At 73.1% G+C, this 112,575-nt stretch carries 104 protein-coding genes and 6 tRNA genes (2 of these 110 running past the window's edge); 63 read left to right on the top strand and 47 right to left on the bottom strand.

What is annotated here, in order from left to right; genetic code table 11:
• The 4 genes from AOM04_RS13640 to AOM04_RS13630 form a co-directional block, all read right to left on the bottom strand.
• Positions 1-462: the 5' portion of an SRPBCC family protein gene (locus AOM04_RS13640; protein WP_062465334.1), read on the bottom strand. It extends 9 nt beyond the left edge of the window; only the first 462 of its 471 coding nucleotides appear in the window; its start codon is at positions 460-462; the stop codon falls past the left edge of the window.
• Positions 463-580: 118 nt separating this feature from the next.
• Positions 581-745, bottom strand: a complete 165-nt coding sequence (locus AOM04_RS14705) for a hypothetical protein (protein ID WP_156160758.1) — start codon at positions 743-745, stop codon at positions 581-583.
• 75 nt (positions 746-820) lie between these two features.
• A complete protein-coding gene (locus AOM04_RS13635) occupies positions 821-1,852 on the bottom strand; it encodes a TerC family protein (RefSeq protein ID WP_062465333.1) in 1,032 nt (343 codons plus the stop codon).
• Between the two features lie 179 nt (positions 1,853-2,031).
• The gene (locus AOM04_RS13630) at positions 2,032-2,895 is read right to left on the bottom strand and encodes an ATP-grasp domain-containing protein (protein ID WP_062465332.1); all 864 of its coding nucleotides are present in this window, start codon (positions 2,893-2,895) and stop codon (positions 2,032-2,034) included.
• Between the two features lie 78 nt (positions 2,896-2,973).
• On the opposite strand from AOM04_RS13630, the gene AOM04_RS13625 reads away from it, so the two are divergent.
• The 3 genes from AOM04_RS13625 to AOM04_RS13615 all read left to right on the top strand — a co-directional run bounded on the left by AOM04_RS13625 (position 2,974) and on the right by AOM04_RS13615 (position 6,011).
• Positions 2,974-4,068: a hypothetical protein gene (locus AOM04_RS13625; protein WP_062465331.1), complete on the top strand. Its 1,095-nt coding sequence runs from the start codon at positions 2,974-2,976 to the stop codon at positions 4,066-4,068.
• A 90-nt stretch (positions 4,069-4,158) separates the two neighbouring features.
• Positions 4,159-4,830 (top strand): response regulator transcription factor, encoded by a 672-nt coding sequence (locus AOM04_RS13620; protein WP_062465330.1) that lies wholly within the window; start codon positions 4,159-4,161, stop codon positions 4,828-4,830.
• On the top strand, positions 4,827-6,011 hold the full coding sequence (locus AOM04_RS13615) for a sensor histidine kinase (RefSeq protein ID WP_062465329.1): 1,185 nt from the start codon (positions 4,827-4,829) through the stop codon (positions 6,009-6,011). Before AOM04_RS13620 ends, AOM04_RS13615 begins: the two co-directional genes overlap by 4 nt.
• 13 nt (positions 6,012-6,024) lie before the next feature.
• Here AOM04_RS13615 and AOM04_RS13610 read toward each other — a convergent pair whose 3' ends face one another.
• A complete protein-coding gene (locus AOM04_RS13610) occupies positions 6,025-7,155 on the bottom strand; it encodes a VanZ family protein (protein WP_062465328.1) in 1,131 nt (376 codons plus the stop codon).
• Between the two features lie 259 nt (positions 7,156-7,414).
• Complete coding sequence (locus AOM04_RS13605) at positions 7,415-8,695, bottom strand: MFS transporter (RefSeq protein WP_169816451.1); 1,281 nt, start codon at positions 8,693-8,695, stop codon at positions 7,415-7,417.
• Positions 8,696-8,816: 121 nt separating this feature from the next.
• Between AOM04_RS13605 and AOM04_RS13600 the strand changes: the two genes are divergently transcribed.
• Positions 8,817-16,208 (top strand): DUF5979 domain-containing protein, encoded by a 7,392-nt coding sequence (locus AOM04_RS13600; RefSeq protein WP_062465326.1) that lies wholly within the window; start codon positions 8,817-8,819, stop codon positions 16,206-16,208.
• Between the two features lie 19 nt (positions 16,209-16,227).
• On the opposite strand, the gene AOM04_RS13595 is transcribed toward AOM04_RS13600, so the two are convergent.
• Positions 16,228-17,088, bottom strand: coding sequence for an LppM family (lipo)protein (locus tag AOM04_RS13595; protein WP_062465325.1), 861 nt, complete (start codon positions 17,086-17,088; stop codon positions 16,228-16,230).
• Position 17,089: 1 nt separating this feature from the next.
• Positions 17,090-18,766 carry a phosphoglucomutase (alpha-D-glucose-1,6-bisphosphate-dependent) gene (gene pgm, locus AOM04_RS13590; protein ID WP_062465324.1) on the bottom strand — a complete coding sequence of 559 codons (1,677 nt, stop codon included), beginning with the start codon at positions 18,764-18,766 and terminating at the stop codon, positions 17,090-17,092.
• Between the two features lie 130 nt (positions 18,767-18,896).
• Here pgm and AOM04_RS13585 point away from each other — a divergent pair, with 130 nt between their 5' ends.
• Together AOM04_RS13585 and pheA are read left to right on the top strand one after the other, a co-directional pair.
• A complete protein-coding gene (locus tag AOM04_RS13585) occupies positions 18,897-19,778 on the top strand; it encodes a glycosyltransferase family 2 protein (RefSeq protein WP_228373728.1) in 882 nt (293 codons plus the stop codon).
• Positions 19,775-20,707: a prephenate dehydratase gene (gene pheA, locus AOM04_RS13580; RefSeq protein WP_062465323.1), complete on the top strand. Its 933-nt coding sequence runs from the start codon at positions 19,775-19,777 to the stop codon at positions 20,705-20,707. Before AOM04_RS13585 ends, pheA begins: the two co-directional genes overlap by 4 nt.
• Positions 20,708-20,797: 90 nt before the next feature.
• On the opposite strand, the gene AOM04_RS13575 is transcribed toward pheA, so the two are convergent.
• Complete coding sequence (locus AOM04_RS13575; protein ID WP_062465322.1) at positions 20,798-22,078, bottom strand: diacylglycerol/lipid kinase family protein; 1,281 nt, start codon at positions 22,076-22,078, stop codon at positions 20,798-20,800.
• A 38-nt stretch (positions 22,079-22,116) separates the two neighbouring features.
• Between AOM04_RS13575 and serS the strand changes: the two genes are divergently transcribed.
• Positions 22,117-23,388: a serine--tRNA ligase gene (gene serS / locus AOM04_RS13570; protein ID WP_062465321.1), complete on the top strand. Its 1,272-nt coding sequence runs from the start codon at positions 22,117-22,119 to the stop codon at positions 23,386-23,388.
• A gap of 76 nt (positions 23,389-23,464) precedes the next feature.
• The gene (locus AOM04_RS13565) at positions 23,465-24,319 is read left to right on the top strand and encodes an HAD family hydrolase (RefSeq protein WP_228373727.1); all 855 of its coding nucleotides are present in this window, start codon (positions 23,465-23,467) and stop codon (positions 24,317-24,319) included.
• 13 nt (positions 24,320-24,332) lie between these two features.
• Here the strand turns inward: AOM04_RS13565 and AOM04_RS13560 are convergent, their stop codons facing one another.
• Positions 24,333-25,292 carry an NAD(P)H-quinone oxidoreductase gene (locus tag AOM04_RS13560; RefSeq protein ID WP_062465320.1) on the bottom strand — a complete coding sequence of 320 codons (960 nt, stop codon included), beginning with the start codon at positions 25,290-25,292 and terminating at the stop codon, positions 24,333-24,335.
• Between the two features lie 174 nt (positions 25,293-25,466).
• Between AOM04_RS13560 and AOM04_RS13555 the strand changes: the two genes are divergently transcribed.
• The 7 genes from AOM04_RS13555 to AOM04_RS13525 all read left to right on the top strand — a co-directional run bounded on the left by AOM04_RS13555 (position 25,467) and on the right by AOM04_RS13525 (position 32,501).
• A complete protein-coding gene (locus AOM04_RS13555; protein WP_062465319.1) occupies positions 25,467-30,200 on the top strand; it encodes an ATP-binding protein in 4,734 nt (1,577 codons plus the stop codon).
• Between the two features lie 75 nt (positions 30,201-30,275).
• On the top strand, positions 30,276-30,716 hold the full coding sequence (locus tag AOM04_RS13550; protein ID WP_062465318.1) for a roadblock/LC7 domain-containing protein: 441 nt from the start codon (positions 30,276-30,278) through the stop codon (positions 30,714-30,716).
• Position 30,717: 1 nt separating this feature from the next.
• Positions 30,718-31,116 carry a DUF742 domain-containing protein gene (locus tag AOM04_RS13545; RefSeq protein ID WP_228373726.1) on the top strand — a complete coding sequence of 133 codons (399 nt, stop codon included), beginning with the start codon at positions 30,718-30,720 and terminating at the stop codon, positions 31,114-31,116.
• Positions 31,097-31,699, top strand: coding sequence for a GTP-binding protein (locus AOM04_RS13540; protein ID WP_062465317.1), 603 nt, complete (start codon positions 31,097-31,099; stop codon positions 31,697-31,699). The genes AOM04_RS13545 and AOM04_RS13540 overlap by 20 nt, the downstream gene beginning before the upstream one ends.
• Positions 31,700-31,818: 119 nt before the next feature.
• Positions 31,819-32,247: a hypothetical protein gene (locus tag AOM04_RS13535; RefSeq protein WP_062465316.1), complete on the top strand. Its 429-nt coding sequence runs from the start codon at positions 31,819-31,821 to the stop codon at positions 32,245-32,247.
• 22 nt (positions 32,248-32,269) lie between these two features.
• Positions 32,270-32,357 (top strand) — tRNA-Ser (locus AOM04_RS13530).
• Positions 32,358-32,412: 55 nt separating this feature from the next.
• Positions 32,413-32,501, top strand: a tRNA-Ser gene (locus AOM04_RS13525).
• A gap of 76 nt (positions 32,502-32,577) precedes the next feature.
• On the opposite strand, the gene AOM04_RS13520 is transcribed toward AOM04_RS13525, so the two are convergent.
• The gene (locus AOM04_RS13520) at positions 32,578-33,564 is read right to left on the bottom strand and encodes an NAD-dependent epimerase/dehydratase family protein (RefSeq protein ID WP_062465315.1); all 987 of its coding nucleotides are present in this window, start codon (positions 33,562-33,564) and stop codon (positions 32,578-32,580) included.
• A gap of 254 nt (positions 33,565-33,818) precedes the next feature.
• On the opposite strand from AOM04_RS13520, the gene AOM04_RS13515 reads away from it, so the two are divergent.
• From AOM04_RS13515 to AOM04_RS13495, 5 genes are all read left to right on the top strand, one after another.
• Positions 33,819-33,894, top strand: a tRNA-Arg gene (locus AOM04_RS13515).
• Between the two features lie 95 nt (positions 33,895-33,989).
• On the top strand, positions 33,990-35,051 hold the full coding sequence (locus AOM04_RS13510; RefSeq protein ID WP_062465378.1) for a LacI family DNA-binding transcriptional regulator: 1,062 nt from the start codon (positions 33,990-33,992) through the stop codon (positions 35,049-35,051).
• Positions 35,052-35,166: 115 nt separating this feature from the next.
• Entirely contained in the window at positions 35,167-38,268 is a 3,102-nt protein-coding gene (locus AOM04_RS13505) for a family 43 glycosylhydrolase (RefSeq protein WP_156160757.1), read from the top strand.
• Between the two features lie 85 nt (positions 38,269-38,353).
• Entirely contained in the window at positions 38,354-38,905 is a 552-nt protein-coding gene (locus AOM04_RS13500) for a DnaJ family domain-containing protein (protein ID WP_062465313.1), read from the top strand.
• A 95-nt stretch (positions 38,906-39,000) separates the two neighbouring features.
• Complete coding sequence (locus tag AOM04_RS13495) at positions 39,001-39,390, top strand: SHOCT domain-containing protein (RefSeq protein WP_062465312.1); 390 nt, start codon at positions 39,001-39,003, stop codon at positions 39,388-39,390.
• Between the two features lie 42 nt (positions 39,391-39,432).
• Here AOM04_RS13495 and AOM04_RS13490 read toward each other — a convergent pair whose 3' ends face one another.
• Genes AOM04_RS13490 through AOM04_RS13480 form a run of 3 tightly spaced genes read right to left on the bottom strand, consistent with a single transcriptional unit; the run spans position 39,433 to position 42,295 of the window.
• A complete protein-coding gene (locus AOM04_RS13490) occupies positions 39,433-40,479 on the bottom strand; it encodes a DUF8320 family protein (protein WP_156160756.1) in 1,047 nt (348 codons plus the stop codon).
• Positions 40,476-41,648: a sensor histidine kinase gene (locus AOM04_RS13485; RefSeq protein WP_062465310.1), complete on the bottom strand. Its 1,173-nt coding sequence runs from the start codon at positions 41,646-41,648 to the stop codon at positions 40,476-40,478. Before AOM04_RS13485 ends, AOM04_RS13490 begins: the two co-directional genes overlap by 4 nt.
• Positions 41,645-42,295 (bottom strand): LuxR C-terminal-related transcriptional regulator, encoded by a 651-nt coding sequence (locus AOM04_RS13480; protein ID WP_062465309.1) that lies wholly within the window; start codon positions 42,293-42,295, stop codon positions 41,645-41,647. The genes AOM04_RS13485 and AOM04_RS13480 overlap by 4 nt, the downstream gene beginning before the upstream one ends.
• A gap of 211 nt (positions 42,296-42,506) precedes the next feature.
• On the opposite strand from AOM04_RS13480, the gene AOM04_RS13475 reads away from it, so the two are divergent.
• Positions 42,507-43,004: a variant leucine-rich repeat-containing protein gene (locus tag AOM04_RS13475; RefSeq protein ID WP_156160755.1), complete on the top strand. Its 498-nt coding sequence runs from the start codon at positions 42,507-42,509 to the stop codon at positions 43,002-43,004.
• A gap of 51 nt (positions 43,005-43,055) precedes the next feature.
• Here AOM04_RS13475 and AOM04_RS13470 read toward each other — a convergent pair whose 3' ends face one another.
• The gene (locus tag AOM04_RS13470) at positions 43,056-43,844 is read right to left on the bottom strand and encodes an exodeoxyribonuclease III (RefSeq protein ID WP_062465307.1); all 789 of its coding nucleotides are present in this window, start codon (positions 43,842-43,844) and stop codon (positions 43,056-43,058) included.
• A 43-nt stretch (positions 43,845-43,887) separates the two neighbouring features.
• Here AOM04_RS13470 and AOM04_RS13465 point away from each other — a divergent pair, with 43 nt between their 5' ends.
• From AOM04_RS13465 to AOM04_RS13450, 4 genes are read left to right on the top strand one after another with little or no spacing between them, the layout of a single operon-like run.
• Positions 43,888-44,652, top strand: coding sequence for an SDR family NAD(P)-dependent oxidoreductase (locus AOM04_RS13465; protein WP_062465306.1), 765 nt, complete (start codon positions 43,888-43,890; stop codon positions 44,650-44,652).
• Positions 44,653-44,685: 33 nt separating this feature from the next.
• Positions 44,686-45,249, top strand: a complete 564-nt coding sequence (gene pyrE, locus AOM04_RS13460; RefSeq protein WP_062465305.1) for an orotate phosphoribosyltransferase — start codon at positions 44,686-44,688, stop codon at positions 45,247-45,249.
• A gap of 39 nt (positions 45,250-45,288) precedes the next feature.
• Positions 45,289-46,191 carry a hypothetical protein gene (locus AOM04_RS13455; RefSeq protein WP_062465304.1) on the top strand — a complete coding sequence of 301 codons (903 nt, stop codon included), beginning with the start codon at positions 45,289-45,291 and terminating at the stop codon, positions 46,189-46,191.
• A 28-nt stretch (positions 46,192-46,219) separates the two neighbouring features.
• Complete coding sequence (locus AOM04_RS13450; RefSeq protein WP_062465303.1) at positions 46,220-46,780, top strand: LemA family protein; 561 nt, start codon at positions 46,220-46,222, stop codon at positions 46,778-46,780.
• A 15-nt stretch (positions 46,781-46,795) separates the two neighbouring features.
• Here the strand turns inward: AOM04_RS13450 and AOM04_RS13445 are convergent, their stop codons facing one another.
• Positions 46,796-47,539 (bottom strand): DedA family protein, encoded by a 744-nt coding sequence (locus tag AOM04_RS13445; RefSeq protein ID WP_062465302.1) that lies wholly within the window; start codon positions 47,537-47,539, stop codon positions 46,796-46,798.
• Positions 47,540-47,636: 97 nt separating this feature from the next.
• Between AOM04_RS13445 and purT the strand changes: the two genes are divergently transcribed.
• From purT to AOM04_RS13400, 9 genes are all read left to right on the top strand, one after another.
• A complete protein-coding gene (purT, locus tag AOM04_RS13440) occupies positions 47,637-48,842 on the top strand; it encodes a formate-dependent phosphoribosylglycinamide formyltransferase (protein WP_062465301.1) in 1,206 nt (401 codons plus the stop codon).
• Positions 48,843-48,863: 21 nt separating this feature from the next.
• The gene (locus AOM04_RS13435) at positions 48,864-49,559 is read left to right on the top strand and encodes a DUF2786 domain-containing protein (RefSeq protein ID WP_062465300.1); all 696 of its coding nucleotides are present in this window, start codon (positions 48,864-48,866) and stop codon (positions 49,557-49,559) included.
• Positions 49,560-49,573: 14 nt separating this feature from the next.
• A complete protein-coding gene (locus AOM04_RS13430; protein WP_228373725.1) occupies positions 49,574-50,206 on the top strand; it encodes a TrmH family RNA methyltransferase in 633 nt (210 codons plus the stop codon).
• A gap of 132 nt (positions 50,207-50,338) precedes the next feature.
• Positions 50,339-51,358: a class II fructose-bisphosphate aldolase gene (gene fbaA, locus AOM04_RS13425; protein WP_062465298.1), complete on the top strand. Its 1,020-nt coding sequence runs from the start codon at positions 50,339-50,341 to the stop codon at positions 51,356-51,358.
• 174 nt (positions 51,359-51,532) lie between these two features.
• On the top strand, positions 51,533-52,825 hold the full coding sequence (locus tag AOM04_RS13420; protein WP_062465297.1) for an adenylosuccinate synthase: 1,293 nt from the start codon (positions 51,533-51,535) through the stop codon (positions 52,823-52,825).
• A gap of 348 nt (positions 52,826-53,173) precedes the next feature.
• A complete protein-coding gene (locus AOM04_RS13415) occupies positions 53,174-53,680 on the top strand; it encodes a hypothetical protein (RefSeq protein ID WP_062465296.1) in 507 nt (168 codons plus the stop codon).
• An 85-nt stretch (positions 53,681-53,765) separates the two neighbouring features.
• Complete coding sequence (purD, locus tag AOM04_RS13410; protein WP_062465295.1) at positions 53,766-55,049, top strand: phosphoribosylamine--glycine ligase; 1,284 nt, start codon at positions 53,766-53,768, stop codon at positions 55,047-55,049.
• Positions 55,049-55,945, top strand: coding sequence for a phosphoribosylaminoimidazolesuccinocarboxamide synthase (locus tag AOM04_RS13405; RefSeq protein WP_062465294.1), 897 nt, complete (start codon positions 55,049-55,051; stop codon positions 55,943-55,945). The genes purD and AOM04_RS13405 overlap by 1 nt, the downstream gene beginning before the upstream one ends.
• Before the next feature lie 29 nt (positions 55,946-55,974).
• Positions 55,975-56,463 (top strand): hypothetical protein, encoded by a 489-nt coding sequence (locus AOM04_RS13400; RefSeq protein WP_156160754.1) that lies wholly within the window; start codon positions 55,975-55,977, stop codon positions 56,461-56,463.
• Between the two features lie 3 nt (positions 56,464-56,466).
• Here AOM04_RS13400 and AOM04_RS13395 read toward each other — a convergent pair whose 3' ends face one another.
• Positions 56,467-57,174, bottom strand: coding sequence for a trimeric intracellular cation channel family protein (locus AOM04_RS13395; RefSeq protein WP_062465292.1), 708 nt, complete (start codon positions 57,172-57,174; stop codon positions 56,467-56,469).
• 80 nt (positions 57,175-57,254) lie between these two features.
• Between AOM04_RS13395 and purS the strand changes: the two genes are divergently transcribed.
• The 4 genes from purS to AOM04_RS13375 are packed head-to-tail and all read left to right on the top strand — an operon-like array spanning position 57,255 to position 59,202.
• On the top strand, positions 57,255-57,512 hold the full coding sequence (gene purS / locus AOM04_RS13390; RefSeq protein WP_062465291.1) for a phosphoribosylformylglycinamidine synthase subunit PurS: 258 nt from the start codon (positions 57,255-57,257) through the stop codon (positions 57,510-57,512).
• Entirely contained in the window at positions 57,509-58,213 is a 705-nt protein-coding gene (gene purQ / locus AOM04_RS13385) for a phosphoribosylformylglycinamidine synthase subunit PurQ (protein WP_062465290.1), read from the top strand. The genes purS and purQ overlap by 4 nt, the downstream gene beginning before the upstream one ends.
• Positions 58,214-58,234: 21 nt before the next feature.
• Positions 58,235-58,906 (top strand): nucleoside/nucleotide kinase family protein, encoded by a 672-nt coding sequence (locus tag AOM04_RS13380; RefSeq protein ID WP_062465289.1) that lies wholly within the window; start codon positions 58,235-58,237, stop codon positions 58,904-58,906.
• Positions 58,903-59,202, top strand: coding sequence for an antibiotic biosynthesis monooxygenase family protein (locus tag AOM04_RS13375; RefSeq protein ID WP_062465288.1), 300 nt, complete (start codon positions 58,903-58,905; stop codon positions 59,200-59,202). The genes AOM04_RS13380 and AOM04_RS13375 overlap by 4 nt, the downstream gene beginning before the upstream one ends.
• Positions 59,203-59,215: 13 nt before the next feature.
• Here the strand turns inward: AOM04_RS13375 and AOM04_RS13370 are convergent, their stop codons facing one another.
• Positions 59,216-60,349: a response regulator transcription factor gene (locus AOM04_RS13370; protein ID WP_062465287.1), complete on the bottom strand. Its 1,134-nt coding sequence runs from the start codon at positions 60,347-60,349 to the stop codon at positions 59,216-59,218.
• Between the two features lie 151 nt (positions 60,350-60,500).
• On the opposite strand from AOM04_RS13370, the gene AOM04_RS13365 reads away from it, so the two are divergent.
• A complete protein-coding gene (locus tag AOM04_RS13365) occupies positions 60,501-61,871 on the top strand; it encodes an FAD-binding oxidoreductase (RefSeq protein ID WP_062465286.1) in 1,371 nt (456 codons plus the stop codon).
• Between the two features lie 50 nt (positions 61,872-61,921).
• Here the strand turns inward: AOM04_RS13365 and AOM04_RS13360 are convergent, their stop codons facing one another.
• Positions 61,922-62,284, bottom strand: coding sequence for a hypothetical protein (locus AOM04_RS13360; RefSeq protein ID WP_062465285.1), 363 nt, complete (start codon positions 62,282-62,284; stop codon positions 61,922-61,924).
• 128 nt (positions 62,285-62,412) lie between these two features.
• Here AOM04_RS13360 and AOM04_RS13355 point away from each other — a divergent pair, with 128 nt between their 5' ends.
• Both AOM04_RS13355 and AOM04_RS13350 read left to right on the top strand, forming a co-directional pair.
• A complete protein-coding gene (locus AOM04_RS13355) occupies positions 62,413-62,733 on the top strand; it encodes an ArsR/SmtB family transcription factor (protein ID WP_062465284.1) in 321 nt (106 codons plus the stop codon).
• Positions 62,730-63,137 carry an SRPBCC family protein gene (locus tag AOM04_RS13350; protein ID WP_062465283.1) on the top strand — a complete coding sequence of 136 codons (408 nt, stop codon included), beginning with the start codon at positions 62,730-62,732 and terminating at the stop codon, positions 63,135-63,137. The genes AOM04_RS13355 and AOM04_RS13350 overlap by 4 nt, the downstream gene beginning before the upstream one ends.
• Here the strand turns inward: AOM04_RS13350 and AOM04_RS13345 are convergent, their stop codons facing one another.
• A complete protein-coding gene (locus AOM04_RS13345; RefSeq protein ID WP_062465282.1) occupies positions 63,138-64,166 on the bottom strand; it encodes an LLM class flavin-dependent oxidoreductase in 1,029 nt (342 codons plus the stop codon).
• 159 nt (positions 64,167-64,325) lie between these two features.
• On the opposite strand from AOM04_RS13345, the gene AOM04_RS15040 reads away from it, so the two are divergent.
• A complete protein-coding gene (locus tag AOM04_RS15040) occupies positions 64,326-65,309 on the top strand; it encodes a GNAT family N-acetyltransferase (RefSeq protein ID WP_062465281.1) in 984 nt (327 codons plus the stop codon).
• A 2-nt stretch (positions 65,310-65,311) separates the two neighbouring features.
• Complete coding sequence (locus AOM04_RS13335) at positions 65,312-66,949, top strand: amidohydrolase (protein ID WP_082104676.1); 1,638 nt, start codon at positions 65,312-65,314, stop codon at positions 66,947-66,949.
• A 54-nt stretch (positions 66,950-67,003) separates the two neighbouring features.
• Here AOM04_RS13335 and AOM04_RS13330 read toward each other — a convergent pair whose 3' ends face one another.
• Complete coding sequence (locus tag AOM04_RS13330; protein ID WP_062465279.1) at positions 67,004-67,705, bottom strand: aspartate/glutamate racemase family protein; 702 nt, start codon at positions 67,703-67,705, stop codon at positions 67,004-67,006.
• Positions 67,706-67,791: 86 nt separating this feature from the next.
• On the opposite strand from AOM04_RS13330, the gene AOM04_RS13325 reads away from it, so the two are divergent.
• Together AOM04_RS13325 and AOM04_RS13320 are read left to right on the top strand one after the other, a co-directional pair.
• Entirely contained in the window at positions 67,792-68,211 is a 420-nt protein-coding gene (locus AOM04_RS13325) for a heavy metal-responsive transcriptional regulator (RefSeq protein ID WP_062465278.1), read from the top strand.
• A gap of 9 nt (positions 68,212-68,220) precedes the next feature.
• Positions 68,221-70,536, top strand: a complete 2,316-nt coding sequence (locus tag AOM04_RS13320) for a heavy metal translocating P-type ATPase (RefSeq protein WP_062465277.1) — start codon at positions 68,221-68,223, stop codon at positions 70,534-70,536.
• 10 nt (positions 70,537-70,546) lie between these two features.
• Here the strand turns inward: AOM04_RS13320 and AOM04_RS13315 are convergent, their stop codons facing one another.
• The 9 genes from AOM04_RS13315 to AOM04_RS13275 form a co-directional block, all read right to left on the bottom strand.
• A complete protein-coding gene (locus AOM04_RS13315) occupies positions 70,547-71,692 on the bottom strand; it encodes a PrsW family intramembrane metalloprotease (protein WP_062465276.1) in 1,146 nt (381 codons plus the stop codon).
• Complete coding sequence (locus tag AOM04_RS13310; RefSeq protein WP_062465275.1) at positions 71,689-72,291, bottom strand: hypothetical protein; 603 nt, start codon at positions 72,289-72,291, stop codon at positions 71,689-71,691. The genes AOM04_RS13315 and AOM04_RS13310 overlap by 4 nt, the downstream gene beginning before the upstream one ends.
• 80 nt (positions 72,292-72,371) lie before the next feature.
• On the bottom strand, positions 72,372-73,589 hold the full coding sequence (gene metZ / locus AOM04_RS13305; protein ID WP_062465274.1) for an O-succinylhomoserine sulfhydrylase: 1,218 nt from the start codon (positions 73,587-73,589) through the stop codon (positions 72,372-72,374).
• A gap of 79 nt (positions 73,590-73,668) precedes the next feature.
• Entirely contained in the window at positions 73,669-75,939 is a 2,271-nt protein-coding gene (gene yicI / locus AOM04_RS13300) for an alpha-xylosidase (RefSeq protein WP_062465273.1), read from the bottom strand.
• Positions 75,936-76,823 (bottom strand): carbohydrate ABC transporter permease, encoded by an 888-nt coding sequence (locus AOM04_RS13295; RefSeq protein WP_082104664.1) that lies wholly within the window; start codon positions 76,821-76,823, stop codon positions 75,936-75,938. Before AOM04_RS13295 ends, yicI begins: the two co-directional genes overlap by 4 nt.
• Before the next feature lie 4 nt (positions 76,824-76,827).
• Positions 76,828-77,793, bottom strand: coding sequence for a carbohydrate ABC transporter permease (locus AOM04_RS13290; protein WP_062465272.1), 966 nt, complete (start codon positions 77,791-77,793; stop codon positions 76,828-76,830).
• Positions 77,794-77,851: 58 nt separating this feature from the next.
• Positions 77,852-79,177, bottom strand: coding sequence for an ABC transporter substrate-binding protein (locus AOM04_RS13285; protein WP_062465271.1), 1,326 nt, complete (start codon positions 79,175-79,177; stop codon positions 77,852-77,854).
• A gap of 124 nt (positions 79,178-79,301) precedes the next feature.
• A complete protein-coding gene (locus AOM04_RS13280; RefSeq protein ID WP_062465270.1) occupies positions 79,302-80,318 on the bottom strand; it encodes a LacI family DNA-binding transcriptional regulator in 1,017 nt (338 codons plus the stop codon).
• A gap of 169 nt (positions 80,319-80,487) precedes the next feature.
• A complete protein-coding gene (locus AOM04_RS13275; RefSeq protein WP_062465269.1) occupies positions 80,488-80,901 on the bottom strand; it encodes a rhodanese-like domain-containing protein in 414 nt (137 codons plus the stop codon).
• A gap of 57 nt (positions 80,902-80,958) precedes the next feature.
• Here AOM04_RS13275 and AOM04_RS13270 point away from each other — a divergent pair, with 57 nt between their 5' ends.
• Entirely contained in the window at positions 80,959-81,351 is a 393-nt protein-coding gene (locus tag AOM04_RS13270; RefSeq protein ID WP_304512015.1) for a VOC family protein, read from the top strand.
• Between the two features lie 3 nt (positions 81,352-81,354).
• Here the strand turns inward: AOM04_RS13270 and AOM04_RS13265 are convergent, their stop codons facing one another.
• Positions 81,355-81,858, bottom strand: coding sequence for a phosphoribosyltransferase (locus tag AOM04_RS13265; protein WP_062465268.1), 504 nt, complete (start codon positions 81,856-81,858; stop codon positions 81,355-81,357).
• A 95-nt stretch (positions 81,859-81,953) separates the two neighbouring features.
• Between AOM04_RS13265 and AOM04_RS13260 the strand changes: the two genes are divergently transcribed.
• A complete protein-coding gene (locus AOM04_RS13260; protein WP_062465267.1) occupies positions 81,954-83,222 on the top strand; it encodes a hypothetical protein in 1,269 nt (422 codons plus the stop codon).
• A 15-nt stretch (positions 83,223-83,237) separates the two neighbouring features.
• Here AOM04_RS13260 and AOM04_RS13255 read toward each other — a convergent pair whose 3' ends face one another.
• Positions 83,238-83,495 (bottom strand): type II toxin-antitoxin system RelE family toxin, encoded by a 258-nt coding sequence (locus tag AOM04_RS13255; RefSeq protein WP_062465266.1) that lies wholly within the window; start codon positions 83,493-83,495, stop codon positions 83,238-83,240.
• Positions 83,492-83,743: a type II toxin-antitoxin system Phd/YefM family antitoxin gene (locus AOM04_RS13250; protein WP_062465265.1), complete on the bottom strand. Its 252-nt coding sequence runs from the start codon at positions 83,741-83,743 to the stop codon at positions 83,492-83,494. Before AOM04_RS13250 ends, AOM04_RS13255 begins: the two co-directional genes overlap by 4 nt.
• Before the next feature lie 117 nt (positions 83,744-83,860).
• Between AOM04_RS13250 and AOM04_RS13245 the strand changes: the two genes are divergently transcribed.
• From AOM04_RS13245 to AOM04_RS13210, 8 genes are all read left to right on the top strand, one after another.
• Positions 83,861-84,415, top strand: a complete 555-nt coding sequence (locus AOM04_RS13245; protein ID WP_062465264.1) for a hypothetical protein — start codon at positions 83,861-83,863, stop codon at positions 84,413-84,415.
• Positions 84,412-84,957 carry a hypothetical protein gene (locus AOM04_RS13240; protein ID WP_062465263.1) on the top strand — a complete coding sequence of 182 codons (546 nt, stop codon included), beginning with the start codon at positions 84,412-84,414 and terminating at the stop codon, positions 84,955-84,957. The genes AOM04_RS13245 and AOM04_RS13240 overlap by 4 nt, the downstream gene beginning before the upstream one ends.
• 77 nt (positions 84,958-85,034) lie before the next feature.
• Complete coding sequence (gene purL, locus AOM04_RS13235) at positions 85,035-87,341, top strand: phosphoribosylformylglycinamidine synthase subunit PurL (protein ID WP_062465262.1); 2,307 nt, start codon at positions 85,035-85,037, stop codon at positions 87,339-87,341.
• A 22-nt stretch (positions 87,342-87,363) separates the two neighbouring features.
• Complete coding sequence (locus tag AOM04_RS13230; protein WP_062465261.1) at positions 87,364-90,525, top strand: glycoside hydrolase family 2 TIM barrel-domain containing protein; 3,162 nt, start codon at positions 87,364-87,366, stop codon at positions 90,523-90,525.
• 57 nt (positions 90,526-90,582) lie between these two features.
• Positions 90,583-90,834, top strand: coding sequence for a type II toxin-antitoxin system Phd/YefM family antitoxin (locus tag AOM04_RS13225; protein ID WP_062465260.1), 252 nt, complete (start codon positions 90,583-90,585; stop codon positions 90,832-90,834).
• Positions 90,831-91,106: a Txe/YoeB family addiction module toxin gene (locus AOM04_RS13220; protein ID WP_062465259.1), complete on the top strand. Its 276-nt coding sequence runs from the start codon at positions 90,831-90,833 to the stop codon at positions 91,104-91,106. Before AOM04_RS13225 ends, AOM04_RS13220 begins: the two co-directional genes overlap by 4 nt.
• A gap of 13 nt (positions 91,107-91,119) precedes the next feature.
• Positions 91,120-91,491: a sterol carrier family protein gene (locus AOM04_RS13215; protein ID WP_062465258.1), complete on the top strand. Its 372-nt coding sequence runs from the start codon at positions 91,120-91,122 to the stop codon at positions 91,489-91,491.
• Between the two features lie 410 nt (positions 91,492-91,901).
• Entirely contained in the window at positions 91,902-92,264 is a 363-nt protein-coding gene (locus AOM04_RS13210) for a helix-turn-helix domain-containing protein (protein WP_062465257.1), read from the top strand.
• Between the two features lie 21 nt (positions 92,265-92,285).
• Here the strand turns inward: AOM04_RS13210 and AOM04_RS13205 are convergent, their stop codons facing one another.
• Genes AOM04_RS13205 through AOM04_RS13185 form a run of 5 tightly spaced genes read right to left on the bottom strand, consistent with a single transcriptional unit; the run spans position 92,286 to position 100,729 of the window.
• Entirely contained in the window at positions 92,286-94,364 is a 2,079-nt protein-coding gene (locus AOM04_RS13205; protein ID WP_062465256.1) for an FtsX-like permease family protein, read from the bottom strand.
• Positions 94,361-96,331, bottom strand: coding sequence for an FtsX-like permease family protein (locus AOM04_RS13200; protein WP_062465255.1), 1,971 nt, complete (start codon positions 96,329-96,331; stop codon positions 94,361-94,363). The genes AOM04_RS13205 and AOM04_RS13200 overlap by 4 nt, the downstream gene beginning before the upstream one ends.
• A 14-nt stretch (positions 96,332-96,345) precedes the next feature.
• Complete coding sequence (locus AOM04_RS13195) at positions 96,346-98,163, bottom strand: hypothetical protein (RefSeq protein ID WP_062465254.1); 1,818 nt, start codon at positions 98,161-98,163, stop codon at positions 96,346-96,348.
• Complete coding sequence (locus tag AOM04_RS13190) at positions 98,160-99,980, bottom strand: hypothetical protein (RefSeq protein WP_062465253.1); 1,821 nt, start codon at positions 99,978-99,980, stop codon at positions 98,160-98,162. Before AOM04_RS13190 ends, AOM04_RS13195 begins: the two co-directional genes overlap by 4 nt.
• On the bottom strand, positions 99,977-100,729 hold the full coding sequence (locus AOM04_RS13185; RefSeq protein ID WP_062465252.1) for an ABC transporter ATP-binding protein: 753 nt from the start codon (positions 100,727-100,729) through the stop codon (positions 99,977-99,979). Before AOM04_RS13185 ends, AOM04_RS13190 begins: the two co-directional genes overlap by 4 nt.
• Positions 100,730-100,967: 238 nt before the next feature.
• Here AOM04_RS13185 and AOM04_RS13180 point away from each other — a divergent pair, with 238 nt between their 5' ends.
• Positions 100,968-102,227, top strand: coding sequence for an ATP-binding protein (locus AOM04_RS13180; RefSeq protein ID WP_062465251.1), 1,260 nt, complete (start codon positions 100,968-100,970; stop codon positions 102,225-102,227).
• A 27-nt stretch (positions 102,228-102,254) separates the two neighbouring features.
• Here the strand turns inward: AOM04_RS13180 and AOM04_RS13175 are convergent, their stop codons facing one another.
• The 3 genes from AOM04_RS13175 to AOM04_RS13165 all read right to left on the bottom strand — a co-directional run bounded on the left by AOM04_RS13175 (position 102,255) and on the right by AOM04_RS13165 (position 104,992).
• Complete coding sequence (locus tag AOM04_RS13175; RefSeq protein ID WP_062465250.1) at positions 102,255-103,460, bottom strand: serpin family protein; 1,206 nt, start codon at positions 103,458-103,460, stop codon at positions 102,255-102,257.
• Positions 103,461-103,553: 93 nt separating this feature from the next.
• On the bottom strand, positions 103,554-104,207 hold the full coding sequence (locus AOM04_RS13170) for a response regulator (RefSeq protein WP_062465249.1): 654 nt from the start codon (positions 104,205-104,207) through the stop codon (positions 103,554-103,556).
• Complete coding sequence (locus AOM04_RS13165) at positions 104,204-104,992, bottom strand: sensor histidine kinase (protein WP_062465248.1); 789 nt, start codon at positions 104,990-104,992, stop codon at positions 104,204-104,206. The genes AOM04_RS13170 and AOM04_RS13165 overlap by 4 nt, the downstream gene beginning before the upstream one ends.
• 69 nt (positions 104,993-105,061) lie before the next feature.
• Here AOM04_RS13165 and AOM04_RS13160 point away from each other — a divergent pair, with 69 nt between their 5' ends.
• From AOM04_RS13160 to purM, 3 genes are read left to right on the top strand one after another with little or no spacing between them, the layout of a single operon-like run.
• Positions 105,062-105,379 carry a hypothetical protein gene (locus tag AOM04_RS13160; protein ID WP_062465247.1) on the top strand — a complete coding sequence of 106 codons (318 nt, stop codon included), beginning with the start codon at positions 105,062-105,064 and terminating at the stop codon, positions 105,377-105,379.
• A complete protein-coding gene (purF, locus tag AOM04_RS13155; protein WP_062465246.1) occupies positions 105,376-106,881 on the top strand; it encodes an amidophosphoribosyltransferase in 1,506 nt (501 codons plus the stop codon). The genes AOM04_RS13160 and purF overlap by 4 nt, the downstream gene beginning before the upstream one ends.
• A gap of 3 nt (positions 106,882-106,884) precedes the next feature.
• Positions 106,885-107,991 (top strand): phosphoribosylformylglycinamidine cyclo-ligase, encoded by a 1,107-nt coding sequence (purM, locus tag AOM04_RS13150; RefSeq protein ID WP_062465245.1) that lies wholly within the window; start codon positions 106,885-106,887, stop codon positions 107,989-107,991.
• Positions 107,992-108,073: 82 nt separating this feature from the next.
• Here the strand turns inward: purM and AOM04_RS13145 are convergent, their stop codons facing one another.
• Positions 108,074-108,961, bottom strand: coding sequence for an endonuclease domain-containing protein (locus AOM04_RS13145; RefSeq protein WP_062465244.1), 888 nt, complete (start codon positions 108,959-108,961; stop codon positions 108,074-108,076).
• A gap of 225 nt (positions 108,962-109,186) precedes the next feature.
• On the bottom strand, positions 109,187-109,378 hold the full coding sequence (locus tag AOM04_RS13140; RefSeq protein ID WP_062465243.1) for a DUF3073 family protein: 192 nt from the start codon (positions 109,376-109,378) through the stop codon (positions 109,187-109,189).
• Between the two features lie 312 nt (positions 109,379-109,690).
• Here AOM04_RS13140 and AOM04_RS13135 point away from each other — a divergent pair, with 312 nt between their 5' ends.
• From AOM04_RS13135 to AOM04_RS13125, 3 genes are all read left to right on the top strand, one after another.
• Positions 109,691-109,888: a BldC family transcriptional regulator gene (locus AOM04_RS13135; protein WP_042215779.1), complete on the top strand. Its 198-nt coding sequence runs from the start codon at positions 109,691-109,693 to the stop codon at positions 109,886-109,888.
• Positions 109,889-110,044: 156 nt separating this feature from the next.
• On the top strand, positions 110,045-110,578 hold the full coding sequence (locus AOM04_RS13130; protein ID WP_062465242.1) for a methylated-DNA--[protein]-cysteine S-methyltransferase: 534 nt from the start codon (positions 110,045-110,047) through the stop codon (positions 110,576-110,578).
• Positions 110,575-111,510, top strand: a complete 936-nt coding sequence (locus AOM04_RS13125) for a DMT family transporter (protein WP_062465241.1) — start codon at positions 110,575-110,577, stop codon at positions 111,508-111,510. The genes AOM04_RS13130 and AOM04_RS13125 overlap by 4 nt, the downstream gene beginning before the upstream one ends.
• Here AOM04_RS13125 and AOM04_RS13120 read toward each other — a convergent pair.
• The 4 genes from AOM04_RS13120 to AOM04_RS13105 form a co-directional block, all read right to left on the bottom strand.
• The gene (locus AOM04_RS13120; protein ID WP_062465240.1) at positions 111,503-111,886 is read right to left on the bottom strand and encodes a phage holin family protein; all 384 of its coding nucleotides are present in this window, start codon (positions 111,884-111,886) and stop codon (positions 111,503-111,505) included. The two genes, AOM04_RS13125 and AOM04_RS13120, sit on opposite strands and share 8 nt — an antisense overlap.
• Positions 111,887-112,004: 118 nt before the next feature.
• Positions 112,005-112,080: transfer RNA gene (locus tag AOM04_RS13115), tRNA-Phe, on the bottom strand.
• Positions 112,081-112,144: 64 nt separating this feature from the next.
• Positions 112,145-112,218 (bottom strand) — tRNA-Asp (locus tag AOM04_RS13110).
• 62 nt (positions 112,219-112,280) lie between these two features.
• Positions 112,281-112,353, bottom strand: a tRNA-Glu gene (locus tag AOM04_RS13105).
• A gap of 137 nt (positions 112,354-112,490) precedes the next feature.
• On the opposite strand from AOM04_RS13105, the gene AOM04_RS13100 reads away from it, so the two are divergent.
• Positions 112,491-112,575 carry the 5' portion of a metallopeptidase family protein gene (locus tag AOM04_RS13100; protein ID WP_062465239.1) on the top strand. It continues 266 nt past the right edge of the window, so the window shows 85 of its 351 coding nt (coding positions 1-85); its start codon is at positions 112,491-112,493; the stop codon falls past the right edge of the window.

Raw genomic sequence — 112,575 nt, 5'->3', positions numbered from 1 at the left:
CGACCGCAGCAGGTCGTCGAGCCGCTCGGCGGCCTCGCGCATGCGGGCCACCCCGCCCAGGTGCAGGAAGCCGGTGCGGTGGTAGTCGTCGGGGAACAGGTGGCTGCCCACGAGCATCGTCCCCGCCGGGGTCGCACCCATGTCCCAGCGCATGTACGTCACCACGTCGGGGAACAGCTCCGAGATGTACGAGTAGCTGAGCAGCGCCTGAGGCTCCACCCGGTCGAACCGGCCGTAGAACGTGAAGGTGTTGCCCTCCGGGTCGTTCTGGACCACGCGCCACGATCCTCCCGGCTCGACGTCCATCTCGACGGACCGGTTGACGTAGCCGTGGGGCGCCCACCATTGCTGCACGTAGAGGGGCTCCGTCACGGCGGTCCACACGCGCGAGAGCGGGGCCGCGAGGCGCGCCGTGGCGACGAGCACGGGCGGCTCGGCGGGCGCCTCGAACGAGATGTCCATCCACGCTCCCCGGGTTGCGGGCCCCTCGGCCCTCAGGGCTCAGCCTGGTAGGAGGGCGGCAGGGCGTCAACCGGAGATCCGCGGAGGGACGATGCGCCGCCTCCTCAGAGCCGGGTCCCTACGAGCCGGGACGCAGGATGCCCTTGCCCAGCCGCAGCCCCTTGGCCACCGTCGAATCGGGCCCCTGGCTCGCTTCGACCCGGTCCGCGATGCGGCCGAGCAGGGCGGCGGTCAGGGGGATGGCGATCGCCAGCACGAGCCAGCGTCCGAACCTGCGTCTCATGGGTGCACCTCCGGTGGGTGGCAACGCGCGCGGCCCGCCGGGGCTTCCCGCCGGGCCGCGCGCAGGGGCGAGGGATCACGCGGAGGGGCGTGCCGCATCGTCCGCGGCCGCCTCCTCGGCCCGGCGCGACGCGCGCAGGCTCGTCGCGGTGGTGACCGCGAGGACGCCCACGATCACCACGAGCGACAGGGTCGTGGGGACGGTCGGGACGGCCGCCCACACGCCGTGCGCCCAGTGGAGGACCAGCTTGACGCCGATGAACGCGAGGATGATCGACAGGCCGTAGCCCAGGTGCACCAGCTTCGACAGCGCGCCCTCGAGCACGAAGTACAGGGCGCGCAGGCCCAGCAGCGCGAACGCGTTGGTCGCGAACACCAGGTACGGGTCGGCGGTGATGCCGTACACCGCGGGGACGGAGTCGACCGCGAACACGATGTCGGTGCCGATGATCGCCGCCATGACGAGCGCGAGCGGGGTGAGGGCGCGGCGGCCGTTGCGCATCACGGTGGCACGCGTGCCCTCGTACTCCCCCGTCACCGGGAAGAACCGGCTCATCACCTTGACGATGCGCATCTCGGACGGGTCGATCGCCTCGTCGTGGTCGCTCCGGGCGTCGTTGAAGACCTTGATCGCGGTGGCGAGCAGGATCGCGCCGAACAGCAGGAAGGTCCAGTCGAAGGTGGCGATGAGGCCCGCGCCGAGCGCGATGAACAGCCCGCGCAGCACGATCGCGCCGGCCACGCCGAACAGCAGCACGCGCTGCTGGAGCACGCGCGGCACCGCGAACGCGCTGAGGATGAGGATGAAGACGAAGAGGTTGTCGACCGACAGGGACTTCTCGACGATGTAGCCGGTGTAGTACTTCACGCCGACGTCGGAGCCGTGCGCGGCCCACACCCACCCGCCGAAGATCAGCGGCAGCGCGATGTAGAACGCGGTCCACCCGAGCGCCTCCTTGAAGGAGACCTCGTGCGGCTTGCGGGTGACGAGGAAGTCGAAGACCAGCAGGCCGATGACGGCGACGATGGTGACGGCCCACAGGCCGGGGGTGGCGATCGAGTGCAGCGCGGTCTCGGCGGCGGGGGTCTCGATGATGAGCGGGGACATGGGTCTCCTCAGGTACGCGAAGGTCCTGAGGTCTCCTTCGCCGCTGGTGCGGCGCCCGCCCGGGAGGATCCACGAAGATCTCGTACTGACCGGGACGGGGCTTGAGAAGTACTCCCCTCGGTGGTCAAGGGTAGGGGATGCGGGTCCCGGTTGTCACGGCGCCGCGCGCCGTGGCCGGGTCAGAGCAGCGCGCGGAACGCCTCCGCCGCGCGCGCGGGCGCACCCTCGCCGAGCGCGAGGAACAGGCTCGGCTCGGTCAGCTCGAGCTCGAGCACCACCGGCCCGTCGGCGGTGGGCAGCAGGTCCACCCGCACGTAGGCGAGGTCCGCGTGCCCCATCCCGGGCAGCGCGGCCACGAGCCGGTCGGCGAGCGCGCGCTCGGCCTCGGTCGCGGAGGTCGGCACCACCTTCTCGTCGGCGTACAGGCCGGTGTCCCACGACATGTCGCGCGACAGGATCGCGGCCTTGCGGGCCGCGTGCGAGAAGCATCCGCCCAGGTAGACCAGCGCGGTCTCGCCCACCTCGTCGACCTCGGCGAGGTACGGCTGGAGCATCGCGACCTTGCCCTGCGCGTGCAGCGCCGCGACGTGCGCGAGCGCCTCGTCGGGCTCGCCGTCGAACAGCCGCGCCCCGTTGGAGCCCGCCCCGACCGACGGCTTCACCACCAGGTGCGCGCCCGGCGCGACCACCGCATCGTCCGGCACCGCCTCGCCCGGCGCCACGAACGTGGTCGGCACCACGGGGAAGCCCGCGGCCGCGAGGTCGGCCAAGTAGCGCTTGTCGGTGTTCCACGCGACCGTGTCGACCGGGTTGAGCAGGCGCGTGGCGGACGATGCGGCGCGCGCCCACGCGAGGAAGTCCTCGAGGCGGTCGTGGTAGTTCCACGTGCTGCGCAGGATCGCGACGTCGAATGCGGACCAGTCCACCGACGGGTCGTCCCACGCGACGAGCGCGGCCTCGGGCAGGTGCGGCAGCAGCAGGGTCTCGTCGTCGTCGGGGACGGCGAGCTCGAGGGTCGTGACGATGGCGATCCGGGCGGTCATGCGGGACAACCTAGCGCCCGGCGTGGGCGTGCCCTCGCGCCGCGCGGGGACGGCTACCCTCACGCTCAGGAGGTGGCCATGCCGCGCTGGGGTCAGGTGCTCGCCGCGATCGCGGGCGTCGCCGTGGGCGGCACGCTGCTGTACGGCACCTACCTCACCGTCGAGCCGCTGCTGCTGGGCGACACCGCGCCCGCGCCCGCCGTCACGTCCTCCCCCGAGCTGAGCGCGACGCCGGAGCCGAGCGCGAGCGCCGAGGCCGCGTCGCTCGGATGCGACTGGAGTGCGCTCGCGGACGGCCAGAAGCCCCCCTACCTGGGAGATCAGGCGGACGGGCTACCTCGGGCGCGCCTCATGACCGAGGCGACGTGGGACTGCGTGGACGACTCGTGGGGCGTCGCGGTGCACTCGGCGGGCGGCGACACGTGGCGCCCCGGCGGCACCGCGCAGGCCCTCTACCTGGTGGCCCCCGACGGGGACCTGCTCAAGCTGTTCGACCTGCGCACCGACGTGCAGGTGGTGCTGCTCGAGTCCGACCTCGACGCGCGTCTCGCGTGGACCGCGCGCGTGGGCGAGGACGACACCACGCAGGTGGTGCAGGTCGAGCTCGACACGGGGCTCGTGGTCGACGGGTGGGGCGGCGACGCCGTCCCCGCCCTGCAGGTCGCCGACGACGGCACCGTCTCCTCCGTCGCGCCGCTGCCCGAGTTCGCCGGCGACGGCACCCTGTGGGCGGGCTACTCCAGGCGCGGCACGCTCCAGTCGCTGTTCGTGCGCGCGAGCGGCGACGACTTCCGCGCGCTGGGCGCCCAGAAGGCCCTCGACAGCCTCCTCGCGGACGGCGGCGTCGACGGCGCCCACCACGCGGGCGACGAGGTGTGGGTCGCGCGCGACGGCAGCTTCGCGGTGTTCCTGTCGCAGCGCCCGGTCAAGGACAAGCCGCACCGGACGGCGGGCGGCACGTGGGTGGTGGTCGACCTGGTGAACGACCAGTGGCGGCTCGCGGAGGCGAGCCTGCCGGAGTGGTTGTGCTCGTCGTCCCCGCAGGCGTACGCCACGGGCACCTACGACGATCCGGGCGTGCTCGGTGCCGCGTGCGACGAGCACGGCACGCAGGCGTCGTACCGGCTCACCATCGGCGGGGATCCGCAGCGGGTGGCCGCCGGCGTGCCCTGATCCGCGGATCCTTACGTTGCCCGCATCGTCCGCCGCGTACCGTGGTGGGGCCGTCCGACGCGACGGCGAGGCGAAGGAGGACGCGCAGGCATGAGGGTGCTCGTCGTCGAGGACCACGCGGTCCTCGCCCGGGAGGTGGCCACGGGGCTGCGCCGCGTGGGGCTGGCGGTCGACGTCGCGCGCGACGGTTCCGAGGCGCTCGAGAAGGCCGACGTCAACGCGTACGACGTGGTGGTGCTCGACCGCGACCTGCCGCGCGTCCATGGCGACGACGTGTGCCGCACCCTCGCGGCGCGCGAGGCGCCGCCCCGCATCCTCATGCTCACGGCCGCGGGCACGCTCGAGGACATCGTCGAGGGCCTCGGGCTCGGCGCCGACGACTACCTGGCCAAGCCCTTCGCGATGGCCGAGCTCGCGGCCCGCGTGCGCACGCTGGGCCGCCGCGCTGGCGTCGCGCCGCGCCCCCACGTGCGCGTGGGCGGCCTCGAGATCCGCCCCGACGAGCACGCGGTGCTCCGCGACGGCCGCGAGATCGCGCTGTCGCCCAAGGAGTTCGGCGTGCTCGAGGTGCTCGCGGCGCAGCCCGGCCGCGTGGTGTCCGCCGAGCGGCTGCTGGAGAAGGTGTGGGACGAGTACGCGGACCCGCTCACCAACGCCGTCCGCGTGACGATGGTGACGCTGCGGCGCAAGCTCGGCGAGCCGGCCGTCATCGAGACCGTCAAGGGCGTGGGCTACGTGCTGCGCGGGGAGGACCACGCGTGAGGCTGACCATCCGCACCAAGCTCACGGCGCTGTTCGCGCTCCTGTTCGTGGTGCTCGCGGGGGTGCTCGTCACCACCGCCTACCTGTTCGTGGCGAGCGCGACCACCCCCGAGGCGCAGCAGGCGGAGCGGCAGGAGCTGCTTGAGAAGGCGCTCGCCGAGCAAGGCATCCAGCTGCCCGAGCCGGGCGCGCGGCCGCCGGGCGGCGCCCGGGACGACGCGGTGGCCCGGGTCCTCGACGGCATCGCCGCGCAGGTGCGCGACCGGGTGCTGTCGGACCTGCTCACGCGCTCGCTGCTCGCGTTCGCGCTGTCCGCGCTCATCGCCGTCGGGCTGGCGTGGTGGCTCGCGGGCCGCGTGCTGCGGCCCATCGACGAGATCTCCCGCGCCGCGAGCGGGCTGTCGGAGCGGACGCTCGACCGGCGGCTGCCCGAGGACGGCCCCGACGACGAGTTCGGGCGCCTGCGGCGCGCGTTCAACGGGATGCTCGCGCGGCTCGAGTCCGCCTTCGACGCGCGCCAGCGCTTCGCCGCCGACGCCTCGCACGAGCTGCGCACCCCGCTCGCGGTGCTGCGCGCCTCCGCCGACAACGTGCTCACGTCGCCCCGGCCGTCGCGTCAGGCGCGCGCGCTCGCGGAGGAGGTCGAGCAGCAGGTAGGCCGGGCCGACTCCCTCATGACGAGCCTGCTCACGCTCGCCCGCGCCGACGACGTCATCCACACGCGTGAGGGCGTGGACCTCGCGGACATCGCCGCCGAGGTCGTGTCGTCGGCGTCGACGCGCGCCACCGAGGCCGGCATCGCGCTCGACCTCGACATCGACGACTCCCCCGTCGAGGGGGACCCGGTGCTGCTCGAGCGGCTCGTCGCGAACCTCGTCGACAACGCGCTGCGCTACAACGTCGCCGAGGGAGGCTGGGTGCGCGTCCGCGTGTGGCGCGAGGCGGGCCGCGCGCTCGTCGAGGTCGCGAACTCCGGTCCGGTCATCGCGGCGGACGGCATCCCCGCGCTGTTCGAGCGCTTCTCCCGCGGCGACCAGCGCTCCGAGGTCGCGGGGCACGGGCTGGGCCTGCCCATCGTCGCGCGCGTCGCGCAGGTGCACGAGGGCGTGGTCGACGCGTGGCCCGGTCGCGACGGCGGGCTCAGCGTGCGGGTGTCGCTGCCGGCGCGTCCTCCCGCCTGACGCGCCGCGGCCCTCACGCCTGCTCGGGCTCGGCGGCCACCGCATCGTCCCGCGGGACGATGCGCGACGCCCGGATCGCCGGACGCGTCGCCGTGGCCGTGCCCGCCGCGAGCCCGCTGAGCGAGCGGCCGTCGCGGCGCGCGATCACGGTGAGCAGCTCCGCCACCAGCACCGCGGGCAGCAGCGACGGGAACAGCGCCCATGGGAGCCACCGCACCGCCCAGCGGGCCACCATGCGCCGGCGCTCGGGCGCCGTCCCGTCCTCCGCGTCGACGGGCGCGAGGTCCAGGAGCAGCTCGCCGGGGGTGGCCCGGTCGCGGCGAAGGACCGACGGCAGCAGCACCACGAGCGCGGCGGCGCCCACGTCGATCGCGACCGCGACTCCGGGCGACTCGACGAGGGCCTGCGCGGCGTCGACGCCGTGGCCCGGCACCAGCACGGCGGTCGCGGCGGCGGCCGCGGCGAAGGTGGCCGTCGCGACGAGCGCGAGGTCGACGGCGAGCGCGAGGGCGCGCCGCGGCGCGCCCGGCGGGGAGGTGCCGGGCGCGGGCGCCGGGTTCGCGAGGGCGGTGCGCGCGAACGCCACCGAAAGCAGCGCGCCCAGCGCGCCGCCGGCGGCGTTGAGCACGACGTCGTCGACGTCGAGCTGCCGGTACGGGCACGGGTAGATCCCGAAGACGCCGGTGCCCTGCGTGATCTCGATCAGCGCCGACGTGCCCGCGGCGGCGAGCGTGACGGCGGCGGGGCGCCACCGCGTGACCTGGTGGAGGAAGAACCCGAACGGCGCGAACAGCAGGACGTTGAGCGGGGTCTGGAGGAACGCGTAGCCGGCGAGCCCGGCGCCCCCGTCGCGGAAGGCGCTCGCGAGCGACGGCAGGATCGAGGCGAACGGCACGAGCTGCCAGCGCGACGTCATCGTCATCCCCGCGCAGTCGACCTGCCCGGGACGCGGGAGCGGGAACACCGTGAACGCCGCGAGCGCGGCCGCGGAGGCGAGCAGCCCCAGCGCAGCGAGCAGGGGCCAGGCCGGCAGCCGCCCGTAGCGGCGGACCACGATGCCGAGCGCGGGCAGGGCGGCGAGGGGCAGGACGGCGACGGTGAGCAGCGCGGTGATGGCGGTGTCGATGCGCAGGTCGGGCCCCATGGCGCCACAGTAGGCGGGGCGGCGGGCGCGGGCGGCCCGGACATGAATCCGGCGCCGGCGCCCCAGGGGAGGGAGCGGGGCACCGGCGCACGGAATGGGGTGCGGCTCGGGCGGCCAAGTCCCCGGATGGACGCCCGAGCCACGATTGTTCGGATGGCTGCGATGCCATCCAACGACCTTGTGTTGAAAAGGTATCGGCCGTCGGGACGATGCGGAGGGGACCTAGGTCCCCACCTCCGGGAAACTCCTGGAAGACCGCTCAGACGTGCGGCGGGAGCGGGGGCTGCTCGACGGCCTCCTCGCGCTCCGACGGGGGCCGCGCATCGTCCAGCTGCTCGGCGTCGCCGCGCTCGGTGCCGCGCCGCAGCACGCCCGCGCTCGCGAGCACCAGCACGAGCGCGAGGCCCGCGCCCGCGGCCGACATGCCCAGGCCCGCGTGCGCGCCGCCGGACTCGATGAGGCCGCCGGCGACCCACGCGCCGAAGGCCACCCCGATGCCCATGCCGATACGCAGCCACGCCATGCCCTCGGTGATCTGGTCGCGGCGCACCACGCGCTGCACCACCGTGTCGGCGTTGGTCATCGTCGGGGCGATCGTGAGGCCCGCGAGCACCCCGAGTGCCGCGAGCACCAGGAGGTTCGGCGAGAACGCGAGCGCGACGAAGCTGAGCGTCATGAGCAGCGCGGTGAGCACCGTGCGCTTCCACAGCGGCGTGCGCCAGTGCCGCGCGCCGTACAGGAGGCCGCCCACGAGCGAGCCGCCCGACACGAACGCGAGCACCACGCCCGACAGGCCCTGGCGGCCGGCCTCGTCCGCGAACGCGATCACCGAGATGTCGAAGCCGCCGAACATCGCGCCGATGCCCACGGACACGAGCGCCATCGCGATCACCGCGGCGGGCAGGCGGAAGCCCAGGTGGCCGCCCTCGTCGCCCGTGCGCGGCGCCGGCTGCGTCGCCGTCTGCGCGAGCAGGATGGTCATGCCGATCACCAGGGCGGTCATGCACACGACCACGCCCAGCGGGGGCCACACGAGGGTCGCGAGCACGGTCGCGAGCGCCGGACCGGACACGAACAGCACCTCGTCCAGCGCGCCCTCGAGCGAGAACGCGGTGTGGATGTCGCGGTCGGACTCGAGCAGGTGGGACCAGCGGGCGCGCGTGAGCGAGCCGAGCGGCCCCTGGACAGAGGCGATCGCGACCGAGACCCACAGCAGCCACTCCGGGCCGCGGGACATCGCGGTGACCACGGCCATCGCCGCGCCCAGCACGAACACGGCCGTCAGCGGGATCATCGCCGCGCGCTGGCCGAGCCGGTCCACGAGCCGCGCCGTGGGAACCGTCTGGGCGGCCCACACGAGCGTGCCGACGGCCGCGACGCGGCCCGCCATGGCGTAGCTCTCGTACTGCAGCTGGACCATGAGGATCACCGAGATGTTGAACATCGACATCGGCAGGCGGGCCAGCAGGCCGGCCGCGACGAAGGCCTTGGCGCCGGGGTGGGACAGGATCCCGCGGTAGTTGTCGAGCACGCCCGCCATCGTCCCACCTGGAAGACGGCCATGCGGACCAACCGGCTTCCCACTGACAAATGTGACAGATGGGGTTAGCGTGACAAAACGGGCCGCGCTGAGGACGGGGCCGAAGGGGAGGGGCGTCGTCTTGCGCACACGTCGGCCGGGCCTGGCAGGGCTGCTGATCCTCGCGCTCGCGAGCCTTGCGGTGTTCGTGGGAGCGGGTCCCGCCGCGGCCGAGAACCCCGCGACCATCTCCATCACCAAGTCCACCGACTCCGACGTGGTGCAACCGGGCGACCTCGTCACCTTCACCATCAACGTGTCGTGCTCGTACATCGACTCGCTGCCGGGCGGCGGGTGCACGAGCGCGACCGTGGTCGACACGCTGCCCGACGGGCTCATCCCCGTCCCGCCGGTGTCCGTGGTCTACTCCGGCGACGGCGTCAACGCGGGCGACTTCACCACGGACGTCACGGGACAGACCGTCACGGTGAACTTCACGAGCGGCCTCACCCAGCCCACCACCGGCTCCGTCGGCATGCTGCCGGGCTCGAACGCGCAGATCACCATCCAGGCGCAGGTCGACCCGGACCTGCCGTACTCCGCCGACGGCGTCCCGCTGGTCAACGACGCCACCTTCACCGTCGCGAACCCGTCGACCCCGCCGGTGTCCGACGACGCGACGGTGACCCCCGACGTGCCGCTCAACCTCACCACCGACATCAGCAAGGCCTTCGACGCGCCCACCTCCGCGCTCGCCGCGCCCGGCTCCGACGCGAGCTTCTCGCTCACCGCGACGAACACGTCGACCGAGGGCGTGACGGAGATGGTGGTGCAGGACCCGGCCGACCCGACGGCGGGCGGCGGCACGTTCGACTACTTCACCCTCACCTCCCTCACCTACACGCCGTATCCCCCCGACGCGGACACCGCCGAGCTCGAGCTCTACATCGACGGCGCCTGGGTGCCGGTCACGGAGATCCCGGCGGACACGAGCAACGTGGGCGGCTTCCGCGTCACGTACTCCAGCTCGACGGGCGGCCTCATCCAGCCGGGCGCGTCGGTGGACATCAGCGCGGGCCTCGAGCAGCGCGACAACGGTGAGGTCGACACGGCGATCCCGGTGACCAACACGGCGACCAGCACGGTGTCGCGCGACGGCGTCACCTCCACCCCGGCGACGGATGACGACACCTACACGCTCCTGCCCAACGTCCCCTCGGTGGTCGCGGGCAAGACCGTCACCCCGGCGCAGGCGCCGCACGGCAGCGACTTCAACGCCGAGCTCACGGGGCAGAACACGTGGACCGAGGACCTCGGCTCGCTGTCCCTCACCGAGCCCGCCGCGGGCACCCCAGGCTTCGACACGTCGATGTCGTTCCAGGGCTTCCCCTCGCCTCCCGTGTGGCCCGACGGCGCGACGGCGGCGTCGATCACCTACGAGTGCGCCGCGGGCGGCACCTCGGGGCCGACCGCCTTCGCGGACGGCGCCATCCCGCCCGACCCCGCGGCGGGATGCGACCCGGTGCGCTTCACCATCGACTTCACCGGCACGATCCCGCCCGACGCGACCGCGACGGTGAACGTCACGCTCGGCACCGACCCCGACGACCCGGCCGAGCTCACGCCGCACACCGACACGGTCGACGTGACCGGCACGTCGCCGTCCGGGATCGACGGCACGGACGATGCGTCGGACGACTTCTCGACGTTCCTCGCGCTGCTCGGGGCGCAGCAGGGCAAGAACCTCATCCCTGGCACGATCTTCGGCAACGCGGGCGAGTGGATCGTGGCGACCCTGCCGGGCGGCACCACCAATGCGCCCACGACCACGCCGTTCCCCGACAACACCACCACCGTCGGCTCGAACCAGATCGTGGTCCAGGACCCGCCGGCGACGAGCGTGACCGACGACACCCCGGTCGCGAGCGACTTCTGGAACACGTTCGACCCGACGGAGATCGCGTCCGTCGCGATCCTCGCGAACAGCACCCTCACGGTGAACTACTGGGACGGCGACTCGTGGGAGACCCTCGCGGGCCCCATCGCCGGGCCGACCACGTGGTCGTACACCGGCCCGTGGCCCGACGACATCGGCGGCCTGCAGTTCGTCTTCGACTCGACCAGCCCCACCGGGTTCCCGCCCGGCACCACGGTCCAGCCCAACATCGTCTTCGAGCTCGCCGACGACTACTTCGGCGACGAGCCGCTCACCGTCGAGAACTGCGCGAACACCGGGGCCACGTCGGAGCTCACCGACCCCGCGCTGTCCGACGAGGCGTGCGACACCGTGACCATCAACCCGATCGACCCCGACACGGGCGGCAACGGCAACGGCGGCACGGGCGAGTACGTCGACAAGGACATCGTCCAGCAGGTCGTCGGCGCGCGCACCCACGACATGATCCAGGCCAACCTGCTGTGGGGCACCGGCGGCGTCTCCGGCGTCGACTCGATGACCATCTCGGACATCCCCGACCCCGCGGGCACGCCGATCGCGCAGTCGTTCTACGAGGCCTTCGACCTGGTCTCGATCGACCCCATCACCGCGGCGACCGATCCGCTCATCCAGTGGGACGCGGTGTCCCAGGTGCAGCTCTACCGCGAGGGTCAGGGCTGGGTCGACGCGACCAACGACCCCTGCCCGGACGCGTGCGACGGCACCTTCCCCGGCTACACGCTGACCGCGGCGGAGCAGGCCGACACCATCGGCGTCCGGCTCGTGTTCGTCGAGGGCTCCGCCCGCGCGACCACGACCGACCCGACCGCGCCGCCCGTCGGCTCGGGCGTCGCGCGCGCCTTCGACGACGAGCGCCCCATCACCCTCAACTTCCGGATCCGCGACGACCGCCGCTCGGACGGCACCCCGGTCACGGGCCACGACTCGTACAACGAGGGCGACCCCGCGGACGGCGAGGCGATCATCCGCGACGACGCGGGCGCCACGGCCGTGGTCGGCGACGAGACCTACACCGACGACGCGTCCGACGTGATCGCGATCGTCGACGTGCCGCTCAACGTCGGCATGGACAAGCAGTGGACCGGCGGCCCCCTGGGCGACCCGCCGCCGGGTGTCGCGGACGAGGACTTCCCGTCCGGCCGCGTCACCCTCACCGCCACCAACCTCACCCAGGCGTACGTCGACCACCTGCTGGTCGAGGACCCGGGCTCCGGGGCGACGCCGTTCGACTTCTTCAACCTCACGGGCTTCGTCAGCATGCAGGTGCCCGCCGGGACCGAGTCGTGGACGATGACCCTCACGCATGCCGGCGGCGGCACCACCACGGTCTCGTCCAACGCCGATCCCAACGACGTCACGCCGGTGACCGGCCTCGCGCGTGCCGACCTGCTCGACGTCACCGGCATCTCGATCGACTACGAGGGACGCATCGCCCCGGACGCGCAGGCGGTCCTGGTCTTCGACCTCCAGCTGCGCGCGACCAACCGGACCACGGGCACCGACATCGTGGCGCCCATCGAGCCCGACGTGCTGACCATCCCCAACGGCGCGACCGCGACCGTGGACGATGCGGGGCGCGACCCCGACGTGCAGCCCGTCCCGCCGTCGGACGACGACACGGCGACGATGGACATCACGGGCCTCGACCTCGGGCTGACGGTCGAGAAGCAGTTCGGCCCGCTCGACGGCAGCGACTGGACGCAGGACGGGTTCTCGCAGACCGAGCCGGACCAGAGCCAGTTCGGCATGCTGCTCACGGCGCACCCGACGGGCACCGCGCGCATCGGCATGCTCCAGGTGCGCGACACCGACCCGACGTTCTGGAACGCCTACCAGCTCGTGGGCTTCGACCCCTCGTTCACGTTCGACGACCCGATCGATCAGGTCCAGATCGACGTGCTCACGGGCGGCACGTTCACCGACGCGGGAGGCGACGTCGTGGTGACGGGCGCCGACTGGGTGGAGGGCACGCCGGGCCCCGTCCCGACGCTGCCCGCGGGCGTCGCGCCCGAGGACGTCCAGGGGATCCGCATCATCTACACGCGGGCCGACGGCACCCAGTGGGAGAACTCCGAGGCTCCCAACCAGCAGATCCCGATCATCGTCCAGCGCCGCGACGAGCTCCTCACCGGCGGCCCGGTGCCCACCGACATGGCCGGCAACGACCCGGCCCCCGGAGAGACCGAGGCGGGCCGCTCGACCAACACCATCGACGGCATCGTGAGCTCGTACCTCACGGATACCGGCGGCAACCCGATCCTCACCGTGCAGTCGCTGCCCGACACGGGCTCGGTCCTGTACGAGCACGCGACCACCGCGGTGTCCGTCGACAAGGAGCCGGCGGGCGAGATCCCGCCGGGCGTCGCGACGAACTTCACGCTCACGATCACCAACACCGGGGACTGGCCGATCATCGACCCGGTGGTGACCGACCGGCTCCCCACCGATGCGAACGGGCCGATGCTCCAGCTCAACCCCGACTCGACCGGCGACGAGTTCACGTACGCCCTCACGGGCGCGGCCCCCGATCCCGCCAACGGGCTGCCCATGCCCACCGACACCGCCGACGTCACCGAGACGGTGTCGGGCGACGGCTCCGAGATCGTCTTCACGTTCCCGCCGGGGACGGTGCTCGAGCCCGGGCAGACGTACGTCATCACGATCCCGCTCTACCCACGCCCGGGCGTGGCGGCGAACGTGCCCATGACCAACAGCTTCGGGATCGTGGGCGAGCGGCCGTTCGACGAGTGCGACGGCACGCTCGACGAGGCCACGGGCGAGTGCCAGGCCGACACGACGGTCGACCTGGGCTTCGCCGGCGCGCTGCGGTCCGCCAAGCGCGTCAAGGCGGACGACGACTCGCTCGGCGTCCAGCCCGTCGCCCCGGGCATCGACTGCACGCCCCTCGAGGACGGCTTCTACCCGGTCGGCTGCGTGCCCATCACGGCGCCGGGCGGCACCGAGACGTGGCGCCTCGTCCTGCAGAACACCGGCACCGTCTCGCTCGACCACGTGGTCGCGGTCGACGTGCTCCCGACGCCGGGCGACACCGGGGCGATCGTCGACCAGGGTCGCGGCTCCGAGTGGACGCCGCTGCTGGTCGACGCGCTCGCGGCGTACGACGGGCCCGCCGCCACGGTCACCGTCTACGGCACCACCGACAGCCCGCCGTGCACCGACGACCTCACGCCGCAGACGCCGTGCCCGGACGGCGCCTGGACCCCGATCGGCGACATCGCGGACCTCAGCACGGTGACGGCGCTCAAGTACGACGTCGTGTTCGACGAGCCGCTCGCCCCGGGCGCGACCATCAACATCGACTTCCAGACCCAGACGCCGGCGCTGTCCGAGACCCCGGGCGCGGACACGATCGCCTGGAACACGGTCGCGACCGGCGCCACCACGTCCGAGGGCAACGACCTGCTCCCCGTCGAGGGCAACCAGGTCGGCGTCGCGCTCGCGACGGGCCCGATCGAGCTGCTCAAGGAGACCACCGGCGACGGCGCGATCTTCGCGCCGGACCAGGTCAGCGGGCACGTGACCTGCACGTCGCTGGGCGAGACCGTCTACGACGAGGACGTGACCCTGCCCGTGGGCGAGGTCGTCACGGTCGAGGACCTGCCGTACGGCGCCGAGTGCACCCTCACCGAGACCGGCGCGGGCGAGACCTCCTCGACCGTCACCACCGGCACCGTGGGGCGGCCCGACGATGCGGTGCCCGGCCGCGTCACCCTCACCAACACGTACGACCTCGCGGGACTCGAGGTCACCAAGGCCGTCGACTCCGACGCGGTCGACCAGGACGGCAACCCGATCGAGTACGGCCCGTTCACCGTCCAGGTCACCTGCACCTTCCTCGGCGAGGAGGTGTGGGGCACCGGCTACGACGCCGACACCCCGATGGAGGCGACGCTGAGCGACGGCGACACGTTCGCGGTCGAGGGCCTGCCGGCGGGCGCGGAGTGCACCGTGACGGAGACCGATGCGTCGGGCGCCGCGGGCACGACCGTCACCACCACGGCGGGCGACGGCGACCCGGCCGTCACCGTCGGCGACAGCGGCACCCTCACGCTCGCGCCCGACGGCGTCGGCGACGGCAACACGGCGCTCGTGACCAACACCTACGCGGTGGGCGGCCTCGAGATCGACAAGCAGGTCACCGGGCCCGGCGCCGACTTCATCGACACGACGTTCGTGTTCTCGGTGCGCTGCACCCTCGACCAGTCCGGCGGCGAGGTCGTGACGTGGGACGGCGAGGTCCAGATCGCGTACCCCGACGCCTCGTCGGTCACGGTCGACAACATCGCCGCAGGCTCCACCTGCGTGGTCACCGAGACCGACGACGGCGACGCGGACGGCACGACGCTGGACCCGGCGGACGGCACCGTCACGATCGGCGCGGACGACACCGTGACCGTCACCGCGACCAACGACTACCAGCAGGGACGGCTCGCGATCCGCAAGCGGATCACGGGCGCAGGCCACGACTTCGCCCCCGACGCGTTCGACGTGAGCGTGGTGTGCACGCTCGACGGCGAGACCGTGTTCGAGGGCGGCTACACGCTGTCCCAGGCCAACGGCTACGGCGTGACGATCAACGACGAGATCCCGTACGGCGCCTCGTGCGAGGTGACCGAGGCCGAGTCCGGCGCGACCAGCACGACGGTGGTGCCCGGCGCGGCGATCGTCGGCCAGGACGACGAGGTCTTCGTCACCAACACCTACGACCTCGCGAGCCTCGACGTCACCAAGACCGTCGACACCGACGCGCTCGACGCCGGCGGCTCCGTGCCCGACCTCGGGCCGTTCGGGTTCCGCGTCGACTGCACCTTCCTCGGCGAGGACGTGTACGCCGAGGGCTACGGGCCCGGCCAGCCGATGGTGGGCCAGGTCTTCGCGGGCGAGACGTGGTCGCTGACGGGCCTGCCCGCTGGCGCGGAGTGCGTCGTGACCGAGACCGACGACGCGGGCGCGGTCGACACGTCCGTGGCGTCCACGGCTGGCGACGTGACCTCGTTCACGTACTCGACCGCCGGCGACGTGGTGCTCGTGCCCGAGGGCACGGGCGACAACACGGTCGCGTTCACCAACAGCTTCGACGTCGGCAGCCTCGCCATCGAGAAGACCGTCACGGGACCCGGAGCGGACGCGAACGGGGCCGGGCCGTTCATCTTCTCGGTCAGCTGCACGCTCGACCAGCCGGGCGGCTCGCTCGTCACCTGGGCGGGCAACGTCACGCTCGGCGGCAGCATGCCGCTCAGCACCACGATCGACACGATCGTCGCGGGCTCCGAGTGCGTGGTGACCGAGACCGACGCGGGCGGCGCGGACCGCGTCACCGTGTCCCCGTCCAACGGCACCGAGGGCTCCGCGACCGTCACCGTCGGCGCGGGCGGCACCGTGACCGTGAGCGCGCAGAACTGGTTCGCCGCGCCTCCCACCGGCGGCGGTGGCGGCGGTGGGATCCTCTCGATGACGGGCTTCGGCGGCTGGGCGCCGCTGGGCCTGGCGGGGCTGCTGCTGCTCGCGGGGGTCGCGGTGCTCGTGGTGCGCCGACGCCGCGGACAGGGCGGCTGACGGGCCAGATGGGGGACGGTCAGCCGGGTGGATCGGGCGGGCCGCCGCCCAGCGTGCCCACGCCGTCGCCGGCCGCGCGCGGCGGCGGCAACGGCGAGCGGTGACGGCGGCGCCGGTCCTGCACCACGAGCAGGATCGCGCCGCCGACGATGACGAGGGCGCCGAGCGCGACGAGCCCCCACCGCAGCAGCGGCGCCCAGTCGCGCTCGACGGTCGCGCCGCCCACGATGCGGATCTCGTCCGAGCCAGCGAGGTCCGCGAGCCCCAGCGTGACGGTGTGGCCGGCGATCTCCCCGGCGCTGGCCGAGCGCACGAGCCCGGGGAACGTGAACGCCGCGCGCACCTCGACGGCGCCCCCGGCGAGGCTCAGCTGGCCGGCGTCCACGCCGGCCGCGGCGAGGGCGCTCGCCGCGCCCGTGCGCACCACGACCACGTAGGCGTCGCGCTCGCGCGTCACGGAGGAGGCGCCGGTGAGCGCGGACGCGCCGCCCGCCGCATCGTCCAGCGCGTCGAGCGGCACGTCGCTGACGGTGATCTCGACGCCCGCCCGCCCCTGGTCGTCCGTGTAGGGCGTGACGTCGACCGCGCCCGGATGCGCCCTCGCGAGCGGGGCGAGCTCGCGGCGGACGGTCGCCGGGTCGAGCAGGCCGTCGACGCCATCGGGCAGGCGGTCGGCGACCGAGCCGAGCCGCTCCTGCAGCGTGGTGCGCGCCTGCGCCGTCATGGCGACGACCGTGTGCTGCGTGACCGTGTCGTCGGTCCCGAACGTGGTCTCGGTCGTGAGGCGCACGCAGCCGCTCAGCGCGAGCAGCGCCGCCAGCACAGCCGCACCCCGCGCCGCACGGGTGGTGAGGCGTCCGGCCGGGCGGCGCCGCGTCATGTCAGCCCTCGAGTGCCTCCGCGACCACCTCGCGCGCGGCGTCCTGGACCTCGCCCAGGTGCGACTCCGACACGAAGGACTCGGCGTAGATCTTGTACACGTCCTCGGTGCCGGACGGGCGCGCGGCGAACCACGCATCGTCCGTGGTGACCTTGAGGCCGCCGATCTTCGCGCCGTTGCCGGGCGCCTCGGTGAGCTTCGCGGTGATGGCCTGGCCGGCGAGGGTGGTCGCGGGCACGCGCTCGGGCGACAGCGCGCCCAGGCGCGCCTTCTCCTCCTTGGACGCGGCGGCGTCGACGCGCGCGTACCAGCTCTCGCCCAGGCGGTTCACGAGCCCGCGGTGGAGCGCGGACGGCGACTCGCCCGTGGTGGCGATGATCTCCGAGGCGAGCAGCGCGAGGATCAGGCCGTCCTTGTCGGTCGACCACACGCGGCCGTCGCGGCGCAGGAACGAGGCGCCCGCGGACTCCTCGCCGCCGAACGCGATGTCGCCGCTCAGCAGGCCCGGCACGAACCACTTGAAGCCCACCGGCACCTCGACCACCGGGCGGCCGAGGTCGCGGCCCACGCGGTCGATGAGGCTGGAGGACACGAGGGTCTTGCCGATGCGCGCGTTCGCCGGCCACTGGGGGCGCGCGCCGCCGTAGAGGTACGCGATCGCCGCGGCGAGGTAGTGGTTGGGGTTCATCAGCCCGCCGTCGCGGGTGACGATGCCGTGGCGGTCCGAGTCCGCGTCGTTGCCCGTCGCCACGTCGTAGGGGGCGCTGTCGCCCTCCATGAGGTGGCGCAGGCTCGCCATCGCGGACGGGGAGGAGCAGTCCATGCGGATCTTGCCGTCCCAGTCGAGCGTCATGAACGACCAAGCGGGGTCGACCTTGGGGTTGACCACCGTGAGGTCGAGCTTGAACTCCTCGCCGATCGCGCCCCAGTAGTCGACCGCCGCGCCGCCGAGCGGGTCCGCGCCGATGCGCACGCCCGCCCTCGCGATCGCGTCGAGGTCGATCACCGAGGGCAGGTGGTCGAGGTAGAGGTCGAGGAAGTCGAAGCCCTGGGTGGTGTCCGCCGCCTGCGCCTTCTTGAGCTGGAAGCGCGGCACCTGGCGCCAGCCGCCCGCGAGGAGCTCGTTGGCGCGGCCCGCGATCCAGCCCGTCGCGTCGGTGTCGGCGGGGCCGCCGTGGGGCGGGTTGTACTTGAAGCCGCCGTCGCGGGGCGGGTTGTGCGAGGGCGTGATGACGATGCCGTCGGCGAGGCCCTTGCCGGACGTGCGCAGGCCGGTCTCGGAGACCGCGCCGTTCGCGACGAGGATCGCGAGCGAGACCGCGGGGGTCGGGGTGTACCCGTCGCGCGCGTCGACGCGCACCTCGACGCCGGCGGCCGCCAGCACCTCGAGCGCGGTCTCCTGCGCGGGGCCCGACAGCGCGTGCGTGTCCTTGCCCATGAAGAGCGGGCCGTCGATGCCCTGGTCGCGCCGGTACTCGACGATCGCGGCGGTGATCGCGACGATGTGCGCCTCGTTGAAGGCGGTGTCGAAGGCCGAGCCGCGGTGGCCGGACGTGCCGAACGCGACCCGCTGCGCGGGGACCGTGGGGTCCGGCACCAGGTCGTAGTACGCGCCCAGCAGGGCGTCGACGTCGATGAGGTCCTCGGGAAGGGCGATCGTGCCTGCGCGCTCATGCATGGTGCCTACTCTTCCACGCCCGCGGGGGCGCTGCCAGGGACCCCCGCGGGACCGCCGCATCGTCACGCCACGGCAATGTCCAGGCAAAGGGTGGTGCCGGAGAAGGTCACGGCTGACTAGGCTGGGCCGCGTGTCACGCGCCGAGGGAACCGAGCCGCGCAAGGCGACCACGGAGTCGCTCGCGCGGGCCCGCTCGTTGCGCTCGCGCGGCCGCCTGCCGGAGGCGCCGCACGTGCCGTCGGTCGCGGCGCTGATCGTCGCGCACGACCAGGCGCGCCGCATCGCCGCCACCGTGCGCGCCGCGCTCGCGATCCCCGGCGTCGACCTGGTGCTCGTGGTGGACGATGCGTCGACCGACAACACGCAGGAGCTCGCCCGTCGCGCGGGGGCCGTCGTGGTGCGCCACTCGCACCTGCGCGGCCGCGCCGCCGCCGTCGAGACGGGCGCCTCGGTCATCGCGATGCGCGACGAGCCCGGCCGCATCCCGCGCGCGATCCTCCTGCTCGACCCCAACCTCGGCCACTACGCGATCGGCGCCGCGCCGCTCGTGCCGGCGGTCCTCGAGGGCGTGTGCGACCTCGCCATCGCGCTCACCGACACCCAGGCGGTCGCGCCCGGGCTGCCGTCCAAGATCGCGCGCGCCGCGGTCGAGCGGTCCACGGGCTGGTCGCCGCGCCAGCCGCTGGGGCGCATCCGGTGCGTCACGCGCGAGGCGCTCGAGGCGGCCATGCCCCTCGCGCGCGGCAACAGCCTCGAGCCCGCCATGACGCTCGACGTGCTGCACGCGGGCCTCGCGGTCACCGAGGTGGAGTGCGACATCCGCCACAAGGGGCCGCCCATCGAGGACCGCACCCTGATGGGACGGGCCAACCGCTACCGTGAGGTGGTGACGGCCGTGAGCGCCCGCCGCGTGCGCGGCAGCGCCGAGAACGCCCGCTCCGCCGTGGGCCGACGCCTCGGACGCGGTCGGCACGAGGGGCCCGCGGCCCCCGAGACGAGGGAGGACGCGTGACGCAGCCCCGCTACGCCTACCTGGGGCCGTCCGGCACCTTCACCGAGGCCGCGCTGTACGCGATGGTCGCCGCGGACGAGGTCGAGGCCGTGCCGGCCGTCGACGTGCCGTCCGCGCTCGCGGCCGTCCGCGACGGCGAGGTCGACTTCGCGGTCGTCGCGATCGAGAACACCGTCGAGGGCGGCGTGACCGCCACGCTCGACACCCTCGCGTCCGGCACGCCCCTGGTCATCCTCGGCGAGGTGGTCCTCCAGGTGAGCTTCGAGCTCGTCGCGCGGCCCGGCACCGCGCTCGCCGACGTCCGCTCGGTGTCCGCCCACTCGCACGGCCTCGCGCAGTGCCGCCGCTGGCTCGCGTCCACGCTGCCGGGCGCGGTCCAGATCGCGTCGTCCTCGAACGCCGCCGCCGCGGGCGAGCTCGCCGCGGGCGACGCGCCCTTCGACGCCGCGCTCGCGCCGCCCGGCCTGGGGGCGCGCCTCGGCCTCGAGGTGCTCGTGGCCGGCGTCGCGGACAACCCCCATGCCGCCACGCGCTTCGTCAAGGTGGGCCGCCCGGCGGCCGTCCCGGCCGCGACGGGGGCGGACAAGACCACGCTCGTGGTGCACCTGCCCGACGACCGTGCGGGCGCCCTGCTGTCGATGCTCGAGCAGTTCGCGGCCCGCGGGGTCAACCTCGCGCGCATCGAGAGCCGCCCGCGCGGCGACCGCCCCGGCGAGTACGCGTTCTCCATCGATGCGCTGGGCCACATCGACGAGCCCCGCATGGCCGAGGCGCTCGTGGGGCTGCGCCGCACCAACCCCGTCGTGACCTTCCTGGGCTCGTACCCGGCCGCGTCCGGCTACCCGACCCCCGTCGCGCCCGGCACCTCCGAGGAGGACTTCGCCGACGCGCGCGCCTGGGTCGCCGGCCTGCGGTCCGGCCGCCACTGACGCGCGGCGCGCACACGGGCGGCCGCGCGCGCCCGGCCGCTCAACAGTGAGCATCCTCCCTGGAAAAGATGGATTCTTCGGGGTGATCCCTCACGCCTGGCGGTGAGCCCCGCCGGTGTCGGCGGCCTCGCCGGCCACGTCCTCCATCAGCTCGGCCTCGAGGCCGTGCGCCTCCACCTCCGCGTCGAGCGTCTCCTCGGCGTCGCGGGCGTTCGCGCGGGCGGTGGCCGCGTTCGCCGGGACGCGCAGCACCAGCGCGCCCGGGTCCACCTCGGCCCGGATGCGGGTCGCACGGCCCAGCGACTCGCCGTCGACCTGCACCTTCTGCGCCTCGGTGACCCGGATCTCGACGGTCTCGCCGCGCACGTGGTCGATCCGTGACGTCCGCCAGACGCGCTGATGCCACGGCTCGCGGATCCCGGCGCCCTGCGCGACCACCGTGCCGAACAGCTCGGTCCAGCCGACGATCCCGCCGCGCGCGTCCAGCGTGGCGATGTCGATACGGCCGTCGTCGAAGCTCGCGTCGGGGATGAGCTGGATGCCCGCCGGCAGGCGTCCGACGTTCGCGATGAGCACCGTGCGCATGCGGCTGGTCTGCGGCTCGCCGTCGTCGACGGTGATGCGCGCCTCCATGCGCTTGCCCAGGTGACGCACGGCCGCGAGGAAGTAGGCGAGCCAGCCCAGGCGCCTCTTGAGGTTGTCGTCCGCGCCGGCGACCATCTCGGCGTCGAGACCCGCGCCGGCGATCACGAGGAAGATGTGGCGCTCGCCCTGCCCGTCGCCGTCGGGAGTGCGCACGAGCGTGAGCCACCCGACGTCGGCGCGTCGCTCCGCGCCGTCGAGCGCGGTGCGCAGCAGCGCCGCGGGGTCGCCCAGCGGCAGGTCGAGGTTGCGCGCGAAGAGGTTCCCCGTGCCCATCGGCAGGATCGCCATCGGCACGCCCGTCCCGGCCACGCCCTCGGCGACCGCGCGCACCGTGCCGTCGCCGCCCACCGCGACCACCAGGTCGGCTCCCGCGGAGATCGCCTCGCGCGTCTGGCCCACGCCCGGGTCCTCCGCGGTCGTGTAGAGCCACATCGGCTGCGGCAGGTAGCGGATCGCGCACGCGCGCAGCGCCTGCTCGCGCAGCTCGCCGATGCCGTCCTTGGTCGGGTTCGCGATGAACGCCACCCGCTCGCGCGCGTCGGAGCGCGCCGTGGCGGCGCCCAGCTCCATGGCGGGCATGGGGGTGATGCGCAGCACCTTGCGCCACCGCCGCGGGACCGCGACGGGGTCGCGGCGGCCGATGTGGCGCGTCACGCTGACCGCGAGGATGAGCGCCGCGAGGGCCAGGACCAGCGCGAACAGCGCGATTGCCGTGGCGGTGCTCATGAGGAGAGCGTACGTCCGCCGTCGATAGACTGGCGGGCATGATCGACCTCAAGCTCCTGCGTACCGACCCCGACGTCGTGAGGGACAGCCAGCGCTCGCGCGGCGACGACCCGGCGGTCGTGGACGAGGTGCTCGCCGCCGACGCCGCCAACCGCGCCGCGCTCAAGGAGTTCGAGGTGGCCCGCGCCGAGCAGAAGGCGATCGGCAAGGACGTCGCCCGCGCGCAGGGCGAGGAGAAGCAGGCGCTGCTCGCCCGCACCAAGGACCTCGCGGCGCGCGTGAAGGAGCTGCAGGCGACGGCCGATGCGGCGTCGGCTCGCGCGGTCGAGCTTGCCCGCTCGCTGGGCAACATCCCCGAGCCGGGCGTCCCCGCGGGCGGCGAGGACGACTTCGCCGTGCTGCGCCACGTGGGCACCCCCCGCGACTTCGCGGCGGAGGGCATCGAGGTCCAGGACCACCTCGCGATCGGCGAGGGCCTCAAGGCGATCGACATGGAGCGCGGTGCGAAGGTCTCCGGCGCGCGCTTCTACTTCCTCACCGGCATCGGCGCGCGCCTCGAGCTCGCGGTCCTCAACGCCGCGATGGACCTCGCCTACCGGCGCGGCTTCAGCCCGATGATCACCCCCACGCTCGTGCGGCCCGACACCATGGCGGGCACCGGCTTCCTCGGCAAGCACGCCGAGGAGATCTACTACCTCGAGCGCGACGACCTCTACCTGGTCGGCACGTCCGAGGTGGCGCTCGCCGGCTACCACGCGGACGAGATCCTCGACCTGACGGACGGCCCGCTCCGCTACGCGGGCTGGAGCGCGTGCTACCGCCGCGAGGCGGGCTCGGCGGGCCGCGACACGCGCGGCATCATCCGCGTCCACCAGTTCCACAAGGTCGAGATGTTCGCGTACGCGCACGCCGAGGACGCGGCCGCCGAGCACGCGCGCTTCCTCTCCATCGAGGAGGAGATGCTCCAGGCGCTCGAGCTGCCGTACCGCGTGATCGACACGGCCGCGGGCGACCTGGGCTCGAGCGCGGCACGCAAGTTCGACTGCGAGGCGTGGCTGCCCAGCCAGGAGCGCTGGATGGAGGTCACGTCGACCTCGAACTGCACCACCTATCAGGCGCGACGCCTCAACACGCGCGAGCGGGCGGAGAGCGGCACGCTCCCCGTGGCGACCATCAACGGCACCATCGGCACCACGCGCTGGATCGTGGCGCTGCTCGAGAACCACCAGCAGGCCGACGGCTCGGTCCACGTGCCGGAGGTGCTGCGCCCGTACCTGGGCGGCGTCGAGGTGCTCGAGCCGGTGCGCTGAGCCCGATGCGCCGCGTTCACCCGTCCGTCACCCTGGCGTGGCCGGCGGGCGTGCGCGCGCGTCGTAGGGTCGAGGCATGAAGCCCAGCGAGATGCGTCCCCCGCTCGGCCCGGACTCGTGGCGGCTGGTGGGCCTCGACATCGACGGCACGCTCATGCACTGGGGCGGGGAGATCTCCGACCCGATCGTCGACGCGGTCGAGCGCGCCCGCATGTGCCGCAACCACGTGGTCCTCGCGACCGGCCGCAACGTCCTCGGCATGCTGCCGGCGGCCCAGCGCCTGGGGATCCGCCGCGGTTGGGCCGTGTGCTCCAACGGCGCCGTCACGGTCAGGCTCAACCCGGCCTCCCCCGGCGGCTACGACATCGTCGAGAAGGTCACCTTCAACCCGCGCGCCGCGCTCGAGCTGGTCCGCGAGGAGCTGCCCGACGCGTTCTACGCGGTCGAGGACCTCGGCGTGGGCTTCCTCGTCAACCGCGAGTTCCCGCACGGCGAGCTCGTCGGCCGCCAGCGCGTGGTCACCGACTTCGACGAGCTCTGCCACGACGAGGCGACCCGCGTGGTCATCCGCGCGCCCGGCGTGGACGTGAGCCACTTCGACGACCTGGTCCACCGCATCGGCCTCAACGAGGTCACCTACGCCGTGGGCTACTCCGCATGGCTCGACCTCACGCCGCCCGGCGTGACGAAGGCCTCCGCGCTCGAGGCGCTGCGCCGCCAGCTGGGCGTCTACCCCGACCACACCGTCGCGGTGGGCGACGGCAACAACGACATCGACATGCTGCGCTGGGCCGGCTGGTCCGCCGCGATGGGGACGGCGCCCGAGCACGTCAAGGCCGCCGCCGACGAGGTCGTCGGATCGGTCGAGGAGGACGGCATCCTCACCGTGCTCGACCGGCTCATCGACCCCGACCGCCTCGCGGTCCTCTGATCGCGCGCGGCGCTCAGCCGACGGTCAGCACGACCTTCCCGAACACCTCGCCCGAGTCCAGGAGACGATGCGCGTCGCCCGCGCGCGCGAGGGGCACCGTCGCGTGCACGACGGGCCGCACGCGGCCGGGCACGAGCGGCCACACCTCCTCGCGCACGCGCGCGACGATCGCGGCCCGCTCCGCGAGAGGACGGGCGCGCAGGGTGGTCGCGAGGACCGACGCCCGCTTGGCCATGAGCATCCCCAGGTCGAGCTCGCCGCGCGCGCCCTTCTGCATGCCGATCACCACGAGCCGCCCGCCGGTCCGCAGCGCCGCGACGTTCGCGCCGAGGTAGGCGGCGCCCACCACGTCGAGGATCACGTCCGCACCGCCCAGCCGCGCCACCTCCTCCTGCCAGCCCGCGCGGTGGTCGAGCGCGATGTCGGCACCCAGCTCCGCGCATCGGGCCGCGCGCTCCGCGCCGCCCGCCGTGGCGATCACGCGCATGCCCCGCGCCTTCGCGATCTGGATCGCGGCGGTGCCCACGCCGCCCGAGCCGCCGTGCACGAGCAACGTCTCGCCCTCGCGCGCGCCCGCGGCGTCGAGGTTCGACACCACGGTGCACGCGGCCTCCACCAGGGACGCCGCCTCGACGTCCGTGAGGCCCCCGGGCACGGGCAGGAGCAGCGACGCGTCCACGACCGCGCGCTCGGCGTAGCCGCCGCCGGGCAGCAGCGCGCAGACGCGGTCGCCGGGGGCGAAGGGGGACGATGCGGGGGCCTCGAGGAGCGTGCCGGCGACCTCGAGCCCGGGCCAGTCGGGAGCCCCCGGCGGGGACGGATAGCGGCCCTGGCGCTGCAGGATGTCCGCCCGGTTGACCCCGCACGCTGTGATCCCGATCACACAGTCATGGGGCCCTGGCGCCTCAATTTCGACATCTACCAGCGAGAACACCTCTGGTCCGCCGGGTGTGGGCACGATCGCGGCTTTCATGAAGTTCCTCGCCTCCCGGCGTCATAGTCGTGCGCCCATATCCTCTCAACAGACATGTCGCATGGATGAAGGCTCATGTTCCTCCAGGTGCGACCGATAACCCAGGGGAACGGCCGCTCCCATCCATGCATAGGGACGCCCCACCTGTGCGGCGGCTCGTGAGGGGAAGGTTTCATGCTCCAGAGGCTCGGCATCCGAGGAAAGCTCCTCGCCGTCGTCATGGTGCCCATTCTCGTCCTCGTGGGATCCGTGGCGTACATCACGCTGACGGCCGCCTCCTCGTACCGCGCCAACTCGAACGCGGAGAAGCTCATCGACGCGCTCGGCGAGGCCCGCGTCACCGAGGCGGACCTGCAGGAGGAGCGCACGGCCGCCCTCAACTACGTGCACCTGGTGCAGAACACGCAGCAGCGTCTCGACGACGCCCGCGCCGAGGTCGCGACGCGTTACGACACCCTCGTGCAGGCGGTCGACCGCGCCGACAGCACCACCGCCGACTCGCTGCTGCGCTTCACGGACCAGCGCCTGGGCGGCTCCGGGGCCGACATGCTCCCCGAGCCGCGCGCGCTGCAGGTGACCGCGCCGGAGACCGACGGCGACTGGCTGGTCATGCCGACCGCCGACGAGGTCGACACGATGGACTCGCAGTACCGCGAGGCCGTCCGCGCGCTCGACACCCTCTCGAGCGATGCCCCGGACGAGCTCAACCTCGCCATCCCGTTCGCCGCCCTGTCCTACGCGGTGCAGCAGGAGGCGGACTACGCGCACATGCTGTTCGCCGACACTCAGGCGTACCACGACACCCTCGAGGCCACGTTCCCCAAGGTGGACCAGGGGCTCGACCGCATCGCCGCGGCCGCCGCGGCGGTCGACCCGACCGAGGAGAACCAGGCCGCGCTGGCCGCCGTCGCCGCCGGCCACGAGCTGCGCGACTCGCTCCCGCAGATCCGTGCGGGCATCCGCAGCGCCCAGGTGTCGACCTCGCGCATCACGAACTACTACACCGAGGTCATCGACACGTTCGTGGGCGCCGCCGACGACATCGCGCTCGCCGTGCCCGACCGCAGCATCGTCGCGACGCTGCAGGCCTACGCGGCGCTCGACACGCTCGTCGAGCGCATCCGCTACGAGGGCGACGTCTTCAACCGCCTCATCCGCACCGGCTCGTTCACCACCGGTGAGGTCGCCCAGTCCCGCACGCTCGTGGAGCGGACGCGCCTCGCGCTCGAGGACGCCCAGGGCACCGGCTCGGGCCTGCGCCCCGCGATCGTGGTGCCCTCGCTCAGCGAGGCGGGCACCACCTCCGGCGCCTCGTTCACCTCGATCCAGGACAACCTGCTCACCGGTCTCGACGCGACCCTGACCAGCGCGCAGTCCGCGGACTGGCCGGGCAAGGTCCAGTCGGAGCTCGACCAGTACACGCCGCTGCGCGACCAGGCGTGGGACCGCACCACGAGCGCGATCACCACGAACACCCGCAACTCGCTCAGCGCGACCTACCTCACGCTCCTCGTCGCCATCGGCGCCGTCGTCGGCTCGCTCCTCATCGCGTTCGCGATCTCGCGCAGCATCGTCAACCCGCTGCGCCGCCTCACCACGACGGCGACCGCGGTCCGCGAGGAGCTGCCCCGCCTCGTGGAGCGCGTCGCGCAGCCCGGCGAGGACGTCGACATCTCCGAGGTGCAGATCAGCGTCGAGTCGCAGGACGAGATCGGCCGCCTCGCCGACGCGTTCAACGGCGTCAACGCCGCCACGCTCGAGATCGCGCGCGAGCAGGCCGCCCTCCGCGGCTCGATCTCCGAGATGTTCGTCAACGTCGCGCGCCGCGACCAGGTCCTCCTCAACCGCCAGCTCGCCAGCATCGACGAGATGGAGCGCACCGAGGACGACCCGAACCGCCTCACGAGGCTGTTCGCGCTCGACCACCTGGCCACGCGCATGCGCCGCAACTCGGAGTCGCTGCTCGTGCTCGCCGGCATCGACACCGGCCGCCGCCTGCGCCGCGCGATGCCGCTGTCCGACGTGGTCCGCACCGCATCGTCCGAGATCGAGCTGTACGAGCGCGTCGACCTCGACCTCGTGGTCGACCCGGCGATGCTCGGCCACCAGGCCCTCACCGCCGCGCACCTGTTCGCGGAGCTGCTCGAGAACGCCACCGTGTTCTCCGACCCCGGCTCGCGCGTGGTGGTCCGCACGGGCCGCACCGTCGACGGGTTCACCGTCGAGGTGATCGACACCGGCATCGGCATGACCGAGGCCGAGCTCGTCGAGGCCAACGCCCGCGTCCAGTCCTCCGCCGCCTCCGAGATCCTGGGCGCGCAGCGCCTCGGCCTCTTCGTGGTCGGCCGCATCGCCCGGCGCCTCGGCGCGCAGGTGGCGATCGCGTCGCTCGAGGGACGCGGCACGGTCGCGACGGTGCTGCTGCCGTCCGCGCTGTTCGAGTCCGCCGAGCTCCCCGAGCCCGTGAGCCGCCCCGCCGCGCTGCCGCCCGCCGAGGCGTACGCGCCGGCCGCCGTGGTCGAGGGCGCGAGCCTGTCCGGCCGCACCGAGGAGCCCGAGGTTTCCGCGGCCGTCGACGACGACGACTCGATCCCGCTGCCCGCGGGCCTCGAGGCGCTCATCGCGGCCGACGCCGCCGCCGCGCCGGTCGCCGAGCCCGTCTCGGGCGTCGAGCTCACCGCGGGGACCGCGACGTCGGGCCTGCCGACGCGTCGTCGCCGCGAGGCCGTCGCCGAGGAGGCGCCCGCCGAGCAGCAGAACGTCATCGGCCTGCCGGTCCGCGCGACCGCGGACCAGCTGAACGCGCTCGACGCCGAGGCCTCCGCCTTCACGCCGACCGTGCCGGCGGCCGAGGTGGCGCCGCAGACGCCCGAGGAGCGCTCCTCGATGTTCCGCGGCTTCCGCTCGCGCCGCGATGCGGCCCCCGAGGCGCCCGCGCCCGCCGAGGCCCTTCCCGAGGCGCTGCCGCCGATCATGGCCGACGCGCTCGGCGAGCCCGCCTTCACGGTGCCCGCGCTGGAGGACGATGCGGACCTGCCCGTCGCGTTCGAGCCCGCCGAGGACGTGGCCGAGGCCGCGCCGGCGGTCGAGACCGAGGCCGCGCCTGCCGCCGAGACCATGGCGCAGGACGCCGCGCCCGAGGAGCCGGCCCTGCCGCGCCGCTCGGTCGGTGGCGCGTTCGCCGCGTTCGAGTCGATGCGTCGCGCGACCAGCGGCGCCGCGCCCGCCGAGCCCGTCGCGCCGTCGCTGCCGGCCCCGATCGAGGAGGTCGAGCCGGTCGTCGCCGCGGTCGAGCCCGTCGTCGAGGAGCCCGCGGCCCCGGCGCTGCCGAGCTTCTCGGTGCCCAAGCTCGCGACCACCGAGATCCCTGTGGTGCCGGCCGCGCAGTCGCCGTTCGCCCGCTCGCCGTACGGGGCTGCCTTCGGCGCCCCCGCCGCGGCGGAGGTCACGCCGGAGCCGGCGCCCGAGCCCGTCGCGGCCGAGGCGCTCGCCGAGCCCGTCGTCGCCATCCCCGACACGCTGCCGCTGCCCGCGCTCGACGTCGAGGTCGAGGAGACCCTCGCGATCCCCGCGCTCGAGGCGGACGAGGACGCCCCCGCCGTCGCGGACGCGGCCGCCGAGGAGGCCCCCGCCCCGATGCCGTGGGCCCAGGTCTCCACGCCCCCGGCCCCGGCGCCCGACGTCGCCCCCTGGGCGGCGACGCTGACGCCGCCGTGGTCGTCGGCCCCCGTCGAGGACGAGCCGGTCGATGCCCCTGTTGTCGATGCCGCATCGGAGCCCGAGCCCCAGGACGTCGTCCCGGCGCTCGCGCCCGCGGCGTTCGTCGTGGCCGAGCCGACGCTCGAGCCCGACCCCGTGGTCGCGCCCGCCCTGGAGCTCGAGCCCGAGCTCGAGCCGGCCGCGGAGGCTACGCCGGAGCCGGAGCCGGAGCCGGAGCCGGAGCCCGCGGCCTCCGCGCCGTGGATGGACGCCGCGGCGTTCGCCACCGCGGCCGCCGCGCACGACTACGCCGCCGAGCCGGTCGTGGAGGGTGCGGGCGTCACCGACGTCGCGCTCGACGACCAGTTCGCGTACGGCGGCTCCGCCCACCCGAGCATGGACGACATCATCGCCCAGGCGTCGGGCGAGGAGGCCGGCCGCGCCGGCTTCTTCGGCCGCCTGTTCGGTCGCGGCCGTCACGACGACGCCTCCGCTCCCGCGCCGAAGCTGCCGACGCGTGCGCCGTTCTCGCTGCCCGCCGAGGAGCAGGCGGCGTTCACCCCGGGCACCTTCGCGCCGGCGGTCCCCACCGCCGACGCCCCGGCACCCGTCGCGGCGTTCGAGCCTCAGGCGTTCGACCCGGCCCCCGCGCCGGCGCAGCCCGAGCCCGCCCCCGCATCGTTCACGCCCGCGCCCACCTCGTTCGCCCCGGAGCCGGCGACGGCTCCCGAGCCCGAGGCGTTCCCCACGGCCTTCGCGCCCGCGCCGGCCGAGCCCGCGTTCTCGCCCGAGCAGCTCGCGGAGCCGTCCGGGTGGGAGGCCGCGGGCGCGGATGCGCTGGCGGCAGCGACCACCGAGGTCGCCGCGCAGTCCTACCAGCCGGTGATCGACACCGAGCACACGTCGGGTCGCGGCGACGGGGACGCGGAGGCCGACCTCGCGCGGGCCGCGTTCTCCGAGCTCAGCTCGCTGTCGGAGTTCCGCCCGAAGGTCGAGAAGACCAAGGCCGGCCTCCAGAAGCGCCGCCCGGTCGCGCAGCCGCCCGTCGAGGTCACCCCCATCGAGGACGAGGTCACCCTGTCCCCGAAGGAGCGCGACGCCGACGCCGTCCGGAGCCGCTTCAGCAGCTTCTACTCGGGCACCCAGCGCGCCCGCACCGACGTCGCGGAGCTCGAGCTCAGCTCGACCCCCGAGCACGCGAGCGAGTAGCACCATGACCATCACCGTCACCCCCCGGGCCGTCCGGCCCCGCACCACCCTCAGCACCACCCTCAAGGAGCAGATGTGACCGCCCTCAGCACCGAGGCCACCAATTTCGGGTGGCTCCTGGACAACTTCGTCGAGTCCGTGCCCGGCACGCGCCACACGCTGGTGGTGAGCGCCGACGGCCTCCTCATGGCGATGTCGAAGAACCTCGACCGCACCGAGGGCGACACGCTCGCCGCGATCGTGGCCGGCATGTCCAGCCTCACGCGCGGCGCCGCCCGCCAGCTCAACGCCGGCGAGGTGCGCCAGTCGATCGTCGAGATGGACGAGCTGTTCCTGTTCCTCATGAGCGTGTCCAACGGCTCGGTGCTCGCCGTCGCCGCGGACTCGACCTGCGACGTGGGCCTCGTCGGCTACGAGATGACGCTGCTCGTGTCGCGCTTCGAGAACGCCCTGACGCCGCAGCTCATCACCGAGATGCGCCAGAACCTGCCCACGAACGGCCAGACCCGGTTCTGACATGACGGATGCCACGATGCCGCACGACGGCGAGGAGGAGGCCTACACCGTCCGGCCCTACGCCGTGACGGGCGGGCGGGTGAGCGCCGCGAGCGCCACCGTGCCCATGGAGGCCCTGGTCGAGGCGACCGTCGACTCCCAGGCTTTGACGGGGCTCACCCCGGAGAAGAAGAAGATCCTGCAGCTCGCTACAGGTCAGTACCAGTCCGTGGCCGAGCTCTCGGCCCACACCCGGCTTCCGCTGGGTGTGGTCCGGGTGCTGGTGACGGACCTTGCCGAAGTCAACTATCTGAAGATCCACGTAGGCGGCACCGCCGACGACGCGACCACGCACGATGCGTCCGGCGGCCTGTCCCTCAGTCTCCTGGAGAGTGTCCTCGATGGCATCGCAGCCCTCTAACGCGGCCGTCGCCGCGCCGGCGGCCACCACCGCGCCCACCGTCGTCAAGATCGTCATCGCGGGCGGCTTCGCCGTCGGCAAGACGACCTTCATCGGCTCGATCTCCGACATCGACCCGCTCAACACCGAGGCCGCGATGACCGAGCACTCGGTCGGCGTGGACGACGCGGGCGGCGTCACGGACCGCAAGACCACCACCACCGTCGCCATGGACTTCGGCCGCATCGCGCTGCCGGGCTCGCTGTGGCTCTACCTGTTCGGCACGCCGGGCCAGGACCGCTTCCTCTTCATGTGGGACGACCTGGTGCGCGGCGCGATCGGCGCGGTCGTGCTCGTCGACACCGAGCGTCTCGACCAGTGCTTCCCGGCCGTCGACTACTTCGAGGGCCGCGGCATCCCGTTCGTCGTGTGCGTCAACTGCTTCGACGGCGTGGCCCGCCACACCCTCGAGGACGTCCGCGAGGCGCTCGGCCTCTCGGACGAGACCCCGATCATGTACACGGACGCCCGCGAGAAGGCCGCCACCAAGCAGGCGCTCATCGCCGTCGTCCAGCTGGCGATGCGCCGCATCCGCGGCCGCTGACCGCCGCACCATCTGCTGAGGCAGGGAGAGCCCCCGCACGCCGGGGGCTCTCCCATGTCCGGGGCGGCCCGGCCGTGCCCCTCCCGGGTGCCGGTCGCGCGCGGCGCTACCCTTCTACAGTGATCTACGTCGACGGCACCGCCCTGTGCAGGTTCCTGCCGGGCGTGCGGTACTTCGACGAGTTCAACGACTTCGCGGTCCCGCGCATCCCGGAGCTCGCCACCACGCAGCTCGGCTTCACCGAGCTCCGCCAGGCCGCCGAGCTCTATCCGCGCGAGCAGAAGTCGAAGGCCTTCGACGTGGTGGAGATGGTGCGCGGCTCCATCCCCGTGATCCGCTTCTCCGAGCACAACGTCGAGGTCTCGACCCACGCGGTCGCCGTGCTCAAGCCGTTCGCCGCGCTGCACCTGGGCGCCGCGGTCGCGCACCCGCAGATCCACGCGATCCTCACCTACGACGCCGAGCTCGCGCGGGCCGCCGAGCTGTACGAGCTCCAGGTGCTGAGCCCGGGACTCGCGCCGGGCTGGCACAATACAGTCGGCGCGTGACCGGCTCGGCCGCCCGCGTCGAGGAGAGTTGACCGAGCGGCCGAAGGTGACGGTCTTGAAAACCGTTGAGGCGTAACCCGTCTCCGTGGGTTCGAATCCCACACTCTCCGCCTCGCGACGGGTTTTGCCCCCGTCGCCATACGCCCGCTATCCTGGGGCACGCCTGGAGACGTCGCATAGTCAGGTCTAGTGCGCGGTCCTGCTAAGACCGTGAGGGTTAACCCCCTCCGTGGGTTCAAATCCCACCGTCTCCGCTCCGAGCAGGCCCCGTCGCGTGAGCGGCGGGGCCTGTCGCATTCGTGCGGCGCGGGACGATGCGCCGGGCGCGCCTCAGGCGGCGGGCACCCCGGCGCGGTACCAGGCCACGGTCGCGGCGAGGCCCTCGTCGAGCGGTGTCGAGGCGCTCCAGCCGAGCACCTCGTGGGCCTTGGTGACGTCGAGGCGGCGCTGGCGCGGCGGGCCGGTGCGGACGCCGCGGAACGCGGGCTCCCGAGCGACGCCGTCGTACGCGAGGCTGACGCGCTCCGCCACGTCGCGCACCGAGTTGAGGGTCGCGTTGCCGAAGTTGAATGCGCCCGGCTCCCCGCCCGCCGCGAGGTGCTCGGCGGCGCTCATGTAGGCGCGCGCCATGTCGCCCACGTAGAGGAAGTCCAGGCGGGTCGAGCCGTCGTCGCGCTCGCCGAAGTCGTACGAGTCGCCGGCGGCGAGCTGCGCGAGCGCGCGGGGCACGAGCCGGGAGGCGTGGCGGTCGCCGGGGCCGTAGGTGTTCATGAAGCGGCACGAGGCGTGCGGGATGCCGAACGTGTTGCCGTAGCCGCGCACGATCATCTCGGCCGCCATCTTCGAGGGGCCGTAGAGGTTGGTCGCGAGGCGCGGCTCGCGGGTCTCCGGGATCGGCTCCGGGTCGAAGCTGTCCCCGTAGTACGCCCCGCTGGAGGCGAACACGAAGACGGGGTGGTTGCCGGCGACGCGGCAGGCCTCGAGCACCATCGTGGTCGCGCGCACGTTGTCGTCCACCACCGACGCGGGCTTGCTGAGGCTGTTCATGATGATGGGGTCCGCCGCGAGGTGGAGCACCACGCCGAAGGGCCCGTGCGCGAACGCGGCCTCGAGCGTCTCGGGCTCGCGCAGGTCGCCCTGGACGAAGGTGATCGCGTCGTCGACGCCCATGTCCTCGAGCGGCTTGCCGGGGATCGCGTCGCGATCCACCACGGTCACGCGCGCTCCGCGCTCGACGAGCTCGGCCACGAGGTGGCTGCCGCCGAACCCGGCGCCCCCCGTCACCAGGCACGCCATCCCGTCCCACATGTCGGCCATCTCAGCTCCCCCCTCGAGATCCCCCCACGGCCCGACGGTCGCACCGCGAGCGGCGCCTGGACGCCGCCACGGCCGCGGCCGGTCCCCTGATGATGCCCGCGAAGGGGATTCCAAGGGAAGGGGTTCGGGATGAAATAGGCGAAATGCGAGGGATATCATCGTCAGGCCGGTGCCAGCGAGGGGCCCAGGAGCGGCGAGTGTGCAGAAGTGCTCCCGGAACCCTGTATAGTTGTGTCTCGGCCCGCGAGGGTCACGCGCCCGTAGCTCAACGGATAGAGCATCTGACTACGGATCAGAAGGTTGGGGGTTCGAATCCCTCCGGGCGCGCCAGATGCGAAGGCCGGACCGTATGGTCCGGCCTTCTTCGCGTCTCCGGGGGCGTCGCCGTCGCGCGGCCGCCCCACCGGTAGGGTCGGCCCGTGACCATGGGGGACAGCGGTGCGGCGCGGCGCCGCCGAGGCGTGACGCTGGAGGCCGTCGCCGAGCGCGCCGGCGTCTCGATCAAGACCGCCTCGAACGCGGTGAACGGCACGGGGCGCATGTCGCCCGAGACCCGGGCGCGCGTGCTGGCCGTCGTCGACGCGCTCGGCTACAAGGTCAACGTCGCGGCCCGCAACCTCATGCGCGGTCGCACCGGCGCCGTCACGCTGGCGGTGCCGCGGCTCAAGCATGCCTATCTCGCGCACCTCGCCGATGCGGTCATCGAGGAGGCGCACGCGCGGGCCCTCGAGCTCTACGTGACCATCTATCCGGAGCTCGCCGAGGGCGGCGCCGCCAGCTTCCTGCGGCAGTTCAACCCCCGTCTCAGCGACGGGCTGCTCCTGTCCCTGCCCGAGGACGAGGCGCTCACCGCCGAGGCGCTCGACGTGGACTTCCCCCTCGTGTGCCTCGGGTCCCGCCCCACGTATGGGCGCGCCGACCGGGTCACCACGCACGACGTGACCGACGCGCGCACCGCGGCCGAGTTCCTCTACGCGCGCGGCGTCACCTCGCTCGCCGTGGTGGGCGCCTACGTGCCCTACGACCGTACCGCGATCGCCGCGGCGTCGGAGGGCAACGCCGCGCAACGCCTGCGGGGCGTGCTCGAGGCCGCCGTCGCGGCGGGCCGGCCGCTCGACCCCCACCTGGTCGGCGTGAGCGGCTTCGACTGGACCATCGGCGGCGGCTTCCGCACCACGCGCGCGCTGCTCGCGACCGGCATCCCGTTCGACGGGCTCGTGTGCCTCAACGACGGGCTCGCGATCGGCGCGATCTCCGCGCTACGCGAGAGCGGCAGGCGGGTGCCCGAGGACGTCCAGGTGATCGGCTTCGACAACATCGAGGAGTCGGCGTTCCTGGTCCCGCCGCTCACCACGATGGACTCGCGTATCGACTGGATCGCCCCCACGGCGCTGGACCGCCTGATCGCCCGCATCGACCAGTCGGCCGAGCCTCCCGCCGAGCTGCTCGCGCAGTCGAGCGTGATCGAGCGCGGCACGACGCGCTGAGCGGTTCCCCTTGCGGTGCCTCGGCACGCGCGCTAGCGTCGCGGTGGTACAGCGCTGTACCACGAGGATGACTGCAACGACGGAGACCACCTTGATCCAGACGCCGGCAACGGCCGTGAGGCCACGCACCGTGGCGCTCGCCGCCCTTCTGACAGCACTGCTCGTCGCGTTCGGGCTGGTGCCCGCCGCCCAGGCCGCGCAGACCACGACCACCACCGTGTCGTACACGGACACCACGACCACCCAGGGCACCCCGTGGAAGACCTGGTACCAGGGGGAGTGGGCGAGCAACAGCACCCACGCATGGGCCACCGCGGGCGCGACGCTCGAGATCGCGTTCACCGGCGAGTCCTTCGTCATGTACGGGCGCAGGTCCACGACCAACGGCACCGCCGACGTGTATGTCGACGACGTCAAGGTCGGCACCGCCAACTACAACGGCGCGAAGTCGGCCACCATCGAGATCTTCAGCTACGGCGGCCTCGCGCAGGGCGACCACGTGCTGCGACTCGTGCCCATCGGATGGGTCAACCACGCGAGCGTGGTGTTCACCACCACGGTGCCCGCGGACGAGCGTGCCCCGCTCGCCGCGACGATCGCGCGCTACGCCGACCTCGCCGAGGCCGACCACACCGCCTCGAGCTGGGCCCCCTTCGCCCAGGCGCGGGCCGCCGCGCGGGCCGCCTACGACGACCCCGCCGCCGCATCGTCCACCCTCACCGCCGCGCGCACCGCCCTCGAGGCCGCGGCCACGGGCCTCGTGCAGGTCTCGGGCCTGCGGGACCTCCTCACGCGGTACGCGAGCTACGTGCCCACCGACTACACGGCCGACACCTGGACCCCGTTCGCGGGGGCCGTCACGGCGGCGAACGGGGTCGTCGAGGACCCGGCCGCGACCACCCCGGCGGTCGTCGCCGCCAAGAACGGGCTGCTCGACGCCGCGGGCGCGCTCGTCGCGGTCGCCGACAGCACCGCCGCGACGATCGAGAACAACCGCTTCTGGCTCGACACCGACGGCAACCCGATCTACTCGCAGGGCGGCGGCATCTTCCGCTTCGGCGACACCTACTACTGGTACGGCGTGCGCTACACGGGCGCCGAGCAGTACTACGCGAACCCGTCCAAGACCTACGACGCGACGTTCAAGTCCATCACCGCGTACTCGTCGAAGGACCTGGTGAACTGGACGTTCGAGAACGACATCGCGACCACGGACACCAAGGTCCACATCCCGACGTCCAAGGACGTCTCGGGCACCTACTTCTCCGACATGGAGGACCTGGGCGACTCGGTGTGGATCGGCCGCCTCGGCGTGGTCTACAACGAGAACACCGGCAAGTACGTGCTGCTCACGCAGTTCGAGAACGCCGACCCCAACCGCGTCACCAACGCCGGCGTGCTGTTCCTCAGCGCGGACTCGCCGACGGCCGACTTCACGTACGCCAACCTCCAGACCCACGTCCCCGGCGTCTACGACAACGGCAGCGGGTACAACCAGGGCACCGGCGACCAGACGGTCTTCACCGACGACGACGGCTCCGACTACCTGGTGTTCTCCTACCGCAGCGGCCGCGGCCGCACCTACGTCGCCAAGATCAGCGACGCCGACTCGCTGTCCGTCGAGAAGGCCGTCCAGGTCTACGCCGGCGCCGGCCGCGAGGGCAACGCGATGTTCAAGCTCGACGGCCGGTACTACATCGCGAGCTCCGACCTCCACGGCTGGAACACCTCGCAGACGTACATCGTCCGCTCGCTCACGTCCGACATCCAGGGCGCGTACTCGAGCATGTACGTGCTGCCCGGCACGGAGATGGACTACAGCCACGTCACCCAGAGCGGCTTCTTCCTCACCGTCCACGGCAGCGAGCAGGACACGGTGATCTACGCGGGCGACCGGTGGGCCGACTTCGCGTGGAACGGCCTCGGCTACAACCAGTGGGTGCCGCTGTCCGGCACGGGCGCGGACGTCACCTTCAACTCGCTCAGCGAGTGGGATCTCGACGCCACCACCGGAGCGTGGGAGGTCGGGTTCGGCAACAACTACGTGCTCAACCCCGACTTCGCGGCCGACCGCATCGCGGTCACCACGGTCACCGGCTGGACGCAGGCCACGGACGCCGGCTCCGGCACCTCGGCCTTCGTGTCGAACGTGTCGCCGGGCGCCGACAAGACCCGCTTCGCGCTGCGCCTGGGGGCCGCCACCCCGTTCGCGGGAGGCGTGTACCAGGACGATGCGGTGCCCGCCGGCGTCTACACGCTCGCCCTGCAGTCCAACCGACCCGCCGCGCTGAGCGAGGCGCAGGTCGTCGTCACGGGCGCCGATGGGGTCGATCACGTCCTCGACCTGCCCGCGACCACGGGCTGGTCCGCCGCGTCGCTCACCGACATCGTGCTCCCCGCGGGCACGACGCGGGTGACGGTGAGGGCGGTCGGCGACGGCGGCGCGTACCTCGCGGTCGACGCGCTGTCGCTGCGCCGCCAGCACGTCGACGCGTCCGCGCTCCAGGCCGCGTACGACGAGGCCGCCGCGCTCGCCGAGGCGGACTTCGCCTCGACCGGGTGGGACCCGTTCGCCGGCGCGCGCGACGAGGCGGCCGCCGTCCTGGGCACCGTCAGCACGCAGGCCCGGATCGACGCCGCGCTCGCGGACCTGGACGCGGCCCGCGACGCGCTGAACCCAGCGCTCCGGTCCGTCACCGTCGAGGCGGCGACGACGCTGCTCCCCGTCGGCGCGACCCTCGCGGACGCGGGGCTCGCGGTCACCGGCACGTTCGCCGACGGGTCGAGCCGGGAGCTCGCCCCCGACGAGTACGTGGTCACCGGCTTCGACTCATCCGCCCCCGGCACCCTCACGGTCTCCGTGACCGCCGTCGACGGGCTCGTCCCCTCCGGCGCGGATGCGGTGCGGGCCACCGTGGCGCTCGAGGTGCTCGTGCCGTGGACCGCGGCCGCGACCTTCGTCGAGGGTGACGCCGTGCTCTACGACGGCACCCGGTGGGTCGCCTCGTGGTGGACCAAGGGCCAGACCCCCGGCGCGACCTACGGCCCCTGGCAGCAGGTCGTCACGGGCGCCGACGGCGTCGCGGTGTGGACCTCCACCCGCATCTTCACCGCGGGCGACGTCGTCACCTACGACGGTGCCACCTACCGCGCGAAGTGGTGGACGCGCGGCCAGACCCCGGGCGCGAAGAACGGCCCGTGGGAGCTGATCGGCTGACCCCGATCCTTCCGGAGAGGGGCACGGCGGCCGCGGCGCAGTCCGCGGCCGTCGTGCCTTCCGCACGGCGTGACACCATGGCCGGGTGAGCGAGCATCGACCGCACGACCCGGCCCTCGACGCCGCGCGCTACCGGTCGCATCGCGCGGACGCGTCGGACGCGGGGGAGCAGGGCCCCGACATCGCGCGCCTCACGGATAAGCGGCTGGCCGGCGAGGCGGACGAGCCGCTCGCCGCGCGGCGTCGCCGCGACCGGATCGACACCCAGCACCTGTGGGTCGAGCGCCAGATCGTCGAGGCGCAGCGCCGCGGCGACTTCGACGACCTCCCGCTCGCGGGCAAGCCCATCCCCGGCTTGTCGAGCGGCGACCCCGACTGGTGGACCAAGGCGCTCGTCGAGCGCGAGCGGCTCGACGGCGTCGCGCCCGAGTCGGTGCTCCTGCGCCGCGAGGACGCGGACCTCGATGCGCGCCTCGACGCGCTCGCCGACGAGGCCGCGGTACGCGAGTCCATCGAGGCGTTCAACGCGAGGGTGCTGTCCGCGCGGGCACGCCCGAGCGCGGGTCCTCCGCTCGTCACCGGGCTGCGAGACGCGACCCGCGAGGTGGCCGCCTGGCGCGCCCGCCGGGGACGGTGACGCGTCACCCGAAATTGGCGGGCATTGCGGTGTATTGCCCGCTAATGTGAGGGTTGCATAGGCGAGCACCGTGCCCGCCGCGGAAAGGCACTCCGATGGACTTCTTCTCGAACTTCGTCGACATCCTCCTGTGGTCCCTCTGGTTCTTCATCTGGATCTCGTTCATCTTCCTCGTCATCCGGTTCGTCATCGACGTCTTCCGTGACCCGAACCTCAAGGTCGTCGGCAAGATCCTCTGGACCCTGCTGCTCGTGCTCCTGCCGATCCTCGGCGCCCTGATCTACATCATCGCCCGCGGCCGCGGCATGGCCGAGCGCGATGTGGCCGCCGCGCAGGAGGTGCGCGCCGCCCAGGTCGAGTACACCAAGGGCCTCATGGGCGAGGAGGGTTCCGCCTCCGAGATCAAGGCGGCGAAGGAGCTGCTCGACGCGGGCGCCATCACGCCCGAGGAGTTCGCGGCGCTCAAGGCCAAGGCCCTCGCCTGACCCTCGCGCGCCGCACCTTCACGGCGGCCTGATCCCTCGGGGTCAGGCCGCCGTCGTGTTCCCGTCCTCGTCGAGGACGATGCGGTGGACCTCGTCGTCCGCCACGCTCACGATCGTGATGGCCTCGTCGCGCTCGGCGGGCAGGAGCCGCACCGTGACGGTGCCCGTGGCCTCCGCGAGACAGGCGGACACCGCATCGTCCACCCGCGCCATGGCGTCGCCGCTCGCGAGCCCGGCGCCGCGGTCGTCCAGCAGGGTCACCTCGACGCCGCGGGCGCGCGCGGCGGCGGCGGCGTCCAGGATGGTGGGCGTCGCGAGCCCCCGCCCGCGCACGCCGTCGCGCAGCCGGGCCTCGGCCTCGCGCATGACGGCCCGCTCGCGCTCGTCCAGGGGCACGTCGGTGGCGATGCGGTGGAGCAGCGGCAGCGAGGACGAGGCGACCTCGGCGGCGCGCTGCAGCCGCACCTGGCGGCTCGCCTCGGCGGTGGCGGCGGCCGCCGCGGCGTCGACCGAGCGCTCGGTGAGGTCGTTGATGCGGCGAGCGGTGCGCCTCAGGCTCGTGACGAACAGCGTCGCGACCACGAGCAGGCCCAGCTGGGTGTCGACCATGAGCAGGCCCGCGAGCGCGCCCCGGCCGGTAGTGGCGGCCCACACCATGGTGATCGCGGTCATCGCGCCGGCCGCGGACCATGCCAGCGCGGTCCTGCCGCGGAGGATGAGGATCCACAGCAGCCACGTGTTCGAGCCGAGGTGCCACGATGCGCGGCCCGTGGGGCCCTCGGTCGGCAGGCACCACGAGATCAGCAGGGTCGACGCGACCACCGCGCCGACCACCAGGAGCGAGTCGCGCATCGGGAACGGATCCGGATGCGGTCGCGCGAGGAGCACGCCCGCGCCGCTGACGACGACCGCGGCGACGTAGGCGGGCCACTGGACGCTGAGCGTGTGGATCGTCGCCACGGTGAAGACCACGTTGGTGACGATGAACACGCCGAGGATGAGGCTCGCGCCCTCGGACCTAAGCGCGAGCAGCCGGCTGACGTCGACGGTGCGCGACGCCTGCGGCGGGGCCTGGGTGCCGAGGCTCATGCGCGCCTCCACGCGAGGGTGACCGTGGTGCCGGAGCCGGGCGCCGACGTGACGTCCGCGTCGCCGCCCTGGACGGTGCGCATGCGCTCGAGGATGCTCACGCGGATGCCCAGCCGCCGCTGGGGGATGCGGGTGGGGGAGAATCCGGAGCCCGAGTCGGCGATCACCACGCGGGCGGCGCCGCCGTCGACGTCGCACTCGACGCGCGGCGCGCTGTCGGGGCCGCCGTGGCGGAAGGCGTTGCGCAGCGCCTCGGCGGTCGCCTCCGCGAACGCGGCGACCACGCCGGCGGGCAGCGCACCGTCGCCGTCGACCGCGTAGCGCACGGGCACCGCGGGGTCGAGGGCCGCCGCCGTCGAGCGGATCACGGCGACGAACTCCTCGGGGTCGTAGTCGCGGCTCTCGGTGCGCCCGCTCACGAGCGACTCGACGCTCGCGATGGCGCGATCGGCCTGCTCCGCGAGGCTCGCGGGAGGCGACGGCCGCGACGCCGCGAGCAGCACGGACATCACGTCGTCGTGCACGATCGCGTTGATGCGGGTCTGCTCCGCCTCGCGCGTGCGCCTGCTCGCCTCGAGCGCCGCCTGCTCGCGCGCGTGGGCGGCGGCCGCGTCCTGCCGGTCGCCGGCCCCGATGAGGGCGATCGAGATGCCGCACAGGATGAGGCAGAAGATGATCGCGCCGAGCCCGTCGAGCGTCGCCGGGAGCGCCGAGTCCTCGCGCACCTGGATCTGGATGATCGCGACGAGCGGTCCCTGGATGAGCGGGTAGACCCAGCCGATCACGTGCGGCCAGGCGACGGCCGCGGCGGTCGCGTGGATCGCGTTGATGCCCTGGATCCACGGCGTCGCGTCGTCCGCGAGATACCTGTCGACCATCATCGACGGCCATAGCAGCTGCACGGCGATGAACACCATCGACGTGGTCCCCGCGACCAGCAGCAGCGCCCGGATCGGCAGGATGCGCGCGAGGATGATGTAGGACGCGGGGATCCCCACGCCCACGACCACTGTGACGACCCCGAAGGGCGCGCGGAGCTGGTCGATCTGCGCGAGGAAGCCGCTGGGGCCCGTGGCGAGCAGCGCGGCGAAGATGAGGGCGCCGATGCCGTCGGCGAGCAGGAGGGTGCGCTGGAGGCGTTCTCGCGCCGGCCTCGCGGCAGCGTTCACTGAGGTCCCTCGAGCAGGCCGTCCTCGAGCGCGCGCTTGTACAGGTCGACGCGAGACTGGGCGGGGCGGCCCGCATCGGCGTACTTGCGGCGGATGCGGCTCACGTAGTCCGCGACGGTCTCGCGCGACACCCCGAGGTGCCGGGCGACGGAGTAGGCGGTGAGCCCCGAGGCGTAGAGCGAGAGGATCTCGCGCTCGCGCGCGCTCAGGCGCGCGTCGGCGAGCGAGTCGTCCGAGTCGATCGCGGCGGCCCAGTCCGTGCCGAAGACCTCCTGGCCGGCGGCGGCCGTGCGGATCGCGTCGAGCAGCAGCTCGGGCTCCGAGGACTTGCGGATGAGCCCCAGCGCGCCCGCGCGCGCGGCGGACTGGATGAGGCGCCGGTCCTCGCCCCCGGTGTAGATGAGCACCTCGGCGCCCATCGCGTGGATCGCGGCGATGTTGGCCTCGGGCGTCGAGCCGTCCGCGAGCCGCAGGTCGAGTACCACGAGATCGAGCGGCCGGCCCAGGCCCGGCAGCGCGTCCACGCTCTCGACGAGGCCCGCCAGCTCGAGGTCGGGGGTGCCCTCCACGAGGTCCCGGAAGCCCAGCGCGATCAGGGCGTGATCCTCCACGAGCGCGATGACCCGACGCTCCTTCGCGACCGTCATGGCAGGCCCCCTTTCCTCCTTGGCACTCTAGTGGACGAGACGGCGTCCGGCCTGGCACCGATGCCTGTCGGGGGCGTTGCCCCCATAAGTGGGGGCTTGCCCGCGAACCCCCTGCACGAGACGCTCTTCCCGAGGTTCACGTGGGAGGTGGAGAGGGGTTCGAGCAGTGAGCTGGTCGACCGAGTCTCTCGCTCTTGTCGCCACGGGGGGAATGCTTGCTCTCGTCGTCATCACCTCTCTTCACCCCCGCGTGGCCCTGAGCGCCGGCTCGAGGACCATCTTCCTCGTCGGTGCCGTCTTCTTCATCGGCTTCGCGCTGCTGACGGAGTACGTGTTCCACGTCGACGTGCCGCCCGTGGTGCTCGTCCTGCCCCTCGTGCCGCTGGCGATCATCGCCGTCATCGTGCGCCGCCTGGTCCACGACGCACGGCATCCGCTCGAGCCTGTGCCGTCCGTCGCGACCGCCTACCGCACCGACCCGGCGCCCGCGCCGTTCGGGGCCGCCGGCGCCGGGGCCGCGCGCCTGCTCGCCGCGAGCCCGTACGCCACCGGCATCGAGCTGTCGGAGCTCGCCTATGCGCACCCGGAGCTGCGCCCCGCGATCGCCGCGAACCCTGCGACCCCCGCGAACCTCCTGCAGTGGCTCACCGAGCAGGGCGAGCCGGCCGTGCTCGCGGCCATCTCGGCGCGCGGCCGCCTGCTCGGCTGACCGCCTCGCCGCTCGGCTGACCGTCTCGCCTGCTCGGCCGACCGTCTCGGCTCAGGCCTCCGCGATGTCCACGACCACGGGCACGTGGTCCGAGGCGCCCTTGCCCTTGCGCTCGTCGCGCACGATGGTCACGCCCGTCGCGCGCTCGGCGAGCGGCGCGGACGCGTACACGAAGTCGATCCGCATGCCCTCGCCCTTGGGGAAGCGCAGCGCCTTGTAGTCCCAGAACGTGTAGGTGCGCTCGTCGGGGATGAAGCGGCGCGACAGCTCGGTGTAGCCGGCGTCCTCGAACGCGTGGAACGCCGCGCGCGCCTCGGGGGTCACGTGCGTGACCGCCTCGGAGTCCTCCTCCGACCAGATGTCGGTGGGCAGCGGCGCGACGTTGAAGTCGCCCACGAGCGCGGTAGGCCCATCGGCCCACGTCGCGGCGGCGTCCTTGAGGCGTGCGAGGAAGTCCAGCTTGTACGCGTAGTGCGGGTCCGCGAGGCCGCGGCCGTTGGGCACGTAGAGGCTCCACACGCGCACGCCGCCCGCGGTCGCCCCGAGCGCGCGCGCCTCGAGGGCGGGCTCGCCCGTCTTGGCGAAGCCCGGCTGCAGCGGGAACTCCGTCTCCACGTCGGTCAGGCCCACGCGGGACGCGATCGCGACGCCGTTCCACTGGTTGAGGCCGTGGATCGCGAGCTCGTAGCCCGCCGCCTCGAAGGCCTCGCGCGGGAACTGCTCGGGCTTGCACTTGATCTCCTGCATCGCGAGGACGTCGGTGCCGGAGCGGTCGAGCCAGTCGACCACACGGTCGACGCGGGCACGGATGGAGTTCACGTTCCAGGTGGCGAGGCGCATCCCCCCAAACTACCGGTGGACGATGCGCGGGTAGCCTTCCGTCATGGCGATCGCACTGGTGACGGGGGCCTCCGCGGGGCTCGGCGAGGAGTTCGCGTGGCAGCTCGCCACCGCGGGCCACGACGTGGTGCTCGTGGCGAGGTCGCGGGACCGGCTCAGCGAGGTCGCCGAGGTGCTCACCTCCGCGACCGGCCGCGCCGCCGAGATCCTGCCCGCCGACCTCACCACCGAGGAGGGACGCGAGGCCGTCGCCGACCGCCTCGCCGCCGACGAGGCGCCGGTCAGCCTGCTCGTCAACAACGCCGGCTTCGGGCTCGGCGAGGGCTTCCTGACCTCGACCTGGGAGCGGGAGCGTGCGCTCCTCGACATCCACGTCACCGCGCCGCTCCAGCTCGCCCACGCGGCGCTGCCCGGCATGGTCGAGCGCGGCCACGGCGCGATCCTCAACGTCGCCTCCGTCGCCGCGCGGCTCGGCAACTCGACGTACGCGGCGCACAAGCGCTGGGCGGTGGACTTCACCCAGGCGCTCGCCGGGCAGCTCGCCGGCACCGGCGTCACCGCCACCGCGGTGCTGCCCGGCCTGGTGCGCACGCGGTTCCACGACACGGACTCGCTGCGCCACATGCGCGACGAGTTCCCCGACCTCGCGTGGCTCGACCCGGAGCGCGTGGTCACCTCGGCGCTCGCGGCCGTGCGCCGCGGTCAGACCGTCGTCACACCGACCCCGGCCTACGCGCTCGCGGCCACGGTGATGCGCGCCGTCCCCACCGCGGTCACGCGTCGCGGCCGCACCATCGCGCGCGACTGAGCCCCCGCATCGTCCCCCGTTAGGCTGGGGCCCATGACCGGTACCCCTCGCGAGCAGCTGCGCGACCTCATCAAGGACCTGGCCGTCGTGCACGGCCGCATCACCCTCGCGTCGGGCCGCGAGGCCGACTACTACGTGGACCTGCGCCGCATCACCCTCCACCACCGGGCCGCCCCGCTCGTGGGCCACGTGCTGCTCGACGCGCTCGAGGAGGCCGGCTTCGGGCCCGCCGACGTCGACGCGGTCGGCGGCCTCACGCTCGGCGCCGACCCGGTCGCGACCGCGCTCATGCACGCCGCCGCGTCACGCGGCCTCGACCTCGACGCGTTCGTCGTGCGCAAGGAGAACAAGGCGCACGGCCTCCAGCGCCGCATCGAGGGCCCCGACGTCGCCGGCCGCAAGGTCGTCGCGGTCGAGGACACCTCCACCACCGGCGGCTCGGTCCTCACGGCCGTGAGCGCGCTCAAGGAGGCCGGTGCGGACGTCGTCGCCGTGGCCGTGATCGTGGACCGCAACACGGGTGCGCGCGAGGTCATCGAGGAGGAGGGTCTGCCCTACCTCTACCTGTACGGGCTTGACGACCTCGACCTCGCCTGAGCCTTCCCGGCGCATCGTCCCGTCGCTAGGGTGACGGGCATGCGGGGGATCACGTCGATGCGCATCGGGGTCGGTGCGCTGCTCGGCCTGGCCTCCCTTGCCTACCTCTTCGGCGGGCGCGCCGCGTGGGTGATCCTCGCGGCCGGCGCGCTGGCGGGGCTGTTCGCCGCCTGGGAGGGGCTGGCGCGCCTGCGCCACCGCGACGCGTCGGCCGCCTTCGCCGCGAGCCATGGCTGGACCCACACGCCGCGCACCGCCAAGTACTCGTTGCGCTTCTCTGGCATGCCGTTCGACCTGTCGGGCACGTCCGTGCGCCAGGAGGACGTGCTCGAGGGCCGCTACGGGGGCGCCCGCTGCGCCACCTTCACCCACGTGGTCGAGACGCAGCGCGACGGCGACCGCACCACGGCGCAGGTGTTCCAGGTCACCCTCGCGGAGCTCGACGTGAGGCTGCCGCGTCTCGACATCGTGCCGGAGTCGCTCGCGGGGAGGATCGCGCAGGCCTTCGGGGGCATCGACATCGAGGTCGAGTCGCACGCCTTCAACGAGCGGTGGCGGGTCATCGCCCGGGACCGGCGCTACGGCCACGACGTGGTCGACCCGCGCATGATCGAGCGGCTGCTGCAGTGGGACGCCGAGGGGCGCGCGCTGCGCATCGACGGCGGCGCCGTGCTGATGTGGTCGTCCGGCCGCGAGGGCGTCGACACCCTCGCGAAGCGGCTCGACGTCGTGTCGGGCGTCGCGCGGCGCATCCCCGCACACGTGCTCCGTCGCTACGCCGACGAGGGGCAGGAGATCCCCGACCCCGACGCGCCGCTCGCGGGCCCCGACTGGGCCGTCACCCCCGGCGCGCTGACCTCGCGTCGGTACACCGGCATCGGCGTCGAGGACCCGGCCGAACCCGGCGAGGCGACCCTGGGCATGGACGACGAACCTCGCTAGGCTCGCGCAGAGACGTCAGGAGAGATTCATGCTGGAGTGGTTCCTCATCGCGCTCGCGGTGATCGTGGTCATCATCGTGATCTGGGCGATCGCGGCCTACAACGGCCTGGTACGGCTGCGGAACCTGGTGCAGGAGGCCTGGCGCCAGATCGACGTCGAGCTGCAGCGCCGCCACGACCTCATCCCCAACCTCGTCGAGACCGTCAAGGGCTACGCCAAGCACGAGGCCGGCACGCTCGAGGCCGTCACACAGGCCCGCACCATCGCGGCCGCGCCCGGCTCGTCGCCCGCAGAGCAGGCCGCGCAGGAGAACATCCTCACGCAGGCGCTGGGCCGCCTCTTCGCGGTCGCCGAGGCCTACCCGGACCTCAAGGCGAACCAGAACTTCATCCAGCTGCAGTCCGAGCTGACCAACACCGAGGACCGCATCGCCGCGGGCCGCCGCTTCTACAACGCGAACGTCCGCACGCTCAACACCCGCATCGAGACGTTCCCCACGGTGATCATCGCCAACATGTTCGGCTTCCACCGCGAGGAGTACTTCGAGACCGAGGACGCCGCGCGCCAGGCGCCGAACGTCCAGTTCTAGCGGTCGGGCGTCCGCCTACTCGGCCGCCGCGTCGGTGGGCGACGGCGCCCCGGCGACCGCCGCATCGTCCATCGCGACGCCCGCCTTGGCCGCCCGGCGATGCTTGAGCCACTCGAAGGCGATCGGCAGGACGGAGATGCCGACGATCGCGATCGCCGCGAGCTCGATGTTGTCGCGGATGAGCGCGATGTTGCCCAGGAAGTAGCCGAGCGTGGTGAACCCGAGGCCCCACGTGAGGCCGCCCGCGATGGACCACTTCACGAAGGTCCGGTACGGCATGCGGCCCACGCCCGCCGCGACCGCGATGTAGGTGCGCACGAACGGCACGAAGCGGCCCATGAAGATCGCGCGGCCGCCGTAGCGCTCGAAGAACGCGTGCGTCTGGTCGATGTGCTTCTTCTTGAAGATGCGCGAGTCGGGGCGGTCGAACAGCCGCGGCCCGCTCTTCCTGCCGATGAGGTAGGCGTTCTGGTCGCCCGCGAACGCGACGAGCCCGAGCACGATGCCCGCGACAGGCAGCGGGATGTGCAGCACGCCGGTGCCGATGAGCAGGCCGACCGTGAACAGCAGCGAGTCGCCCGGCAGGAACGGGAACAGCAGGCCCGTCTCGATGAACACCACCACGCACACGGCGGCGAACGCCCAGCCGCCCCACTGGTCGATGAACCCCGTGATCATCTGCTCGGGGTCGAGCCAGCTGGGTCCCAAGGTGTGGACCCCGGAGGCGTGGAGGGAGGCGGCGAGCGCGGTGACAGTCACGTGGCAAGGGTAACCGCGCGTCTCTTAGAGGATGCTGAGAATTCCATCCGCGGGCCTCGCGCGCCCGGTCCCGGTGCGCCGCTGGGAGGATGGGCGCATGACCGTCACGCTCGGAACCCCGCTCACCCCGTCCGCGACCCGCGCCATGCTCCTCGGCTCGGGCGAGCTCGGCAAGGAGGTCGCGATCGAGCTGATGCGGCTCGGCGTCGAGGTCGTCGCGGTCGACCGCTATCCCGAGGCGCCCGCGATGCAGGTCGCGCACCGTGCGCACGTGATCGACATGCTCGACCCGGCGGCGCTGCGCGCCCTCATCGATGCCGAGCGGCCGCACCTGGTGATCCCGGAGATCGAGGCGATCGCGACGCGGGTGCTCGCGGAGGTCGAGGATGCCGGCCTCGCGACCGTCATCCCGACCGCGCGCGCCACGATCCTGACGATGGACCGCGAGGGCATCCGCCGCCTCGCCGCGGAGGAGCTCGGCCTGCCCACATCGCCGTACCGCTTCGTCGACACGCGCGACGGCCTCGCCGCCGCGGTCGAGGAGCTCGGCCTGCCCGTGGTGGTCAAGCCCGTCATGTCCTCGTCGGGCAAGGGCCAGTCCGTGATCCGCTCCGCGGCCGACATCGACGCCTCGTGGACGTACGCGGTCGAGGGGGGCCGCGCGGGCGGCACCCGGATCATCGTCGAGGGCTTCGTCGACTTCGACTACGAGATCACCCAGCTCACGGTCCGCCACGCGGGCGGCGTCACCTTCCTCGACCCGGTCGGCCACACGCAGGTCGACGGCGATTACCGCGAGTCCTGGCAGCCGCAGCCCATGTCCGAGGCCGCGCTCGCCGAGTCGCGCCGGATCGCCGGCGCCGTCACCGCGGCGCTCGGCGGGCGCGGCGTGTTCGGCGTCGAGCTGTTCGTGCGCGGCGACGAGGTGATCTTCTCCGAGGTCTCGCCCCGCCCGCACGACACCGGCCTGGTGACGCTCGCCTCGCAGGACCTGTCGGAGTTCGCGCTGCACGCGCGCGCGGTGCTCGGCCTGCCCGTGCCGGCGGTCCTCACGCTCGGCCCGTCCGCCTCGTGCGCGGTCCTCGCCGAGGGCGCGGGCGTGCCCGTGTTCTCGGGGGTGGACGATGCGCTGGTCGAGCCGGGCACGGAGCTGCGCCTGTTCGGCAAGCCGCGTGTCGACGGCCGGCGTCGGGTGGCCGTGACGGTCGCGCGGGGCGCCACGGTGGACGAGGCGCGCGCGACGGCCCGGGCGGCCGCCGCGGCCCTGCGGATCGACCTTGTGGAGAACCCCGACGGCGTCTGACGGCGGTGCGACCCTGGTCGGGTGACCACACCTGACGGCATCCTCGACCAGATCCGGACGCTCCTCGCGATCGCGGACGGGGGCTCGCCCTACCCGGCCGAGAGGGAGCTCGCGCGCGTGCGCGCCGAGAGGCTGATGGTCCGGTTCGCGATCGACGAGGCGGGCGTGCGGATGACGCGCGAGGAGGCCGAGCGGCCCACCACTCGGAGGTTCGACTTCGCGGCGCCCTACGTCAAGGACCAGGTCATCCTCGCGTGCGCGATCGCGCGGGTGTTCTCGTGCCGGGCGGTGATCCACGGGGGCCGGCGCGTCACGACGGTCGGCTTCGCCTCGGACCTCGCGATCGTCGCGGCGCTCGTCGAGACCCTGGTGCCGGCCATGCGGCTCGAGATGGACGTGTACGGCGGGTCGCAGTCGCGCAAGAAGGCGTTCGCGTGGTCGTACACCAGCACGGTGAAGGAGCGCCTCACGGCCTTCTACTCCGGCGCGCTACGCGAGGCGGTCGAGGAGGGCACGGGCTCCGAGGTCGTGCTCCTCGATCGCGCGCAGCAGGTCGACGTCGCGTATCACGAGATGTTCCCGAACCTCCGGGCGGCCCGGCCCCGGGTGCTGAACGCCTGGGAGGGGTGGGGCGAGGGCGCCGCCGCCGGCAAGCGCGCCGACATCTCGCTCGGGCGCAAGGTCGAGGAGGCCGGACGGCGCGAGCTCGAGGCGTGACCTACCCTCGTCGCGTGAACGCCGACGAGTCGCCCCTGCATGGTCTGGGCCCCTGGGAGGGCGTGTGGCCCGCCGACGCCCGCTACGACCCCGAGCTGCTCGAGCACGGCGACCGGCGCAACGTCGTCGACCGTTACCGCTACTGGCGGCACGAAGCGATCGTCGCCGACCTGGACTCCCGCCGGCACCCGTTCCACGTCGCGATCGAGAACTGGCAGCACGACCTCAACATCGGCTCCGTGGTCCGCACCGCCAACGCGTTCCTCGCGCGCGAGGTGCACATCGTCGGCAACCGGCGCTGGAACCGCCGCGGCGCCATGGTGACCGACCGCTACCAGCACGTTCGGCATCACCCGACGGTCGACGACCTCGCCGCGTGGGCGGTCGCCGAGGGCCTGCCCGTCATCGGCATCGACAACCTGCCCGGCTCGGTGCCGATCGAGACGTACCCGTTGCCGCGTGCGTGCGTGCTGGTGTTCGGCCAGGAGTCCGTCGGCCTGTCCGATGCGGTCCGGGAGGTCGCCGAGGCCACGCTCGCGATCGCGCAGTACGGCTCGACGCGCTCCATCAACGCCGGCGCGGCCGCGGCCATCGCGATGCACGCATGGGTGCGTCAGCACGGCGACATCGAGGCCGGCCACGCCTGACCGCGGCCCGTCGCCGCGCATCGTCCGTACCTGCCCGGACGCTCGCGGGCACCGGGACCTTGGCCGCACGGGGCCGTGTGAAATCTGACAGAATGGACCGCGGTTCCATCCGCACAAGCTCAGGAGTTACCCATGGCTATCGCCACCACCGAGTCCTACGCCGCGATGCTGGACGCCGCCAAGGCCGACGGCTACGCGTTCCCCGCGATCAACATCACGTCGTCGTCGTCCGTCACCGCCGCCATCCAGGGCTTCGCGGAGGCCGAGTCCGACGGCATCATCCAGGTGTCGGTGGGCGGTGGCCAGTACGCCTCCGGCTCCACGATCAAGGACGCGGTCGTCGGCTCGCTCGCGCTCGCGGCCTACGCCCGCGTGGTCGCGGAGAAGTACGGCGTCACCATCGCGCTGCACACCGACCACTGCCACAAGGTCTACCTCGAGGAGTGGCTGAAGCCGCTGCTCAAGCTCGAGGCCGAGTCCATCGCCGCCGGCAAGGGCCCGATCTTCAACTCGCACATGTGGGACGGCTCGTCCGTGCCGATGGACGAGAACCTCCTCATCGCCGAGGAGCTTCTCGAGCTGTCGCAGGCCGCCGACACGATCCTCGAGATCGAGATCGGCGTCGTGGGCGGCGAGGAGGACGGCCACTCGGCCGAGGTCAACGACAAGCTCTACTCGACCCCCGAGGACGGCATCAAGACCATCGAGAAGCTCGGCCTGGGCGAGAAGGGCCGCTACCTGACGGCCATGACGTTCGGCAACGTGCACGGCGCGTACAAGCCGGGCGCCGTCAAGCTGCGCCCGGAGATCCTCGGCGACATCCAGTCCGCCGCGGCCGAGAAGTTCGGCAAGGACAAGCCGTTCGACCTCGTGTTCCACGGTGGCTCCGGCTCGACGGCCGAGGAGATCGCGACCGCGGTCTCGCACGGTGTCATCAAGATGAACATCGACACCGACACGCAGTACGCGTACACGCGTCCCGTGGTCGACCACATGATGAAGAACTACGACGGCGTCCTCAAGGTCGACGGCGAGTGGGGCAACAAGAAGGCCTACGACCCGCGCGCCTGGGGCAAGCTCGCCGAGGCCGGCATGGCCGCCCGCGTGGTCGAGGCCTGCCAGCAGCTCGGCTCGGCCGGCCGCAAGATCTGACCGACCGCTTCGTGAGCGAGGCCTCCGCGGTCGCATGACCGCGGAGGCCTCTCCACGTTCGGGGACGATGCGCGATTCAGGTCAGGCGCGCACCGGCCGATAACCTTGGATGGGCGCGGCGCGCCCTGCCAGCATTGAAAGTCCCGGGATGGGCCCGGGCGAGGGGAGGGCGTGATGCCCGGAGCAGTGATCGTCGGAGCCCAGTGGGGCGACGAGGGCAAGGGCAAGGCGACCGATCTCCTCGGCTCGCGCGTCGACTACGTCGTGAAGTTCAACGGCGGCAACAACGCGGGGCACACCGTCGTCATCGGCGACCAGAAGTTCGCGCTGCACCTCCTGCCGTCCGGCATCCTCACGCCCGGCTGCACGCCCGTGATCGGCAACGGCGTCGTCATCGACCTGCGCGTGCTGTTCCAGGAGCTCGACGCCCTCAACGAGCGCGGCGTCGACACGTCCGACCTGCTCGTGTCGAACGCGGCGCACCTCATCGCGCCCTACGCGCGCACGCTCGACAACGTCACCGAGCGCTTCCTGGGCAAGCGCAAGATCGGCACCACCGGCCGCGGCATCGGCCCCGCGTACGCCGACAAGATCAACCGCCTCGGCATCCGCGTGGGCGACCTGTTCGACGAGTCCGTGCTGCGCGACAAGATCGAGGGTGCGCTCGTCGCGAAGAACCACCTGCTCGTCAAGGTCTACAACCGCCGCGCCATCACGGTCGACGAGGTCGCCGAGGAGCTCCTCGCGTACCGCGACCGCCTCGCGCCGCACGTCAGCGACACCTCGCTCGTGCTCAACAACGCGCTCGACGAGGGCCAGAACGTCCTGTTCGAGGGCGGCCAGGCGACGATGCTCGACGTCGACCATGGCACCTACCCGTTCGTCACCTCGTCGTCCGCGACCGCGGGCGGCGCGTGCACCGGCTCCGGTGTGGGCCCGACGCGCATCGACTCGGTGATCGGCATCGCGAAGGCGTACACGACCCGCGTGGGCGAGGGCCCGTTCCCCACCGAGCTGCTCGACAAGTGGGGCGACCGCCTGCGCGACGTCGGCCACGAGTTCGGCACCACCACCGGCCGCCCGCGCCGCTGCGGCTGGTACGACTCGGTGATCACGCGCTACGCCTCGCGCATCAACGGTCTCACGGACATCGTGCTGACCAAGCTCGACGTCCTTACCGGCATCGACGAGATCCCGGTGTGCGTGGCCTACGACGTCGACGGCGTGCGCCACCAGGACCTCCCGCTCGACCAGGCCGCGTTCGCGGCCGCCGAGCCCGTCTACGAGACGTTCCCCGGCTGGACCGAGGACATCTCCGGCGCGCGCGAGTTCTCCGACCTGCCGCAGAACGCCCAGGACTACGTCAAGGCGATCGAGGCGCTGTCGGGATGCCGCATCTCCACGATCGGCGTGGGCCCGGGCCGCGACGAGATCATCCAGATCAACGACCTGCTCCACACCCGCTGAGGCGGGCGCCCGTCGTGGGCGCCGAGCCGTGACCTCTTTCCACACCAGCACCGAGGTGTGACCGTTCACCCTCTGCACTTCCCGTCGCAAACCCCGAGTAGAGCACCGGCAGACGCATCCGGCGTGTGGGAAGCGGTCGGGTCGCCGGCGTGGTCGCCGACGTGGGCGTGGGCGTGGGCGCACACCTCGATCCCGCCTCGCCGAGACCCCCGGTGGCGGATTCGTGCATCGCTGATCCGCTCCGTTTGCGAAAGGTGCAAATCGGAAATAGCGTCTCACCCGGGGCGCAGCCCCGGCGGGGCGCCAAGGGGGTCGTTCCGCCAGACATCGCCTGGGGGAGAAGCACTGATGAAGAAGATACTGGCGACCCTGTTCGCCGTCACCGCCCTGACCGTCGGGGGCGCGACCGCCGCGTCCGCCACGCCGCCTGACCCGGGCACCGATTCCGGGTGCTGCCCGTGCTACTGCGCGCCGTACTCGGCGGGGGACAACACCGCGTGGGCGGCCGGCACCAAGTACGTCAACAAGGGCAACTGGGGCACGTACACACGGACCTCGTTCGAGAGCAACCCGACCATCTGGGCCGGCCGGAACAACGCCGCGGGCGTCGTCATCTTCCACTGGGTCGACAGCGAGAACCTCACCATCGAGATCGCGCTGGCTCCCGGTGCCAAGTTCGCGGACGGCGACGCCGTGAAGATCCAGCCGTACGCGTTCGGGGACCCGCGCCTGATGCAGACGCCCGTGCCGGGGCACTTCGAGCTCAAGTACGACCCGACAGACCCGTCGCACTTCGAGGTGACGGTCCCGCTCGCCTACCTGTACGGGATCCACCTCGACATCACCAACTCCTGAGCGTCCCGCGCTCATCACGAGGGCCGCGTCCGCCGGGCGCGGCCCTCGCGCGTGCGCCCGAACGGGACGGCCTAGACTCGCTCGCGTGATCATCCTCCTCGTCGGAACCGGCGCGCGTGAGCACGCCCTCGCCCGTGCCCTGTCCCTCGACCCCGCGGTGACGCGGCTTCATGCCGCCCCGGGCAACCCCGGCATCGCGACCCTCGCGACGGCGAACGGTGAGCCCGTCGCCCTCCACGCCGTCGACGCGACCGACCCCGCCGCCGTGGCCGCACTCGCGACCGAGCTGAGCGCGGACCTCGTGGTCGTCGGCCCCGAAGCGCCGCTCGTCGCGGGTGTCGCCGACGCGGTGCGCGCCGCCGGCATCCCCGTCTTCGGCCCGAGCGGCCAGGCGGCCATGCTCGAGGGCTCCAAGGCGTTCGCCAAGGAGGTCATGGCCGCCGCGAGCGTGCCGACCGCCGAGCCTCGCGTCTGCACCACGGCCAAGGAGCTCGAGGCGGCCTTCGACGCGTTCGGCGCCCCGCACGTCGTCAAGGACGACGGCCTCGCCGCCGGCAAGGGCGTCGTGGTCACCTCCGACCGCGCGGAGGCGCTCGCCCACGGCGAGGCGATCATCGCCGCGGGTGGCGTCGTGGTGGTCGAGGACTTCCTCGACGGCCCCGAGGTCAGCCTCTTCTGCCTGTGCGACGGCTCCACCGTGGTCCCGCTGCAGCCGGCCCAGGACTTCAAGCGCGCGCTCGACGCCGACGAGGGCCCCAACACCGGCGGCATGGGCGCGTACAGCCCCCTGCCGTGGGCGCCCGCGGGCCTCGTCGACGAGGTGGTCCGCGACGTCGCCCAGCCCACCGTCGACGAGATGACCCGCCGCGGCACTCCCTTCGTCGGCGTCCTCTACTGCGGCCTCGCGCTCACCTCGAAGGGCACGCGCGTGGTCGAGTTCAACGCCCGCTTCGGCGACCCTGAGACCCAGGTGGTGCTCGCCCGCCTCGCGACCCCGCTCGCCGGCGTTCTGCGCGCGGCGGCGGAGGGCCGCCTCGCCGACATCGACCCCCTCGAGTGGAGGGACGATGCGGCGGTCACCGTCGTCGTCGCCGCACAGAACTACCCGGCGGACCCGCGCAAGGGCGACCCGATCACCGGCATCGACGAGGCGGAGGAGGTCGAGACCGTCCACGTCCTGCACGCCGGCACCCGCACCGACGACGCCGGCACCCTGCTGAGCAACGGCGGCCGCGTGCTGTCCGTGACGGCGCTCGGCGCCACCCTGACCGAGGCCCGCGAGCGTGCCTACCAGGGTGTGGACCGCATCGTCCTGGCGGGAAGCCACCACCGCACCGACATCGCGGCCAAGGCCGCCGAGGAGGCCTGATGCCCGGCCACGCCACCCCGCCCACGCACCTCGAGCTCGAGGGCTGGCGCCATGTCTACTCCGGCAAGGTCCGCGACCTGTACGAGCCGGTCGGTGAGCACCCGCGCGGCGACGTGGTGCTCGTGGTCGCGTCCGACCGCATCAGCGCGTACGACTGGGTGCTCCCGACGGAGATCCCCGGCAAGGGCGGCATCCTCACGGGCCTGAGCCTGTGGTGGTTCGACCAGGTCATCGACATCGTCGCCAACCACACCGTCGAGGCGCCCGTGCCCGCCGAGGTCGAGGGCCGCGCGATGGTGTGCAAGCGCCTCGACATGTTCCCCGTCGAGTGCGTCGCGCGCGGCTACCTCACGGGCTCCGGCCTCGCGGAGTACCGCGCATCCGGCACGGTCTGCGGCATCCCGCTGCCCGCCGGGCTGGTCGACGGCTCGCGCCTTCCCGAGCCGATCTTCACCCCGGCCACCAAGGCCGAGGTGGGCGAGCACGACGAGAACGTCGACTTCGACGCCGTCGTCGCGCTCATCGGCCTCGAGGACGCGACCGCGCTGCGCGACCTCACCCTGGCGCTCTACACGCGCGCCCACGAGATCGCCGCGAGCAAGGGCATCATCCTCGCCGACACCAAGTTCGAGTTCGGCCGCGACGGCTCGGGCGCGATCATCCTCGGCGACGAGGTCCTGACCCCCGACTCGAGCCGGTTCTGGCCGGCCGACGGCTGGGAGCCGGGCCACGCGCAGCCGAGCTACGACAAGCAGTTCGTGCGCGACTGGCTGACCTCGCCCGAGTCGGGCTGGGACAAGGCCTCCGACGTGCCGCCGCCCGCGCTACCGACCGACGTGGTCGAGCGTACGCGCGGCCGCTACCTCGAGGCCTTCGACCGGCTGGCCAAGCACTGACGCGTCCGACCCAACGGAATCCGGCCGGCATGCGTCCTACCGACATGGGACGCATGCCGCTGGTGGCCGTGGTCGCGCTCGTCGCGGCGTTGGTGCTCGGGACGGTGCTGTCCGCGTGCGCGCCGCCCGGCACCACCTCGGGCACCGGCGAGGCCGGACCGACGGCGCACGGTGACGGCCAGGACCTGGGTGTCCCCGGCGCGTGGATCGAGACCGTCGCGGGCGTGGTGGGCTACCCGGCGTGCGGCACCGAGCCGATCGCGCATGGCGGGGTCACCTGGTACCCGTTCGAACCGGATGACCTCGCCGCGTTCCCCGCGCCGCCCGCCGCACCGTCCGGCGGCATGGGCGGGGGGACGATGCGCCTCGTCCTGCCCGCGGTCGCCGCGCCCGGCCCGGGAGACGACGTGGGCACGCTGACCGTCTACGAGGGTGGATTCGCCTACTGGCGCTCCGACTCGGGCAACCTCGAGACGTGGCTCACGGACCGCGAGCTCACCTACGGGTGGATCTGCTGAGCGCTACGCGTGGCTCTCGGTCTGCAGCTCGCGCTTCTGCACCGTCGCGACCGACGGCACGCCCCATCCGCGCGTGAGCGACAGCCCCCGCAGCACCAGGATGACGAGCAGCGGCACCCAGAACACCACCAGCGGCGGCATGCCCGCCGCCCACATCGCCCAGTAGGCGAGGGCGCCTCCCAACGCGGCGGTCGCGTAGAGCTGGCCGTTCCAGAACACTTCGGGCACCTGCGCGGCGAAGAGGTCGCGCAGGATGCCGCCGCCGACGCCGTTCGCGACTCCGACGATCATCGCCGCGACGGGGCTCGCGCCCACGTCGAGCGCGATGCCGGTGCCGATGACGACGAAGATCGCGAGGCCCGCCGCGTCGGAGTACTCGACGATGCGGTGGCGGGCGAAGGCGCCGAGGTCGCGGCGGCGCGCGAACGGCGCGATCGCGAGGGCCGTCGCGATCGCGACGATCACCAGCGCGGGCTTCTCGATCCAGAAGACGGGCTGGCGCAGGAGGAGGTCGCGCATCGTCCCTCCGCCGACCGCGACGAGGCTCGCCAGCACGACCGCGCCGACCAGGTCCATGCGGCGGCGGCTCGCGGCGACCGCCCCGGAGATCGCGAACGCGACGGTGCCGAGGTACTCGAGGACCACGCGCAGCGTGCCGAGCGCCTGCTCGAGGATCTCGTCGGTGGCGACGGCGGTGATGAGGGCGTGCATCGGGGGCCTCCGTTCGGGCGACGGTCAAGGGTACTCGGGACGCGCCTCGGGCATGGGCGGCCGCCGGTAGACTGCCGCCCATGGCCACGATCCTCGTCCACGTCATGCCCAAGCCCGAGATCCTCGACCCGCAGGGCAAGGCGGTCGGCGCCGCGCTTCCCCGCCTCGGGTTCGACGGCATCGCGCAGGTCCGTCAGGGCAAGCGCTTCGAGCTCACCGTCGACGGTGAGGTGACCGATGAGGTCCTCGCGAAGGTCCGCCAGGCGGCCGAGACGATGCTGAGCAACCCCGTCATCGAGGACGTCGTCGAGGTGACGGTCGCGCAGGAGACGGCGTGACCGCGCGCATCGGCGTCGTCACCTTCCCGGGGACGCTCGACGACCGCGACGCCTCGCGCGCGGTGCGCCTCGCGGGCGCCGAGGCCGTTCCGCTGTGGCACAACGACGGCGACCTTCAGGACGTCGACGCCGTGGTGCTGCCCGGCGGCTTCTCGTACGGCGACTACCTGCGCGCCGGCGCGATCGCGCGCTTCGCGCCCATCATGGACAAGGTGGTCGACGCGGCGCACGGCGGCATGCCCGTGCTGGGCATCTGCAACGGCTTCCAGGTCCTCACCGAGGTCCACCTCCTGCCCGGCTCGATGATCAAGAACGAGCACCTGCACTTCATCTGCCGCGACCAGACGCTGCGCGTCGAGAACGCGGAGACCTCCTGGACGTCCGAGTACCGGGACGGCGAGGAGATCGTCATCCCGCTGAAGAACCAGGACGGCCAGTACGTCGCGGACGACTACACGCTCGACATGCTCGAGGCCGAGGGTCGCGTCGCGTTCCGCTACGTCGGCTGGAACCCCAACGGCTCGCGCCGCGACATCGCCGGCATCACCAACGAGCGCGGCAACGTCGTGGGCCTCATGCCCCACCCCGAGCACGCGGTCGAGGCCGGCTTCGGACCCGACTCGCGCGAGGGCGGCCGCACCGGCGTCGACGGGCTCGCGTTCTTCACCTCGGCCATCAAGAACCTGCTCGCGACCGCCTAGCGTTCGCGAGGGGAGGGCACGATGCGGGACGGGCTGCTCGCCGCGCTCGCCGATGCGGTGGCGACCCGCGCATCGTCCCTGGGTCACCCGTGCCGCGTGGGGATCGACGGCGCGGACGGCGCCGGCAAGACCACGCTGCGCGCCCAGCTCGCCGCGGTGCTGCGCGCACGCGGGCTGCCCGTGATCGAGGCGAGCCTCGACGACTTCCACCACCCTCGCGAGCACCGCTACCGGCAGGGCCGCGACTCGTGGCGCGGGTACACCGAGGATGCGTTCGACATCGACCGGGTCCGCCGCGACCTGCTCGACCGGCTGGGTCCGGGCGGCTCGGGCCTGTACCGGACGCGATCCCTGGACCTCGGCGCCGACCGCGCGCTCGACGAGCCGTGGCAGCTCGCCCCGTCGCGCGCGACCCTGCTGCTCGACGGCGTCATGCTCCAGCGCCCCGAGCTGGCGGACGCGCTGGACCACGTGATCTTCCTCGAGGCCTCCGAGCCCGAGCGCTACCGCCGCATGGCCGCGCGCGACGGCTCGGACCCGGACCCCGAGGCGCCCGCCAACCTGCGCTACACGCTGGCGCACCGTCACTATCGCGCGTTCTGCCGCCCGCTCGAGCGCGCCGACGTCGTCGTGGATCACGAGGACGTCCGCGCACCCGTGCTCGTGCGCCCCGCGAGCGAGGAGGTCGCGTGATCGTCGAGTCCGTGGTGCTGCGCGTCCACCCCGGGCGCGAGGCCGACTACGAGGCCGCGTTCCGCGCGGCCGAGCCGCTCATCGCGCGCCAGCCCGGGCATCGTTCCCACTCGCTGCTGCGCGGGGTCGAGGACCCCTCGACCTACCTGCTCACGGTCGAGTGGGAGACGGTCGAGGACCACGAGGTGGGGTTCCGGGGATCGGCGGACTACCAGGAGTGGCGCCGCCTGCTGCACCCGTTCTACGTCGCGCTGCCGCCCGTGCCCCACTACCGGGAGATCGAGGCTCCCGCCTGACGGCCGCCCGTCGTCACGCGCCGAGGCGACCGGCGCCCTCCTCGAGCCTGCGCGGCATGTACTGGTCGAAGTAGACGCGGGACACCAGCTCGCGCCTGCTCGCGACGCCCGCCTTGTCGAAGATCGACTTGAGGTGATCCTGCACGGTGTACGGGGACACGTGCATCGCGGCCGCGATCTCCTTGGTGTCCGCCCCGCGCAGCACGTGCGCCGTGACGTCGCGCTCGCGGGCCGTGAGGCCGAACACGTCGGCCACCAGCTCGATCACCTCCTGCGGGCGGGCCTCCTCGATGGTCACCACGACGTCGCCCGCGCGGTCCCCGGCCCCTCCGAGCGGAGACGCGTGCAGCACGAGCCAGATCCCCTCGGCGGTCCGCACGCGTGCCCGCGGCGGCAGGTCCGCCTCGCCCCGCGCGAGCCGCCGCGCCGCGGTGACCAGGGCGTGCACCAGCGACAGCGGGTCGGCCGCCCCCGGCGACATGGCCAGCTGCTCGAGGTGGGTCGCCGCGCCCGCGCTCGCCTGCACCAGGCGGTCGCGCCCGTCGACGATCATCACCGCCGGACCGCTCGGGCAGTCGGAGCGCGTGGCCCCCGCCTGGGCGAGCGTCCCGACCCTGATCCCGCGGGTGAGGGCCGGCGCCATCTCGGCGAGCGCCGCCAGCTCCTGCGCCTCGAACGGGGCGTCGCCCGCGCCGCGGAACACGGCGATGACGCCCCACGCGCCGTGGCGGTCCCGGAGCACGGTGCGTGCCTCGTCGTGGAAGTCGTAGCAGGGGAGCATGACCTCGGCCATGCGCACCGAGGTCTCGACCGCGCCGTGTGTCGCGCGGTGCATGCCGACGGCGCCCGTGCCCGTGCGGATCAGGGTCTGGAACGAGGTCGGGTCGTCCGCGCCGTACTCGACCTGCGCCCACTGGACGTCGGCCTCGTTGCGGCCGGCGAACGTGGAGAACTTCCAGCTGTTCGACACCATCGCCGTCGCGGGGTCGAGCGTGGCGACGCAGCCCCCCACCATCGGCAGGGCCCGTTCGATGGCCTGGGTGGCCTCGTCAAGGAAACGGTGGAGCGGGAGCCCGGCGCGCGAGATGACATCGACGTCGCTGCGGGCACGCCCCAGCGCGAGCTGGGCAGAGGTCGGGCTCGGCATGACCACCAGTGTGCGCGTGTCCGTTTCGTCCCGCTATCCCACAGTTCTGGGGGGTCGAGAAACCCCGCGGTCACGGGATACCGGCGGTGGGCCCCGGCGGCGCACGCTGGGCGACGTCCACCGGACCCATCGACACCCGAGGAACACCATCGTGACCATCCAGCCCACCATCGCCGTCGCGGACGAGCTGCGCCGCCTCCTCGGCGACCGCATCGTCCTCCCGGGCGACGCGGAGTACGAGGACGCACGCCTCCCGTGGAACCGTGCGATCGACCAGCGGCCGTTCGCGGTCGCGCGCCCCGAGTCGGCCGACGACGTGGTCGCCGTCGTGCGCGCCGCCGCCGCCGTCGGCCTGAGGGTCGCCCCGCAGGCGACCGGCCACGGCGCCGGCGCGCTCGCGGACTCCGACCTCTCCGACGCGGTCCTCGTGTCGCTCGCCGGCCTGCGCGGGGTGACCGTGGACCCGGCGACCCGCACGGCCCGGGCCCTCGGCGGCTCCCAGTGGAACGACGTGCTGGCCGAGGCCGCCCCGCACGGCCTCACCGCGATGCACGGCAGCGCCGGTGACGTCGGCGTCGTCGGTTACTCGCTCAGCGGGGGGCTGTCGTTCTTCGTGCGCGCCCACGGGCTGGCCGTGAACGCGGTTCGCGCGGTGCGCATCGTCACCGCCGACGGCCGCCTCGTGCGCGCGAGCGTCGACGAGAACCCCGAGCTGTTCTGGGCGGTGCGGGGCGGTTCGGGGGCCTTCGGCATCGTGGTCTCGATCGAGGTCGACCTGCTGCCCTATGCCGACCTCTTCGCGGGCATGCTGCTCTGGGACGTCTCGCGGGCCCGCGCGGTCGCCCACGCGTGGGCGGCGTGGACCCGTACGGCGCCGGAGAGCGTCTCGACCTCGCTGCGGATCATGCACTTCCCGCCGCTCCCGGAGCTGCCGCCGTTCCTGTCGGGTCGCAGCGTGGTGGTGATCGACGGCGTGGTCCTGGAGGGGGACGATGCGGCGGCCGGGGTCATCGCCCCGCTGCGCGCCCTCGCCCCGGAGCTGGACACGTTCGCGCGGATCCCCGCGGCCGGGCTGGTGCACATGCACATGGACCCGCCGGAGCCGACCCCCGCGGCCTCGACCGGGGCGATGCTCGCGTCGTTCTCGGACGAGGCGGTCGACGCGTGGCACCTCGCCGCGACGGCCACTCCGGGGCTGTCGTTCGCCGAGGTGAGGCACGTGGGCGGAGCGGCCTCGCGGAGGCCGGAGGGCGCGGGCGCCGTCGGCGCGCTCGACGGCGACTACCTGCTCGCGGGAATCGGCATGGTGCCCGTGCCCGAGCTCGCGCCCGTCGCGCAGGCGGCCGTGCACTCCCTGGTCCACGCCATGGATGCCTGGCACGCCCCGGCCCTCGCGCTGACGTTCATCGACGGCGACGTGGGCCGTGAGCGCGGCTTCGGGGACTCGGTGACCCGGCTGCGCGAGCTCAAGGCGGTGTACGACCCTGCGGGGATGTTCGCCGCGGGCCATCCCGTCGACTGACGTCCACGCCAGGTGCCCGGTCGAGCGATCCGCTCGGCCGGGCACACGCGCTACCGGACCCCCGCGCGCTCGCGGGAGCGGGCGCCGCGCGCGAGCCGCGCGCCGAGGGCCAGCACGGCACACACGATCGCGAGGGCGAGGGCGAGCCCGTTGCCGAGGTAGTCGAAGCCGGTGGGGGTCACGGTGGAGGCGAGCGCCGCCGCCGCGGCCCAGCCCCACCTCCGCGCGCGCACGAGGACGATCGCGGCCGCCGCGGTGGTGAGCCCGACCACGAGGCACGCGCCGATGAGGGCGCGTGCGCCGTCGTCCGCCCCGGGCCAGGCGTCCACGGTGTACAGGGCTCCGGCGAGCGCGAGCAGCGCCCCGGCGGCGAGCGACAGCGCTCCCGCGGCACGCGCGACGAACCGGGTCATGGGCGCGACGCTAGCGGCGCATCGTGCCTGGACGCAATGGTCGCGGCGTGTCGCTCGGGGTGGCGGGGAGGTTGCGGGAGGTCTTCAACATGTTGACCTGTCGGAGATTTCCGACGTATTGTGGGCGCGTGCCCACCGACACCTTCGCCGCCCTCGCCAACCCCGCGCGGCGGCGCATCCTCGAGGAGCTGCGCGAGCACCCCGCCGCCGCGGGCGAGCTCGCCGCGCTCTTCGCGATCGGCAGGCCCGCCGTCTCGGAGCATCTCGCGGTCCTGCGCGATGCGGGCCTGGTCGCCGAGGAGCGCGAGGGCCGGCGGCGCATCTACCGCCTGACCGCGGCGCCGCTCGCCGAGGTGGGCGACTGGCTCCATCCCTTCGAACGCTACTGGCGCGACCGGCTGCGCGACCTGTCGACGTTCCTCGACTCCCAGGAGGACAGCCCCTCATGAGCACGCTCAAGACCATCGAGGTCGACCAGTTCCTCGCGCACCCGCCCGCCGTCGTGTGGCGCGCGCTCACCGACCCGGCGCTGCTCGAGTCGTGGTGGGCGCCCAGCGACATCGTCCCCGAGGTCGGGCGTGCCTTCACCATCACCTTCCCCGACTGGGGTGTCCAGCGGTGCACGGTCACCGCCGTCGACGAGCCGCGGACACTTGCCTACACGTTCTCCGAGGGTCTGCTCGACTCCACCATCACGTGGACGCTCGTGCCGGAGGGAGCCGGCACGCGGCTGCTGCTCGCGCACGCGGGCTTCGACGTCGACACCCCGATCGGGCTCACCGGGTTCACGGGCATGGGTCACGGCTGGCCGCTCGTGGTCGCGCACCTGGGCACGGTGCTCGACGCCGCCTGACTACGCCGCGAGCCGGTCCCTCAGCTCGGCGAGCGCGCGGAACGTGGTGTGGTTGAAGTCCGCGCCGAGCTGGTTGGGCACCGTCACGAGGAGGGTGTCGGCGGTCATGACGGCCTCGTCGTCGCGCAGCTCGGCCTCGAGCTTGTCGAGGTCGCCCACGTAGGTCTTGCCGAACGTCGAGACGGTGTCGTCGATCTCGCCGATCTGGTCGCGGTTCGCGCCCATGAGGTCGCGCTCGAGGTAGGGGTGGAAGTACACGCGCGACATGTCGTCGACGATCGGCATGATCGAGCGCGACACCGACACGCGCGGCTCGCCGGCGTGGCCGGCCTCGGCCCAGGCCTGCCGGAACGCCTCGACCTGGCGCGCCTGCACCACGCCCAGCGGCTCTCCGGTGGCCTCGAGCACGAGCGTCGAGGACATGAGGTGCATGCCGAGCTCGCCCGTGCGGCGGGCCGACTCGATGCCGCCCGCGCCGTACCAGATGCGCTCGCTCAGCCCGGGAGCGTGGGGCCGGATGGGCAGCCGCTCGCCGGCGCGCACGTGGGCACGCGGGCCGGGCTCGGCGATGCCGGCGCCGGAGATCGCCTCGCGGAACCGCGCGATGCGGCGGCCGGCGTCCTCGGCGGGCGTGTCGCCGTACCCGAGCGGGTAGCCGAACGTCGCGGGGCCGTCGGCGGCGGGCTCGGGGCTGCCGCGCGAGACGCCCAGCTGGAGCCTGCCGCTCGCGACGAGGTCCGCGGTCGCGGCGAGCTCGGCCATGTACAGCGGGTTCTCGTAGCGCATGTTGATGACGCCGGTGCCGAGCTCGATGCGCGAGGTGCGGGCTCCCATGGCCGCCAGGAGCGGGAAGGGCGAGGACAGGCACTGCTCGAAGTGGTGCACGCGGATCCACGCGCCGTCGATCCCGGCGTCCTCCGCCGCCTCGGCGAGGCGGATGGTGTCGTGCATCGCCTCCGAGGCGTCGCGCACCTTCGAGCCCGGGGCGGCCGACCACCACCCGAACGACAGGAATCCGACGTTGCGCACCGCGCCCCCTTCAGTTGACGTGTCAACGTTACCGCCGTTCGCTTGGCACGGTCCTCCACGCGACACGCCGCCTCCCTGCCCATTCTCGCGCCGCAGCCTCCGTGTGTCGCGGTCAGGACCGTGCGCAGCGAACCGGGTGGGCGTCGCTAGCCTGACCCCATGATCTCCGTCCGCCGCGTCGAGCCCGACGACGCCGACGCGCACGCCCTGTGGGACGAGCAGCAGGCCGACCTCGCGCTCCGCTACGGCTCCGAGCTCCCCGAGCAGCCCGCCCGCTTCGCCGCCCCGGTCGCCTCGCTCGTGGGCTACGCCGAGGACGGCGAGCCCGCCGCGAGCCTGGTGCTGCGCTGGTCGCCCTACGCCACCGGGCCCGGCGCGATCGAGATCAAGCGGCTCTTCGTGCGGCCCGGCCATCGTGGCCACGGCCATTCCAAGGTGATGATGGGCGCCGCGGAGGCGGTCGCGCGGCGCGCGGGCGCGTGCCGCATCGTCCTGGAGACCGGCTCCGAGCAGCCCGAGGCCCTCGCGCTCTACGACCGCCTCGGGTACTCCCGCATCGCGCCGTACGGCGAGTACAAGGACGAGCCCGACTCGATCTGCTACGGCCTCGACCTGCCGACCCGCGTCCTGGTGCTCACGGGCGCGCTCGGCGCCGGCAAGACCACCGTCGCCGCGGCCGCGCATGAGCTCCTCGCCGGGCGTGGCGCCCGCACCTCCCACCTCGACGTCGACGCGCTCACCCAGGCCTATCCCGCCGATGCCGCCGACCCGGTGAACCGGCGTCTCCTATGGGAGGCGCTCGGGGCGCTCGCGCCGCTCTACCGGGCGCGCGGCTTCGGCAACGTCCTCGTCCCGATCGCGATGGACGATGCCGGCGACCCCGAGCGCCTGGCCCGTGCCTTCTCCTCGCACGCCGGACCGGCGGAGGTCACGATCGTGCGCCTGACCGCCCCGGACGACGAGCGGATCGCGCGCCTCGAGAGGCGCGAGTGCTCCGAGCGCTGGCTCGCCTGGGCGCGCGGGCGCACGGTCGAGATGGAGGGCGAGCTCGAGGCGCTCGCGCTCGAGGATGCGGTGGTCGACAGCGCCGGGCGCGCACCCGCCGAGGTCGCCGCCGACGTGCTCGACGCGGCGGGGTGGTGACCGTGGCGACGCTGCTCATCCGCGGCGGCGTGCCGTGGTCCGACGGGGCCGTCCTCGACGGGGACGCGGTCCTCGTGATCGACGGGCGGATCGCCGCCATCGGGTCCGGAGACGCGCTGGCCGCGCGGGACGATGCGGCGGGCGCCGGGGTGATCGACGCCGCGGGCGGTCTCATCCATCCGTCCTTCGCCGACGCGCATGTGCATGCCGCGATGGCCGGCATCGAAGCGCTCGGGCTCGACGTGAGCGGCGCCCACGGTTCCGACGCGTGCCTGGCCCTTGTCGGGGCCTACGCGATGACCCACGACGGACCCTGGATCGTCGGCGGCGGGTGGCACATGTCCGACTACGAGGGCGGCACCCCGACCGCCGCCGCGCTCGACGCCGTCACGGGCGACGTCCCCGCGTTCCTGGTGAACGCCGACCACCACGGCGCGTGGGTCAACACGGCCGCGCTGCGCATCGCGGGCATCGACGCCTCGACGCCCGACCCGGCCGACGGGCGCATCGAGCGGGACGCCGCCGGCGTCCCCACCGGCACGCTGCACGAGGGCGCGATGGCGCTCGTCGAGCGGCGCCTGCCGCCCGTGAGCCCCGACGCCGCGCGGGCCGGCCTCGCCGCCGCGGTCGCGACCCTCCATCGCGCCGGGGTGACCGCGTGGCAGGAGGCGATCGTCGGCGAGTACGGCGGCCACGCCGACGCCACGCCGGCCTATCGGGGCCTCATCGCCGACGGGGTCCTCACCGACCGGGTCTCGGGGGCGCTGTGGGTGCCCCGCGAGACCGCCCTCGAGGGCGTGCCGGCGCTGGTGGCGGACCTCGTGGCCCGCCGCGACGCCAACGCCGTGGCCGGCCTCGACACGTCGACCGCGAAGATCATGGTCGACGGCGTCGCGGAGAACCGCACCGCCGCGATGCACGAGCCGTACGTGGTCGACGGTTGCGACTGCGGCGGCGGGCGGGGCATCGCGTACTTCGGTCGCGACGTGCTCGTGGCAGTCGCCACCGCGCTCGCGGCCGAGGGCTTCGCGCTCCACTTCCACGCGATCGGGGACCGCGCCGTGACCGACGCGCTCGACGCGGTCGAGGCGATCCCGGCCGCGGACCGGTCCCGGCGCCGCCACCACGTCGCCCACGTCCAGGTGGTCGACCCCGCTGACGTGCCGCGGTTCGCGGCCCTCGGGGTCACCGTGAACGCGCAGGCCCTGTGGGCGCGCAACGAGGCCCAGATGACCGAGCTCACCGTGCCGATCCTGGGCGAGAGGCGCGCGGCTTGGCAGTACCCCTTCGGGTCCTTCCTGCGCGCGGGCGCGGCGCTCGCGATGGGCTCCGACTGGCCCGTGTCCACGCCCGACCCGTGGCAGGCGATCCACACCGCGGTCACCCGGCGGGAGCCCGGCTCGGGCGCGCCGCCGCTCAACCCGGGGGAGGCGATCCCGCTGGCCGCCGCCCTCCGCGCCTACACCGCGGGCTCGCACCGCCTGCTCGGGGTCGCGGGCTCGGGTGTGCTCGAGGTCGGCGCACGCGCGGACCTGTGCGTGGCCTCGCGGGATCCCTTCGCGGGCGCGGCGCAGGACATCGCGGTCACGCGGACCGTCGTGACGGTGCTGGGCGGCGAGGTGGTCCACCGCGAGGGGTGACCCGGGGCGGTGTGCCGCGGTGAGCGAGGCGGCGGGCGACCCCGTCCATCCGTCCTACTCGGCGAGCGCGAACCTCACGGCCGCCTCGGCATGCAGCGCGAGCGCGTCGAGGTACGGCACGTCCACGTCGGCCGCCGTCATCACCAGGGGGATCTCCGTGCAGCCCGCGATCACGCCCTGCGCGCCCGCGGCCACCAGCTCCTCGGCCGCCGCGCGCATGAGGGCGCGCCCCGCATCGTCCACGATGCCCCGCGCGAGGCGCTCGTAGATGAGCGCGTGCACCTCGGACAGGCGGGGCTCGGCGGGCACCAGCGCCGTCACGCCCTGCGCCGCGAGGCGGTCGCGGTAGAACGGCATCCGCATCGTGAACCCGGTGCCCAGCAGCGCCACGGTGTCGAGGCCGGCCGCACGGATCGCGGCGGCCGTCTCGTCGACGATGTGGATGACGGGCACGCCCGCGGCCTCCGCGACCTCGTCCGCGATCACGTGCATGGTGTTCGCGCAGATGACGATCGCCTCGGCGCCGCCGTCGACGAGCCAGCGCGCGTCGCGCCCGAAGGTCATGGCCAGCCCCGCCCAGTCGCCGGCGTCCTGCGCCGCGGCGATCCCGCCGAAGTCATAGTGGCGGATCACCAGGTCCGCGGTGCGGCCGGGGAGCGCGGCGGCGACGCCCTCGTGCAGGAGCCGCTCGTACTCGAGCGTCGAGTGCCACGTGATGCCGCCGAGCAGGCCGATGCGGCGGGGAGAGGTGCGCATGAGCCGACCCTAGCGACGGGTGCGGGGGCCATGGGGTGGGTCCTTGGCCCCTCCCGCGGAATCCAACCTTCCCGTACGGTGTAACCATGCGAATCGGAGAGCTGGCCTCCCGCGGAGGCGTGACCGCCAAGACTGTGCGCTACTACGAGGGCATCGGGCTGCTGCCCGCGCCCGACCGGCGCTCCAACGGCTACCGGGAGTACGACGAGGTCGCGCTCGAGCGCCTGCGGTTCATCCGCGACGCCCAGGCGTCGGGCATGACCCTCGCGGAGACGGGCGACATCCTCCACATGAAGGACGAGGGTGAGAGCACCTGCGCACACAGCCGCGCGATGGTCGAGCGCCACCTGCACGACATCGACGCGCAGATCGCGAGCCTGCTCGCCGCGAAGGCGGAGCTCACCGCCCTCGCGCGTCGCGCCGAGACCCTCGATCCTGCCGAGTGCAACGACCCCAACCGCTGCCAGGTCCTCGCGCTTGACCTTGCCGTGGGCGGGAAGGTCTAGCCTCCGATCATGAGCACCGAGACCCTCCCCGAGGCCCCGCACGAGGAATCCTCGATCGACCTTGCCGTCGGCGGCATGACCTGCGCAGGCTGCGCCGCCGGCATCCAGCGCGGGCTCGCGGTCCTGCCCGGCGTCGGCTCCGCCGCGGTCAACATCGCGACCCGCCGCGCGACCGTCCTGCCTGACGGCACGCTCGACCGCGACGAGCTCGAGGACGCCATGCGCGCCGCCATCACGGGGCTCGGGTACGAGGTCCTCACCCGCGCGGTGGGGGACCGGACGTCGGACGGGGACGCGCCTCGTCCCGACTCGCGCGAGGACGAGGCCGAGGCGCAGGCCCGCAACGACGAGCGCCGCATCGCCGACTTCCGCCGCCGCTTCCTGGTCGCCGCCACGCTGACCGTGCCCGTCGCCCTCATCTCGATGATCCCCGCGCTGCGCTTCCCGGGGTGGGAATGGGTCGCGGCCGTGCTCGCGACGCCCGTGGTGTGGTGGGCCGCGCTGCCCTTCCACCGTTCCGCCCTCAAGGGCGCCCGTCACGGCACCACCACCATGGACACGCTCGTGAGCCTCGGCTCCGCGGTGGCGTGGCTGTGGTCGGTCGCGCTCCTGACGACGGGCGCCGAGGGGCACGTCTACTTCGAGACGGGTGCCGTCATCGTCTCCCTGATCCTGCTGGGCAAGTGGCTCGAGGTGCGCTCGACGGCGCGCGCGGGCGACGCGATCCGCGCGCTCGGCGCGCGCCAGAGCCCGACCGTCACGCTCGAGGACGGCACCGTCATCGAGCGTGCCGACCTGGGCGTCGGCATGCGCTTCCTGGTCCGGCCGGGCGAGGCGATCGCCACCGACGGGACCGTCGTCGAGGGCGCCGCCGCCGTCGACGCGAGCCTGGTCACCGGCGAGCCCGTCCCCGTCGCGGCCGCGCCCGGCGTCGAGGTGGTCGGCGGCACCATCGCCACCGACGGGTCGCTGACCGTCGAGGCGACCCGCGTGGGCGAGGAGACGATGCTCGCGCAGATCGCCCGCATGGTCGACGAGGCGCAGGCCGGCAAGGCCCGCATCCAACGCCTCGCCGACCGCGTCTCCGCGGTGTTCGTGCCCGCCGTCATCGCGCTCGCGCTCGTCACCGCCGCGCTGTGGCTCGCCTTCACCGGCGACGCCTCCGCGGCCGTCACCGCCGCCGTCGCCGTCCTGATCATCAGCTGCCCGTGCGCGATGGGTCTCGCGACGCCGCTCGCGATCATGGTCGGCACCGGCCGCGGTGCCCAGATGGGCATCCTGGTGCGCGGCGCGCAGGCGCTCGAGGACGCGCGGTCGCTTCAGACCGTGGTGCTCGACAAGACGGGCACCGTCACCGAGGGCCGCATGGAGGTCACGTCCTCCCTGGTCCCCGGCCTGGAGGACGATGCGGCCGGCACCCTGCTCGACGCCGTCGCCTCCGTCGAGGCGCGCTCGGAGCACCCCGTGGCCCGCGCGATCGCGGCATCCCGCGACGCCCGGATCCCGCTCAAGGGCTTCCGTTCGACCCCCGGCCAGGGCGTCACCGCGACCGTGCAGCGGGCGGGCGCCGAGGGTTCCCACGCGGACGTCACCATCGGCTCGAGGCGCCTGTTCGACACGCTTCCGGACGAGCTGGCGGCCTGGGCGACGGCCCGCGAGGAGCGAGGCGAGACCGTCGTGTTCGCAGGCCGCGCCGCACCCCTCGGGGGCGGGCTGCTTGGGGCGGGCGACGCATCGTCCACCCTGACCCGGACGGCGCTCGCGGCCGAGGCCGCCATCGCCGTGCGCGACCGCCTCAAGGACACGGCGCCCGCCGCGGTCGAGGCGCTGCACGGGCTCGGCGTCGACGTCGTGCTGCTCACGGGCGACAACCGGCGCGCCGCGGAGGCGGTGGGGGCCGCGCTCGGGATCGACCGCGTGATCGCCGAGGTGCTGCCCGGCGACAAGGAGGCCGTCATCCGGGAGCTGCAGGAGGGCGGACGGCGGGTCGCGATGGTCGGCGACGGCGTCAACGACGCCCCCGCGCTCGCGGCCTCCGACCTGGGGATCGCGATCGGCACGGGTGCGGACGTCGCGCGCGAGGCCTCCGACCTCACGATCGTGGCGGGCGACCCGCGCGCCGCGGCGGACGCGATCGCGCTGTCGCGGCGCACCTACGCCACCATCCGCGGCAACCTGTTCTGGGCGTTCGCCTACAACGTGTTGATGATCCCGCTCGCGGCGTTCGGGGTGCTGGACCCCATGCTCGCCGCCGCCGCGATGGGCGCGTCGAGCCTGTTCGTGGTCGGCAACTCGCTGCGCCTGCGGGGATTCCGGAGGGGCTGAGCGCGACCCGTCAGCGGCCCGCCACCGACCACGCGAGGGCGGACCGGGAGGCGGTGACGCGGCCCGCGGCATCGGCCGCACGCGCGGACACCATCCCGTCCGAGTGCGCGGCGACCAGCAGCGCGAGCTGCGCGCGCTGCAGCCGGTGCAGGTCGCGGGCGGCCTGCGCGCCGTGCCGCTCGCGCATGTCGGCCCGCGCGGCCCGGCGCCGGTTCCGCGTCGAGAGCCCGTCGAAGTCGGCCGGGCTCACCAGGTGGTCCGGCACGGTCACGCGCGCCGTCCGCGCGAACACGGCGCGCTCGCGCAGGTGGCTCACGTGCAGGGTGGTCGCGAGCACGATGACGATCGGCACGCCCTTGATGAGCGCGGCCGTCACCTGGGAGCCGTGGATGAGCGGCGAGTTGAGGAAGCCGTGCAGCACCATCGCGGCGCCCAGCGAGCCGAGCGCGACCAGCCAGCGCCGCCACGCCGGACCCACCGCGACGAAGAAGTAGCCGATGCCCGCGCCCGCGACCGCCGAGAACGCCGCGTGGCTCCACAGTCCCGCGACGATGCCGCGCAGCACGAAGACCTGCGCCACCGCGTCCATCGGGTTGCCCGCGAGCGCAGCGGTGCGCGACGTGTAGAGGAAGCCCTCGAGCACCTGGAAGCCCAGGCCCACCATGCCGCCGTAGAACGCCGCGTCGGCGACGGTGCGGATGCGGGCGCCCGGGATGAGCGCCAGCGCGACCACGCCGAGCGCCTTGAGGGGCTCCTCGACCAGCGGCGCCGCGATCGCGGACAGCCACGGCGAGTCCTCGCCCAGCCACTGGCCGACGATCTGGTGCATGGCGGGACCCGCGATCCGCGAGATGCCCACCGCGACGACCGCGCCCCACGCGATCGCCCCGACCACGTTGACGAGGGGCCGCCTCTCGTACAGCTCGAGCAGGTACACCGCCGTGGCGAAGACCAGGCCGTACAGGGTCCACACCGCCGCCGAGGCGGCGCCGGACAGCGGGTTGGCGAGCAGGGACTCGAGCGCCAGCGGCGTGACCTGGGCGAACGCGCCGATGGCGAGCACGATCATGGTCCAGAACACCCAGGACCGCCCGTCGATGAAGGTGGGGGTGCGGGGGCGGGGGATCCCACCGCGCACGCGCGCGGCGCTGGTCATCCGACGGCCCGCGGGAGCACGAGCGTGCGGATGAGGGCCTGCGCGGAGGCGGACGCGGCGTCCCACGAGGCGGTGGGCGACGTGAGGGCCGCGACGACCTCCTGGGTGCCGTCCGACACCACCCAGGCCTCGCCCGTCTGGGTGGCCTCCTGCACCACGACCGTCGCCGCGTCGTCCCCCGCGTCCGTGGTGAACCCCTTGGGTGTGGTGGCCACGGAGTTCGGGTCGGCGGAGCTGGCGAGCCAGCTCCGCGCGAGGGCGTCGATGCGCACCGCCGGCGGCGTGGTCGAGGCGCGCGGCGCCGTGATGACGAGCTGCGCGCCGCCCTGCGTGAGGGTGAGCGTGCCGGCGGCGGAGGACGCCTGCGACCAGTCCTCGGAGACCGCGACCGTGGCGCCGCCACCGATGTCGACGCGCTGCGGCGCGCTGGGCGCGGAGACGGCGATCGCGACGCGCGGGAGGACCACGGCGTAGGCGAGCGCGATGAGCAGGACGACGAGCGCGCCCGCGAGGGAGCCGCGCCCGATCAGCCGCACGGCGAGCGGCTGGGCCTGGCCCAGGGTGGCCGCGTCAGCGGCGGAGGACGCGCCGCTGCTCATGATCGCGACGCTAGCACGGAGGCCCGTCCCCTCTCAGGTCGAGTCGTGGCCGTCCGGGAGGGCCCCGGACGAGGGTGGGATCAGATGGCGTCGAGCGCGCGGGCGAGGTCCTCGCGGAGGTCCTCGACATCCTCGAGGCCGATGCTCAGCCGCACGGTCGCCTCGCACATGCCGACCGCGGCGCGGCGCACGGCGCCGAGCTTGCGGTGGGTCGTCGTGGCGGGGTGCGTCGCGATGGACTTCGCGTCGCCGAGGTTGTTCGACAGGTCGATGACGCGCAGCGCGTCGAGGAACCGGAACGTCGCCGCCTTCGCCTCGGGGCCGTGCGGGTCGACGCCCTCGTCGAGCGCGATGTCGATGGTGACGAGCGTGCCGCCCATCGTCATCTGGCCCTTCGCGCGCTCGTACTGCGGGTGCGACGGCAGCAGCGGGTAGCGCGCGACCGCGACCTTGGGGTGCGCCTCGAGCCACTGCGCGAGGTCGAGCGCGGAGGCCGCCTGCGCCTTGACGCGCACCGCGAGGGTCTCGAGCGACTTGCCGAGCACCCACGCGGTGAACGGCGACATGGTCGCGCCCATGGTGCGCACCATCTGGCGCACCTTGCCCACGTACTCCTTCGAGCCGAGCACCGCACCGCCGAGGACGCGGCCCTGACCGTCGATGTGCTTGGTGGCGGAGTACACGACGGCGTCGGCGCCGAGCTCGAGCGGCTTCTGGCCGAGCGGCGTCGCGAACACGTTGTCGACGATGAACAGCGCGCCGGCCTCCTTGGCGCGCGCCGCGACGTGGCGCAGGTCCACGACGTCCTGCATGGGGTTGGTGGGGGACTCGCAGAACACGGCGGTGGCGGGGGTCGCGAGCGCGCGGTCCCAGTCCTCGTTGACGTGTCCGTCGACGTAGTCGACGCGGATGCCCCAGCCGGCGAAGTAGTCGTCGAAGGTCGCGATCGACGTGCCGAACAGCGCGCGCGAGGCCACCAGGCGGTCGCCCTGGCGCAGGATCGACGCGAGCGCCACGAACACGGCCGCCATGCCGGTCGCGGTCGCGAAGCAGTCGTCCGCGCCCTCGATCGCGGCGAGGCGCGTCTCGAACATCGTCACCGTCGGGTTGGCGTAGCGCGAGTACTGGTAGCGGTCGATCTCGCCCGCGAACGCGCCCTCCGCCTCGGCAGCCGTCGGATAGACGTACCCCTGCGTCATGAAGATCGCCTCGGACATCTCGTCGAACGGCGTGCGCACGTGGCCGGCGCGGACGGCGAGGGTGTCGGGACGGAGCTGCGGGGCGTCTTCCGAGGTCATGGGCTCAGGCTACCGGCGCGGTGCGCCCCGGGACGATGCGGCGGCCGGGCAGGTGTGGGACCCGGCCGCCGCATCGTCCTCAGGCCTCGCGGACCGCGTAGGCGCGGCCGGAGACGCCGGTGGCCGTGAGCGAGCCGTCGCGGGACACGACGGTGACGGTGTCGCTCGAGCCATCGGACGCGTGCAGGGCGACCTCGCGCGTGTCGGGGCCGCCCGGGTAGACCACCAGCTCGACGTCGGCGAGGTAGTCGTAGTCCGGGCGGTCGTCGCGGGTGCCGCGCGCGAGCACGGTGCCGGGGCGCACGTACAGCGGCATCGAGTCGAAGCCGTGCACCTCGCGCCGCCAGCGTCCGCCCGCGACGCGCTCGCCCGTGAGCAGCGACGTCCACTCGCCCTCGGGCAGGTAGAGCGACACCTCGCCGGACTCGGACATCACGGGCGCCACCAGCAGCGAGTCGCCGAGCATGTACTGGCGGTCCAGGTGCTGCGTCGCGGGGTCGCCGGGGAAGGCCAAGAACATCGGCCGCATCATGGGGACGCCCGTGGTCGCGGTCTCGACGGAGGCGGTGTAGAGGTACGGCATGAGCGACAGCTTGAGCTTCGTGAACGTGCGCGCGACGTCGACGGCCTCGTCGTCGAAGGCCCACGGCACCCGGTACGAGCTCGACCCGTGCAGGCGCGAGTGCGAGGACATGAGCCCGAACGCGAGCCAGCGCTTGAACACGCCCGCGTCGGGGGTGCCCTCGAAGCCGCCGATGTCGTGGCTCCAGTACCCGAAGCCCGAGCTCATGAGCGACAGCCCGCCGCGCAGGGTCTCCGCCATCGACACGTACGACGACGAGTTGTCGCCGCCCCAGTGCACCGGCATCGTCTGGCCCCCCGCGGTCGCCGACCGCGCGAACAGCACGGCGTCGCCCTCGCCGCGCTCCTCGACGAGCGCCTCCCACACGGCCTCGTTGTAGAGCTGCGTGTAGAGGTTGTGCATCGTCTCGGGGCTCGAGCCGTCGTGCCACACGACGTCGGTCGGGATCCGCTCGCCGAAGTCGGTCTTGATGGCGTCGACCCCCTGACGCACGAGGACGCGGATGAAGTCCTGGAACCACGCGCGCGCGGCGGGGTTGGTGAAGTCGACCAGCGCCATGCCCGCCTGCCACTGGTCCCACTGCCACACGCTGCCGTCGGGGCGCTTGACCAGGTAGCCGTGCTCGAGGCCCTCGCGGAACATCCGTCCGCGCTGCGCGATGTACGGGTTGATCCACGCCGACACGTGGAGGTCCTTGTCCTCGTGCATCCGCTCGAGCATGCCCTCGGGGTCGGGGAACACCCGCTCGTCCCACACGCCGTCGGTCCAGTTGAACTCGCGCATCCAGAAGCAGTCGTAGTGGAACACCGACAGCGGGATGTCGCGCTCGCGCATGCCGTCGACGAATGATGCGACCGTCGCCTCGTCGTACTGCGTCGTGAACGACGTCGACAGCCACAGGCCGAAGGACCACGCGGGCACGCGCGGCGGGCGGCCGAGCAGCGCCGTGTAGCGCTCGACCGCCTCGGCGGGCGTGGGGCCCGCGAAGACGAGGTACTCGAGCGACTCGCCCGCGGTGGAGAACTGCACCCGCTCGACGGCCTCGGAGCCCACCTCGATGCTCACGTGCTCGGGGTGGTTGACCAGCACGCCGTAGCCGCGCGACGACAGGTAGAACGGGATCGACTTGTAGGACTGCTCGGAGCTGGTGCCGCCGTCGGCGTTCCAGATGTCCACGGTCTGGCCGTTCTTCACGAACGGGCCGAAGCGCTCACCGAGCCCGTAGATGGTCTCGCCCACGCCCAGGTCGAGCTGCTCGTGGACGTAGGCACGATGCGGCGCGAGCCCGGTCTCGGAGTAGCCGGCCACGCCGGCCGGCTCGGCGGGCACGGGGGCGTCCTTCGCCAGCGTCATGTAGCCCACCGAGTGGTGGCCCGACCCGGTGATGCGCTCGCCGTCGACCTCGAAGTCGAGGCGCCACGGCGCGCCCTGCGCGACCCGCGCAGTCAGGCGGCCGGAGGTCAGGGTGCCCCCCGCATCGTCCACCGCCGCGACGCCCGTGCCCTCGACGGCGCCCGGCATCCGGAAGCCGGGGGAGCGCCGTGCGCCCTGGTGGTGGTCGATCCGCACGCGCACCACGCCCTCGAGCGGCGAGCTCAGCGTGACCGTGAGCATCGCGCGGTTGAGCACGTCGCCGCGGGCGCGGATCACGCGGGTGGGGGCGTGGACGGTGAGGGTGTCGCCCTCGGCCCAGACGTCGTACGCCTCCTCGGCGTAGAGCGCGTCGACGCCGGGCCGGCGCATCCAGAATCCGTCGGTGAACTTCACTTCACTGCTCCTGCCGTGATGCCGCGCGTGAGGGTGCGCTGGAAGATGAGGAAGAAGATGATCGTGGGGATCACGCTGATGAGCGTGCCGGCGATCAGGGTGGTGGTGTCGGTCTGGCGCTCGCCGTTGAGCTGCTCGAGCAGCAGCGGCACCGTGAGGCTGTCGGAGGTGTTGAGGAACGCCAGCGGCAGCAGGAACTCGTTCCACGTCCAGATGAAGAAGAACACCATGAGGACGGACAGCGTGGGCCGGAGGATCGGAACGATCACCGAGCGCAGCACGCGCCCGCGGGTGGCGCCGTCGACCGACGCGGCCTCGAGGATCTCCTTGGGGAACGTGCCGAGCAGGCTCGACAGCAGGTAGGTGCCGAAGGCCGACTGGATCACCACGAACGTCAGGATGACGGACCAGGGGTTGGAGAGCAGGCCGATCTTGTCGTAGAGCTTGAACAGCGGGTCGAACAGCATCTCCTGCGGGACCAGGTTGGCCATGAGGAAGATGAGCACGATCCAGGTGCGGCCCCGCACGCGGCCGATGCCGATCGCGAACGAGTTCAGCACGGACACCACGACGGCGATGAGGGACACCATCGTCGAGATGAACACCGAGTTCCACAGCGCGCGCGGGAAGTTCTGGGTCTCCCAGAACGTGCGGATGCCGGTGAGGTCGAGCTTCTCGGGCAGCTGCAGCGGGCCGGAGTTCGCGTAGTCCGCGGGGGACTTGAACGCGTTGAGCAGCAGCAGGAGCATCGGGAACACGATCGCGAGGGCGCCGAGGATCGCCGCGATCAGCAGGATCCACTCGGTGGCGGTGCGAGGGCGTGCCCTGTTCTTGGTCGGCGCCGTGGTGTCGACGGGGGTGGGGGCCTGGGCGACGGCGGTCATGGCGTCACGCCTCCTTGCGCTCGGCGCGGTTCTGCACGCGGATGAAGATGATGGCGACCACGACGACCACGAGCGTGATGGCCGACGCGATCGTGGCGGCGTAGCCCTTGTCGGTGCCGCGGATGAACTCCTCGTACGCGTAGTACGAGGGCACATAGGTCGACTTCGACGGGCCGCCGTTGGTGAGGATGAAGACCGGCGCGAACACCTTGAGCGCCGCGATGGTGGTGGTCAGCGCGACCACGAACACCTCGGGCTGGATCATCGGCAGCGTGATCGCGCGGAAGCGCTGGTACCAGTTGGCGCCGTCGAGCTCGGCGGCCTCGTACAGCTGCGGGTCGACGCGCTGGAGGGCCGCCATGAAGATGACGACGGGGTAGCCCAGCTGGATCCAGATCATCAGCACCATGACGGAGGCCATGGCGGTCGAGTACTGCCCGCCGAGCCAGTTGACCTCGACGGTCGACCCCGTGATGACAGACAGGAACTGGTTGAGCACGCCGTCGGAGTTGGGCTTGAGGATCCAGGAGAACATCACGCCCGCGACCGCGATCGGGAGGATCTGCGGGAGGTAGTAGGTGGCGCGCAGGAAGCTCGACAGGCGCGCGCCGAAGCGGCGGCCCACCACGTCGAAGAGCAGCGCCGCGATGATGAGGCCCAGCAGGGTGGGCACGATCACCATGGCGATGATGACGAGGAAGATGTTCTTGAACGACTGGATGAACTCGTGGTCCGAGGCCAGGGCGATCCAGTTGTCGAGGCCCGCGAAGTGCTCCTCGGCGCGCCCGCCGCGCCAGTGGAAGAAGCTCAGGCGCACGTTGCGCACGATCGGGTAGAAGATCACGAGGCCCACGAGCAGCGTGCCGGGGATGAGGTAGAGCCAGTAGCCGAGCTTGCTGGAGTCGCGCTGCGGGATACGCGCGGGTTCGTCGGTGCGACGCGGGCGGGTGCGGGGTGCGAGGGAGGTCATGAGGGATCCGTCTCTGGCGGGGGCCCCGGGCCGGCCGGGGCCCCCGCGTGGTCGAGGCTTAGTTGACGGTCGAGACGTAGCTCTCGTAGTAGTCCTTCAGCTGGGCGTCGGCCTCGTCCGTGGTCGCGTCGCCGTTGACGATGCTCTGCATGACGGAGTTGAGGTCGCCGTAGAAGGTCGGGGTCGGCCAGTCGGGGTAGAAGGCCAGGCCGTCGCGGTCGTTGACCTCGTTGAACAGGTCGATGAGCTGCTTGGCGTTCGGGTCGGTGATGTCGGCGGTGTCGGCGGCGACGGGCAATCCGCCGGACTCGCCGAGCAGCGCCTGGACCTCGGGGTACATCGTGACGTCGATGAACTTCTCGGCGAGCTCGGGGTTCTTCGACTGGGCGGGGACCACCCAGATGTTGCCGCCCGAGCCGGGGGTCAGCGTGGTGTCGGGCCAGTTGGCGATGCCGAAGTCGAACGTGGTGACGTCGCTGAGCATGCGGCCGTACCACCACGAGCCGGAGTAGAACATCGGGGACTCGCCGTTGATGAACTGCAGGCCGGCGTCCTCGGCGGTCATGCCGGAGGCGTCCTTGCTGATGTAGCCCTTGCTCACCCAGTCCTCGAGTGTCCCGGTCGCGGTGCTGACCTCCGTGCCGGACCAGTCCACGGGGTTCTCGTACAGCTGGTAGTCGTTGACCCACTGGCGGTCGGCCTTGGACAGCGCGAGCTGGTACCAGAGCTGGCCCATCGGGTACTCCTGGGCCGAGGTGGTCAGCGGCGTGACGCCGTTGTCGACGAACGTCTGCATCGCGGCCTCGAGGCTCGCCTCGTCCGTCGGCACGTCGATGCCGTACTGGTCGAACATGTCCTTGTTGTAGTAGAGGAAGACGAACTCGCCGTAGTTCGGGACGCCGTACCAGGAGCCCGAGCCCATGACGCCGTTCTCGTCGTACTTGGCGATGGTGTCGACGCCCGCGCTGAGCTTGTCGGCCCAGCCGTACTTCGCGTAGGCGTCGTCGAGCGGCAGGATCACGCCGGTCGCGGCGAGCTGGCCGGCGGTGCCGTTGCCCTTGTTGTACTCGGACACGTCGGGCGCGTCGGAGGAGTCGAAGAGCTGCTGCGCGGAGGCGTTCAGGTCCTCGAACGCGGTGTTCTGGAGGTCGACGGTGGCGCCGGTCTCCTTCTCGAAGATCTCGATGGCCTTGTTCCACGCCTTGCCCATCGCGGACTCGTCGCCCTCGTAGTGCATGACGGTGAGGGTCTGGCCGGAGAAGTCGCCCGAGCCGCCGGACGCGGACGCCCCGTCGGTGGAGCCTCCATCCGAGGACGAGCATGCGCTCAGGCTGAGCGCGCCGGCGGCGAGCACGGCGGTCGCTGCGGTGATGCGGTACTTCATTGTCCGTTCCTGCTTCCTTGTCGTGGCCCGGAGGCCGGCTGGGTGCATCGTCCCCGCGCCTCTTTCGAAGCGCTTCGACGATGCGGGCGCGTGGGTCGCCGCACGGGTGTGACGGCTGCCCGGGTCAGTCGGGGGGTGTCGCGCGCGCGAGCACCGACCCGTGGTCGATGTAGGCGGGTGGGAGGAGGACGATGCGGGGGCTGCGGTCCCCGCCGTCGATCGCCTGGACGAGGAGGTCCACGGCGGCGGCGCACGACGCGTGGGCGTCGAGCGGCATCGTGTCGAACGGCACGGCGAACCGCGCGGTCGAGAAGCTCACGCCGGCTGCGATCACCGACACGTCGCGTGGGACGACGAGCTCGCGCGTCGCGAGTATCGCGGACAGCGACGACGCGACGTCGGGCGTGGTGCTGAGCACGATGCCGTCGAGGTCGGGCAGGCGCTCGAGCAGGCGGCGCACGCTGCCGTCGGCGGTGTGGCCGTTGGGGTGGACCACCGCGTGCGCGACGCCGCGCTCGTCGCAGCGGGCCAGGAACGCGTCGCGGAAGCGCAGCGGGAAGTTGGAGCCGCGCTCGAGGGTCTCGGGGCGGTGGGAGATGAGGCCGATCTGCCTGTGCCCGGCGTCGACGAGCCGGTCGACCGCCTCGCGCGCCGCCGCCTCGAAGTCGAGGTCGACGCAGATGAGGCCCGCGGTGTCCGCCGGGATGCCCACGAAGACCGTCGGACAGGCGAGGGTGCGCGCCAGGGGGACCCGTGCATCGTCCACATCCACGTCGAGCACGACGATGCCGTCGGCCAGCTGCGTGGCGGCCGAGCGGCGCATGCCCTCGAGCGCGTCGTCGTGGACCAGCAGGAGGGTGTCGAAGTTGTGGGCGCGCGCAACCTTGGTGGTCTCCATCGCGAAGGCCATGTGCGCGGCGTCGTCGGTGTCGGCGTGCACGGGCTCGCTCACCGCGATGATCTGCGAGCGGTTCGCGGCGAGCATGCGCGCACTCGCATGCGGAAGGTAGCCCAGCGCATCGGCGGCGGCGAGCACGCGGGTGCGGGTCTCGGCGGTGATGGAGCGCTTGCCGGACAGGGCGTAGGACACGGTCGAGATCGACACGCCCGCGGCCTGCGCCACGTCTGCGATCGTCGCCATCTCGACTCCATCGTCCCGGGTGCCGGCTGGCCGCCGGCGGGCGGTCGAAGCGCTTCGACGCGCCGCGATGTCCCGAGATTATGTTGGTCGCCGCAACAAAGCAAGCCGGGTTACCGAATCGTGACGTTCGCCCTCCGGCGGCGGTCCCGACGGCGTTCGCCGCGGGCGGTCAGCCCTGGTGCCAGGGGAGGCCGGCGCCCTTCCAGCCCTGCCAGCCGCGGTGGCCGTGCTCGTCGGTGGCGCCCTCGAAGCCCTCGAGGACGTTGTAGGCGGGACCCAGGCCCGCGGCGGTCGCGGCCTCGGCGGCGCCGATGGAGCGCGCGCCCGAGCGGCACAGGAACACGATCGGCTGCCCCGGCTCGACGCCGGTCGCCTGGAGCTGGTCGAGGAATCCCTCGTTGCGGTTCATCGCCGGGTAGGACACCCACTCGATCAGCGCGGCCTGCTTGCCCAGGCTCGAGGCGTCGGGGACCCCGGTGAAGCGCCACTCGGCCTCGGTGCGGACGTCGACCAGGATCGCGCCGGGCTGGTCCTCGAGCAGCTGCCACGCCTCGTGCGGCGTCAGGTCTCCGGCGTACGTCATGGCGGTCCTCTCGGGTGGGGATGCGCGCCAGTCTAGGTCCGCGCCTAGGGTGAGGGAATGATCCGCATCCATCTCACCAGCGTGTTCGTCGACGATCAGGCGCGCGCCCTCGACTTCTACACGCGCGTCCTCGGCTTCGAGGTGCGTCAGGATGTGCCGCTCGGCGGCGAGGACCGCTGGCTCACGGTGGGCGCGCCGGGGGACGATGCGGTGCAGCTGCTGCTCGAGCCGTCCGGCCATCGCGCGGTCGGGCCCTACCGGCAGGCGCTCCGCGAGGACGGCATCCCGGCGACCCAGTTCGCGTGCGACGACGTGCGCGCCGAGCACGAGCGGCTCGTGGCGCTCGGCGTCGAGTTCACAATGCCGCCCACCGACATGGGGCCGGTCACCGTCGCGGTGCTCGACGACACGGTGGGCAACCTCATCCAGCTCGCGCAGATGAGGGGCTGAGCCCTACCCCTCCTCGGGGTGAGGCTTGTTCGGGCTGACGGGCGGGAGCGCAGACCACGGGAACGTGATCCACAGGTCGGTGCGCTTCCACACGTAGTCGGGGTCGATGATCGAGTGCGACTTCGCGTAGAGGACCACCGTGCGGACCTCGCCCGCGTGCTGCTCCATCAGGGCCTTCACGAGCGCGAGGGTCTCGCCGGTGTCGGCGACGTCGTCCGCGACCAGCACCTTGAGACCCTTCATCGCGTCGGTGTCGAGCAGCGGCGGCAGCAGCACCGGCGCGGGCAGACGCTCGTCGATGCCCGTGTAGAACTCGACGTTGAGCGTGCCGACGCCCTTGGTGCCCAGCGCGTACGAGATCGCGCCGCCCACGGGCAGGCCGCCGCGGGCGACCGCGACCACCACGTCGGGCTCGTAGCCGGAGTCGACGACCGCCTGCGCGAGCTCGCGCGACGCGTCGCCGTAGCCCTGCCAGGTGAGGATCTCGCGCTCGGGGGTGTCGGTCATCGGGGGCTCCTCGCAGGGCGGTGTGGGGCGTGGCACTCATTGAACCATCGCCGCCGCCCGCACCGGCGGCCCGCGGTCCCGATTAGCCTTGCCCGATGGGTTTCTTCACGTCCGAGGGTGACACGCGCCGCTTCTACGAGGCCGACGCGTGGTTCCAGGCCTGGCTCTCCGCGAGCCCGAAGAGCGCCGAGTACCTCGCGACGCGCCTGCGCAAGGCGACCGGTCACGACCTCCACTTCACGCCCGCGGAGCTGCGCCCCACCATCGACTGGGTGACCCGCGACCTGCGCCGCGACCGCTCGGCGATCAAGCCCGACTGGGCGTACCGCTCGGAGCTCGGCGGCGAGCTCACGATGCACGGCGCCGCCCTCATCGACGGCCTGCTCGTCTACGTGGGCGGCCTCGCCGACGATCACCAGCCGCTCACGTGGGGGCTCGACCGTCGCGAGGGCTCGCCCACGTACCTCGACCCGGTGCTCGGCCCCGGCGGCCCGCCGATCGCGCTCCTGCCGCACGCGGTCGCGGCGATGGGCCACGGCCGCGCCGCGTGGGACTCGATCGAGGACGTGCTGCGGTGGTTCGCCTCGCCCGGGACCCTCACGTACGAGGCGTTCGACACCCCGGCCGACGTGCGCGAGTCCTTCATCCCGTCCGGCGGCCTCTTCAAGCGGGCCGTGCGCCCGAGCGAGCTGCCGTCGGCGCCCGCATCCGCGCTGCTCGGCCCGGTCCACGAGGGCGACCCGGGCCTCGTGGTGAACGATGCGGGACCCGGCCACGCGCCCGGCACGCCGTCGGACGCGACGCACCACGCCATCGTCATGCTCGCCGCCGGCGCGATCGACGAGCCCGCGCTGCTGCGCTTCCTCCGCGGCTGCGACGCCGCCCCCGGGATCTCCCGGGTGGCGTTCCGCAGCCACCACGTGCTCGAGGTGTGGGCGCCGGGCCTGCTCACCGTCGAGGTGCTGGCCGCGCTGCGCGGCGCCGCCCGGACCGAGCTCCCCTCGCGCCCGGACGATGCCCCGCTCACCGAGGACGACCGCCGCGGCCTGCTGCTGCGCGCGCCGTTCCTCGAGCGCCTGGGCAAGCACCAGGACCTCGCCGTGCGCACCATCGAGGTGGACGGCTGGGACGCCACCGTCACCGTGCAGACCCCGTGGCTGGACGACTACACGTACACCGTGGCGCTGCACCCGCGTGTGGTCGAGTCCCTCACCGAGGCACGCATGCAGGCCGTGGCGGACGCACTCGGGCTGCTGCCTGGCGTGGACCGCGTGCTGTGGGAGGACGCCGAGGGCGTCCACGTTCACGGCCCGGGCCTGTCCGCCGAGACGCTCGCGGACGCGGTCGCGGAGGCGCTGGCGTAGCCCGGTTCGCGTGCCTCAGCGCCGGTAGACCTCGCGCCGGTGGCCGACAGCGAGCACGACGACCACGAGCACGCCGTCATCGATCGAGTAGATGACCCGGTAGTCGCCGATCCGGACCCGGAAGAAGGCGCTGTCGACCAGCCGCCTGGATGCCGGCGGCCGCGGATCCTGTGCGAGCAGCTCGATCGCGCCTCGGATCCGTGCCTGGTCGCGCGCCTGGATCCGCGCGAGCGCCTTCGCGGCGGACGGGCGCAGCGTGACGCGGTAGGTCACGTCCAGCCGAGCTCGGCCTTGACCTGCTCCCAAGGGATCGACTCGCCATCCTCCGCGAGCGCGGCCTCGGCGGCCGCGATGTCCTCGGCATCTTCGAGCGCCTCGATCATCCGCTCGTACATGTGCGGGCTGATGACCACCGCCTCGATGGCGCCGCGGCGCTCGAGGAAGATCGCGCGCTCCTGGGCGCGCTCGATCACGCTGCGCAGCTCGGCGCGAGCCCGTGACACGGGGACGATCTCGACCATTCGTCGATTGTACGTTTCGCGCGGTCGACTGTACGGGGCTGTGGGTGAGGCCCCGTGGCGCGCCGTGAGGCGGCGACATCCCTGGTCAAACCCTCGATGGGGGTGCAGGATGACCCCATGGGGGACACCAACGGGCGCATCGACGCGCCACACCGCGGCGCTGCCGTCGCGGGGATCATCATCTCGCTCACGCTCGTCGTGACCATGCTCGTCGCGCTCGCGATGCTCGGCCGTGGATCGGGCAGCGTCGAGTGGAGGGACGCGACGCTGCCCACCTACCCGGCCGCGGACTGGTCGGGCGACGCGGCGCCCGTCGCGGACGGGCTCACCGCCGAGCCCACCGCGGGCGGCACGATGTGCACGATGGCGATCGCCGTCGAGGGCTCCGCGAACGTGGGCGTGCTGGTCGCCGACACGTGGCGCGGCACGTGGCCGGTGGTGAGCGGCCAGGTGTCCGAGGACCCCGTGCCCCGGCTCCAGCACGGCCGCGACGGAGTGATCCTCGAGGCGCCCGGCGACGGCTCGAGCGCGATCGAGGTCTCGGGACGCGTCCTCGACCCGGCGGATCCGGACGATGCGGCGCTTGCCCAGGCATGGACGGACCGGTGCGGCGCGGCGGTGGACGCCGTGGTGCAGGCCGCTCCCCAGGGACTCACGGGCGGCGAGCTGTGAGCGCCGAGGCGGCCCAGGCGCGCGAGGACGCGCCGATCCGCAGGCAGGCGCCCACCAGGCGGGCCGCGCTCGCGGGCGTGATCGTCGCGGGCGTCGCGCTCGCGCTCGTCTTCACGGCGGCGTTCTGGGAGCGTCCCGCCCACGTGCCCACCTACGCCGCGACGGACTGGTCCGGCGAGGCGCTCGAGGTCGCCGGGTACGCGCAGGTCGCGTCGCACGGGCTCTTCACCGCGTGCCCCACCGCGACGCTCAGCGACGGCACCACCGCCGGGCTGCTGCTCGTCGACGGGTGGAGCGCGTCCATCCCGGGCATCGGGGCGGGTGGCGGCGGCGCCGTCGCGTCGCTGCGCGGTCCCGATGGACTGGCGGTGGCGGACGGATTCGACCTGGGCGGCGACCCGATCGTGGGCCGCATGCTCGACCCGGGCGCACCGGCCGACGCGGCCCTCGCCGACACGTGGACCGCGATGTGCGGCGCCGCGGACTCGGTGGTCCTCGTCGAGCCGGGCTCGACCGTGCACTTCCCGACCGTGAGGAACTGACCGCCCTCCGGGCCGTGGGGGTCCGGGCGCGCGGATAGGATTGCCGGGTCACCGCCGGCACCACCCATGAGGACTTCATGACCGACGCGCTCCAGCCCACCGCCGCCCAGCTCGACACCGTCGGCTACGCGGAGAAGACCCCCGACCAGGAGCAGCCCTGGGGAGAGCTGGGCCTCAAGCACGACGAGTACCAGCGCATCCGCGACCTGCTCGGTCGCCGGCCCACCAACGCGGAGCTCGCGATGTACTCCGTCATGTGGTCGGAGCACTGCTCGTACAAGTCCTCCAAGGTGCACCTGCGCCAGTTCGGCGAGAAGACCACGCCGGAGATGAAGCAGCGCCTCATGGTCGGCATCGGCGAGAACGCCGGCGTGGTCGACATCGGCGACGGCTGGGCCGTCACGTTCAAGGTGGAGTCGCACAACCACCCGTCCTACGTCGAGCCGCACCAGGGCGCCGCGACCGGCGTCGGCGGCATCGTCCGCGACATCCTCGCGATGGGCGCCCGCCCGGTCGCCGGCATGGACGAGCTGCGCTTCGGCGCGATCGACCACCCCGACACGGCCCGCGTGGTCCACGGCGTGGTCTCCGGCGTCGGCGGCTACGGCAACTCGCTCGGCCTGCCCAACATCGGCGGCGGCGCGCGCTTCGACTCCTGCTACCAGGGCAACCCCCTCGTCAACGCGCTGTGCGTGGGCAAGATGAAGCACGAGGACATCCACCTCGCGTCCGCCGAGGGCGTGGGCAACAAGGTCGTCCTGTTCGGCGCCCGCACCGGCGGCGACGGCATCGGCGGCGCCTCGATCCTCGCGTCCGAGACGTTCGAGGACGGCGTCCCCGCGAAGCGCCCGTCCGTCCAGGTGGGCGACCCCTTCATGGAGAAGGTGCTCATCGAGTGCTGCCTCGAGCTGTTCGCGGCCGACGTGGTCCAGGGCATCCAGGACCTCGGCGCGGCCGGCATCTCGTGCGCGACCTCGGAGCTCGCCTCCAACGGCTCGGGCGGCATGCACGTGTGGCTCGACGACGTCCTGCTGCGCGACCCCACCCTGAACGCCGGCGAGATCCTCATGTCGGAGTCGCAGGAGCGCATGATGGCGGTGGTCACGCCCGAGAAGCTCGAGCAGTTCCTCGCGATCACCGGCAAGTGGGACATCGAGTCCGCCGTGGTCGGCGAGGTCAACGACTCGGGCCGCCTCACCATCGACCACCACGGTCAGCGCATCGTCGACGTGGACCCGCGCACCGTCGCGCACGACGGCCCTGTGTACGACCGTCCGTTCCACCGTCCCGCGTGGATGGACGGGCTCCAGGCCGACCGCTTCGCGGCGGCCCTGCCGACCGACGGCGACGCCCTCAAGCAGGCGTTCATGACGCTGCTCACCAGCGACAACATGGCCTCGCGAGAGTGGATCACGCACCAGTACGACCGCTACGTCCAGGGCAACACCGCCGCGTCGCGCCCCGACACCGCCGGCGTGGTCCGCATCGACGAGGAGACCGGCCGCGGCGTCGCCATCGCGACCCGCTCCAACGACCGTTTCACGAAGCTCGACCCGTACAGCGGCGCGCGCCAGTCCGTCGCGGCCGCCTTCCGCGGCGTCGCGATCGCCGGCGCCGAGCCGACCGCCGTCACCGACGGCCTCAACTTCGGCTCGCCCGAGGACCCCGACTCGATGTGGCAGTTCGCCGAGGCCATCCGCGGCCTCGCGGACGCGTGCCAGGAGCTCGGCGTCCCGGTCACGGGCGGCAACGTCTCGCTCTACAACGGCACCGGTGAGCCGGGCCGCATCGACTCCTCGATCAACCCGACCGCGATCGTCGGCATCCTCGGCATCCTCGACGACGTCGCCCGCGCGACCCCGTCGGGCTGGCGCGAGGACGGCCAGCTGCTGTTCCTGGTCGGCACCACCAAGCCGGAGCTCGACGGCTCCGAGCTCGCCGCCACGCACGGTCACCTCGGCGGACTGCCGCCCGTGCTCGACCTCGCGTGGGAGAAGGAGCTCGCCGAGATCCTCATCGCCTGCTCGCGCGACGGCCTCGTCGACGCCGCCCGCGACGTCTCGGAGGGCGGCATCGCGGCCGCGGCCGCGTACGGCTCGCTGCGCTACGGCGTCGGCGCGCGCATCGTCCTCGACGAGATCTGCGAGCGCGACGGGCTGACCCCCGCGCAGGCGCTCTTCTCGGAGTCGCAGGGCCGCGCGCTGCTGACCGTCCCGCGCACCGAGGAGCCCCGCTTCGTGGCGATGCTCGAGGCGCGCGGCGTGCCGTTCGCCCGCGTCGGCGTCACCGGCGGCGACGTCATCGACGTCCAGGGCCAGTTCGAGGTCGGCGTCGCCGAGCTCCAGGAGGCCTGGGAGGCCCCGCTTCCCGCACGCTTCGCGTAGGACGATGCGCGGGTAGGGGCACGTGAGGACGCGCGCCTGGGCGGGCCTGGTCCTGCTGTGCGCGGCGACCGCCGGACTGGTGGTCGCCGCGACGCTCACGGGTGCGTCCTCCACGCCCTGGGCCGGGACTCCCGGCGTCTACCAGGAGGGTCGCCTCGATGCCGCCGCACGCGCGGTGCCCGTCGCAGACGCGGCGACCGTCCTGGCCGAGGGCGCCTACGAGGCCGAGCAGGCCTCGCCGTGGCGCCTCGACCTCGACGGCGAGTGGAGCTTCCGCTGGTCGCCTTCGGCGTCGGACGCGGACACCGGCTTCGTGGACCCCGCCGTCGACGTTTCGGGGTGGGACACCGTCGAGGTGCCCCACCAGTGGCAGCTCGACGGCTACGGCGACCAGGCCACGCACGACCTCGTCTACCTCAACGAGGAGTACCCCTGGGAGGCCTACGGGGAGCTCGACCCCTTCACCATCCCGGATGAGGGCAACTCGGTCGGCTCGTACCGCCGCTCGTTCGACGTCCCGGACGCCTGGGACGGCCGCCGCACGGTGCTCGCCTTCCAGGGCGTGAAGTCCGCGTACACGGTGTGGGTCAACGGGATCGAGGTCGGGTACAGCGAGAGCAGCTACTCGCCCGCGGAGTTCGACGTCACCGCAGCGGTGCATCCCGGCGCCAACACGATCGCGGTGCTGGTGCACCGCTGGTCCGACGGCTCGTGGCTCGAGAACCAGGACCAGATCGACCTGTCCGGCATCTTCCGCAGCGTCGACCTCTACTCGACGCCGCTGACCTACCTCGCCGACCACACCGTCACCACCCACGTCGCGGACGACCTCGCCTCCGCCACCGTCCACGCCGACGTCGAGGTCGTCGGGGACGCGACCGTCCGCGCCACGCTGCACGACGCCGAGGGTGCCGTCGTCGGGGAGGCGACCGGCGCATCGTCCACCATCGACGTGCCCGACGCCCGCCTGTGGTCCGCCGAGGACCCGTACCTCTACACGCTCGTCTACGAGCTCCTCGAGGGCGGCGAGGTGACCGAGACGGTCGCGACGCGCGTGGGGATCCGCGAGTTCGGGATCGTGGACGGGCTCATGACCCTCAACGGCATGCCGCTCGACATCAAGGGCGTCAACCGCTCCGAGATGAGTCCCGACACCGGGCAGGCCTTCACCGAGGAGCAGACCCGTGAGGACCTGCTGCTCATGCGTCAGCACAACATCACGGCGGTGCGCACGTCGCACTACCCGGCGAGCCCGGACCTCTACCGCCTCGCCGACGAGATCGGCATGTACGTCCTCGATGAGGCGAACCTCGAGACCCACGAGCTGCGGCGGTTCCCCGACGGCGCCCCCGAGTGGGACGCCGCCGTGATGGACCGCATCGTCAGCCTGTACGAGCGCGACAAGAATCACCCGTCGGTCCTGTGGTGGTCGCTGGGCAACGAGGTCGGGCCGGGCGAGATCTTCGCGGAGGCCGCCGACTGGCTGCGGTCCGTCGATCCCGGACGGCTGGTCCATTTCCAGGAGGACAGCACGGTCGCGGACGTCGACGGGGTGTTCTATCCGTACCTGTCGACGCTCGAGGAGCGCGCCGCGACCACCGCCGGGCGCCCGTGGATCATGACCGAGTACCAGCACGCGCTCGGGAACGCCCTGGGTGGCATCGAGGAGTTCTGGCAGGTCATCGACACCAACCCGGAGATGCAGGGCGGCTTCGTGTGGCAGTGGGCGGACCAGGCGATCCGCCTGCCGATCGACGGCGGGGTGGGCGCGCTTCCCGTGGCGGACGATGCGCCCGCCGGGTCGACCTACCTGTCCTACGGCTCCGACTGGGGCGACGCCCCGACGGACGGGCCGTGGACGCTCAACGGGGTGGTCAACCCCGACCGGGTGCCGCAGCCCGAGCTGGCGGACCTCGCCGCCGTGTACGCGCCCGTCGAGCTGGTGTCCTCCGACGGGTCGCGGATCCAGGTGCGCAACGAGCATCTTTTCACGGACCTGTCTGAGCTCGCGGCCACCTGGACGCTCGAGGCCGACGGCGTGCCCGTCGACTCGGGGTCGCTCGTGGTGTCGCTCGCGCCGGGCTCGACGGGCTGGGTCGACGTTCCCGTCACCGCGCCTGCCGACCCGGTGGCCGGCGCGACCTACCGGGTGACGGTGTCCTTCGCGCTCGCTTCCGACAGCGCGTGGGCCTCGGCCGGGCACGTGGTCGCCTCGCTGCAGACGACGATGCCGTGGGACACCGGGACCGCCGCCGTGCCTTCCACGTCGGGACGGGTGGCCGTCGACGACTCGGGCGACGCGATCACCGTGACCGGCGAGGGCTTCACCGCGGCCTTCTCCACCGCGACCGGGGCGCTCACCTCCTACGCCGTCGACGGCGCCGACCTGCTCGCCGAGCCCTGGCACCCCGACTTCTGGCGCGCCCCCACGCAGAACGACCTGCTCAACGGCGTCACCGACAACGCCCGCTCCTGGGAGGGCGCGGGCGAGGCGCTCGAGGACGTCGACGTGCGCATCGTCTCCCGGTCCGCGGACGCCGTGACGCTCGACGTGACCGCCACGGTCCCCGCCACCGGCGACCCTTCGTGGAACGCGACCTACACGGTCACGGGCGACGGGGCGATCGCGGTCGATGCGACCCTGGGAGCCACCTCGCGCGCCTTCGAGATCCCGGCCGTCGGGATGGAGTTGACGCTCCCCGGCATGTACCAGCACCTCACGTGGCTCGGGCGCGGGCCGGGCGAGAGCTGGGGCGACCGCCACGCGGGGCAGCTGACCTCCCTGTGGACCTCCACCGTCGCGGATCAGGTGTTCCCGTACGTGGTCCCGCAGGCAACCGGCAACCACACGGGCGTCGAGTGGTGGGCCGTGACGGACGATGCGGGGGCCGGGCTGCTGATCGCCGCGGGCGTCGCGCCGCTCGAGGCCGCGACGCTCCCGGTGACGGAGGCCGCGATCGAGGCGGCCGGTCGTCCCTTCGAGCTCGAGCCGGACGGCCTGGTGCACCTGTCGGTGGACGCGGTGCAGCAGGGCCTCGGGCTCACGTGGGGCGAGCGCGCGCTGCCGTTCGCGACGGTTGCAGGCGACGAGCCCCACATGCTCGCGTTCACCTTGTCGCCGCTGCGCGCGGGCGAGGACCCGGGCGCGACCGCGCGGGGCCTCGCCGCGATCGGTGCTTCCTGACCCCTTGGTGCGTTGCGCCGATGGACGTACAGTTTTCTGTACGTCAGGAGGTGTGCCATGAAGACGATGTCCTATTCGGAGTCGCGTAAGAACTACGCGAGCGTCCTCGACTCGGTGGTGGATGACCGTGAGGAGGTCGTCATCACACGCGCCGGTCATGAGCCGGTCGTTATCGTGTCGCTCGACGACTACGAGTCGCTCAAGGAGACCGCCTACCTCCTCCAGAACCCAGCCAACGCGCGCCGGCTGCTGAGCGCCATCGAGGACCTCGAGGCGGGCCGCGGCGAGGTGCACGAGCTCCTCGAATGATCCTCGTGTGGCAGGCGCGAGCCTGGGAGGACTACGTCCACTGGCAGGAGCAGGATCGGAAGGTCCTCCGGCGGATCAACGTGCTCCTCAAGGACATCGTCCGAGGCGCGGCCGACGGCGCGCCGCACGAGGGGATCGGCAAGCCTGAGGAGCTCAAGCACGGCCTTCACGGCTACTGGTCGCGGCGCATCACAGACGAGCACCGCCTCGTCTACAAGGTGGTCGGCGACGAGGTGCGCATCGCCGCCTGCCGTTTCCACTACACGGACTGAATACGCTGGACCCATGCCTCCCCGCCGCCGCATCCCCGTCGCCGCCGGCCGCGAGGCCGTCCGCCTGTGGGCGGCGCTCACAGATGCGGGCAACGTCGAGCCCGGCATGACCGCGATGGCCGTCCGCTTCTCGCTCGAGGAGCTCGCCGCCGTCGCGCCTGGACGCTCGCTCGAGGTTCGGGTCCCGCCGTGGGGCGCGACCCAGTGCGTCGAGGGATCGGTCCACCGTCGAGGCACCCCGCCCGCCGTCGTGGAGATGTCGCCCGAGGTGTGGCTCGGCCTCGTGACCGGCCGTCTGACCTGGGACGATGCGGTGGGCGCGGGCGACGTCGATGCGTCGGGGGAGCGCTCGGACCTGTCCGCGCTGCTGCCGCTCGCGCTGTAGGCCCGCCCCCGCTCGCATTGTCGGTGCCCCCGGCTAGCGTCGGGAGCGGGGATCGGGGGCGACGTGAACGACTGGAGCGCCGAGGACACGGACGAGGGCGACGTCGAACGCCTCGGGCCGGACATCTGTCGCACCGAGTGGGGAAGGGCGATCGGCGGGGGCCTGTACGAGTTCCGAGTGCGTCAGTCGCTCGAAGCTATAGCGGGTGCATCGGCCGATCGCCCAGGCGCGGATCGACAGGCGCTGCTCCGGGTCTTCGGCTCGTTCCATGGAGGCCGGGTCATCCTCCTGTTGGGTGGCTATGACAGGCGGCGCGACCCTTCGGCGAAGCGCCAGCAGCGGGAGATCAGGACGGCGCGCCGGCGCTTGACTGCGTGGCGCGACCGTCGCCGGCGACGTTCACTGCGTATGTGCTCCACCACATGCTGGGGTGGGGCGATGAAGGGAGCGTCGTGATGGGCAAGCGATTCAGTGAGATCGCCGACGAAGTGCGAGCCGGCTGGTCCGATGAGGCTGCTGCGGTTCACGCCGCCTCAGCGCGCACCTTCCAGGCGGAGATGGATCTCCGCGCAGACCTCGGAGCGGAGATCTCGCGCCTGCGCGGGGCTCGGCGCCTGACCCAGCCCGACCTCCAACGGCTCTCCGGCATCGAGCAGGCTGAGATCAGCCGGATTGAGCGAGGCGTGGGGAACCCGACCCTCGCGACCCTCGAGAAGTTGTCCCGCGCGCTCGGCGGCCGGATCGTCCTGGTCGACGCTGAGGCTGGACGCTAGCCAACGGACCTGCGGCGGCGCCTACGCCGCGATTCGCTCGCGCGTGCCGATCGGCGCGAGCGCGCCGGCCAGCGCCGCCGCGACGGCGACGGACGCCAGACCGATCAGCGCGATGCCGGCCACCGGGATGACGATGTGGGTGACATTCGTCAGCGCCCACAGGGGCCCGACGGGACCGGGCTGCCATTGTCCGGGTGAGGCCTCGATCTCGTTATCCGCCGAGTAGCCGAAGAAGCTCGCGACCGCCACGAGCGCACCCATGGCGGTGCCGAGCGCCACGCCGATCGCCAACGGGACGCCGAGAGTGGCCGCCTGCGCGAGCCGCGCGTCGCGGCGCGTGAGGCCGAGCGCCGACTGCGCCACGGCATCGTCCCGATGCGCCGCGGCGGTCGCGAGGTGCGTCGCCAGCGCGACGAGGGCAAGCGCCCCGCAGGTGAGGGCCGCGACGGAGGGAACGTGGGTCACGCCCATCATGCCGCTCGGCGGGGCCTGGAATGCGGTCGCGAACCAGGCGGTCGTGCTGAGGCCCGCCTCGGCGCTCGGCCCGCCCCGCGACCACCCGTAGAGCGCCGCCCAGGCCTGGACCCCTGCGAGCCCGCCCGTCGCGAGCGCGAGCACGGCCGCCGGCGTCGAGGCCTGCCGGGGCCGCCCGACCAGCGCGATCCCCGCCGCGAGCGCCCACGGCCGTGACGACCGTGCGAGGCGGCGTGCGGCGGCGCGGGTCGCGTCGCGCGTCCATCGGACGAGGACGGCGATCGACAGGATCGCCGCGATCGGCACGGGCACGACCGCCCAGCTGAAGCCGGTGAAGCCCGCGGCTGCCCACCCCTCGAGCTCGACCACGCTCCACGCCACCGTGCCCGCCCACATCAGGGTGAGGACGGCCGACCGGACGCGCGGAGGGTGCTCGGCAGCGGTAACGGGCGCGACGGGCTTGAGCGCCGCGGCGGGGGAGACACGGGAGGCGAGGCGCGCGGGGATCGCGCCGACGATGCCTGCCAGCACGAGCGCGAGCGCGAGCGCGGCGAGGGCCAGCCACGGCGGCAGCAGCGGGAGGCCGGGCACGAGTGCGTCGGGACGCGCGGCGGTGAAGACCGTCCAGTCCAGCCAGGCCGCCGCCCAGCCCAGGGCAAGGGCCGCCGCGCCCGCGACGGCTCCCATCGCGAGGGCCTCGAGAAGGGTGGCCGCGGCGATCGTGCCACGCCGCGCCCCGAGCGCGCGGGCGGTGGCGATCCACCGGGTGCGCTGCTCCGCCTGCGCGCGGCCCGCAGCGAAGGCCATGCCGACCAGGCCGATCGCGAGCACCGCGGCGGTGAGCGCGAGCACGACCGCGACCGTCATCCCCGTGAACCCGCCGAAGTTCGGCGACCCCGGCCACCCCGGGACGTCCTCGAGCTCCGGCGACGAGCGCTGCGCGGCGACCTCCACGCGCATGCGGTTCCCGAAGTCGAACGACTGCTCCCAGTCGAGGAGCGCGAGCGGGAGGTAGGCCCGGTAGCGCCCGTCCGAGGACGTGTGCAGGAGGCCGGACACGGTGAGCGAGGCGACCTGCTGCCAGTCGTCGTCGGTCGCGTCGTCCCGCCAGACCGCCGCGAGGGTGTCGCCCACCCCGAGCCCGGTCGCGTGGGCCCACGAGGCGTCGAGGACCACCTCGCCGAGACCGGGGGCGTGCCCCTCAAGCAGCAGCGCGTCCCAGTCGAGCGCGCCGCGGACACCCGCCGGCTCCGCGGCGCGCTGCGCGGCGGGGAATCCGGCCTCGTCGAACGCGATCGCGCCGGGCGCCCACAGGCCGAGCCCCGGAACCTCGTGGAGCGCGGCGGTCCGCGCGCCGTCCGCATCGGCCGCGTCGAGGACCGCATCGAGCTGTGCGCGGGTGATCGCGGTGCCGGTGTCGCCGTAGGTGGCCCCGAGTTCGAGGGAGCGCGACCACTCGCCGTCGAGCCCGAAGGCTCGCTCGGCGTATGCGGTCACGGCGAGCTGCTGCAGCGCGGTGGCCGTCACGAACACCGCCAGCCCGACGGTCGCCGCGATGAGCGCCCCCGTCCACGCCAGGTAGGCGCGATGCGCCCGCGCCTGCTCCCGCATGAGCTGGATGATCACAGCGCCCCCTCCTTCTCCGCCTCGCGAAGCTCGTCGACCGGGGTGCCGCGCAGCATCGTCGCGCCGACGATCCCCGCCGCGACCACGCCGCCCGCCAGCGCGACGGCCGCCAGCAGCACCGGCATCGTCCAGCCCAGGTGCGCGAGCTCCCAGCCCAGGTCCCACAGGGTCTCGACAGCGTCGAGCGGAGCTCCCGCGCGCAGCAGCGTCGGGTGGGTGCCGAGCATCGCGAGCACGAACCCGGTCGGCAGCGCGATGAGCGCCGCGCACGCGATCGTCACGCCCGCCTCGAGCGCCGGCACCCACCGCAGCGAGGCGGATCGGGCGCCCAGCGCGGCGAGCGTCGCGAGCTCCGTGCGCCGATCGCGGGCCGACGAGGCCGCCAGCGCCACCGTGAGTGCCACCCCGATCGCGAGCAGGACGTAGAGGAGACCCGTCTCGCGTAGCCCGATGGCCGCGAGGCTGCCGTGGATCCCCGAGATCTCCCAGATCCGTGCGCCCGTGTCGCCGACGTGCGCGGTGATCGCGGCGTCGAGCTCGTCCCGCGTGACGCCGGCGGCGGGCCACAGCATCATCCCGGTGACGGGCGCCGCGCCCGCCGCCGGCTCGGCCCACGCCTCGGTGCCGAATGCGTCGAACGCCGCGGTCGGCAGCGCGAAGGCCGCCAGCGGGCCCGCGGGCAGGTCGAGTGCGGCGGGTCCGGTCTCCCACGGGAGGATCCCGTTCGCGAGGCCTGCGCCGTTGCCACGCGTCACCGTGCCGTCCTGGAGGCCGAGCGGTCGCAGTCCGTCGGGGGAGACGGCGGTGAGCCGCGCGGGGTCGACGACCAGCACCGAGTCGGGCGCTGCGGCGCCCGCGGCGGGGTCGGTGACCGGCTCCGCGGCACCCCACAGCACGCCGAAGGGTACGGAGACGATGCGCGCGTCGCCCTCGATCGCGTCGACCAGCGAGGTCGGCAGGGCCTGCGGCTCGTACCCGGGCGCGGTGTCGAAGGACTCCGACGGGTCGAGCGCGGCGACGATGAACGGGGGCGAGAGCGTCGCCGCGACGCTCGACCGCGCATCGTTCACCGCGACCGTGCCGCCGACGCACGCGACGATGACGAGCACCGTCGCGATGGTGCCCGCGGCCAGCACCCGCACCCGGGACCGATGCGCGAGCCCGTCCGCGGCCGCCGCAAAGGCCGCCCCGAGCGGCCGGGAGGCCAGCGCCCCCGCCGTGCGCCGCGACAGGGCTGCGGAGGCGAATGCGACGCCGCGCATGAGGAGCAGTGCCCCGCCCACGAGGAACGCGAAGGTCGCATACCCGACGGCGGCCGTGAGACCCGACGCGACGGAGTCGGACGCGGAGCCGCGGGCGAACCAGATCCGATCCCACGCGAGGAGGCCGAATGAAGCCCCGGTCAGCGCCGCCAGCCCGCGCCACATCCAGAGGCGGATGCGAGTCTCGGAGCGTGAGGGTGCACCCTCGGCGGCCCGCGCGGCGCTCGCGCCCATCGGGGCGGAGGCCACCCGCCCGGCGGCGAGCGCGTAGACCACCGCGGTCACGGCCACGCACACGGCGAGCGTCACGGCGAGCGTGGGGACGCCCCATGCCTCGAAGTGGGCCACGCCGGAGCCGCCGAGCGTGGCCCAGTCCGCGACCACCTGCCAGCCGACTCCGGCCACCAGCCCCACGCCGGACGCCACCATGCCGGCGGAGACCCCGCGCCGGGCCTGCGCGGTCACGTGGATGCCGAGAGGCTCGCCCAGCACGATGCGGGCGCGCCACGCGATGGCCTCGCGCCGTGTGCCCAGCACCCGGAACGCGTAGGCGAGCGGGCTGACGATCGCGAGCGGCACCGCCAGCATCGCGAGCGTCGACAGGCCGAGCGACGGCCCGGCGGGCCAGCTGCTCCCCGACGCATCGGTGACGATCACGAGCGGTGCCGTCATCCCACCCAGCAGCGCGACGAGCCCGATCGTCACGGCCCCTAAATGCCTCATCGCGCCGCCGCCCCGCCGCGCAGCGCATCGGCCGGAGTCTCGAGCCTCTCGGCCGCGGCCGCGAGGGCCGTCACGCCCGCGAACACCGCCACCACGAGCACGCCGCACCCGACCAGGCCCGCCCACCACACGGACTCCAGCGCGGCACCCGCGAACGAGTCCGTGATCACCCCGGTCAGCGACCGACGGGCGGCCTCGAGCGCCGTGATCGTCATCCGTGTGCCGATGCCCGCGACGGCGCCCGCCGCCACGCCCACCGCAGCCACGACGGCACCCTCGATCACCAGCGCGACGCGCAGCACCCGCGTCTCGACGCCCAGGGCGACGAGCGTCGCCGCCTCGCGCATCCCGGCCTTGACCGCTCCCGCGGCGACCGGAGCGAGCACGAGCGTCAGCACGACGGTGGCGATGGCGAACCCCATGAGGCCCGGGACTCCGGGCTCGCCCGCGACGGTGCCGACCGCGACGCCGGACGCATCTGTGGGGACGCGGCTCACCGCCTGATCGATAGCGGCGCGATCCGCGCCGTCCTCGGCGTAGATGAGGAAGTACGGCCGGTGTCCCTCGCCGGTCACCTCATCCGCCGAGACGTAGGACGCCCAGCCGCCCCGCATGGGCACGATCCCCGAGGGCGTGAACCCCTCGGTGGTGACGTCGTTCACATTCGTGGCGCCGGATACCGCTGCCTCGGGGTGCGCGGTCAGGGCCGCCGCGATCTCGTCGTCGATGCCCCACAGGGCGGCGGGGTCCACCGCCACCACCGTGGACCAGGAGTCCTCCGTGCTGAGCTCGGTCCCCTCGAGGACCGCCGCCACGCCGTCGATCGCCCGGAGCGCGTCCGCGAACCCCGTGGCGTCCGCGTCGCCGGAGAGCGCCACGGTCGCGATCGCCGCGTCCGACTGCCGCACACCGGTTCCCGGCGTCAGGAGCACGACGACCGCGAACACGATGCCGCCCACCGCCAGCACGGTCCGCCCCGTCGCCTTCGTGGGGGACGATGCGCGCGCGGCCAGCACCGCCGCCAACCGGGACGCTCCCAGGCCGTCCGCGAGGCCCGCCGCGACCGCGACGAAGCGAGGGGCGAGGCCGCTCGCCCAGGGCAGCACCGCACCCAGGCCGAGCCCGACCAGGCCGATCCACGCGATCCCGATCGCGATGCCGGCGGCGTTGGTCGCGTGGAAGTCCGGCGCGATGTCGTAGCGCGTCGCGAGGACGACGATCACCGTGGCCGCGCCCGCGCCGAGGATGCCGAACACGGCGACGCGTCGCCCGATCCGCGGCGGTCGTGCCGCCTCGACGTCCTCACGCAGCCGCTCGACGGGCGTGCGCCGCGGGCGCCACGCGGCGAGCACGTGCGCGACCGCCAGCGTGGCGCCCACGATCAGGCCCTCGTACAGCCGGGTGCGCCACATCTGCGCGTCCGTGCCGAGCGGCCACCCGGTCGCGTCGAGAAGCACGAGGTGGACCGCGCCGGCCACCACGAAGGCGCCCGCCGCGGCGATGGCGCCATCGAGGAGGCCGCGACGGGCGGCCCGGCGCACGCCCGCGCCGCCCGTCTCGCCGAGCGCCGCGCGCACCGCCGCCTCGCCGGGGTCGGCGGGCCGGATGCGCAGGATCGCGACCAGCACGAAGCACAGGATCGCCGCGGGGATCGCGAGATAGACCAGCAGCCCGATCGCCTCCCACGCCCAGCCGACCCCCTCGGAGCTCATCGAGCACTCGCCCGGGCGGCAGTCGAGCCGTCCCCACGGCTCGGCGATGAGCATGAGCGCGAGCGCGAGCACGCCGGTGGCGACCGCCGCGACGCGCCTCATCGGGCCACCGCCAGGTCCCGCAACGCCTCCGCGGGCGTCTCGAGATGCATGCCCGCTGCGATGAGCGCGGAGACGGCGCCGTAGACGGCGACCATCGTCACTCCCCACGTGATCGCGTCGCTCCACGCGACGGACGCGAGCGCGGTGCCCAGATACGAGTCGGTGATGACGCCGTCGAGCGAGGCTTGTGCCGCACCGAGCGCCTCGAGGATGGCGCGCGTCGCCGTCCCGGACGCGATACCCGCCCCGCACGCCATCGCCGCGAGCGCGAGCCCCTCGACCGCGAGCGCGGACCGGACGACCGTCGCCTCGGCGCCGAGCGCCGCCATGGTGGCCGCCTCACGGGCGCCCGCGCGCATCGCTCCCGCCGCGAGCGGGGCGACCAGCAGCGCGAGCACGGCGACGCGGTACAGGATCCAGCCCGGCACCGCGTCGGGGGCGCCGCGCTGCCACCCGTCGGGGTACAGCGCGCCCATGCCCGGCGCATCGTCGATCGCGCCACCGACGGCGGCGATGATCGCGCGCTTGTCGGCGCCGTCCGCCGCGTAGATGAGGTGGGCGAGCTCGCTCGGCGGGCCGGACGTCGTCGCGGCGTCGATGAAGGCGGCGTCGCCGCCGGCCAGCGGCACGATGCCCGTCGGGCGCAGGTCCCCGTTCGTGACATCCGCCACGGTCGAGGTCGGGGCGACGACGGCGCCGGGGTGCGCGAGCAGCGCGTCCGCGAGGGCGTCGTCGAGACCCGCGAGCGTGGCGGGGTCGACCCGGACCACGGTGTGCATCGCGTCGGCGCCTGCGCGCGCATCCGCCGTGACCACGGCGGCGACACCGTTGATCGCCGCCAGGCGCGCGGCGGTGCCGGGAGCCGCATCGGTGGGCTCGGTGACGGTCATCACGAACCGCTCGCTCTGGTGCAGGCCTGTCGGCGCGTCGCTCATGGCCGCGACCGCGAACGCGAGGGCGCCGAGCACCATGACCGCACGCCCGCCCGACCTGGTGGGCGCTGCTGCGCGGGCCGCGAGCACCGCGGACAGCCGCGGCGCGTCCAGGCGGTCGGAGAGGCCGGCGGCCGCCGCGACCGCGTGCGGGACGGCGCGTCGCGCCGCCGGCACCACGACCCCGAGCGCGAGCGCCACGAGCGCGACGGCCGCGACCGTCCACGCGACGCCGGCTGTGGCGGTGGCCGGTGACGCGGGTACGACGCCGGCGACCAAGGCGACCCCCACGACGGCCGCGGCGGCCGCCGCGGCGACGAGCGCGAGCACCACGGCGCCGCGGCCCGCGCGGCGCGGCGCGTACGGCGCCAGGTCCTCGCGCAGGCGTTCGACCGGGGTGCGCCGCGGTCGCCATACCGCGATCGCGTGCGCGGTTGCGAGACAGAGCGCGACGAGGATCCCCTCGATGCCGCGCATCGCCCAGTAGATCGTGTCGGTGGAGAAGGCCGCCCACCCGCGCGTGGTCTCCAGCGCGACGTGGATCGCGCCCGTGACCAGATACGCGGCGGTCGCCACCGCGAGGCCGTCCCGCAGCCCCGTGAGCGCCGCGCGCGCCGTCCCCTGCGCCACGGACTCGCCCAGCGCGACCCGCACCGCGGCCTCGCCGGGAGCGGCCGGCCGGATCCCGAGGGTCCACACCAGCACGGCCGTGAGCAGCGCCATCGGCACCGACGCGTAGAGGGCGATCACCCCGACCGAGAACCAGGTGAGGGACTCGGGGGCCATGCCGCACACGTCGGCGCACTCGCGCAGGTTCCAGTCGAGAGTCGCGCCCATCGCGGCCGCCGCCGCAGCCCCCGCGACGAATGCCGCGACGCGCCTCATCGCTCGACCCCTGCGAGCGCGTCGAGCCCGGCCAGCACGGCCTCCGGCGTCGGGTCGGTGACGTGCCCGGCGACCTTGCCGTCCGCGAACAGCAGCACGCGCCCCGCGTACGACGCCGCGGTCGGGTCGTGCGTCACCATCACCACCGACTGTCCGAGCTCGCGGCACGACTGGCGCAGGTGCGCGAGGATCTCCGCGCTCGCGTGGGTGTCGAGGTTGCCGGTCGGCTCGTCCGCGAGGACGATGCGCGGCCGGGTGATGAGTGCCCGCGCGATCGCGACGCGCTGCTGCTGGCCGCCCGACATCTCGTAGGGGCGGCGGTCGAGCTCGCGCCCGATCCCGAGCATGTCCACGAGCGAGGCGAGCCACGCGTCGTCCGCGGGCAGCGCGTTGAGTCGGAGCGGCAGCACGATGTTCTCTCGCGCCGTCATGGTCTGCAGCAGGTTGAAGCCCTGGAAGACGAAGCCGACGATGCGCCCGCGCACCCGCGCCAGCTGCTTGTCCTTCATGGCCGTGATCTCGTCGTCGCCCACCCACACCTGGCCGGAGTCGGGCCGGTCGAGCCCGGCGAGCAGATGCACGAGCGTGGTCTTGCCCGACCCCGATGGCCCCATGACGGCGGTGAGCACGCCGGCCGGGATGTCGAGGTCCACGTGGTCGACCGCGGTCACGGCGGCGTCGCCCGCGCCGTAGATCTTCGTCAGCCCCCGCGCCTTGAGCGCGAGAGGGACGTCCCCCCTGGTGTCCATGCCAGCGAAACTATCGGCGCCCGCCCCGCCCGCGCATCGTCCCTCCGCACTGTTCTGGGGTGGTACCCAGGTATGACATCTGGCGAGAAGGATGGGGCCACGGGCGGTGCGGGCGAGCGAGCGCGGAGCGCCCGCTTGTGGAACGTCCGCCTGAGCGTTCTCAGATTCCCCTCCCGAAGGCTTACAAAATCCCCGTTGAAATCTTCTCTAATCTCCCGCTCATGCCTATGATCCAGGGATGACGTACCGAAGTCGGGTTGCCGACCGGCTGCTCCTGGAGGCGCTGGAAGCGGCTGGCGCCGTTCTCGTCGAGGGTCCGCGCGCGTGCGGCAAGACTGCGACGGCGCGCCAGGCCGCGGCGAGTGAGGTCCTGCTCGATTCGGACGACGGGGCGCTCGCGATGGCCGAGGCGTTGCCGGCCCTGCTCCTGGACGGCGCGTCACCCCGTCTGATCGACGAGTGGCAGCTCGCGCCACGCCTGTGGAACCAGGTTCGCCACGCCGTCGACGAGACAGTGGAGCCCGGCCGGTTCATCCTCACCGGCTCCGCGACTCCGGCGGACGACGTGACGCGCCACTCGGGCGCGGGGCGGATCATCCGGTTCCGCATGCGCCCGATGACGCTCCTCGAGTCCGGCGCATCCTCGGGTGAGGTCTCGCTCGCCCACCTGCTCGACGGCGGCACGGTTCAGGGAAGCGTGACGTCGGTATCCGTGCCCGACCTCGCCGAGATCGTCGTGCGAGGCGGGTGGCCCGCGCTCCAATCCCTCGCCGCTGCTCAGGCTCAGCGCACACTTCGCTCGTACCTCGACGACATCGCTCGTGTCGACATCAGCAGTGCGGACCCGCGTGCGTCGCGCCGCGACGCATCGCGAGTGCGCCGCATGCTCGCCTCGTACGCCCGGCATGTCGCGACCTCGGCGAGCATGGCGACGATCGCTCGGGACACGGTTGCAGTCGGTGAGCCCGCCATCAAGGACGACACCGTTGCCGAGTACATCGCCGCGCTCGAGCGGATCTGGGTGATCGAGGAACAGCCGAGCTGGGGCCCGCACCTGCGTTCAAGGGATGTCGTGCGCAAGGCGCCCGTGCGCCACTTCGTCGACCCCTCGCTCGCGGCCGCGGCGATGGGTGCGAGCCCGGACCGGTTGCTGCAAGACCTCGAGTCGTTCGGCCTGCTCTTCGAGTCCCTGGCGGTGCGTGACCTGCGGGTCTACGCCCAGTTGCTCGACGGTGAGATCCTGCACTACCGAGACGCGCGGGGGACGGAAGCCGACGCGGTCATCCAGTTGCGCGACGGCCGGTGGGCATTGGTCGAGGTCAAGCTCGCGGCGAGCCGTGTCGGCGATGCGGCGGCGTCGCTGCGCACGCTGGAGGACAAGATCGACACGAGCCGCTCCGGAGGCCCCGCCGCGCGCATCATCATCACGGGAGGCGAGTACGCCTACACGCGTGACGACGGCGTCCACGTGGTGCCGCTTGCCTGTCTCGGGCCCTGAGTTGGAGCTCGCGTCGTCGCGCCGACGTCAGGCCCCGGCGGGGTCAACGTACTGGCCGACGAAGAGGATCGCGCCGGTGCCGCGGTCGCGGATGACGTAGAGGAACGGGTGGTCGGCGACGATCTCCGCGTCGAACTCGGGCGGGGCGGCCCCCGCGGCTCCCTCGACGACGGTCGCGGCGGCGGCCTCGGTGCCCTTCTCGTCCACGATCACCTTGGTCGCGTGGACCGCCGCGCCAACCTCGAGCTCGGGGCCGATGCCGTCCAGCCCGATCGTGCGGAACAGGCCGGACACGCCGACGCCGTTCTCGATCACGTCGGCGAGGTCGACCGCCGACTCCGTGGAGAACTTCGGCAGCCTGACCAGGACGTGGCCGTTCTCGAGGCCGGCATCGATGTCGGCGAGCACGGCCGCGTCGAGGCCGTCGCGGACCTGGGTGAACGCGCCCTCGTGCGGGACCACGACGAGCATCTCGAGGTCGCCGACGTAGCGCAGCGCGACCGCGTCGTAGTCGTCGGTCAGCACGTAGTCCGCGTAGGTGCCGTGCGTCATGAGCTCGGCGGTGGCGGTGCCGCCGCCGGCGAGGTGGAAGTCCTCCTCGGACGTGACCTCCGCCGCGAACGGGTCCCACCACTGCGCCTTCAGGTACACGGTGTTGACGAGGATGAAGCGCGTCTCGGGTCGCGGGACGTCCACCGGCATCACGTGCGGGATGAGCCCCTCGGTGCGGTCCTTGACCCAGGCGTCGATCCGCTCGCGCGAGCCGGCGGGGTCGTCGACGAGCGGCGCGGTCGTCGCCTCGGCCCCGAACCAGGTCTGCACCTTGTCCACGTACGTAGGATCGGGCGTGACGCGATCGTCGAACCACGCCGAGTTGGCGACCCGCACGATCGGCAGGTCCACCGTGTCGCCCAGCGCGTTCTCCGCGCCGTCGCCCTTCTCGCTCGACACCCCGAGGTCGAGCGAGTTGAACGCGCTCAGCAGCGACTCGCCCTCCGCGGGATATGCGAAGAGCTCCTGGAGCGCCGCGTCCACGGGGCCGGAGGCCCCCGCGTCGACCATCCCGAACGCGAGACCGAGCGACACGGGGGAGACGGCGAGGTTCGTGTCGCCCGCGGCCGCGCGGAAGATGCGCAGGCCGGTCTCGTTGAGCGCGCCGGCCAGCGGCACGGCGGCCGAGGGCGTGGGCGCGGGCCGCGGGACCTCGGGAGCGGCGGGCACGGCGGGCGACATGCATCCAGCCAACACGAGCCCTCCGACAGCGACCCCGATCGCACCCGTCATCAGTGTCCGACGCACCGCGCACCCCCTCCGTTGGGTCCTGCCTCAGCCTCGCGGGCTCACCAGCCCCGCCTCGAACGCGATCACCACCGCCTGCACGCGGTCGCGTGCGCCCAGCTTCGCGAGCACGCGTCCCACGTGGGTCTTCACGGTCGGCTCGGCGAGGTACAGCTCCGCGCAGATCTCGTGGTTCGACAGCCCGCGCGCCATCAGCTCGAGCACCTCGCGCTCGCGGTCGGTGAGGCCCGCGAGCCGCGCATCGTCCACCGGGTCCGGCAGCGACGCGACGCGCGCGAGCAGCCGCCGCGTCGAGCTCGGCGCGATCACCGCGTCGCCCGCGTGCACCGTCCGGATCGCGGCGAGCAGATCCTCGGGCGGCGCGTCCTTGAGGAGGAACCCGGATGCGCCCGCCCGGATGGCGGCGACCACGTACTCGTCGAGGTCGAACGTCGTGAGGATGATCACCCTGGTATCGGACGATGCGGTGATCGCCGCGCACGCCGCGATCCCGTCCGTGCCGGGCATCCGGACGTCCATGAGGACCACGTCGGCGGGCGCCTCGAGCGTCGCGAGGCCGGTGACCGCGCAGTCGCCGTCGCCGGCCTCCGCGACCACGGTCATGTCCTCTTGCGAGTCGACCACCATGCGGAAGCCGGCGCGGATGAGCTGCTGGTCGTCGACCAGGGCGACCCGGATCATGCGTCCTCCATCTGGGGTGAGGTGCGGGGGGTGAGGGGTAGGCGGGCGCGCACGAGGAAGCCGCCGCCCGCGCGGGGCCCCGCCGTCAGCGTGCCCCCGAAGACGGTGGCGCGCTCGGCCATGCCGGCGATCCCGAGCCCGGCGCCGTCGCCCCGCGCCGCCGCGCCCCGGCCGTCGTCGGACACGGCCACCGCCAGCGCATCGTCCTCCCACCGCAGCTGCACGAACGCGGTCACGTGCGGCCCGGCGTGCTTGAGCACGTTCGTGAGGGCCTCCTGGACGATGCGGTACGCGGCGAGGCCCGCGCCGACCGGCAGGGGCCGCGGGGTGCCGGTGGTGACGTACGAGACCTCGAGGCCGCCCTCGCGCATCTGGGCGACCAGGGCGGGGATGTCGGCGAGCGCGGGCTGCGGGCCGAGCGCGGCCTCGCCGTCGCCGTCGCGCAGGACCCCGAGGAGGGCGCGCATCTCGGCGAGCGCGGAGCGGCTGACGTCGGCGATGGTGTCGAGGCTCTGGAGCGCTGCCGCCGCGTCGGTGCGGCCGGCAAAGCGACCGCCGTCGGCCTGCGCGACCACCACGGACAGCGTGTGCGCGACCACGTCGTGCATCTCGCGGGCGATGCGCGCGCGCTCGTTGGAGGCGGCCAGCGCGAGGGCGGCCTCTCCGTCGCGTTCGCGCGCGCGGGCGAGGGCCGCGAAGCGCCTGCGCTCCACCGCGAGGCGCACGCCGAGCACGGCCGCGACCGCCGTCGCGGCGACCGCGATCACCGCGAGCCCCCAGGTCATGGCGCTCACTGTACGGCCAGGGTCCGACGGCCGTTCCTCGCCCGTGCGGGCACCGCCTAGAATCGATGCGTGAGCGACGTCCCCCAGCACGACAACGCATCCGCCGGTCCCGAGCAGCCCCTGCCGGAGAACCTCGAGAGCGTCGCCGTACCCGCCGCGATCCGCAACGCACCTCGCTTCGGCCCGTTCGTCGGCACCGGCGTGGGTCTGGGCATCCTCCTCGCGGCGATCCTCGCGATCGTCCTCCCCAACTCCACCGGCGTGGGCCGCTTCCTCGTGTTCCTCCTCATGGCGCTCGGCTTCTGCCTCTTCGGCGCCATCATCGGAGGTGCCGTGGCGACGAGCCTCGACCGCGCATCGTCCCCCCGAACGGAGACCGGCCGATGAACCGACGCCCCGACGGCACCCCGCTGACCGCCCGCCGCGGCGGCGACGGCCGCCTGAACCACGACCTCCTCCAGGGCGAGTCGACCCCGCAGGACGAGTGCGGCGTGTTCGGCGTCTTCGGACCCGGCGAGGAGGTCGCCAAGCTCGCCTACTTCGGGCTCTACGCGCTCCAGCACCGCGGGCAGGAGTCCGCGGGCATCGCCACCTCCAACGGCGAGAACATCCTGGTGTTCAAGGACATGGGCCTCGTGTCGCAGGTGTTCGACGAGGGTGCGCTCGAGGCGCTCCAGGGCCACATGGCCGTGGGCCACACGCGCTACTCCACCACCGGCGCGTCCGTCTGGGCGAACGCGCAGCCGACGCTCGGCCCGACAGCGCACGGCACCATCGCGCTGGGCCACAACGGCAACCTCACCAACGTGCAGGAGCTGCTCGACCTGCTCATCGCGCGCGAGGGCATGGCCAAGCGCCTCGACCTCAAGGGCGGCAAGTGCACGGACACGGCGATCGTGACCGCGCTGCTCGGCGCCGAGGGCTTCGACTCGCTCGAGGAGGTCGCCATGGATCTCCTGCCGCAGGTCGAGGGCGCCTTCTCGTTCGTGTGGATGGACGAGCACCGCATGTACGCCGCGCGCGACCCGCAGGGCTTCCGCCCGCTCGTGCTCGGCAAGCTGCCCTCGGGCGGCTGGGTGCTCGCGTCGGAGACCGCCGCGCTCGACATCGTGGGCGCCAAGCACGAGCGCGAGGTCGAGCCGGGCGAGCTGCTCGTCATCGACGAGACCGGCGTGCGCTCGCGCCGCTTCGCCGCGGCCGACCCCAAGGGCTGCATCTTCGAGTACGTCTACCTCGCGCGCCCCGACACCACGATCGCGGGCCGCTCCGTGCAGGCCGCGCGGCTCGCGATGGGCCGTACCCTCGCGGCGGAGCACCCCGTCGAGGCCGACATGGTCATCCCCGTCCCGGAGTCCGGCACGCCCGCCGCCGTCGGCTACGCGCAGGCCTCGGGCATCCCGTTCGCGCAGGGCCTCGTGAAGAACTCCTACGTGGGCCGCACGTTCATCCAGCCGTCGCAGACGCTGCGTCAGCTGGGCATCCGGCTCAAGCTCAACCCGTTGCGCGAGGTCATCGCCGGCCAGCGCCTCGTGGTGGTCGACGACTCGATCGTGCGCGGCAACACGCAGCGCGCGCTGGTCGCGATGCTGCGCGAGGCCGGCGCGGCCGAGGTGCACGTGCGCATCTCCTCGCCGCCGGTCCAGTGGCCGTGCTTCTACGGCATCGACTTCCCCACGCGCGACGAGCTCGCCGCCGTGGGCCACGCCATCGAGGAGATCCGCGACGACATCGGCGCGGACTCGCTCGGCTACATCTCGCTCGAGGGCATGCTCGCCGCGACCGAGCAGGCGGAGTCCCGCCTGTGCACCGCGTGCTTCACCGGCACGTACCCGGTCGAGCCGCCCGTGAACGCCCGGCACCTGCTGGTGTCCCAGCCCGTGGAGGCCTGAACAATGACCGACGGCATCACCTACGCCGCCGCCGGCGTCGACACGCACGCGGGCGACCGCGCGGTCGAGCTGATGAAGTCCGCGGTGTCGCGCACGCACGGGCCGGAGGTGCTCGGGGGAGTGGGCGCGTTCGCCGGGCTCTTCGACGCCTCGGCGCTGAAGGCGTACGACCGGCCGCTGCTCGCCTCGTCGACCGACGGCGTGGGCACGAAGATCGTCATCGCCCGGGCCATGGACATCCACGACACCATCGGCCAGGACCTGGTCGCGATGGTGGTCGACGACATCGTCGTGTGCGGCGCGAAGCCCCTGGTGATGACCGACTACATCGCGTGCGGCAAGGTGGTGCCCGAGCGGATCGCCGACATCGTGCGCGGCATCGCCGAGGGCTGCGAGATGGCCGGCGTCGCGCTGGTCGGCGGCGAGACCGCCGAGCACCCGGGCGTCATGGAGCCCGACGACTACGACGTCGCGGGCGCCGCGATCGGCGTGGTCGAGGCGTCCAGGCTGCTGGGCCCCGAGCGGGTCTCCGCCGGCGACGTCATCGTGGCGATGGCGTCCTCGGGGCTCCACTCCAACGGCTACTCGCTCGTGCGGTCCGTGGTCGCGCACGCCGGCTGGGAGCTGTCCACCGCGATCCCCGAGCTGGGTCGCACGGTGGGCGAGGAGCTCCTCGAGCCCACGCGGATCTACTCGCGGCTGTGCGTGGACCTCGCGGCGTCCGTCCCGGGCCTCCACGCCTTCTCCCACGTCACCGGCGGCGGCCTCGCGGCCAACGTCGCGCGCGTGCTGCCCAAGGGCCTCGCGGCCACCGTCGACCGCTCCTGCTGGGATCTGCCCGCCGTGTTCTCGGTGGTCCAGGCCGCGGGCAACGTGCCGTGGAACGACCTCGAGTCGACGCTCAACATGGGCGTGGGCATGGTCGCGATCGTCTCGGCCGCGGACGCCGATGCGCTCATCTCCGCCTCGACGGCCGCCGGCGTGCCCGCCTGGGCCCTCGGCGAGGTCATCGCGGACCCGATGGCGCCCGCCTCCGCCGACGTGGTGCGCGGCGCCAAGGGTGTCGACGGCGGCACGGTCATGCTGAGCGGGGCGTACCGGGTCGCCTGACGGCTCCGGTCCCCACCGGTGCTTGGAGCCCGTGTTCCGAACCGGCGTACACATCGACCCGGCGGTGCCCGGACCAGGGCATTCACTGACCAGCGGGCGATCCGTACGGCGGTTGGGGCCAGGCGGCGCGGGGTGGCACGGGCAGCCACGGCGCTCGCAGCGCCGCACGGATGTCCGCGAGGAGCCTGTCCGGCGCGCCCGTCACGTCGGCATAGGTGAACCTGAGGACCCGATAGCCGAGCGCAACGGCAGCCCGGTCGCGCCTGCGGTCCTCCGCGAACTGGACCGGATCGTCGTGCGTCGTGCGGCCATCCACCTCGACGATCACACGGCCCTCGACGATGAAGTCGACACGTCCGACCCCGCCGACGACCACCTGCTGGTGGAACGCCAGGTGGGCGCGGGTGAGAACCAGCCGCGTGAGCGACTCCAACGGCGACTGCGACAACCTGCTCGCGTGTCGCAGGAGGAATGCGCGCCGTCGTCTCGACGTCGCCTCGAACGCCGCGACCTCCGCCCTCGCGATGAGGCGCCGCGAGAGCGCAGCGTCGACCATCACCAGCTGCGACTCGCGTGAGACGCAGCGCGAGGCGATGTCCAGCGCGCCCGCGAGCCGGCGCGCGGCCTCGACGTCGCCGACATGATGGGCCGTGATCGAGGCGGGGAGCGCGAGGTGGTCGCTGCCGTGATTCCGCGACGCCGGGATCGCGAGGTGAAGGCCCGGCACGGGATCGAGGATCGGCAGGCTCCAAGCGCCGATGGCGCTCACGCAGGTGAGCCGGCCTCGCCACGCGACCTCGGCTACGACGTTCGGATCGGCATCCGGGAGCGCGTAGCAGCCGCGACGCGCGCGGATGAGCATGCCGCGGTCCACCGCGGCATGCAGCTGGCGCTTGCCGACCTTGAGCCGCGTGAGCGCGGCGAGCTCGGCGGCACCGCCGAGGCTCATGAGCGCGGCGACGGGATCCATGCGTCCACGCTGCGCGACGCACGGCGACGACGCGACGACGGGGTCCGGATCGGTGGATGCGGACCCGGGGCGGGCGGGCACGGGGACATCGGCACGGCCGCGAGCCTGTGCCGCGTACCGAATCGGCGCACGATCGGCCGCGCCCGACGCGTGATCAGCCACGACGGCGCGCGGCAGACGTCCTGTACGGCGGTTGGTGACAGCCGGCGGGGCAGGAGCGAGGAGCTAGTCCTCGTCGTCCGCCCAGCGGTCGTAGTACTCGTCGGAGTCGTCGGAAGAAGAAACAGCAGGGACGGACGCGCTTCCGTCGCGGCTGATCAGCTCACGCTCGAGCTCACGGATGTCAGATCCGTGGTTCGTGTACTTGAGCTGACGAGCGATCTTCGCGTCCTTAGCCTTCTGACGGCCTCGACCCATGTCGCCGTCCCTCCCGGTCTCGCGCGCCTCGTGCTCGGGCGCCGCCTCGTCATTCCTGCCCTACTTTACAACGCGTGTCCAGCAGGATGCGACTCCCTCCCCGGCCGCCTGCGGGCACGCCCGCGCGGGCCCCGACGCATCGTCCCTGCACCAGGATGCACACCGCGCGATCGCGACACGCCGAATGTGACACAAATCGCATAATCAGGAAAACTTGACCTTTCGCCGTCATAATCGCTTTCGTCGACCGTCTCATACCGCACACAGCCTCCCCCGAGGCGACGAGTCGACAGATGACTGAGGGATAGATACATGACTGAGACTGCCCAGGAGCCCGAGAAGCTGCTCACCCCGTCGGAGGTCGCCGCGATCTTCCGCGTCGACCCGAAGACGGTCACCCGGTGGGCGAAGGTCGGCAAGCTGAGCTCGATCCGTACGCTCGGGGGCCACCGTCGCTTCCGCGAGGCCGAGGTACAGGCGCTCCTCGCCGCCGCGCAGGAGGGGCGCTAGCCTCACGCGGGTCGTGCCCGCCGCGCTCGGTGCCTGAGGGGCGCCGGGTCGAGGCGTAGCGCGCCACGAATACAGCCGGACACGTCCGCCGGCTGACCGGACATCGCAGTCCGGTCAGCCGGGGCTGACGTCTGCCCTCCGGCGTAGCCTTCCTCCATGACGTCCCCCCTCGTCGCGGAGTCCTACGACACGCCCTTCGGCACCCTCACGGTGCTCGTCACGCTCGAGGACGGCGTGGTGCGCGCCTCGGGCTTCCGGCCGATGCGCGACACCGTCGCCGCGCTGCCGTCGCGCCTGCAGGGCCGCGGCTGGGTCGAGGGCGAGCTGCCCGCGATCCGCGCGGCCGTCGAGGGCTGGCTGGGCGGCGACCACGACGCGATCACGCGCGTCCCGGTCGCGCAGGACGGCGGACCCTTCTTCCAGGAGCTGTGGGAGGCGCTGAGGACCGTGCCCGCGGGCGCATCGGTCAGCTATCAGGAGCTCGCGGCGATGGCGGGTCGTCCCCGCGCCATGCGCGCCGCCGGCACCGCCTGCGCGCGGAACAACATCGCCCCCTTCGTCCCGTGCCACCGCGTCGTCAAGTCCGGCGGCGAGCTCGGCAGCTACGGCTACGGCGGGCAGGCGATGAAGCGCGCGATGCTCGTCATGGAGGGGGAGCGCACGGTGGACGATGCGCGGGTGACCCCGTGACGCAGGCACCTGCCCGCGCGTGGGTGCCGGCCTTCGCGCTCTGCGCCGTGTCGTGGGGCGCGAGCTTCCTCTTCATCTCCCTCGCGCTGCGCGGGCTCGCGCCCGCCCAGGTGGGCTTCGGGCGCGTCGCGATCGGCACGGTCGTGCTGGGCGCGGCCCTGCTCCTCGCGCGTCGCCGCCCTCGCCTCACGTGGCGGGACGTCGCGAGCATCGGCGTGGTCGCGATCGGCCTGTCCACGGTGCCGTTCGTCCTCATCCCGTATGCGCAGCAGCACATCACGTCGATCCTGGCGAGCCTCCTCAACGCCACGACGCCGCTGTGGACGGCGCTGTTCGTCGCGCTGCTCATCCCGCACGAGCGGGCCAGCCGGGCCCAGGTCGGCGGGCTGCTCCTCGGCGCGGCCGGCATCGCGGTGCTGCTGGGCGCGTGGAACATCGACGCGGTCCCGCTGCTCGGCGCGGCGCTCATGCTCGCGGCGACGGCGTTCTACGGGATCGGGTCGACCATGTCGCGCATGCTGCTCGCGCGCGTCCACGAGGGCCCGACCGCCCTGTCCGCGGTCCAGATCGGCATCTCGGCGCTTCTGCTGCTGCCGTTCGCGCTCGCGGCCCCCGCGCCGGCGCCCGGCGCGCTGTCGCTCGGCTCGGAGGCGCTGTGGGGGCTGCTCGCGCTCGGCGTGCTCGGCACCAGCTTCACCTACGTGCTGTTCTGGAAGGTGATCCGGCTCGCGGGCGCGACCACCGCGGCGTCGGTCACGTACGTGGTCCCGGTGGTGGCGACGCTGCTCGGGGTGCTCGTGCTGCACGAGCACGTGCGCTGGCACGAGCCCGTGGGCGCCGCCGTGGTGCTGGCGGGGGTGTGGCTCGCCCAGCGGACGCCGCGTCCGCGCGCGGCGGGGCGGACGGCTCCGGGGGCCGAACCGGCTACTTGAGCCCGACGACCGCCTTGACGTTGTCGATGGACTCGTGCGGCGTGAGGTCCTTGTTCTTCTTGATCAGCGCGTTGCCGATCAGGACGAGGATGATCACGATGAGCAGCAGCGCGACGCCGATCGTGAGCGCGGCGAGCCACGCGGGCCACACCGTCGCCAGGCCGAGCACGGCCGCGGCGATGAGCACGCCCGAGGCGAAGAAGCCGAAGACGCCGGCGCCGACGTACAGGCCCACGCCCGCGCCGATGCCCTTGAGCTTCTTGGCCGTCTCCTGCTTCGCACGCTCGATCTCGGTCCTGATGACCGCCGTGATGCGCCCGAGCACGCCGGCGACGATCGCATTGACGAAGTAACGGCCGAAGTTGTCGGACGACATGGCTCACCTCCAGGCGGGATTGTCCCTAGTCAATCCTGTATCGGCAGGCCAGCGCAAACGGGTGAGGACGTTCTCGTGGAACAGGAAAGCCCCCGGAGGCGATCCTCCGGGGGCTTGGTGGTGGCTCCGACGGGCGTCGATCCCGTGACCTCACGATTTTCAGTCGTGCGCTCTACCAACTGAGCTACAGAGCCTTGGCGCAGGGGCGTCCCCCTACTTGAGACGAAAGCCCCTCCGTGAGAAGGGGCTCGCGTACCGCGACCCTGACGGGACTTGAACCCGCGACCTCCGCCGTGACAGGGCGGCGCGCTAACCAACTGCGCTACAGGGCCTTGATTCTCGCGTTGCCGCGAGCAAGACGTATGAAGTTTAGACCATCTTCTGCCCGGCTCCGTACCCCCAACGGGATTCGAACCCGTGCTACCGCCGTGAAAGGGCGGCGTCCTAGGCCGCTAGACGATGAGGGCTCGCGTCCACGCTTGGAAACCTTGCGCCGAGGCGTAGAAAACTATAGGGGTAATGGAGTGAAAAATCCAATCGGCCGCCTACCAGGGACGATGTGCGGTGGCCGTGGTGCGTCCCGTGGCCGTGGGAGCATCGCACCATGGTGAGGATGACCCGCGAGGAGTTCGAGACCGCCGTCGAGGACGCGATCGACGAGGTGCCGGACGAGCTGCTCGACCTCATCG

The sequence above is a fragment of the Demequina soli genome (assembly GCF_000971195.1).
Classification (GTDB): Bacteria; Actinomycetota; Actinomycetes; order Actinomycetales; family Demequinaceae; genus Demequina; species Demequina soli.
The sequence above is the reverse complement of the archived record's forward strand: the minus strand, read 5'-3'. Positions and strand labels throughout refer to the sequence as shown.

Bases quoted from the DNA above. Each gene is read 5' to 3' on its own strand.
- AOM04_RS13265 (WP_062465268.1), bottom strand. From the start codon at position 81,858: ATGACCGACACCCCCGAGCGCGAGATCCTCACCTGGCAGGGCTACGGC.
- purS (WP_062465291.1), top strand. From the start codon at position 57,255: ATGGCCACGATCCTCGTCCACGTCATGCCCAAGCCCGAGATCCTCGAC.
- pgm (WP_062465324.1), bottom strand. From the start codon at position 18,766: ATGCATGAGCGCGCAGGCACGATCGCCCTTCCCGAGGACCTCATCGAC.
- AOM04_RS13250 (WP_062465265.1), bottom strand. From the start codon at position 83,743: ATGGTCGAGATCGTCCCCGTGTCACGGGCTCGCGCCGAGCTGCGCAGC.
- AOM04_RS14705 (WP_156160758.1), bottom strand. From the start codon at position 745: ATGAGACGCAGGTTCGGACGCTGGCTCGTGCTGGCGATCGCCATCCCC.
- AOM04_RS13185 (WP_062465252.1), bottom strand. From the start codon at position 100,729: ATGGACACCAGGGGGGACGTCCCTCTCGCGCTCAAGGCGCGGGGGCTG.
- AOM04_RS13260 (WP_062465267.1), top strand. From the start codon at position 81,954: ATGGGTTTCTTCACGTCCGAGGGTGACACGCGCCGCTTCTACGAGGCC.
- AOM04_RS13415 (WP_062465296.1), top strand. From the start codon at position 53,174: ATGAAGAAGATACTGGCGACCCTGTTCGCCGTCACCGCCCTGACCGTC.
- AOM04_RS13455 (WP_062465304.1), top strand. From the start codon at position 45,289: ATGCGGGGGATCACGTCGATGCGCATCGGGGTCGGTGCGCTGCTCGGC.
- AOM04_RS13325 (WP_062465278.1), top strand. From the start codon at position 67,792: ATGCGAATCGGAGAGCTGGCCTCCCGCGGAGGCGTGACCGCCAAGACT.
- AOM04_RS13620 (WP_062465330.1), top strand. From the start codon at position 4,159: ATGAGGGTGCTCGTCGTCGAGGACCACGCGGTCCTCGCCCGGGAGGTG.
- AOM04_RS13540 (WP_062465317.1), top strand. From the start codon at position 31,097: ATGGCATCGCAGCCCTCTAACGCGGCCGTCGCCGCGCCGGCGGCCACC.
- AOM04_RS13190 (WP_062465253.1), bottom strand. From the start codon at position 99,980: ATGAGGCGCGTCGCGGCATTCGTCGCGGGGGCTGCGGCGGCGGCCGCG.
- AOM04_RS13605 (WP_169816451.1), bottom strand. From the start codon at position 8,695: ATGGCGGGCGTGCTCGACAACTACCGCGGGATCCTGTCCCACCCCGGC.
- AOM04_RS13420 (WP_062465297.1), top strand. From the start codon at position 51,533: ATGCCCGGAGCAGTGATCGTCGGAGCCCAGTGGGGCGACGAGGGCAAG.
- AOM04_RS13285 (WP_062465271.1), bottom strand. From the start codon at position 79,177: ATGAAGTACCGCATCACCGCAGCGACCGCCGTGCTCGCCGCCGGCGCG.
- AOM04_RS13405 (WP_062465294.1), top strand. From the start codon at position 55,049: ATGCCCGGCCACGCCACCCCGCCCACGCACCTCGAGCTCGAGGGCTGG.
- AOM04_RS13320 (WP_062465277.1), top strand. From the start codon at position 68,221: ATGAGCACCGAGACCCTCCCCGAGGCCCCGCACGAGGAATCCTCGATC.
- AOM04_RS13520 (WP_062465315.1), bottom strand. From the start codon at position 33,564: ATGGCCGACATGTGGGACGGGATGGCGTGCCTGGTGACGGGGGGCGCC.
- AOM04_RS13450 (WP_062465303.1), top strand. From the start codon at position 46,220: ATGCTGGAGTGGTTCCTCATCGCGCTCGCGGTGATCGTGGTCATCATC.
- AOM04_RS13295 (WP_082104664.1), bottom strand. From the start codon at position 76,823: ATGACCGCCGTCGCCCAGGCCCCCACCCCCGTCGACACCACGGCGCCG.
- AOM04_RS13165 (WP_062465248.1), bottom strand. From the start codon at position 104,992: ATGACCTGGGGGCTCGCGGTGATCGCGGTCGCCGCGACGGCGGTCGCG.
- AOM04_RS13510 (WP_062465378.1), top strand. From the start codon at position 33,990: ATGGGGGACAGCGGTGCGGCGCGGCGCCGCCGAGGCGTGACGCTGGAG.
- AOM04_RS13625 (WP_062465331.1), top strand. From the start codon at position 2,974: ATGCCGCGCTGGGGTCAGGTGCTCGCCGCGATCGCGGGCGTCGCCGTG.
- AOM04_RS13380 (WP_062465289.1), top strand. From the start codon at position 58,235: ATGCGGGACGGGCTGCTCGCCGCGCTCGCCGATGCGGTGGCGACCCGC.
- AOM04_RS13480 (WP_062465309.1), bottom strand. From the start codon at position 42,295: ATGACGGTCGCGAAGGAGCGTCGGGTCATCGCGCTCGTGGAGGATCAC.
- AOM04_RS13270 (WP_304512015.1), top strand. From the start codon at position 80,959: ATGATCCGCATCCATCTCACCAGCGTGTTCGTCGACGATCAGGCGCGC.
- AOM04_RS13245 (WP_062465264.1), top strand. From the start codon at position 83,861: ATGGGGGACACCAACGGGCGCATCGACGCGCCACACCGCGGCGCTGCC.
- AOM04_RS13140 (WP_062465243.1), bottom strand. From the start codon at position 109,378: ATGGGTCGAGGCCGTCAGAAGGCTAAGGACGCGAAGATCGCTCGTCAG.
- pyrE (WP_062465305.1), top strand. From the start codon at position 44,686: ATGACCGGTACCCCTCGCGAGCAGCTGCGCGACCTCATCAAGGACCTG.
- purF (WP_062465246.1), top strand. From the start codon at position 105,376: ATGAACCGACGCCCCGACGGCACCCCGCTGACCGCCCGCCGCGGCGGC.
- AOM04_RS13175 (WP_062465250.1), bottom strand. From the start codon at position 103,460: ATGTCGCCCGCCGTGCCCGCCGCTCCCGAGGTCCCGCGGCCCGCGCCC.
- AOM04_RS15040 (WP_062465281.1), top strand. From the start codon at position 64,326: ATGATCTCCGTCCGCCGCGTCGAGCCCGACGACGCCGACGCGCACGCC.
- AOM04_RS13545 (WP_228373726.1), top strand. From the start codon at position 30,718: ATGACGGATGCCACGATGCCGCACGACGGCGAGGAGGAGGCCTACACC.
- AOM04_RS13290 (WP_062465272.1), bottom strand. From the start codon at position 77,793: ATGACCTCCCTCGCACCCCGCACCCGCCCGCGTCGCACCGACGAACCC.
- AOM04_RS13400 (WP_156160754.1), top strand. From the start codon at position 55,975: ATGCGTCCTACCGACATGGGACGCATGCCGCTGGTGGCCGTGGTCGCG.
- AOM04_RS13220 (WP_062465259.1), top strand. From the start codon at position 90,831: ATGATCCTCGTGTGGCAGGCGCGAGCCTGGGAGGACTACGTCCACTGG.
- AOM04_RS13630 (WP_062465332.1), bottom strand. From the start codon at position 2,895: ATGACCGCCCGGATCGCCATCGTCACGACCCTCGAGCTCGCCGTCCCC.
- purL (WP_062465262.1), top strand. From the start codon at position 85,035: ATGACCGACGCGCTCCAGCCCACCGCCGCCCAGCTCGACACCGTCGGC.
- AOM04_RS13595 (WP_062465325.1), bottom strand. From the start codon at position 17,088: ATGACGCGGCGCCGCCCGGCCGGACGCCTCACCACCCGTGCGGCGCGG.
- AOM04_RS13475 (WP_156160755.1), top strand. From the start codon at position 42,507: ATGCTTGCTCTCGTCGTCATCACCTCTCTTCACCCCCGCGTGGCCCTG.
- purT (WP_062465301.1), top strand. From the start codon at position 47,637: ATGACCGTCACGCTCGGAACCCCGCTCACCCCGTCCGCGACCCGCGCC.
- AOM04_RS13610 (WP_062465328.1), bottom strand. From the start codon at position 7,155: ATGGGGCCCGACCTGCGCATCGACACCGCCATCACCGCGCTGCTCACC.
- AOM04_RS13180 (WP_062465251.1), top strand. From the start codon at position 100,968: ATGACGTACCGAAGTCGGGTTGCCGACCGGCTGCTCCTGGAGGCGCTG.
- AOM04_RS13280 (WP_062465270.1), bottom strand. From the start codon at position 80,318: ATGGCGACGATCGCAGACGTGGCGCAGGCCGCGGGCGTGTCGATCTCG.
- AOM04_RS13315 (WP_062465276.1), bottom strand. From the start codon at position 71,692: ATGACCAGCGCCGCGCGCGTGCGCGGTGGGATCCCCCGCCCCCGCACC.
- AOM04_RS13470 (WP_062465307.1), bottom strand. From the start codon at position 43,844: ATGCGCCTCGCCACCTGGAACGTGAACTCCATCCGTGCCCGCGTCGAC.
- AOM04_RS13555 (WP_062465319.1), top strand. From the start codon at position 25,467: ATGCTCCAGAGGCTCGGCATCCGAGGAAAGCTCCTCGCCGTCGTCATG.
- AOM04_RS13215 (WP_062465258.1), top strand. From the start codon at position 91,120: ATGCCTCCCCGCCGCCGCATCCCCGTCGCCGCCGGCCGCGAGGCCGTC.
- AOM04_RS13395 (WP_062465292.1), bottom strand. From the start codon at position 57,174: ATGCACGCCCTCATCACCGCCGTCGCCACCGACGAGATCCTCGAGCAG.
- AOM04_RS13330 (WP_062465279.1), bottom strand. From the start codon at position 67,705: ATGCGCACCTCTCCCCGCCGCATCGGCCTGCTCGGCGGCATCACGTGG.
- AOM04_RS13490 (WP_156160756.1), bottom strand. From the start codon at position 40,479: ATGAGCCTCGGCACCCAGGCCCCGCCGCAGGCGTCGCGCACCGTCGAC.
- purM (WP_062465245.1), top strand. From the start codon at position 106,885: ATGACCGACGGCATCACCTACGCCGCCGCCGGCGTCGACACGCACGCG.
- AOM04_RS13370 (WP_062465287.1), bottom strand. From the start codon at position 60,349: ATGCCGAGCCCGACCTCTGCCCAGCTCGCGCTGGGGCGTGCCCGCAGC.
- serS (WP_062465321.1), top strand. From the start codon at position 22,117: ATGATCGACCTCAAGCTCCTGCGTACCGACCCCGACGTCGTGAGGGAC.
- AOM04_RS13635 (WP_062465333.1), bottom strand. From the start codon at position 1,852: ATGTCCCCGCTCATCATCGAGACCCCCGCCGCCGAGACCGCGCTGCAC.
- AOM04_RS13350 (WP_062465283.1), top strand. From the start codon at position 62,730: ATGAGCACGCTCAAGACCATCGAGGTCGACCAGTTCCTCGCGCACCCG.
- AOM04_RS13120 (WP_062465240.1), bottom strand. From the start codon at position 111,886: ATGTCGTCCGACAACTTCGGCCGTTACTTCGTCAATGCGATCGTCGCC.
- AOM04_RS13145 (WP_062465244.1), bottom strand. From the start codon at position 108,961: ATGGATCCCGTCGCCGCGCTCATGAGCCTCGGCGGTGCCGCCGAGCTC.
- AOM04_RS13225 (WP_062465260.1), top strand. From the start codon at position 90,583: ATGAAGACGATGTCCTATTCGGAGTCGCGTAAGAACTACGCGAGCGTC.
- AOM04_RS13135 (WP_042215779.1), top strand. From the start codon at position 109,691: ATGACTGAGACTGCCCAGGAGCCCGAGAAGCTGCTCACCCCGTCGGAG.
- AOM04_RS13560 (WP_062465320.1), bottom strand. From the start codon at position 25,292: ATGAAAGCCGCGATCGTGCCCACACCCGGCGGACCAGAGGTGTTCTCG.
- AOM04_RS13275 (WP_062465269.1), bottom strand. From the start codon at position 80,901: ATGACGTACGCCGGAGACCTGACGCCGCACGAGGCGTGGCAGCTGCTC.
- fbaA (WP_062465298.1), top strand. From the start codon at position 50,339: ATGGCTATCGCCACCACCGAGTCCTACGCCGCGATGCTGGACGCCGCC.
- AOM04_RS13465 (WP_062465306.1), top strand. From the start codon at position 43,888: ATGGCGATCGCACTGGTGACGGGGGCCTCCGCGGGGCTCGGCGAGGAG.
- AOM04_RS13170 (WP_062465249.1), bottom strand. From the start codon at position 104,207: ATGATCCGGGTCGCCCTGGTCGACGACCAGCAGCTCATCCGCGCCGGC.
- AOM04_RS13130 (WP_062465242.1), top strand. From the start codon at position 110,045: ATGACGTCCCCCCTCGTCGCGGAGTCCTACGACACGCCCTTCGGCACC.
- AOM04_RS13195 (WP_062465254.1), bottom strand. From the start codon at position 98,163: ATGAGGCGCGTCGCGGCGGTCGCCACCGGCGTGCTCGCGCTCGCGCTC.
- AOM04_RS13360 (WP_062465285.1), bottom strand. From the start codon at position 62,284: ATGACCCGGTTCGTCGCGCGTGCCGCGGGAGCGCTGTCGCTCGCCGCC.
- AOM04_RS13565 (WP_228373727.1), top strand. From the start codon at position 23,465: ATGAAGCCCAGCGAGATGCGTCCCCCGCTCGGCCCGGACTCGTGGCGG.
- AOM04_RS13310 (WP_062465275.1), bottom strand. From the start codon at position 72,291: ATGAGCAGCGGCGCGTCCTCCGCCGCTGACGCGGCCACCCTGGGCCAG.
- metZ (WP_062465274.1), bottom strand. From the start codon at position 73,589: ATGACCTCGGAAGACGCCCCGCAGCTCCGTCCCGACACCCTCGCCGTC.
- AOM04_RS13575 (WP_062465322.1), bottom strand. From the start codon at position 22,078: ATGAGCACCGCCACGGCAATCGCGCTGTTCGCGCTGGTCCTGGCCCTC.
- AOM04_RS13495 (WP_062465312.1), top strand. From the start codon at position 39,001: ATGGACTTCTTCTCGAACTTCGTCGACATCCTCCTGTGGTCCCTCTGG.